The organism is Leifsonia poae, assembly GCF_020009625.1.
Lineage (GTDB): Bacteria > Actinomycetota > Actinomycetes > Actinomycetales > Microbacteriaceae > Leifsonia > Leifsonia poae_A.
In genome coordinates, this window is the sequence record NZ_JAIHLP010000002.1 from 1 (window position 1) to 115343 (window position 115343).

Annotated in this window: 108 protein-coding genes, 2 tRNA genes and 4 pseudogenes (1 of these 114 running past the window's edge); 78 read left to right on the forward strand and 36 right to left on the reverse strand. The window is 67.5% G+C overall.

Translation table 11 applies throughout. The features are described from left to right. The 15 genes and pseudogenes from K5L49_RS00645 to K5L49_RS00715 form a co-directional block, all read left to right on the forward strand. Positions 1-288 (forward strand): hypothetical protein (locus tag K5L49_RS00645; RefSeq protein ID WP_223690132.1); only part of this gene is annotated, 288 nt, incomplete at its 5' end. Between the two features lie 73 nt (positions 289-361). Further along, a pseudogene (locus K5L49_RS00650) lies at positions 362-1543 on the forward strand (phage tail tape measure protein); the annotation flags it as partial. A gap of 112 nt (positions 1544-1655) precedes the next feature. After that, positions 1656-2531, forward strand: a complete 876-nt coding sequence (locus K5L49_RS00655) for a hypothetical protein (protein WP_223690133.1) — start codon at positions 1656-1658, stop codon at positions 2529-2531. A 276-nt stretch (positions 2532-2807) separates the two neighbouring features. After that, positions 2808-3281, forward strand: a complete 474-nt coding sequence (locus tag K5L49_RS00660; RefSeq protein ID WP_223690134.1) for a hypothetical protein — start codon at positions 2808-2810, stop codon at positions 3279-3281. Beyond that, the gene (locus K5L49_RS00665; protein WP_223690135.1) at positions 3278-3640 is read left to right on the forward strand and encodes a hypothetical protein; all 363 of its coding nucleotides are present in this window, start codon (positions 3278-3280) and stop codon (positions 3638-3640) included. Before K5L49_RS00660 ends, K5L49_RS00665 begins: the two co-directional genes overlap by 4 nt. Continuing rightward, positions 3640-4053 carry a hypothetical protein gene (locus tag K5L49_RS00670; RefSeq protein WP_223690136.1) on the forward strand — a complete coding sequence of 138 codons (414 nt, stop codon included), beginning with the start codon at positions 3640-3642 and terminating at the stop codon, positions 4051-4053. The genes K5L49_RS00665 and K5L49_RS00670 overlap by 1 nt, the downstream gene beginning before the upstream one ends. Continuing rightward, positions 4037-4327 carry a hypothetical protein gene (locus tag K5L49_RS00675; protein ID WP_223690137.1) on the forward strand — a complete coding sequence of 97 codons (291 nt, stop codon included), beginning with the start codon at positions 4037-4039 and terminating at the stop codon, positions 4325-4327. Before K5L49_RS00670 ends, K5L49_RS00675 begins: the two co-directional genes overlap by 17 nt. Continuing rightward, on the forward strand, positions 4324-4752 hold the full coding sequence (locus K5L49_RS00680; RefSeq protein ID WP_223690138.1) for a hypothetical protein: 429 nt from the start codon (positions 4324-4326) through the stop codon (positions 4750-4752). The genes K5L49_RS00675 and K5L49_RS00680 overlap by 4 nt, the downstream gene beginning before the upstream one ends. After that, positions 4749-5609, forward strand: a complete 861-nt coding sequence (locus K5L49_RS00685; RefSeq protein ID WP_223690116.1) for a hypothetical protein — start codon at positions 4749-4751, stop codon at positions 5607-5609. The genes K5L49_RS00680 and K5L49_RS00685 overlap by 4 nt, the downstream gene beginning before the upstream one ends. Positions 5610-5617: 8 nt before the next feature. Further along, positions 5618-6196, forward strand: coding sequence for a hypothetical protein (locus tag K5L49_RS00690; protein WP_223690117.1), 579 nt, complete (start codon positions 5618-5620; stop codon positions 6194-6196). Positions 6197-6278: 82 nt separating this feature from the next. Continuing rightward, positions 6279-7043: a M23 family metallopeptidase gene (locus tag K5L49_RS00695; protein WP_223690118.1), complete on the forward strand. Its 765-nt coding sequence runs from the start codon at positions 6279-6281 to the stop codon at positions 7041-7043. A gap of 31 nt (positions 7044-7074) precedes the next feature. Beyond that, the gene (locus tag K5L49_RS00700) at positions 7075-7539 is read left to right on the forward strand and encodes a hypothetical protein (protein WP_223690119.1); all 465 of its coding nucleotides are present in this window, start codon (positions 7075-7077) and stop codon (positions 7537-7539) included. Continuing rightward, entirely contained in the window at positions 7536-7949 is a 414-nt protein-coding gene (locus K5L49_RS00705) for a hypothetical protein (protein WP_223690120.1), read from the forward strand. Before K5L49_RS00700 ends, K5L49_RS00705 begins: the two co-directional genes overlap by 4 nt. A 30-nt stretch (positions 7950-7979) precedes the next feature. After that, on the forward strand, positions 7980-8864 hold the full coding sequence (locus K5L49_RS00710; protein ID WP_223690121.1) for a collagen-like protein: 885 nt from the start codon (positions 7980-7982) through the stop codon (positions 8862-8864). 2 nt (positions 8865-8866) lie between these two features. After that, positions 8867-10423, forward strand: a complete 1557-nt coding sequence (locus K5L49_RS00715) for a hypothetical protein (RefSeq protein WP_223690122.1) — start codon at positions 8867-8869, stop codon at positions 10421-10423. Here K5L49_RS00715 and K5L49_RS00720 read toward each other — a convergent pair. The 4 genes from K5L49_RS00720 to K5L49_RS00735 form a co-directional block, all read right to left on the reverse strand. After that, complete coding sequence (locus tag K5L49_RS00720; RefSeq protein ID WP_223690123.1) at positions 10420-10557, reverse strand: hypothetical protein; 138 nt, start codon at positions 10555-10557, stop codon at positions 10420-10422. The genes K5L49_RS00715 and K5L49_RS00720 overlap by 4 nt on opposite strands. Before the next feature lie 130 nt (positions 10558-10687). Then, positions 10688-11185 carry a hypothetical protein gene (locus K5L49_RS00725; RefSeq protein WP_223690124.1) on the reverse strand — a complete coding sequence of 166 codons (498 nt, stop codon included), beginning with the start codon at positions 11183-11185 and terminating at the stop codon, positions 10688-10690. Between the two features lie 423 nt (positions 11186-11608). Further along, positions 11609-11953, reverse strand: a complete 345-nt coding sequence (locus K5L49_RS00730; RefSeq protein ID WP_223690125.1) for a hypothetical protein — start codon at positions 11951-11953, stop codon at positions 11609-11611. 335 nt (positions 11954-12288) lie between these two features. Then, entirely contained in the window at positions 12289-12627 is a 339-nt protein-coding gene (locus K5L49_RS00735; protein WP_223690139.1) for a metalloregulator ArsR/SmtB family transcription factor, read from the reverse strand. Positions 12628-12694: 67 nt separating this feature from the next. On the opposite strand from K5L49_RS00735, the gene K5L49_RS00740 reads away from it, so the two are divergent. The 9 genes from K5L49_RS00740 (at position 12695) to K5L49_RS00780 (ending at position 21686) form a co-directional block, all read left to right on the forward strand. Beyond that, positions 12695-13603 carry an NAD(P)H-binding protein gene (locus K5L49_RS00740; protein WP_223690140.1) on the forward strand — a complete coding sequence of 303 codons (909 nt, stop codon included), beginning with the start codon at positions 12695-12697 and terminating at the stop codon, positions 13601-13603. 140 nt (positions 13604-13743) lie between these two features. Continuing rightward, positions 13744-13929 (forward strand): hypothetical protein, encoded by a 186-nt coding sequence (locus tag K5L49_RS00745; RefSeq protein WP_223690141.1) that lies wholly within the window; start codon positions 13744-13746, stop codon positions 13927-13929. 155 nt (positions 13930-14084) lie between these two features. Further along, the gene (locus K5L49_RS00750) at positions 14085-15281 is read left to right on the forward strand and encodes an ROK family protein (protein WP_223690142.1); all 1197 of its coding nucleotides are present in this window, start codon (positions 14085-14087) and stop codon (positions 15279-15281) included. After that, the gene (locus tag K5L49_RS00755; protein WP_223690143.1) at positions 15278-16453 is read left to right on the forward strand and encodes a Gfo/Idh/MocA family protein; all 1176 of its coding nucleotides are present in this window, start codon (positions 15278-15280) and stop codon (positions 16451-16453) included. Before K5L49_RS00750 ends, K5L49_RS00755 begins: the two co-directional genes overlap by 4 nt. 78 nt (positions 16454-16531) lie before the next feature. Continuing rightward, positions 16532-17797, forward strand: coding sequence for an ABC transporter substrate-binding protein (locus K5L49_RS00760; RefSeq protein WP_223690144.1), 1266 nt, complete (start codon positions 16532-16534; stop codon positions 17795-17797). Beyond that, positions 17797-18756: a carbohydrate ABC transporter permease gene (locus K5L49_RS00765; protein ID WP_223690145.1), complete on the forward strand. Its 960-nt coding sequence runs from the start codon at positions 17797-17799 to the stop codon at positions 18754-18756. The genes K5L49_RS00760 and K5L49_RS00765 overlap by 1 nt, the downstream gene beginning before the upstream one ends. Beyond that, positions 18749-19603, forward strand: coding sequence for a carbohydrate ABC transporter permease (locus K5L49_RS00770; RefSeq protein WP_223690146.1), 855 nt, complete (start codon positions 18749-18751; stop codon positions 19601-19603). The genes K5L49_RS00765 and K5L49_RS00770 overlap by 8 nt, the downstream gene beginning before the upstream one ends. An 11-nt stretch (positions 19604-19614) precedes the next feature. Beyond that, positions 19615-20643 (forward strand): Gfo/Idh/MocA family protein, encoded by a 1029-nt coding sequence (locus K5L49_RS00775; RefSeq protein ID WP_223690147.1) that lies wholly within the window; start codon positions 19615-19617, stop codon positions 20641-20643. After that, the gene (locus K5L49_RS00780) at positions 20640-21686 is read left to right on the forward strand and encodes a Gfo/Idh/MocA family protein (protein WP_223690148.1); all 1047 of its coding nucleotides are present in this window, start codon (positions 20640-20642) and stop codon (positions 21684-21686) included. The genes K5L49_RS00775 and K5L49_RS00780 overlap by 4 nt, the downstream gene beginning before the upstream one ends. A 79-nt stretch (positions 21687-21765) precedes the next feature. On the opposite strand, the gene K5L49_RS00785 is transcribed toward K5L49_RS00780, so the two are convergent. Together K5L49_RS00785 and K5L49_RS20325 are read right to left on the reverse strand one after the other, a co-directional pair. Then, the gene (locus K5L49_RS00785) at positions 21766-22344 is read right to left on the reverse strand and encodes an NAD-binding protein (protein ID WP_308116572.1); all 579 of its coding nucleotides are present in this window, start codon (positions 22342-22344) and stop codon (positions 21766-21768) included. Positions 22345-22433: 89 nt separating this feature from the next. Continuing rightward, positions 22434-22604: pseudogene (locus K5L49_RS20325) on the reverse strand (NAD(P)-binding domain-containing protein); the annotation flags it as partial. A 144-nt stretch (positions 22605-22748) separates the two neighbouring features. Between K5L49_RS20325 and K5L49_RS00795 the strand changes: the two are divergent. Then, a complete protein-coding gene (locus tag K5L49_RS00795) occupies positions 22749-23870 on the forward strand; it encodes a baeRF8 domain-containing protein (RefSeq protein WP_223690149.1) in 1122 nt (373 codons plus the stop codon). Here the strand turns inward: K5L49_RS00795 and K5L49_RS00800 are convergent. The 3 genes from K5L49_RS00800 to K5L49_RS00810 are packed head-to-tail and all read right to left on the reverse strand — an operon-like array spanning position 23867 to position 26465. Then, positions 23867-24394, reverse strand: coding sequence for a DUF2017 family protein (locus K5L49_RS00800; protein ID WP_445158944.1), 528 nt, complete (start codon positions 24392-24394; stop codon positions 23867-23869). The genes K5L49_RS00795 and K5L49_RS00800 overlap by 4 nt on opposite strands. Beyond that, positions 24391-24681 carry an ATP-dependent Clp protease adapter ClpS gene (clpS, locus tag K5L49_RS00805; RefSeq protein WP_374107666.1) on the reverse strand — a complete coding sequence of 97 codons (291 nt, stop codon included), beginning with the start codon at positions 24679-24681 and terminating at the stop codon, positions 24391-24393. The genes K5L49_RS00800 and clpS overlap by 4 nt, the downstream gene beginning before the upstream one ends. After that, entirely contained in the window at positions 24678-26465 is a 1788-nt protein-coding gene (locus K5L49_RS00810; protein WP_223690151.1) for a glycoside hydrolase family 15 protein, read from the reverse strand. The genes clpS and K5L49_RS00810 overlap by 4 nt, the downstream gene beginning before the upstream one ends. A gap of 30 nt (positions 26466-26495) precedes the next feature. Between K5L49_RS00810 and K5L49_RS00815 the strand changes: the two genes are divergently transcribed. After that, positions 26496-27872, forward strand: coding sequence for a glucose-6-phosphate dehydrogenase (locus K5L49_RS00815; protein WP_223690152.1), 1377 nt, complete (start codon positions 26496-26498; stop codon positions 27870-27872). A 13-nt stretch (positions 27873-27885) separates the two neighbouring features. On the opposite strand, the gene K5L49_RS00820 is transcribed toward K5L49_RS00815, so the two are convergent. From K5L49_RS00820 to K5L49_RS00835, 4 genes are all read right to left on the reverse strand, one after another. Beyond that, a complete protein-coding gene (locus K5L49_RS00820; protein WP_223690153.1) occupies positions 27886-29145 on the reverse strand; it encodes an RNA polymerase sigma factor in 1260 nt (419 codons plus the stop codon). Next, positions 29142-29519 (reverse strand): YciI family protein, encoded by a 378-nt coding sequence (locus K5L49_RS00825; protein WP_223690154.1) that lies wholly within the window; start codon positions 29517-29519, stop codon positions 29142-29144. Before K5L49_RS00825 ends, K5L49_RS00820 begins: the two co-directional genes overlap by 4 nt. A 132-nt stretch (positions 29520-29651) precedes the next feature. Beyond that, positions 29652-30113, reverse strand: a complete 462-nt coding sequence (locus K5L49_RS00830; RefSeq protein WP_223690155.1) for a hypothetical protein — start codon at positions 30111-30113, stop codon at positions 29652-29654. A gap of 85 nt (positions 30114-30198) precedes the next feature. After that, positions 30199-30396 (reverse strand): hypothetical protein, encoded by a 198-nt coding sequence (locus tag K5L49_RS00835; protein ID WP_223690156.1) that lies wholly within the window; start codon positions 30394-30396, stop codon positions 30199-30201. Between the two features lie 95 nt (positions 30397-30491). Between K5L49_RS00835 and K5L49_RS00840 the strand changes: the two genes are divergently transcribed. Continuing rightward, entirely contained in the window at positions 30492-31643 is a 1152-nt protein-coding gene (locus K5L49_RS00840) for an SLC13 family permease (protein ID WP_223690157.1), read from the forward strand. Between the two features lie 16 nt (positions 31644-31659). Here the strand turns inward: K5L49_RS00840 and K5L49_RS00845 are convergent, their stop codons facing one another. Both K5L49_RS00845 and K5L49_RS00850 read right to left on the reverse strand, forming a co-directional pair. Continuing rightward, entirely contained in the window at positions 31660-33552 is a 1893-nt protein-coding gene (locus K5L49_RS00845; RefSeq protein WP_223690158.1) for a YhgE/Pip domain-containing protein, read from the reverse strand. Further along, on the reverse strand, positions 33552-36425 hold the full coding sequence (locus K5L49_RS00850) for an MMPL family transporter (protein WP_223690159.1): 2874 nt from the start codon (positions 36423-36425) through the stop codon (positions 33552-33554). The genes K5L49_RS00845 and K5L49_RS00850 overlap by 1 nt, the downstream gene beginning before the upstream one ends. A 125-nt stretch (positions 36426-36550) precedes the next feature. Here K5L49_RS00850 and K5L49_RS00855 point away from each other — a divergent pair, with 125 nt between their 5' ends. Both K5L49_RS00855 and K5L49_RS00860 read left to right on the forward strand, forming a co-directional pair. Continuing rightward, the gene (locus K5L49_RS00855) at positions 36551-37210 is read left to right on the forward strand and encodes a TetR/AcrR family transcriptional regulator (RefSeq protein WP_223690160.1); all 660 of its coding nucleotides are present in this window, start codon (positions 36551-36553) and stop codon (positions 37208-37210) included. 94 nt (positions 37211-37304) lie between these two features. Further along, entirely contained in the window at positions 37305-38189 is an 885-nt protein-coding gene (locus tag K5L49_RS00860) for an SGNH/GDSL hydrolase family protein (protein ID WP_223690161.1), read from the forward strand. 12 nt (positions 38190-38201) lie between these two features. Here K5L49_RS00860 and K5L49_RS00865 read toward each other — a convergent pair whose 3' ends face one another. Further along, positions 38202-39059, reverse strand: a complete 858-nt coding sequence (locus tag K5L49_RS00865; protein WP_223690162.1) for a sugar phosphate isomerase/epimerase family protein — start codon at positions 39057-39059, stop codon at positions 38202-38204. A 198-nt stretch (positions 39060-39257) separates the two neighbouring features. Between K5L49_RS00865 and otsA the strand changes: the two genes are divergently transcribed. The 7 genes from otsA (at position 39258) to K5L49_RS00900 (ending at position 47657) form a co-directional block, all read left to right on the forward strand. Continuing rightward, the gene (gene otsA / locus K5L49_RS00870) at positions 39258-40736 is read left to right on the forward strand and encodes an alpha,alpha-trehalose-phosphate synthase (UDP-forming) (protein WP_263298924.1); all 1479 of its coding nucleotides are present in this window, start codon (positions 39258-39260) and stop codon (positions 40734-40736) included. Positions 40737-40818: 82 nt separating this feature from the next. Beyond that, positions 40819-41628, forward strand: a complete 810-nt coding sequence (gene otsB, locus K5L49_RS00875; RefSeq protein WP_223690163.1) for a trehalose-phosphatase — start codon at positions 40819-40821, stop codon at positions 41626-41628. Between the two features lie 90 nt (positions 41629-41718). Continuing rightward, a complete protein-coding gene (gene ilvD / locus K5L49_RS00880; protein ID WP_223690164.1) occupies positions 41719-43413 on the forward strand; it encodes a dihydroxy-acid dehydratase in 1695 nt (564 codons plus the stop codon). 49 nt (positions 43414-43462) lie between these two features. Continuing rightward, complete coding sequence (locus tag K5L49_RS00885) at positions 43463-45262, forward strand: acetolactate synthase large subunit (RefSeq protein WP_223690165.1); 1800 nt, start codon at positions 43463-43465, stop codon at positions 45260-45262. A gap of 3 nt (positions 45263-45265) precedes the next feature. Beyond that, a complete protein-coding gene (gene ilvN, locus K5L49_RS00890; RefSeq protein ID WP_223690166.1) occupies positions 45266-45775 on the forward strand; it encodes an acetolactate synthase small subunit in 510 nt (169 codons plus the stop codon). A gap of 32 nt (positions 45776-45807) precedes the next feature. Beyond that, positions 45808-46836: a ketol-acid reductoisomerase gene (gene ilvC, locus K5L49_RS00895; protein ID WP_223690167.1), complete on the forward strand. Its 1029-nt coding sequence runs from the start codon at positions 45808-45810 to the stop codon at positions 46834-46836. Positions 46837-46922: 86 nt separating this feature from the next. Then, positions 46923-47657: a copper homeostasis protein CutC gene (locus K5L49_RS00900; RefSeq protein ID WP_223690168.1), complete on the forward strand. Its 735-nt coding sequence runs from the start codon at positions 46923-46925 to the stop codon at positions 47655-47657. A gap of 38 nt (positions 47658-47695) precedes the next feature. On the opposite strand, the gene K5L49_RS00905 is transcribed toward K5L49_RS00900, so the two are convergent. After that, on the reverse strand, positions 47696-48085 hold the full coding sequence (locus K5L49_RS00905) for a DoxX family protein (protein WP_223690169.1): 390 nt from the start codon (positions 48083-48085) through the stop codon (positions 47696-47698). A gap of 180 nt (positions 48086-48265) precedes the next feature. Here K5L49_RS00905 and serA point away from each other — a divergent pair, with 180 nt between their 5' ends. The 3 genes from serA (at position 48266) to K5L49_RS00920 (ending at position 51458) form a co-directional block, all read left to right on the forward strand. Then, positions 48266-49858 (forward strand): phosphoglycerate dehydrogenase, encoded by a 1593-nt coding sequence (gene serA / locus K5L49_RS00910; protein WP_223690170.1) that lies wholly within the window; start codon positions 48266-48268, stop codon positions 49856-49858. 107 nt (positions 49859-49965) lie between these two features. Then, the gene (locus K5L49_RS00915) at positions 49966-50328 is read left to right on the forward strand and encodes a YciI family protein (protein ID WP_223690171.1); all 363 of its coding nucleotides are present in this window, start codon (positions 49966-49968) and stop codon (positions 50326-50328) included. Positions 50329-50393: 65 nt separating this feature from the next. Continuing rightward, positions 50394-51458: an RNA polymerase sigma factor gene (locus tag K5L49_RS00920; protein ID WP_223690172.1), complete on the forward strand. Its 1065-nt coding sequence runs from the start codon at positions 50394-50396 to the stop codon at positions 51456-51458. Between the two features lie 249 nt (positions 51459-51707). Here the strand turns inward: K5L49_RS00920 and K5L49_RS19925 are convergent, their stop codons facing one another. Next, positions 51708-52259: a TetR/AcrR family transcriptional regulator gene (locus K5L49_RS19925; RefSeq protein ID WP_263298785.1), complete on the reverse strand. Its 552-nt coding sequence runs from the start codon at positions 52257-52259 to the stop codon at positions 51708-51710. Between the two features lie 60 nt (positions 52260-52319). On the opposite strand from K5L49_RS19925, the gene K5L49_RS00930 reads away from it, so the two are divergent. From K5L49_RS00930 to K5L49_RS00940, 3 genes are read left to right on the forward strand one after another with little or no spacing between them, the layout of a single operon-like run. Then, positions 52320-53867, forward strand: coding sequence for an MFS transporter (locus K5L49_RS00930; protein WP_223690173.1), 1548 nt, complete (start codon positions 52320-52322; stop codon positions 53865-53867). 57 nt (positions 53868-53924) lie between these two features. Then, entirely contained in the window at positions 53925-54992 is a 1068-nt protein-coding gene (locus K5L49_RS00935; protein ID WP_223690174.1) for a 3-isopropylmalate dehydrogenase, read from the forward strand. A gap of 38 nt (positions 54993-55030) precedes the next feature. Continuing rightward, complete coding sequence (locus K5L49_RS00940) at positions 55031-56164, forward strand: branched-chain amino acid aminotransferase (RefSeq protein ID WP_223690175.1); 1134 nt, start codon at positions 55031-55033, stop codon at positions 56162-56164. Here K5L49_RS00940 and K5L49_RS00945 read toward each other — a convergent pair. Then, entirely contained in the window at positions 56145-57266 is a 1122-nt protein-coding gene (locus tag K5L49_RS00945; protein WP_223690176.1) for an aminotransferase class V-fold PLP-dependent enzyme, read from the reverse strand. The genes K5L49_RS00940 and K5L49_RS00945 overlap by 20 nt on opposite strands. Before the next feature lie 86 nt (positions 57267-57352). Between K5L49_RS00945 and K5L49_RS00950 the strand changes: the two genes are divergently transcribed. The 7 genes from K5L49_RS00950 to K5L49_RS00980 all read left to right on the forward strand — a co-directional run bounded on the left by K5L49_RS00950 (position 57353) and on the right by K5L49_RS00980 (position 62316). Next, positions 57353-58312 (forward strand): LysR family transcriptional regulator, encoded by a 960-nt coding sequence (locus K5L49_RS00950; protein ID WP_374107700.1) that lies wholly within the window; start codon positions 57353-57355, stop codon positions 58310-58312. 53 nt (positions 58313-58365) lie between these two features. Then, complete coding sequence (locus tag K5L49_RS00955) at positions 58366-59133, forward strand: fumarylacetoacetate hydrolase family protein (protein WP_223690178.1); 768 nt, start codon at positions 58366-58368, stop codon at positions 59131-59133. 38 nt (positions 59134-59171) lie between these two features. Continuing rightward, a complete protein-coding gene (gene gltX / locus K5L49_RS00960) occupies positions 59172-60689 on the forward strand; it encodes a glutamate--tRNA ligase (protein WP_223690179.1) in 1518 nt (505 codons plus the stop codon). A 7-nt stretch (positions 60690-60696) separates the two neighbouring features. Further along, positions 60697-61641, forward strand: coding sequence for an NAD(P)/FAD-dependent oxidoreductase (locus K5L49_RS00965; protein WP_223690180.1), 945 nt, complete (start codon positions 60697-60699; stop codon positions 61639-61641). Positions 61642-61699: 58 nt separating this feature from the next. Beyond that, a tRNA-Gln gene (locus K5L49_RS00970) sits at positions 61700-61771 on the forward strand. Positions 61772-61958: 187 nt separating this feature from the next. Continuing rightward, entirely contained in the window at positions 61959-62150 is a 192-nt protein-coding gene (locus K5L49_RS00975) for a helix-turn-helix domain-containing protein (RefSeq protein ID WP_223690181.1), read from the forward strand. Continuing rightward, positions 62143-62316 carry a hypothetical protein gene (locus tag K5L49_RS00980; protein WP_223690182.1) on the forward strand — a complete coding sequence of 58 codons (174 nt, stop codon included), beginning with the start codon at positions 62143-62145 and terminating at the stop codon, positions 62314-62316. Before K5L49_RS00975 ends, K5L49_RS00980 begins: the two co-directional genes overlap by 8 nt. A 130-nt stretch (positions 62317-62446) precedes the next feature. On the opposite strand, the gene K5L49_RS00985 is transcribed toward K5L49_RS00980, so the two are convergent. The 5 genes from K5L49_RS00985 to K5L49_RS01005 are packed head-to-tail and all read right to left on the reverse strand — an operon-like array spanning position 62447 to position 68826. Next, positions 62447-64807: a beta-glucosidase family protein gene (locus K5L49_RS00985; protein ID WP_223690183.1), complete on the reverse strand. Its 2361-nt coding sequence runs from the start codon at positions 64805-64807 to the stop codon at positions 62447-62449. 26 nt (positions 64808-64833) lie between these two features. Further along, on the reverse strand, positions 64834-65640 hold the full coding sequence (locus K5L49_RS00990; RefSeq protein ID WP_223690184.1) for a 6-phosphogluconolactonase: 807 nt from the start codon (positions 65638-65640) through the stop codon (positions 64834-64836). A gap of 45 nt (positions 65641-65685) precedes the next feature. Continuing rightward, positions 65686-66498, reverse strand: coding sequence for a carbohydrate ABC transporter permease (locus K5L49_RS00995; RefSeq protein ID WP_223690185.1), 813 nt, complete (start codon positions 66496-66498; stop codon positions 65686-65688). Beyond that, positions 66495-67469 (reverse strand): carbohydrate ABC transporter permease, encoded by a 975-nt coding sequence (locus tag K5L49_RS01000; RefSeq protein WP_223690186.1) that lies wholly within the window; start codon positions 67467-67469, stop codon positions 66495-66497. The genes K5L49_RS00995 and K5L49_RS01000 overlap by 4 nt, the downstream gene beginning before the upstream one ends. Positions 67470-67473: 4 nt before the next feature. After that, positions 67474-68826 carry an ABC transporter substrate-binding protein gene (locus K5L49_RS01005; protein ID WP_223690187.1) on the reverse strand — a complete coding sequence of 451 codons (1353 nt, stop codon included), beginning with the start codon at positions 68824-68826 and terminating at the stop codon, positions 67474-67476. Positions 68827-69174: 348 nt separating this feature from the next. On the opposite strand from K5L49_RS01005, the gene K5L49_RS01010 reads away from it, so the two are divergent. Both K5L49_RS01010 and K5L49_RS01015 read left to right on the forward strand, forming a co-directional pair. Further along, positions 69175-70104 carry an N-acetylglucosamine kinase gene (locus tag K5L49_RS01010; protein WP_223690188.1) on the forward strand — a complete coding sequence of 310 codons (930 nt, stop codon included), beginning with the start codon at positions 69175-69177 and terminating at the stop codon, positions 70102-70104. Beyond that, positions 70101-71477 (forward strand): family 4 glycosyl hydrolase, encoded by a 1377-nt coding sequence (locus K5L49_RS01015; protein WP_223690189.1) that lies wholly within the window; start codon positions 70101-70103, stop codon positions 71475-71477. Before K5L49_RS01010 ends, K5L49_RS01015 begins: the two co-directional genes overlap by 4 nt. A 57-nt stretch (positions 71478-71534) precedes the next feature. On the opposite strand, the gene K5L49_RS01020 is transcribed toward K5L49_RS01015, so the two are convergent. After that, the gene (locus K5L49_RS01020) at positions 71535-72254 is read right to left on the reverse strand and encodes a GntR family transcriptional regulator (RefSeq protein WP_223690190.1); all 720 of its coding nucleotides are present in this window, start codon (positions 72252-72254) and stop codon (positions 71535-71537) included. 205 nt (positions 72255-72459) lie between these two features. Between K5L49_RS01020 and K5L49_RS20330 the strand changes: the two genes are divergently transcribed. Both K5L49_RS20330 and K5L49_RS01030 read left to right on the forward strand, forming a co-directional pair. Further along, the gene (locus tag K5L49_RS20330) at positions 72460-73341 is read left to right on the forward strand and encodes a DMT family transporter (protein WP_223690191.1); all 882 of its coding nucleotides are present in this window, start codon (positions 72460-72462) and stop codon (positions 73339-73341) included. Between the two features lie 143 nt (positions 73342-73484). Next, positions 73485-74786, forward strand: a complete 1302-nt coding sequence (locus tag K5L49_RS01030) for an MFS transporter (RefSeq protein ID WP_223695207.1) — start codon at positions 73485-73487, stop codon at positions 74784-74786. Here the strand turns inward: K5L49_RS01030 and K5L49_RS01035 are convergent. Beyond that, the gene (locus K5L49_RS01035) at positions 74783-76084 is read right to left on the reverse strand and encodes an MFS transporter (protein ID WP_223690192.1); all 1302 of its coding nucleotides are present in this window, start codon (positions 76082-76084) and stop codon (positions 74783-74785) included. The two genes, K5L49_RS01030 and K5L49_RS01035, sit on opposite strands and share 4 nt — an antisense overlap. A gap of 2 nt (positions 76085-76086) precedes the next feature. Then, positions 76087-76824: a cysteine hydrolase family protein gene (locus K5L49_RS01040; RefSeq protein WP_223690193.1), complete on the reverse strand. Its 738-nt coding sequence runs from the start codon at positions 76822-76824 to the stop codon at positions 76087-76089. An 85-nt stretch (positions 76825-76909) separates the two neighbouring features. Between K5L49_RS01040 and K5L49_RS01045 the strand changes: the two genes are divergently transcribed. From K5L49_RS01045 to K5L49_RS01055, 3 genes are read left to right on the forward strand one after another with little or no spacing between them, the layout of a single operon-like run. Next, positions 76910-77716 (forward strand): DUF1295 domain-containing protein, encoded by an 807-nt coding sequence (locus K5L49_RS01045; RefSeq protein WP_223690194.1) that lies wholly within the window; start codon positions 76910-76912, stop codon positions 77714-77716. A gap of 28 nt (positions 77717-77744) precedes the next feature. Beyond that, the gene (locus K5L49_RS01050) at positions 77745-78413 is read left to right on the forward strand and encodes a response regulator transcription factor (RefSeq protein ID WP_223690195.1); all 669 of its coding nucleotides are present in this window, start codon (positions 77745-77747) and stop codon (positions 78411-78413) included. Continuing rightward, positions 78410-79654 carry a sensor histidine kinase gene (locus tag K5L49_RS01055; RefSeq protein ID WP_223690196.1) on the forward strand — a complete coding sequence of 415 codons (1245 nt, stop codon included), beginning with the start codon at positions 78410-78412 and terminating at the stop codon, positions 79652-79654. Before K5L49_RS01050 ends, K5L49_RS01055 begins: the two co-directional genes overlap by 4 nt. Here the strand turns inward: K5L49_RS01055 and K5L49_RS01060 are convergent. From K5L49_RS01060 to K5L49_RS01085, 5 genes are all read right to left on the reverse strand, one after another. Continuing rightward, positions 79629-80381, reverse strand: coding sequence for a polyprenol monophosphomannose synthase (locus tag K5L49_RS01060; RefSeq protein WP_223690197.1), 753 nt, complete (start codon positions 80379-80381; stop codon positions 79629-79631). The genes K5L49_RS01055 and K5L49_RS01060 overlap by 26 nt on opposite strands. 2 nt (positions 80382-80383) lie before the next feature. Continuing rightward, on the reverse strand, positions 80384-81037 hold the full coding sequence (locus tag K5L49_RS01065) for a DedA family protein (protein ID WP_223690198.1): 654 nt from the start codon (positions 81035-81037) through the stop codon (positions 80384-80386). A gap of 15 nt (positions 81038-81052) precedes the next feature. Continuing rightward, complete coding sequence (locus K5L49_RS01070) at positions 81053-82579, reverse strand: glycosyltransferase family 39 protein (protein ID WP_223690199.1); 1527 nt, start codon at positions 82577-82579, stop codon at positions 81053-81055. A 169-nt stretch (positions 82580-82748) separates the two neighbouring features. Continuing rightward, positions 82749-83747 carry a sensor histidine kinase gene (locus tag K5L49_RS20335; protein ID WP_308116495.1) on the reverse strand — a complete coding sequence of 333 codons (999 nt, stop codon included), beginning with the start codon at positions 83745-83747 and terminating at the stop codon, positions 82749-82751. Further along, on the reverse strand, positions 83744-84409 hold the full coding sequence (locus tag K5L49_RS01085; RefSeq protein ID WP_223690200.1) for a response regulator transcription factor: 666 nt from the start codon (positions 84407-84409) through the stop codon (positions 83744-83746). Before K5L49_RS01085 ends, K5L49_RS20335 begins: the two co-directional genes overlap by 4 nt. A 161-nt stretch (positions 84410-84570) precedes the next feature. On the opposite strand from K5L49_RS01085, the gene K5L49_RS01090 reads away from it, so the two are divergent. From K5L49_RS01090 to sufU, 3 genes are all read left to right on the forward strand, one after another. After that, positions 84571-85335 carry a COG4705 family protein gene (locus K5L49_RS01090; protein WP_223690201.1) on the forward strand — a complete coding sequence of 255 codons (765 nt, stop codon included), beginning with the start codon at positions 84571-84573 and terminating at the stop codon, positions 85333-85335. A gap of 92 nt (positions 85336-85427) precedes the next feature. Then, on the forward strand, positions 85428-86705 hold the full coding sequence (locus tag K5L49_RS01095; RefSeq protein WP_223690202.1) for a SufS family cysteine desulfurase: 1278 nt from the start codon (positions 85428-85430) through the stop codon (positions 86703-86705). Beyond that, complete coding sequence (gene sufU / locus K5L49_RS01100) at positions 86702-87139, forward strand: Fe-S cluster assembly sulfur transfer protein SufU (protein WP_223690203.1); 438 nt, start codon at positions 86702-86704, stop codon at positions 87137-87139. Before K5L49_RS01095 ends, sufU begins: the two co-directional genes overlap by 4 nt. Positions 87140-87167: 28 nt before the next feature. Here sufU and K5L49_RS01105 read toward each other — a convergent pair whose 3' ends face one another. Next, on the reverse strand, positions 87168-87671 hold the full coding sequence (locus tag K5L49_RS01105) for a MarR family winged helix-turn-helix transcriptional regulator (RefSeq protein ID WP_223690204.1): 504 nt from the start codon (positions 87669-87671) through the stop codon (positions 87168-87170). Between the two features lie 39 nt (positions 87672-87710). Between K5L49_RS01105 and K5L49_RS01110 the strand changes: the two genes are divergently transcribed. Beyond that, positions 87711-88631: a DMT family transporter gene (locus K5L49_RS01110; protein WP_223690205.1), complete on the forward strand. Its 921-nt coding sequence runs from the start codon at positions 87711-87713 to the stop codon at positions 88629-88631. Here the strand turns inward: K5L49_RS01110 and K5L49_RS01115 are convergent. Beyond that, on the reverse strand, positions 88541-89506 hold the full coding sequence (locus K5L49_RS01115) for a Dyp-type peroxidase (RefSeq protein ID WP_223690206.1): 966 nt from the start codon (positions 89504-89506) through the stop codon (positions 88541-88543). The two genes, K5L49_RS01110 and K5L49_RS01115, sit on opposite strands and share 91 nt — an antisense overlap. Positions 89507-89936: 430 nt before the next feature. Between K5L49_RS01115 and K5L49_RS01120 the strand changes: the two genes are divergently transcribed. From K5L49_RS01120 to K5L49_RS01135, 4 genes and pseudogenes are all read left to right on the forward strand, one after another. Further along, positions 89937-91235, forward strand: coding sequence for a quaternary amine ABC transporter ATP-binding protein (locus tag K5L49_RS01120; RefSeq protein ID WP_223690207.1), 1299 nt, complete (start codon positions 89937-89939; stop codon positions 91233-91235). Beyond that, positions 91235-92051: pseudogene (locus K5L49_RS20615) on the forward strand (ABC transporter permease); the annotation flags it as partial. The gene K5L49_RS01120 and the pseudogene K5L49_RS20615, both read left to right, overlap by 1 nt. A 140-nt stretch (positions 92052-92191) precedes the next feature. Continuing rightward, positions 92192-92959 (forward strand): annotated as a pseudogene (locus K5L49_RS20620) (glycine betaine ABC transporter substrate-binding protein); the annotation flags it as partial. 9 nt (positions 92960-92968) lie between these two features. Then, positions 92969-93832 carry a metal-dependent hydrolase gene (locus K5L49_RS01135; RefSeq protein ID WP_223690208.1) on the forward strand — a complete coding sequence of 288 codons (864 nt, stop codon included), beginning with the start codon at positions 92969-92971 and terminating at the stop codon, positions 93830-93832. Between the two features lie 22 nt (positions 93833-93854). On the opposite strand, the gene K5L49_RS01140 is transcribed toward K5L49_RS01135, so the two are convergent. Both K5L49_RS01140 and K5L49_RS01145 read right to left on the reverse strand, forming a co-directional pair. Next, on the reverse strand, positions 93855-94493 hold the full coding sequence (locus tag K5L49_RS01140; protein ID WP_223690209.1) for an MBL fold metallo-hydrolase: 639 nt from the start codon (positions 94491-94493) through the stop codon (positions 93855-93857). Positions 94494-94588: 95 nt separating this feature from the next. Then, complete coding sequence (locus K5L49_RS01145) at positions 94589-94771, reverse strand: hypothetical protein (RefSeq protein WP_223690210.1); 183 nt, start codon at positions 94769-94771, stop codon at positions 94589-94591. Between the two features lie 71 nt (positions 94772-94842). On the opposite strand from K5L49_RS01145, the gene K5L49_RS01150 reads away from it, so the two are divergent. The 14 genes from K5L49_RS01150 to leuC form a co-directional block, all read left to right on the forward strand. Further along, positions 94843-96630 (forward strand): heavy metal translocating P-type ATPase, encoded by a 1788-nt coding sequence (locus tag K5L49_RS01150; protein WP_223690211.1) that lies wholly within the window; start codon positions 94843-94845, stop codon positions 96628-96630. A gap of 142 nt (positions 96631-96772) precedes the next feature. Continuing rightward, positions 96773-97669, forward strand: a complete 897-nt coding sequence (locus K5L49_RS01155; RefSeq protein ID WP_223690212.1) for a diacylglycerol kinase family protein — start codon at positions 96773-96775, stop codon at positions 97667-97669. Positions 97670-97744: 75 nt separating this feature from the next. Then, a tRNA-Glu gene (locus K5L49_RS01160) sits at positions 97745-97820 on the forward strand. A gap of 321 nt (positions 97821-98141) precedes the next feature. Further along, complete coding sequence (locus tag K5L49_RS01165; RefSeq protein ID WP_223690213.1) at positions 98142-99230, forward strand: TerC/Alx family metal homeostasis membrane protein; 1089 nt, start codon at positions 98142-98144, stop codon at positions 99228-99230. Continuing rightward, complete coding sequence (locus K5L49_RS01170; protein WP_223690214.1) at positions 99227-100039, forward strand: PP2C family protein-serine/threonine phosphatase; 813 nt, start codon at positions 99227-99229, stop codon at positions 100037-100039. The genes K5L49_RS01165 and K5L49_RS01170 overlap by 4 nt, the downstream gene beginning before the upstream one ends. 11 nt (positions 100040-100050) lie before the next feature. Beyond that, positions 100051-101280, forward strand: coding sequence for an FHA domain-containing protein (locus tag K5L49_RS20345; protein ID WP_223690215.1), 1230 nt, complete (start codon positions 100051-100053; stop codon positions 101278-101280). Next, positions 101277-102923, forward strand: a complete 1647-nt coding sequence (locus K5L49_RS01180; protein WP_223690216.1) for a serine/threonine-protein kinase — start codon at positions 101277-101279, stop codon at positions 102921-102923. Before K5L49_RS20345 ends, K5L49_RS01180 begins: the two co-directional genes overlap by 4 nt. Continuing rightward, entirely contained in the window at positions 102920-103639 is a 720-nt protein-coding gene (locus K5L49_RS01185; RefSeq protein ID WP_223690217.1) for a hypothetical protein, read from the forward strand. The genes K5L49_RS01180 and K5L49_RS01185 overlap by 4 nt, the downstream gene beginning before the upstream one ends. Before the next feature lie 102 nt (positions 103640-103741). After that, the gene (locus K5L49_RS01190) at positions 103742-109006 is read left to right on the forward strand and encodes an Ig-like domain-containing protein (RefSeq protein ID WP_223690218.1); all 5265 of its coding nucleotides are present in this window, start codon (positions 103742-103744) and stop codon (positions 109004-109006) included. A 13-nt stretch (positions 109007-109019) separates the two neighbouring features. Further along, positions 109020-109988, forward strand: coding sequence for an AAA family ATPase (locus K5L49_RS01195; RefSeq protein WP_223690219.1), 969 nt, complete (start codon positions 109020-109022; stop codon positions 109986-109988). Positions 109989-110001: 13 nt separating this feature from the next. After that, complete coding sequence (locus K5L49_RS01200) at positions 110002-111366, forward strand: DUF58 domain-containing protein (protein WP_223690220.1); 1365 nt, start codon at positions 110002-110004, stop codon at positions 111364-111366. Beyond that, on the forward strand, positions 111363-113717 hold the full coding sequence (locus tag K5L49_RS01205; RefSeq protein WP_223690221.1) for a transglutaminase family protein: 2355 nt from the start codon (positions 111363-111365) through the stop codon (positions 113715-113717). The genes K5L49_RS01200 and K5L49_RS01205 overlap by 4 nt, the downstream gene beginning before the upstream one ends. Before the next feature lie 7 nt (positions 113718-113724). Continuing rightward, positions 113725-114213: an FHA domain-containing protein gene (locus K5L49_RS01210; protein ID WP_223690222.1), complete on the forward strand. Its 489-nt coding sequence runs from the start codon at positions 113725-113727 to the stop codon at positions 114211-114213. 152 nt (positions 114214-114365) lie between these two features. Next, positions 114366-115343, forward strand: partial view of a 3-isopropylmalate dehydratase large subunit gene (gene leuC, locus K5L49_RS01215; RefSeq protein ID WP_223690223.1) — the 5' portion only. Its footprint extends 537 nt past the window's final position; the window shows 978 of its 1515 coding nt (coding positions 1-978); the start codon lies at positions 114366-114368; its stop codon lies off the right edge, out of view.

Below are 115343 nucleotides of genomic sequence, written 5' to 3' on the forward strand. Positions count from 1 at the left end.
GTCAAGGTCAGCCTCGTTGCTCAGGTTACCGGCTACATCCAGGGCATGGAGAAGGCCGCCAAGGCCACCCGGGAAACGGGTACTGAGGCCGAGAAGCTGGCGCAGAAGAAGGAAGAGCGCTCCAGCAGATTCGGCACCGCGCGGCATTGGCAATGGGTACCGTTGCTGCTGCTGCGTGCGCTCGCAATCAAGAAGTTCGCTGACTTCGATGCCCAGATGTCGCAGGTGCAAACCCTGTCACACACGCGCGCGCTGGCGAAATGGACCAGCTGCGCGACTCCGCATTGAACATGGGTCAGGCGATTGGGTTCTCCGCGAACCAGGTGGCTGACGCGGAGACTGAGCTTGTCAAGGCGGTGTATCAGTCAAGGACATCATCGGCGGCGGTCTCACTGGTGCCCTCACCTCGCGGCGGGCCGGTCAAATCAACGTCGCGCAGGCAACCGAGATCGCCGCAGTCGCTCTCACCCAGTTCGGCCTCAAAGGCAAGGACGTCCCTCACGTCGCCGACCTCCTCGCGGCTGGCGCCGACAAAGCACTCGGCGGCGTCGACCAGCTCGGACAGGCGCTCAACCAGGGCGGTCTAGTCGCTTCTCAGTTCGGCCTCTCGATCGACGACACCGTCGGCACCCTGTCGGCGTTCGCGAACGCTGGCCTTCTAGGTTCGGACGCGGGCACCAGCTTCAAGCAGATGCTCCTCTCGCTCGCCTCACCGTCGCAAAAAGCGGCGGAGACGATGAAGCAATACAACATCCAGGCATACGACGCACAGGCAACTTCGTCGGCATCACCCAACCTTGCCGGCCAGCTTCAGACGAATCTGAGTGGGGTCTCCCAGGCGCAGCGTGACTCGGCTCTCTCGATCATCTTCGGTTCCGACGCCATCCGCACGGCGAACGTGCTCTACAAGGAGGGCTCGAAGGGCATCCGTGGCTGGATTGACAGCGTCAACGACACTGGATTCGCCGCCGAACAGGCAAACGGCAAGATGGACAACCTCAATGGAGATCTGTCCAAGCTCGGCGCCGCATTTGACACTGCACTGATCAAAACTGGATCAGGGGCCAACGGAATCCTCCGCGACATCGTTCAGAACCTGACCTCTGCAGCCGCGGCGGTTGGCGAGCTCCCTGAGCCGGTTCTCGCGACTGGACTCGCGCTAACCGGCCTGGTCGCCGTGATCGGCCTTGTTGGCGGAGGGGCGCTGGTTGCGGTTCCAAAGATCGTGCAGTTCAAAAATGCTCTGGAGACGTTGACCGAGACTGGACCAAAGGCGGCCGCCGGCGTCTCCGCCGCAGGCTCAGCCGTTCGCGCGCTGCCATATGTGGCCGTTTTGCTGTGGCTTGCGCAGCTGTCCACTGGGTTCATTACAACCGCGCGCCAGGCACTCGGTCTTGAGCAATCGGTGAGCTCGATGACAAAGACCCTCACGGAATCGACGAAGCTCAGCAAGAAGACGATCGACCAACAGCTCAATGCAACCATCGTGGGCTTCAAGAGCGACATAAACGGCCTCTCTCAGCTCACGACAGTGGCTGGCTAGCTGGGGCGATCAAGTCGTCGGAGGATTTCATCGGGTCCCTCGAGGACTGGATGCCCGTCCTCAAAAAGCTGTCGGTGCCGGCACTGGCGATACTTCACGCAAAGTCAGCGACTTGGACAAGTCATTGGCAGCGATGGTCAAAGCCGGCAATGGCGACAAAGCCGCAGAGGCGTTCGAGTACCTCAAGACGAAAACGGACGGCTCCAAAGAGGCTCTCCGCAATCTGAAGAACCTGTTCCCGGAATATGCGGCAGCGCAGAAGACTGCCGCGAAGGCGACCGACGATAGCTCTGGGAGCACGGACGACGCGACCCAGGCGTATCTGGACGCGGCGGGCGGCGTCAGTGACCTCACGAGTCAACTCGCCGATTTGATCACTGAAATCAACAAAGCCAACGGCGTAGGACAGGACGCCGTCTCCGCGAACGCCGCCTATCAGGGTGCGGTCGCCAAGGTTGACGACACCATCAAGAAGGCGAAGAAGGGTGCCGAGGGGTACTCGCTTTCACTTGACGGCAACACGCAGGCTGGCGCCGACAACCTCGCGATGTTGTCTGATATGGCAGAAAAGTCGCAAGCGTCCGCGAAGGCGACGTTCGACGCGGACAACAACTCGCAGGCCTACGTAGCCAATCTCCAGGCCGGCCGGCAGGCGTTGATCGACCGGATCACTGACATGGGTGCAACTGCCGCGCAGGCGAGCGCCATCGCGGATCAGGTCTATAGGATCCCGACGCAGCGAGAAGTCGACATCATCGCTAAGACCGCCGAGGCAGCTGCACTAGTGCAGCACTTCAAGGACATGCTCGATACGATCCCGGGTTCCCGATGGTTTCGATTGGTGTCCAGGTGCCGGCATCGTCCAACCCGATCATCAATGCGCTCAAGGGCACGGGGAAAGCCACCGGTGGCGCAATCACCGGTCCGGGTGGGCCTCGGGATGACACGGCCGGTATCTACGCGCTGTCGAACGGTGAGCACGTCTTAACCGCATCCGACGTAGACGCGATGGGTGGTCAGCGCGGTGTGTACCAGTTCCGATCGCGCCTGCACGGCTACGCGGACGGCGGGCAGTGCCACGCACGTACGTTCCCGCATCGTCGTATGCCGGCGGTCCACGAACGTCTCGGTGTCACCACAGCTTTCGTTGCAGGGCGCTCGGATCGTTCTCGATGTCGGGGGTCAGCAGATCGAGGGTGTGATCCGCAATCAGATCGTCGCGAACGAGCAGAAGCAGGCTCGCAGAACACGGATGGGGTGACTGATGGCTTATGCGCCGACTCTGATTGTGTCGACGGATGCGGCGCCGTGTCCGCGCGCTGAGGTGTTGTTCACGTCGTTCGCGGCCGGTACCTCATCTGTGGATGTGTACCGTCTTGCTGCTGATCGTGAGTACCTTGTGCGTGGCGCGGTGAAGGCTGCTGTTGCCGGTGCGTTGTCGCGGATCGATTTCGAGATCCCGTTCGGTGTGCCGGTGCAGTACCGGGCGGAGATGTTCGACGCTGCGGGCCTGTCGCTCGGGTTCACGGACACTGCGACGGTCACGGTCGATGTGAGGGACACGTGGGTTCATAACCGCTTGACCCGCAGGGGGCGACGACGGTTGCGTTCCGCGGCAATGCGGCACGGTCGCTTGTTCGCCCGATTGAGGGTGACCGGGTGTGGCCGATTGGTCGAACTGTCGCGGTCATCGTGGCCGGGCAGCGGCGTGGAATCCAGGATGCTGTTCTCGACGTGATCGTTGACAGTGTCAACCAGGCCGACCGGTTGCAGGCAATGTTCGGCAGTTACGGCACCCGCACCACACCGGTGCTCTGTTACCGGATTGGTTCCACCGACCGGGTGCGTCTCCCTCGCCCGTTCTTTGCGGGCATTCTCAGCCTGGACGAGCAGGACCAGACGTACGTGTTGGGTGGGGAGAAGATCGCGTTCGGGATCACCGGTGACGAAGTGTCCCCGCCGACGCCGGCGCTGGTGGTGCCTCTGCTGACCCGTGCGGACCTGAATGCGGCGTTCCCGACGAGGGCGGCGTTGAATGCGTTCTTCCTGACCCGTCTCGAGGCGAACCGGGCGTACCAGTTCGCGGGGACTTCCTGATGCGGGCACATACGACGGTTCTCGACAAGGTTCTGACGGGGTCGCACAACCGGCGGTTGATCGTTGATGTGTTTCACGGGTCCGACCGGGTGATGCGTGGGCTTGAGCTGACCGAGTGGGAGCTCGAAGGCGATCTGACTCGGGATGTGAAGTTCTCCGGGTCGGCGACGATCGCGTACCAGTCGGTGTCGGGTGAGTCGTTGGTGCCGGTGGAGACCGAAGGTGTGTTGTCGCCGTTCAAGGCGCGTCTGTTGTTGACGATGGAGATCACCGCTGGCAGTTTCACTGAGCTGATCACATTGGGGTGGGCGCGGGTCATCACCGTCCAGTCTGGTGTCGACTTTGTGGCCGATACCCGGTTCGGTTCGGTTCGTTGTTGCGTCGGTGGTGCAGATCGTGTTCCTCGGTCTTGAGGAGAATGTGCGCCGGCGTGGGTTTCGTTCCCCGGAGCAGCCGCCGTCGCTGGTCTCCACGTATGCGGAGCTGCGGCGCATCACCGGGATGACGGTCGTCGCGACCGTTCCGGACAAGGCGATCCCGGCAGCGATCGTGTACGAGACGGCGCAGGGCGGCCGGCTGAACGGTGTGCAGGATCTGTGGGGGAACCTCGACTGCATCGGGGTGATCAACCAGTTCGGTGCGTGGGTGGGTGTCCCGAAAAGCCCCGGGTCTTCGTTGGTGCGTTGACGATCGGCGCGGAGGGGACCGTTGTCGATATCGGGTATGAGGTCGACACGGACACTGTCTACAACTGCGTCGTCGGCACGTTCGAGGACGCCGACCGGAACCCGATCTATTCGGTTGCGGAGGAGACGGTCGGCCCGCTTGCAACGTCTGGGTATTACGAGGAGAACACCCGCTACTACTCGTCGCCGTTGGTGACGACGCAGGCCGGCGCGGACTCTGCGGTCAGGGCGATCCTCACTCAGTCGATCGGCGGGCAAACGTACGAGGTCCCCATTTCGTGCATTGCGAACCCGGTGATCGAGTCCGGTGATGTGCTGCGTGTCCACGGGCACACGCGCCCGCTCAAGGGTCGGATGATCCGCTGGCGGATGACGCAGGCGGCGCTGATGGACGTGACCTTGGAAGTGCAGAGGAGCCTCACGTGAGAACCGCGACCGACATCCTCGCCGACCGGGTCAAAGACCTCCCCGACGTGGACAGGCGCACCGCGATCTTCGCCCGCATGGACGGCAACCTCGCCGTCGTGAACACCGGCCCCACGACGATCAGCATCCCCTGTGTCGGGTTCTACCCGCCGATCCCTGGCATGGCCGTCCAGCTGGAACGCACCGCCGGACAATGGAAAGTGACCGGCCCTGCTGTGGCGCAACCAGCTATTGGGACGATCTCCGCCACCGGCACCCCGCAGGCGACTGTCACGATCGGCGGGAAGCAGTTCCAGCTGTACTACCGGTCCGGGTACACGCCCTCGATCGGTGACCAGGTCGAGGTGAACTGGGCAACCGGTGTCATCCAGGGTAAGATCACCGGGTCGAACACCGGCACCGACCCGGGCACCAACCCCGGCGGCGGCGCAACCCCACTGCCCACGTCCCCGATCCTTGCCTCCGACTCCGGCCAGTTCCGGTCGAGGTGGCAGGGCAACGACCCGCGCGCCTCCGACAGTGTGTCAGGGGCGTGGGTCTACAACGGCCGCGTCGCCGCAGCACTCACCGGCGCCACGGTCACGAAGAGCGAAATTTACCTCCCGCTGCGCGCCCAACTCGGCGTGTGCAACATCGGCGTCCACACCTCCGCGACCCTCCCCAGCGGATGGGTCGGTATGAGTCTCTCCACCCCGCTCAACCCGCGCGGCGGGTGGGTGACCCTCCCGCTGTCGTTCGCCGCGACACTCGCTGCCGGCGGTGGGATCTCGGTTGCGTCCGGCAACGGCGACAACCAATGGGCGGGTACCCAGTCCGACCCTCTCTCTGGCGCGCTGCGCTTCCAAGGAACCCGATAGGAGCCCCGATGTCCGCAGACAGATACGGCACGAAAGGTCAACCGCAGTTCGATGCCGTTGGTGCACCAGCGATCGACGTCGACCCCTCATCTGTCGCGGACTACGCGGCGACTGTCGGGAACCACATCGTCGGAACCACCGCGCAACGCAACGCGAACGTCGTGCCCGGCCCCTCCGGGAAAGCCGTGTGGGACGGCCTATATTGGTCCGACACCACAGACGGGTGCACGTACAAGAGGATCGCTGGTGCGTGGGTGCTCCAGCTGAAGGACACCGGGTGGTTGCCGTTGACCCTCGTCTCGTCGTGGGTCGATTACGGATCGTCCGCGTACGGGCCGCCCCGATACCGGGTTATGAATGGTCAGACCCATGTGTCGATCATGATGAAGTCGGGAACGATCGCGTCGTCCACGCTCTTCACCACCCTGCCTGCCGGGCTACCGGGCACAACAGTCCTCAAGTGGGGTATTGGCTCCGGTGGTGTCCTCGTCGGCATCTCGGTCACACCTGACGGCAGGATGACCTTCGTCACCACTGCCAACGGAACGTACACAAACGTGTGCATCAGCTTCCCGGCTGATCAGTAGGCAGACGCTTAGCCTCTGCCCGTTCGAACACTCTCCGGCCCTGCAAGTGCGGGGCCTTTCGCATGTGAGGAAGCGCGAGCCGATGCCCGAGTACATTTACCCCACCTACGCGCACACTGCGTCCGATCAGGACGGCACATGGCAGGGCCACAAGGACCGCACACCGCCGAGCGTGAATCCGGGCATGGACTACGCCTGCGCGTACGGGTCGGTTGTCGTCGCCGCGAAAGCTGGGGTGATCCGCGTCGCCGATTCGACGATGGGCGGCAGCGGCGGACGGCTGGTGTACATCACCCATCCCGATGGCGACGAAACCCAGTACCTGCACCTGTCCCGGATCGACGTGACCGCAGGCCAGACGGTGACCCAGGGGCAGCAGATTGCCCTGTCGGGTGCGTCCGGGTTCGGCTCAGACCGCTATTACGGCCCGCACTGCCACGTGTCCCTGTATCTGCACGGGGTGAACGTCGATTTTCAGAAGTACGTCAACATCACCGACTCTCACGGTGGGGGCGGATCGAACAAGGAGGACGAATTGTCTGCAGCAGAAGTGGCGGAGATCAAAGCGCACGTCACCGCCGAAACCAACCGGCTTGCCGAGTATGTGCGGCGGGAGTCCCGGATGCGCCTGTACAAGAACAGCGCCACCGGCCAGTTCATGGCTGCGTCGATCCTGTCGGGCCGGTACGAGATCCTTTCCGGTCAGTCGGAGGTCGACTCGCTCGTGAAGAACGGGTATCTGGAGATCGCGAACGGTGACGCCGCGACCCCGCAGATCGTCGACGACCTGCGCTGGCGCAACATCATCGCCAAGTGCCCGGTGAACATCAAAGCCATCGCCGGCTGATCCCTCTCTCAACCCTGAGAGGGGGTCCTAGATGAATCTGCCCGGATGGTTCATCGACTGGGCGGGGGATGTCACTCTCGCTCAGGTCGTGATCTGGATTGCGATCATCGTTTTCCTGATCTGGATTCTGCGGAAGTCGTGGCCCGGTCTCCGAGCCGCGATCAAACTCACCGACATCTTGTCTGCGCTCCCGGCGTTCATGGAGCAGACGAAGAACACGCTCAGCGAGCAGGACCAGAAGATCGCCGAGATCCACCACGAGACCCACAACAACAACGGGTCGTCGATCAAGGACTCCACCGACCGTATCGAGCTCGGTGTGAGGGGACTGTTCGACCGGGTCGGGATTCTCGAGGAGACGACACGTTCCCTGATCACCAGCGACGCCGAACTGCGCAAAGACACTGCCAACCTTCGCCGTGAATTCGACGACACCCACCCGCGGTCTGCAATCGAGCACCTCCGTGACAACCCCACCCAGCAAGGAGAATCATGAGTAAACACACCGCCGTCTCCGGCGCCATCTGGTTCCCGAACCAGCGCGTCATCCGCACCGTCCTGTCCGGCATCATCGCCGCGATCCCGACTCTCGTCGTCATTGCGGGTGTCCTCGCCGACCAGTGGCCGGTGCAGTGGCTCCTCGCCACCGTCGCCGCTCTCGTCGCGATCCAGGGTGTCCTCACCCGGGTCATGGCGATCCCGGGCGTGAACGCGTGGCTGACTGGGCTCGGTGCCGGGTCCGCACCTCGCGAGGCGGCACTGAATGTTGACGGTTCGTACGTGGTCACCACTGTTCCCCAGTCGGTCACGGACGCGGTCCTCGCTGCGCATGCGGACAAGACGCCGGAGCAGAAGTCCGCGGACGAACAGTTCGCGGCTGGGCGGCTGGCTTCCGGTAACGCGTAATCCACCCAGCGACTTGAACGAGGAGGACTCATGCCCCAGGTGACCATCGGCGCCGACGATCTCGCCCAGGCCGGCCTCACCCCGGCCGAGGGTGATCGGTTCATGTTCCGGTTCGCGCAGGTCGCTGTCGGCGAGACGCGTGTGACCTCGACCGACACATGGACGGTCACCCTCGACGAGGCGGGTAACGCCAGCACGAGTGTTCCGCAGACGCCTCCCGGCAACGCGGTCGTGGTGTCGTCGTCTCTGCGCGGGTTCCGCACGACCTACGTGGCCGGGTACCCGAACACGGACACCACTCTCACCGAGCTCCTCACCGACTTCACCGTCAACCCGAGCACGCTCGCACCGACTCCGGCCACGGATGCGTGGTGGGTGGCTCTACGGACTCTGCAAGCGCAGGTCGACGCTATCGAGGGCGGCGGGCCGGGTGGGCCGGGCGATAAGGGTCCTACCGGTGACAAGGGCCCGGATGGGGACCGCGGCCCGCAAGGTTTCCCCGGGGACAAAGGTCCAGTCGGCGACCAGGGACCGATCGGAACGAAGGGTGCCACCGGCGATCTCGGTACCAAGGGTGCCACGGGCGATGCTGGCCCGGTCGGAGACAAAGGTCCGATCGGTGGTCGGGGCCCGGTTGGTGATGCCGGTACGAAGGGTGCAACGGGCGACAAGGGTCCGGCCGGGGACAAGGGGCCCACGGGTGATCAGGGGCCGACTGGCGCGGCCGGCACCATCACCGCGGCGGCGATCACCGACTCCACCGTGATCGGGCGCACGCTCATCACGGCGTCGACCGCGGCGGCCGTGAAGGCGGCGGCCGGGCTGGGGAGCGTGACCAACATCGCTGTGACTCTTCTCGGCCCGTCTGATCCGGTGCCAGGTGGTACGCCTCCGGGCCTGATCGCGCGAGGGTAGACATGAGCATCCGTCCCGCAATCGTCACCATTGGTGCGACGGCGGCAGCGACCAGCGCGAACAACATCGTGCTGGCGCGGCCCTCCGGTATCCAGGTCGGCGATCTCCTCATGGTGGAGGCGTCGAACTCGAACCAGCCGCCGTCCGACTGGACCATCCCGTCCGGGTGGACACGCGAGGGCACCCCGTTCGTGGTCAACGACGCCGACCAGCGCGGCACCGGCCTGTTCATCCTCAAGGTCGACACCGCCGGTGTGCTCGCCGCGCTGCCAGCGTCGTGGACGTTCACCTTCCCCGGAACAGCTCGCATCCTCGGCGGCATCCAGGTCGTGCGGTACGTCGACCTTGCCGCGCCCATCGGCGGGTTCCCGGCGAAGTCCACCACCTCCGGCCTGGCCCGGGTCATGCCGTCGTTCACGGTCGCCCGCAACAACTCGTTGCTGGTGCTCGCGGCAACGAATCAGGTCACCTCCCCGAACCCGGCGACGGCGACCGTCACCGACGGCACGGTCACGAGCGTTCTCGACCTTGCCACCCCGGGCGACACGACCGTTACCCGCACCGCGTTGAAGGTGTGGACGAAGCCCGTCGACGCCGGCGCATCCGGCAGCCAGACCGTCACCTGGACAGGTGCAGCCACCGGCGCCGCGGTCATGGGGTTCGCCCTCAACCCGCTGCCCGACCCCGGGTTCGCCTGGTCGATCTGGGACGGTACCACCGAACGCCCAGCGACCGTCACCATCTGGGACGGCGCGACCGAGAAGCCCGTCACCGGGGTCGGCTACGTTCCGAGAAACCAGACCGTCTCCCAAATGCTCGCAAGCTCCTCGTGGATCAGATGGGCGCACCGGTTCGGGTCCCGCAACTGGGTTGAGTTCTCCGCCCGCGCTGCCCGCGAGGCCGCCGTGTACTGGCAGGTCGACGCGCTCGAAGTGAGCGTCCACGTGTCCGCGTCACCCGACGGCGGCACCACGCCAGGCACGTTCTGGTGCTCCCACGACGCCTACCTGGACCGCATGGTCCTCGGTGTCCCGGGCGGCACCACCCTCCCAATCGTGTCCCTCACCGACACGCAGATCCGTACCTACACGCAGACCGCCGCATTCACGGATGTGCCCGGCCAACCGTCGGAGCCGTTGCTCACCCTCGACGAGGTCGACGCCCTCTACCCGGGCGTCATCCTCGTGATCGAGGACAAAACCTACGCGAATCAGGTGCGGTTGCGCGCATGGATCGACGCGCACGGTGGGGCTGCCCGCATCATCTGGAAACAGTCCGGGGCGGGCACACGCTCGCCCAGCTCAACCGGGCTCATCGCCTGGGGGTACTTCTTCGACACTGACATGGCGAGCTTCACGGCCAAGCAGGCGCAGTGGGACTACGTCGGCCTCGATTACCAGTCATCCGACGCGACAATCACGGCAGGCGTTACGGCCGCCGGCGCTTCGCGGTGCATCCACCACATCATCCCGAACACCGCCCAACGCGACAGGATGCTCGGCCTGGGCGCGCGCGGCCTCATGGTCGCGAACGTCCGGGACTGCGTCCCGCGCCCCTAGTCGACGAGGATCGCGTTGATGATGAACCCGGCAGGGATTCGTCGTCTCGCTTCGGCGATGCCCGCGACGTAGTCAGCACATTCGACCACGATCTCGTCACCGAGCTCGACCGGGTCTGAACCCTGTCTCTGCACCCGCAACCTGACCTTCACACCGCCAACGATACGGTGAGCTACCGTCATTGCCTGCCAAAGAGAAACCCCCAGGGTGGGTAAGTCCCCGGGGGTCAGTTCTCATTGCGGATGAGGTTGGGATGTTCGGTTCTTAGACGGCTGCCTTTCTCGGGCGTCCACCACTGGTGTTGCGGGTTTCAAGCCAACGCTCCACAGCATGCCGTCCCATCAACGGGCCCTGAGCGGTCTCAATGACCGGACTCGGGAATCCGTTGATGGAAGCGAACTGCCGTGCACGCTGACGAGAGACACCAGCCATATCTGCAATCTCCGCATAGCCGACAACCTCCGGAAACAGAGGCCGTTCGAGTTCTGCGTCGACTGCTGCTTCGGAAAGTACTTCCAGCCTGGTCACGTTGATCGAACCGAGTGTCGATTCGGCCGTGGTCGTGACGAGACGGGATGCTTCCGTGGCTGCGTCGAGAGGCGTCGCGGCCTCTACCGAGAGGACGACAGTTCCTCCGGTGAGGTCGTGCTCAACACTCATCGCCGCCCCGTGGTTGGTCAGCGCGTCAATGGTGTCGAAGGCCGCATCTTCCGTGAACGTAGTTGCGCTCACGAACGACACACTGGCCTGCCAACTAGTCATTGCTTTGTCCTCTCTGATGGGTGAAGTTGAGGGGTACTCCCAAAGGGATGTTGTGTTAGGTTGAGGGGAAAGCCGCCCTGTCAAGTGACTTTCCCCCCAACCTCATCCGCTTACTGGTTGTATCCGCGCTGTCTCAGCAGCGAGAGGGTATTTGCATACCATCTGTGGTCGGACGGTGTTCCATGAATCAGAACGGCCGTCAGGGTTTTGTTCGGTGGATAACACATCCATCCCTTTTTGGTGGGGACGATCCGCCAACCCTGTTCTTCCAGCGATTCGATAAGCGGTTTGATTCGCTTGTCGATCGGGGGTACCTCCTCTCTATTTAGTTGTCGATGACAATACTATCATAAAACTTGTCAATGACAAGAGCCCTGGCCTTGCCGCTCTTCGGAGTAGCAGGGCCGGGGCTTTTTCGTGGTTCTACGCCCTCTTCTGGGCCCGGTAGAAGCGCAGCAGCTCGGCTGGCGCAGGTTCCGGTGTCGTGTCCTGTCGGCCCGTGCCAGCGATATGCCGCTGCCAATCCGCGAGGGCGATACTGAAGTCACGCGCAGCGGACGCAGCATCATCGAGGGTGCGCCAATACCCGATGAGTACCCGGTCCTCGGATCGCGGCGCGGCGGTCACGACTCGGAACCATTCCTCGCGGGTCTTCCCGTCACCGACGACGAGACGGCGGATGATCGCATACGGTTGCAGACCACCGACCGCTGTCATCGCCCACTCAACCGGGGTGGCTTCGCTGGACGGTCTCCACTCTGCGGGCACGACGGATACTCCTCTCCAAGGGGTGGGGAGCAGCACCGGCCCGCTGCGGGGACGAGTCTACGACGGGACGCCGACAGCGACATGCCTGTCACCAAGCGTGGATTCATCACGATCCAGTATTTACTCGGTACTTTGGGTCACAAATCCTCACCAGTAGTCACCAATTGGGAGAGTGGTGGGGGAGTTCATCCCCGGTAATTCACTACTAGACATGAATCGATGCCACTCCGCGTTAGCGCGGCTCTGGAACAGTGGGTTCCGGGTTCAAGTCCCGGGGGTGCACCACCATCACAATCGCAGTCGTCGTACAGCCGCGTGCTCCTTGGGGCCCCTGATCACGCCTCGCCCGGACGACTGCTCGCGCGTTCGGGGCTGCGCTTCCGAACCTCGCGGAGCACGATCTGCTCAGGGCAGACTGTTGAGAGGAAATCGCCGACCGACAGTGCGAGCCGGTCGCTCACGAGCGAGTAGAGGATGCGATTGGCGTCCCGACGCTCCGAGACGAGGCCGGCCTGGCGCAGCACGCTCAGGTGGCGGGAGATGGTCGGACCGGTGGCGTTGAACCGTGCGGCGATCTCACCGGCGGCGAGTTCGCCGTCTTTGAGGTCTTGAAGGATCTGCCGCCGGGTCGGGTGAGCGAGAGCGGCAAAGATGTCGGTCGCTGAATCTGCCATGTTTGCAATATAGCACTATTGCTAAATAGAATTTAGCTCTATTGCTAATAAGCGAAGGAGCGAGACCATGCGGGTAGCCATCACCGGCGGTACCGGATTCGTCGGGCGTCATCTCGCCGAACGACTGGATCCAGCGGACACTGTGATCGTCTCCCGTCGCACCGGCGTCCGGATCGACGACGTGGACGCTCTGGCGGCGGCCTTCGCGGGCTGCGACGTCGTCGCGCACTGTGCGGGCATCAATCGCGAACTCGGCGACCAGACATTCGAACGCGTCCACGTCGAGGGCACCCGTTCCGTCGTCGAGGCCGCCCGCCGCGCAGGGGTGAAGCGGATCGTCATGGTCAGCTTCCTGCGGGCGAGACCCGATTGCGGGTCGGCCTATCACGAGACGAAGTGGGCAGCCGAAGAGCTCGTGCGCCGCTCGGGGATCGACCACACGATCCTCAAAGCGGGGATGGTCTTCGGCCCGGGCGATCACCTGGTGAACCACGTGACCCGTGCCGTGCGAACGGTCCCGCTTTTTGCGACCGTCGGCTTTCGGGAGCGAACCGTTCGGCCGATCCCCGTCGATGACGCGATCGATGTGCTGATCGCCGCGATCGAGGGTCGCATCTCCGAGCAGACGGTCGCCGTCGTGGGAGCGGAAGAGCTCACGCTCGGGGAGGCCGTGCGCCGGATTGCGCGCGTCGCCGGGCGCAGGCCCATCTACTTTCCCGCCCCTGTCTGGAGTATTCGAGCGCTGGCGCAACTGACCGAATGGACGATGGTCGTCCCGCTCGTCGCCAAGGCGCAGGCCCGCATGCTCGACGAAGGCGTCAGTGTGCCGGCGCCGTTCGCGCCCGAGCCGCCAGAGGACATCCGTCCCTCACGCCCGTTCAGCGACGAGCGGATTCGCGCCGCGCTCCCGGACGGTCGATTCGGCCTCGACGACCTGCGGATCATGAAACGGTGGTCGGGAATGCGTCGGCGTTAGGCGTCTTCGTCACCGTGCTCGCATCGCCTCTTCCGGTTCGTGCGCGACGGATCGCCGAACCGGCGTCATGATCAGCGTGCTCGCGCGTCTCTCAGTCGTTGATTTCGTCGTCGAGGGAAGAGGGCCCGATGGAGCCGTCCGTGAACATGCTGCTGGTCACAGTGGAGCATGCCGAGGTGTACCGGTCGCAGTCGGGGGAGACGATCGCAGTTCGTTGCACCTGCGGGCTCGGGCGGGATCACAGCTATGCGGAGTGGGTGGAGGCGATGGCGTTCCAGGATGTGGCGCGTGCTCGAACCGTTCTCGCCCCGCGATCACGGGGGTAGGGCGCCGCGGATCGGGAGGCTGATATACCCGAATACGCAACCCGCTTTGTTTGTATTGTCGAATCCCTTGACCCTCGCCAATGGGTCGTGGTTTACTAACCGGAACAAATTACGCAACGCGCTTTCTTTGTAAATCAGTGATGGAGCTGACCGGTATGGCACATGTCGAGCGGGCCTTGGAGCCTGAGGCTTCCCGACTACGGGCGGCGAACGCCGCGCGGTGCGCGCTCGCGCTCCGTGACGGCGGCCGGGCCACAGTGGCGCAGGTCGCGTCGCGCTCCGGCCTGTCCCGTCCGACTGTCGAATCCGCCCTCATCCAGATGGGGGAGCGCGGAATCGTCCGCGCCGTCGACGAGCACACGCTCGGCGGGCGCGGCGCCGGCCGGCCGGCCCGCATCTACGAATTCGTCGGCGACCTGGGGTATGTGGTCGGCGTCGATGTCGGCATCCACCGAATCCGGGTCGCCGTCTCCGACCTGGCCGGTGTCGTCGTCGCCTGGGCCGACGAGCCGGTCGAGACGAGCGTCGCCGGGCCGGGGCGCATGCTCGGCGTGAAAGGCGCCATCGGCCGCTGCCTCGAAGCGGGCGGGATCGATCGGGGCAGACTGGTGGCCATGGCGGTCGCCGTCTCCGGGTTGGTCGGCGAAGACGGGCGGCTCATCGTCTCGCGCAACTTCCCCGATTGGGAGGGCGTCGACATCGCCGGGCACCTCCGCGCCGAGTTCGGCTGCGAAGTCACGGTCGAGAACGACATGCGACTCGCGGCCTTGGCCGAACACCGGATGGGCGCCGCCCGGCTGATGACGGATGTCGTGTACTTCTTCGCGGGCCACCGCATCTCGATGGGGCTCATCATCGGGGGTCGCCTGCGGCGCGGGAGCCACAGCGCGGCCGGCGAGATCGGCGACATCGTCTTCTCCAAACGGGTGAACGAGCTCGGCCAGCTCACGTGGAGCACCGCAGAGACCGGCGAAGAGGTGTTCCGGCGGGCGATCGACGGCGACGCGGACTCGCAGGCCGAGATCGAACGGTTCGTGGGCGGACTCGCCACCGGCATCGCGACGGTGGCGATGGCGATCGACCCGGATGTGGTCGTCGTCGGTGGTGGACTCTCCCGAGCCGGCGAGGCCCTGCTCGCTCCGCTTCGGCGGGCCGTGCTGGCGGCCATCCCGTTGCCGATCCGCCCGTCGATCATCGCCTCAGAACTCGGAGCGGAGTCGGTGGTGCTCGGCGCCGTCGTGCTCGCGTTCGCACTCTCCTCCGAAGCGCTCTACGGCGTCGAAGAGATCCAGGAACCGCAGATCGATGTCGTGGGCGCGCGGGCGCTCGCAGAAGGGGCCGTTCGTCCATGACCAAGCAGGAGACACGTCGACCGTTGCAGCTCGCTGTGATCGGAGTGGGGGCGCGGTCGGAGATCGCGTCGCACGCCGTCGCCTCGGGCGCAGGCGAGATCGTCGCCGTGGCCGATCCGAGCACTGCCGCGCTGGAACGCGCGAAAGAGATGTTCGGCGCCGGCATCCGCACGTTCGCCGGTCATCGCGACCTCCTCGCCGGAGACGTTCCGCTCGACGCGGCCTTCGTCACCTCGCCGGATCACACGCACGCCGAGATCGCGATCGACCTGCTGCACGCGGGGATCGCGGTCTACCTGGAGAAGCCGCTCGCCATTTCGCTCGTCGATGCCGACGCCATACTGGCCGCTGCGGCCGAGAGCGGAAGCAAGCTCTACGTGGGCCACAACATGCGCCACATGGCCGTCGTGCGTCTCATGCGGGAGATCATCAAGAGAGGCGACATCGGCGAGGTGAAAGCGGTGTGGTGCCGCCACTTCGTCGGCAACGGCGGCGACTATTACTTCAAGGACTGGCACGCCGAACGCGCCAAGTCGAACGGTCTGCTGCTGCAGAAGGGCGCGCACGACATCGACATCATCCACTGGCTGGCCGGCGGGTACTCGACGCTGGTGACCGGGATGGGCGATCTGACCGTCTACGGAGACATCGACGACCGTCGGGACAACTCGGACCGCACGATGCCGGACTGGTTCTCCTTCGCGAACTGGCCGCCCCTCAGCCAGACGGAACTGAACCCGGTCATCGACGTGGAAGACCTCTCGATGGTGTCGATGCGGCTCGACAACGGTGTGCTCGCCTCGTACCAGCAGTGCCACTTCACCCCCGACTACTGGCGCAACTACACCGTCATCGGAACCGAGGGACGGCTCGAGAACTTCGGAGACACGGACGGCGGCATCGTGCGCGTCTGGAACCGCCGCACCGGCTACGACGCCGACGGGGACGTCGAGTACCGCGTGCGCGGCGACGCCGGCGGACACGGGGATGCCGATCAGCTCACGGTCGGCGAGTTCGTCGACTTCGTGCGCGACGGCGCCCACACCGAGACGTCCGCCGTGGCGGCGCGCAACGCCGTTGCCACCGCTGTCGCCGCCACCGAATCGCTGCGCGACGGTTCGAGACCGCGGCGCGTCTCCGCCGTCGACGAGCGCGTCGCGGCGCGGTTGTAACGAGAATTCCCGGGTCGGCGGCTCTAACCCGCCGACCCGGGAGGCACCAGAAAACATCCCCACATTCAAGGAGAACCAATGCGAAAAGCCATGCTGGCCGCAGGAGTCACGGTTGCTGCCGTCGCTCTGCTTGCGGGCTGCTCATCCAACACCGGTAGTGGATCCGATACCACCGCTGATCATAATCTGTCGGCATCGATCTCCTACGCGTTCTGGGACGCCAACCAGAAGCCCGCGATGGACAAGCTCATCTCGGACTTCAACAAGGAGTACCCGAAAATCACGGTGACCGAACAGGTCACGCCCTACCAGAACTACTTCACCAAACTGCAGACGCAGGGGTCATCGAAGACCCTGCCCGACGTGTTCTGGATGAACGGACCGAACTTCCAGCTCTACGCGTCGAATGGCCTGCTGGAGCCGGTGAGCTCCGCGGTGCAACCGTCCAACTATCCGGCCGCCCTCAACGAGCTCTACAGCTACGACGGTAAGCAGTACGGTGCGCCGAAGGACTTCGACACGATCGCGGTGTACTACAACAAGGCGGTCTTCGACAAGGCCGGCGTCGCCTATCCCACCGCCGATTGGACCTGGGACGAGTTCCACCAGAAGGCCAAGGCGATCTCGGACAAGCTCAAGAGCGAGGGCGTCTACGGGGTGGCGAGCGGTCTCTCCGGCGGCCAGGAGGTGTACTACAACACCATCTTCCAGGCCGGCGGTTCTGTCGTCTCCAAAGACGGGAAGAAGTCGGGATACGACTCCGCCGAGTCGATCAAGGGCCTGCAGTTCGTGCGCGACCTGATCGCCGACGGTTCGTCCCCGACGCCGTCGCAGTTGTCTGACACTCCTCAGGACCAGTGGTTCATCAACAGCAAGTCGGCGATGATCTGGTCGGGCACCTGGCTCAACTCCGAGCTGCTCAAGTCGCCGATCAAAGACACGATCGCGCTCGCCCCGCTGCCCAAGGGTGAGAAGAACGCCACGGTGATCCACGGTCTCGCGAACGTCGTGGCCAAGGATTCGAAGAACAAGGCGGCGGCGGTCGCGTTCCAGAACTACCTTGCAGGCAAGCAGGCCGCGCAGACCCAGGCGGAGATGGGCGCGGCGAACCCGGCCTTCAATGGAACGCAGGAAGCCTTCGTGAAGACGGCGCCCTGGGATCTGAACATCTTCGAGAAGGCGGCGGCCGACTACTCCTACCCGTACCCCATCTCGAAGAACACGGCGGCGTGGAACAAGCTGGAGAACGACCTGCTCCCCGACGCCTTCGATGGCAAGCGGCCGGTGGCCGAGGTGGCCAAGCAGCTCGCGACCGAGATGAACGCGGCGCTCGCCAAAGAGTGATGTCGATCCAAACCGCTAGCAAGGATGCGGGTGCCACCGAGAAGTCGGTGGCACCCGCCCCTCGGGTCGCGCGCCCGAAGTCGCGCGCCAAACGGGCTGAGATGTGGTGGGCGGCGCTGTTCGTGCTGCCCCTGCTCTTCGGGGTCGTCGTCTTCTACATCTGGCCCATCCTCCGCAACGCCTATTTCAGCTTCACCACCTGGGGCGTCTTCGGCGGTGCCACCTGGAGCGGGCTGACCAACTACGATGCGATGCTCGCCGACCCCATGTTCTGGCGGTCGATCCTGAACACCCTCATCTACGTCGGCTTCCTGCTGCTCGGGATCCCGCTCGCGGTGATCTTCGCCAGCCTCATCAACCGGCCGGGACTCCGCTTCGCCGCGCTCTACCGCACGGCGTTCTTCCTGCCATACGTCGCGATGCCCGCCGCCGTCTCGATGGTCTGGCGGATCATCTTCAACGGCGACTTCGGCATGCTGAACTACGTGCTCTCGCTCGTCGGCATCAAAGGTCCCAACTGGCTCTCGACCGAGTGGATCGCCCTCATCGCGGTCGGCGTGGTTGGCATGTGGATCTCGCTCGGCTTCAACCTGATCGTGCTCTCCGCGGGCATGAAGGGCATCCCTCCGGAGATGTACGAAGCGTCGTCACTCGACGGCGCCAGCCCGCTGCGACAGTTCTTCTCGATCACCGTGCCGCTGCTCAGCCCGTCGATCTTCTTCGTCTCGGTCATGACCGTCATCACGGGGTTCCAGCTGTTCGACCTGCTCTACGCCTTGATGGGAACGCAGAACCCTGCCATCAACAACACGCAGTCGATGGTCTACCTGTTCTTCGCGCACCAGCAGACCGGCGACAACGGCTATGCGGCCGCAGTCGGTGTGGCCATCCTCCTGCTCGTCGGCGTGTTCACCATCCTCCAGTTCCGGATGCAGAAGAAGTGGGTGACCTATGTCTAGTGCCATCGGAGTGCGATCAAAGTCGGGGAAGGCCCGCGTCGGCACCGGCGTGACGCACGTCATCCTCATCCTCGCCTCGGTGCTGATGATCTTCCCGTTCGTCTGGCAGATCCTCATGTCGTTGTCCACCAACTCGCAGGTCACCTCGGTTCCGCCGACGCTCTGGCCCGGAACGCTGCACTGGGAGAACTTCGCCCACGTGTTCGACCAGCTGCCGTTCCTGAACCAACTGTGGGTGTCCGTGGCCGTCACGCTGATCCGCACGGTTGGTCAGCTGCTGCTGTGCTCGATGGCCGGGTACGCGTTCGCGCGCATGGAGTTCCCGTTCAAGAAGACGATCTTCGGTCTGGTGCTCGCCATCCTCATGGTGCCGCCGCAGGTCTACCTGCTGCCCCAGTACCAGATCATCCAGGGGCTCGGTTGGCTGAACACCATCGCCGGCATCGCCGCCCCGGGCATCTTCAGCGCCTTCGGCACCTTCCTGATGCGTCAGTTCTTCCTCGGGCTCCCGGATGAGCTGTCAGAAGCCGCAAGGCTGGACGGCGCGAATCATTTCCAGATCTTCTGGAAGGTGATGCTGCCGCTGGCGAAGCCAGGACTCTCGGCGCTCGCGATCATCACCGTGCTCGCGTCGTGGAACGACCTGCTCTGGCCGCTCATCGTGGCAACCGACTCGACGCAGATGCCGCTCTCGGCCGGCATCGCCACCCTCACCGGTCAACGCTCCATCGCCGACTACCCCCTCTTGCTCGCGGCGAGCCTCCTCGCGATGGCTCCCGTGCTCATCCTGTTCCTGCTGATGCAGAAGCGCGTCATCGACGGCATCGCATCCTCGGGCATGAAATAGAAAGACATCACGTGAACACACTCCGAGTCGGCCTCATCGGTGCCGGCGGAATCTCCCATGTGCATGCGGCGGCCTGGCGCGAGCTGGGCGCCCGGGTCAGCGTGCACTCGCACGTCGGCGCCGAGGCGCTCGCCGAGCAGTACGGCTTCACCCTGGCACCGAGCCTCGACGAACTGCTCGCCGCCGTCGACATCGTCGACATCGTGACGCCGAGCAACACCCATCGTGATCTCGCGCTCGCGGCGATCGCGGCCGGAAAGCACGTGGTGTGCGAGAAGCCGTTGGCGACGACGGCGGAGGCCGCCCGGGAGATCGTGGCGGCCGCGCAGGCGGCGGGCGTTCAGGTGTACCCCGCGCATGTCGTGCGGTTCTTCCCCGACTACTCGAAGGTCGAAGAGCAGGTGACCGCGGGACGAATCGGCACGCCGGCCGTTCTGCGTTTTGTCCGCGGCGGGGAGGCACCGAGGTCGGGTTCGTGGTTCTTTGACGAGTCCGCCGGCGGCGGGATCGTGCTCGACCAGATGATCCACGATCTCGATCAGGCACTCTGGTTGGCCGGCCCGGTCACCGAGGTCTACGCCGTGCAGAGCCCGGCGAGTGTCAACGGTCGTGTTCCCGAGGTCGTGACGGCCCACGTCGTGCTCACGCACGCCGGTGGCGCGATCAGCCATGTCCAGGGAACCTGGGGCGCGCGTGGAACGGTCTTTCGCACGAGCGCGGACATCGCCGGCACCGCGGGCGTGCTGGCCATCGACTCCGGCATCGATACCCCGACACTGCTGGAGGTGCCCGAGAACGGCGACGCGCACGGCTACCTGCCTCCGGCAGCGCACGCCGAGAGCCCTTACACGACACAGCTCCGCGAGATCGCGGAAGCCTTCGCGGGAGGCCCGGTGCCGCGGGTGACGCCGGCCGACGGCATCCGTGCGGTCGCGCTCGCCGAGGCGGCCGCCGAGTCGCTGCGCACGGGTCGCGTGGTGGGGGTCGATCTGGCCGCTGCAGTGGCCGGGCCCGAAGTGAAGGCGAGCGTCGAAGCATGACCACGAACGGAGGATCCCTGGTGACCGAACGACCGAAAACGAAGATCGCGGTGCTCTCGTTCGCGCATCCGCACGCCATCGGATACTGCCGGTTGCTGGCCGCGCGCGACGACGTCGAGCTTCTGACCACCGACCCCGACGGTGCGACAGCCGGTGACGCAGCCCCGCGGGGCGCGGACCTGGCCGGGATGCTCGGCGTCCCCTACGCGGAGAGCTACGCCGAAGCACTGGCCTGGGCCCCGGATGCAGTGGTCGTCACCGCCGAGAACGCGCGGCATCGCGAGCTGGTGGAGCTGGCTGCCGGCGCCGGTGCGCACATCCTGTGCGAGAAGCCCCTGGCGACCACGGTGGATGACGCGAAAGCGATGGTCGCCGCCGCAGAGCTGGCCGGGGTGACCTTGATGACGGCGTATCCCGTTCGCTTCGCTGCGTCGTTCGTCGATGCCCGCGACCGTGTGCGCGCCGGTCAGCTCGGCACGATCATCGGCGTGAAGGGTACGAACAACGGCAAGATCCCGCTCGCAGATCGCTCGTGGTTCACCGATGAGACGCTCTCCGGCGGCGGGTCACTCGTCGACCACGTGGTGCACTGCGCCGACCTCCTGGACGAGCTCTTCGGTGCGCTGCCGACGTCGGTGCGGGCGGTCAGCAACCGGATGCTGCACGCCGACTCCGGCGTCACGGTGGAGACGGGTGGCATGGTGACCGCGATCTATCCGGGAGGCGTCGTCGCCACGATCGACTGCTCCTGGAGCGTGCCCGACAGCTCGCCGACCTGGGGCGGGGTCACCCTGCAGATCACCGGCACGAAGGGACGCCTGACGATCGCGCCGTTCGTGCAGCATGTGCGCGGGTACGATGCAGCGGGCGAGATCTGGGAGTCGGTCGGCGACGACCTCGACCGGGCGATGTTGGCCGAGTTCCTTGCCGCGGTGCGAGACGGGCGCACGGCCACCCCTGACGGGCGGGTCGGCGTGCGCACCCTGCAGGTGGTGGATGCGGCGCAGCGTTCGGTGCGCAGCGGCCAGCCGATCCTGCTCTAGTCGACGACGGGTCGCGACGCGCTGCTGAGGTCGGTGCTCACGCGGCGTGTCGCAACCCTCGCCGAGGGACGGGAACCGGTCACTCGCGCGCGATGACGGAGAAGTCCTGCTCGCCGTCGCCCGCTGCCGTCGCCCGGTCGAGGGCGTCGGCCACCAGAGCCACCGCCGGGAGGGGCTTCTGGCTCGTGGCCAGCATGAGTCGCGCGTCTTTCGCGAGCAGGGCGGCCGAGAACTGGGTGTCGGTGAACGTGCGGTCGATCACCGTGCCGCCCTTCAGGGCGGCGATGGGCGCGATGGTGGTGATGCCGAGAATGCTCACCACCTCCTCAGGGGTCAGTCTGCCGGCGTCGCCGAGACGCACGGACTCGACCAGCGCCTCCATTGACACGGCGAGAGCGAGGTTGGCGATGAGCTTGGCGGTGGCGGCTTTCGCAGCCGTGTCGAGCAGCCGGATCTTGTTGGGGTCCGCCCAGAGCGCCACAACGGTGCGTGCGTCGCGGGCGGCATCGTGGTCGCCGCCGATCAGCACGCCCAGGGCCGCGGCGCGCGCAGGAGCCAACGAGCCGATGACGGGAGAGTGCACGTAGCGGATGCCGGCCCCGTGAGCCCACGCGGAGAACGCCTCGGCGTCGGCCGGCGCGACAGTGGTGACGTCGATCCAGAGCGTCCCCGGGCGGAACGGGAGACCGCCCCGAGGATGACGGCGCGCACCGCATCGGGGCCGAACAGCGCTGAGATCACCGCGTCGGCCTCGGCGACGGCCGCGCCGGCCGAGCCGGCCACGCGGGCACCCCGTCGGCCGATGGCCTCGGCCGGTTCAGGGGAACGGTTCCACACGGTCACCTGGTGGCCGGCGTCGATGAGGTGGGGCACCAGTTCGCGGCCCATCCGGCCGAGCCCCAGGAATGCGATCTTCATGCGCCCACTGTGCGCCGATTGGGCGCGTGAGGGAAGGGCGTCGGGCGGTCGATCGCCGCGAGAAACGGGTCGGGTCTTGTCAACGCTGCTGGTCGCCGACCTAGACTGGCGACATCGGACATCGACGACCGAGGGAGTTGGCGCATGGAGCACAAAGACATTCCGACCAAGGCCGACATCGAGAGGATCGCGTCCTACCGAGAACCGGGGTCCGTCACGATCTATCTGCCGACCGGCACGGTGCCGGCCGAGGCCGACCGGGCGCGGATCGAGCTGAAGAACCATCTCGCCCATGCCGTGCGGCGGCTTGAGGAGGGCGGGATCTCGAAACAGCGTGTCGCTGCCATCCAACACGAAGGCGAAAGCATCCTCGAGGACCGCGAGTTCTGGCGCTTCCAATCGCGTTCGCTCGCCGTGTTCCTGAACGGGGAGGTGAGCGAGACGTTCCGGCTTCCGAGCAGATTGACCTCGTCGTGCGACGTTTCCGACCGGTTCTTCGTCAAGCCGTTGCTGCGTGCCGTGACCTTTCCGCAGACCGCGCTCATCCTTGCGCTCGCCCAGAACTCGGTGCGTCTGATCCAGGTGTCGCCCGAGGCGCCGGCGCAGTCCCTGGAGATTCCCGGCATGCCGAGCGACGTGGCTTCGGCGGTGGGAAAGACCTCCGTGAGCGGGCGCAGTGCCGAGGGGCGCATCCAAGGCTCAGAGGGGCAGAAGGTGCGGATGCTCGAGTATGTTCAGGCGATCGAGCGCGCCCTTCACCCTTTACTCGCGACCTCGACCGAACCGCTCATCCTGGCCTCCTCCGAGCCGCTCGTCGGCATCTTCCGGGGCGCCACCAGCTACCCGCATCTCGTGGACGACGTGATCGGCGGCAACCCGGAGGAGAAGACCGACGAGGAATTGGCCGCCGCCGCCCGGCTCGTCCTCGACCGGGTCTATGCCGAGAAGACTGCCCGGCTGCGCGAAGACTTCGAGGCTCGGATCGCCGGGGGAACAGCCCTGGTCGATCTGAGCGACATCGCTCGCGCCGCCACCTATGGGGCGGTCGAGACGCTGGTGGTAGACATCGAACGACGTGTGCCGGGAACACTGGACGACGAAACGGGAGCGATCACGTTCGACGACGAAGACGCGACGAGCAACTACGGAGTCGTCGACGAGATCCTCCGCCGAGCGCTCGCCTCGAAGGCGAAAGTCTACGCGTTGCGCGCGGAGGACGTTCCCGGCGGCGGGGCCGCCGCGGCCGCTGTGCGTTTTCCCGTCTAGGGGGACTCTCTGCGACTCCGGCCGGAGCGCGGGGTGAGCGCGACGACGAGGGAGTCTTGCACAAAGGCGAGCCAGTCGAATACGGCGCGGAGCAGCGCGGAACCCTCATCGTGGATGTCGCCCTCGTCGCCGTCTTGCACGATTCCGAGCCGGGCGCCGAGCACGAGGCGGATGTCGGTGATGGTGCGCAGCCACGCGGCCGAGCCGGCGTCGTCGAGGCGAACCTCCACCCTGCCTGTTCCGGCGCGCGAGAGCGACTCGATCACGATTCGGGCGTTGAGCGCCTTTCGTTCGGCGAGGCCGTCGGTGGTGTAGCGGCGGAACTCCGCCGAGGCCGCCGGGTCGTCGGGGTAGGCGTCTGGAAGCAACCGGATGAGCGCCGGGTCGATCAGCAACTGCCCGCCTGTCCGCGCAGCGTCGGCGAGCGCGGCGCTCTCGGCGGCGAACTGCACGACGATGTCGACCTCCTCGGGCTCGAACATCGCTGCGACGGTCCCGTCGCTCCGGCGGCGGAACCCTTTCACGAGTCGGCCTTCGTCAGGGTGGCCCAGAGACCGTAGTCGTGCATCGCCTCGACGTGCCGTTCCATCTCTTCGCGGGTGCCGGTGGCCACCACGGCGCGGCCTTCGGTGTGGACGAGCATCATCAGGCGTTCCGCTTCCCGTTTCGCGAACCCGAAGTAGGTCTGGAACACGTAGCTCACATACGACATGAGGTTGACCGGATCATTCCACACGATCGTCACCCACGGCACGCCGAGGCTCAGTCGCTCGCCGAGGTCGGTCTCTTCCAGGGTGCTCGTGTCGCTCACGTCGCCGGTCCGCCGACCATCTCCGCAATGGCGTCGGCCGCCCGCACCAGTGCGAGGTGGGTGAGCGCCTGCGGTGTGTTCCCGGCCTGAGAACGCCCCTCCACGTCGTATTCCTCCGAAAGCATGCCGACATCGTTGGACAGACCGACGACGCGGTCCATGAGCCGGCGTGCGTCGGCCTCGCGACCCGACCGGGCGTACTGTTCCACCAGCCAGAACGAACAGGCGAGGAAGGGATGCTCGCCCGGCGGGAGCCCGTCGACGCCCGCCTCGGTGCGGTATCGCAGCACGAGATCCTGGCGAAGCAGATCGGATTCGATCGCGCTCACGGTGCCGAGCATCCGCGGGTCGTCCCAATCGCAGTACCCCACCTGTGCGAGCTGCAGTAGGGAGGCGTCCACCTCATCGCTGCCGAAGTACTGCACGTAGCTCTGTCGCTCGGCGTCGAATCCGTTCGCCTCGACGTCGGCGCGCACTTCGTCTCGGAGCAGGCGCCACCGGTCGACGGGCCCATCCAGTCCGTGCACCTCGACGGCCTGCACCGCCCGATCGAACGCAGCCCACACCAGCACGCGGGAGTGGGTGAAGAAGCGGGGTTCGCCCCTGATCTCCCAGATGCCGTGATCCGGGTCGCGCCAGTGCGTCTCGAGGTAGCCCATCAGCGCGCGCTGCAGGGCCCAGGAGAACCGGGTCTCCTCCACCCCATTCGCCCGGCCGTGATCGAGGGCGAGCATCACCTCGCCGATCACATCTGCCTGGAACTGGGTGGAGGCGCCGTTGCCGATGCGCACCGGCGATGCGCCCTGATAGCCGGGCAGACTCGTGATGTCGCGTTCTGCGAGGTCACGCTCGCCCGACAGGCCGTACATGATCTGCACATCGGCCGGGTCGCCGGCGACCGCCCGCAGCAGCCAGTCGCGCCAGTGATCGACATAGTCGGTGTAGCCGTGGCCGATGAGCACCGAGATGGTGAGCGACGCATCCCGAAGCCAGACGTAGCGGTAGTCCCAGTTCCGTTCGCCACCGAAGGCCTCGGGGAGCGATGTGGTGGCGGCAGCGACGATGCCGCCGGTCTGCAGGTGGGTCAGCGCGCGCAGCAGGAGCAGCGAGCGGACGACTTCGTCGCGATACGGGCCCTCATGGCTGCAGCCTTCGGCCCACTCCGTCCACCACGCGCGTGTGCGTTGCAGGGCGGATTCGATGTCGAGCGGTTCGGGGGTGTCGCGGTGCGAGCGGAACCAGGTGAGGCTGAGATCGATGGTCTCGCCGGCGTCGACGGTGAACTCGCCCGTGTGACTGTGGTCGGTGGCGCGCAGGGTGGAGCCGCGCACCACGATCGCATTCGGGCCGGCGACCGCGATCAGGGCCGGCGGGTGCACGCTGGTGTCTTTGCGCACCCACGGGATGGCGCTGGCGTAGTCGAACCGAATGCGCAGATCCTGCCGCATCCGCACCGAACCGCGGACGCCCCGCACGCGCCGGATCAGATCGGCCCGGCCGTCGCCCATCGGCATCGCATCGGTGACCTCGACCTCGCCGTCGGCGGTCGTCCAGCGGGTGACGAGGATCATCGTGTCGCCCTCGTACCGCCTCGTCGTCGTCGCGGTGGGATCGGTGGGCGCCAGCAGCCAGCGACCGTGGTCTTCGGTGCCGAGCAGGGCACCGAACATCGACTGCGAGTCGTAGCGCGGAAGGCAGAGCCAGTCGACGCTTCCGTCCCGTCCGACGAGTGCTCCGGTGAAGCAGTCACTGATCAGGGCGTAATCCTCGATGGGGAGCGACATGTCCTCCAGTATGGCCGTACTGTGGGAGGCATGACGCAGTCGGTGACCACTCTCGTGATTCTCGGAGCCAGCGGAGACCTCTCGTCCAGGCTGCTTCTCCCCGCCCTCGGCCAGTTGCTGGCGAACCATCCGGAGCGTCGTCTCCAGCTGGTCGGTTCCGGCAGCGAGGAATGGTCCGATGCGCATTGGCGTTCGGTGGTGCGGGCCTCCTTCAAGACGGTGGGGGCCTCCGGACCGGCGGTCGACGCGGTGCTCACGGGCACGAAGTACCTGTCTGCCGACGTCACTCTTCCAGCCGACCTCGAGCGCCTCTTCAACGTATGCGACGGGGTTCCCGCGTTCTATTTCGCGCTTCCGCCGGCCGTCACGGCACTCGCGTGCACCGCGCTGGAGAAGGTGAAACGGCCGGAGGGGCTGGCACTGGCCCTCGAGAAGCCGTTCGGCACCGATCGCCGCAGCGCGATCGCCCTGAACAAGGTTCTCGCCAAACTCGTTCCCGAAGACCAGATCCACCGTGTGGACCACTTCCTTGGTCGATCGACGGTCTACAACCTGCTGGGCCTGCGGTTCGCGAACCGTATCTTCGAGCCGCTGTGGAATGCCGAGCACATCGAGCGCATCGACATCATCTATGACGAGACGCTCGGACTGGAAGGGCGTGCCCGCTACTACGACAAGGCGGGCGCCCTCACCGACATGATCCAGAGCCACCTGCTGCAGGTGCTCGCCGTGTTGGCGATGGAGCCGCCGTCGACGCTCGGGGCCCAGGATCTGCGGGATGCGAAGGGCGCCGTTCTTCGGGCGACGCGTCTGCGCCACGACAGTCCCGTCGAGTCGAGCCGCCGCGCGAAGTACACGGCCGGGTCGGTCGAAGGGCAGAAGGTGCCTTCCTACGACAAAGAGCCGGGCGTCGACCCGTCGCGCGACACCGAGACGCTGGCGGAAGTCACGCTCGAGGTGGAGACCTGGCGCTGGGCGGGCGTGCCGTTCACCCTTCGCTCCGGTAAGGCCCTCGGTGAGCGCCGGCGCGAGATCGTCATCACCTTCCGCGCCGCGCAGCGGATTCCGACCGGGCTGCGCGGAACGAAGGAGCCGACGAAGTTGCGCCTGCTGCTCGCCCCCGACGAGATGTCGCTGGAACTCAACATCAATGGTCCGGGTGATCCCTACAAGATCGAGCGGGCGGCGATGTCGGTCGAGTTCGGACCCGGGCAGCTCCTGGCCTACGGCGAAGTGTTGGAGGGCATCCTCGATGGCGACCCGTCGCTCTCGGTCCGCGGCGACACCGCTGTGGAATGCTGGCGGATCGTGGGGCCAGTGCTCGCCGAGTGGGCGAAGAACGAGGTCCCGTTGCAGACCTATCGGGCGGGTTCGCGCGGCCCCGCCTCCTGGGCGCCGCTCGGCTGAACCGTGCTCGACGCTAGCGCGGGAGCAGCTGGTCCCGGCGTCGGATGAGCCAGGCGCGCACCTGGGGTTGAGGCGTGAGATCGATGGCGCGCGTGTAAGCCCTGACGGCCTCCGCGGTGGCGCCCGCCTCGGCCAGGAGCGCCGCACGGGTCGCCCACGCCGGCTGGAAGCGGTCCAGGGTGGCATCTTCGATGCCGTTCAGCGACGCGAGCCCGGCCAGCGGACCGTCGCAGCGCGCGACGGCGGAGGCGAGGGCAACGCGCGCCCCCAGGGACGGTGCGACGAGCACGAGGGCCTCGGAGAGGGTGCGGACGGCCTGCCGATCGACTGTTCCCGTTCGGGCTCGGGCGTCGTGGGCCGACTGGATCGCCGCCTCCAACTCGAACCGGCCGACCGGACCGTCGGCCTTGCGTGTCCGAATCATGGATGCCCGGTGCAGGTACGTGTCGCCCTCGGCGATCAGTCTCCGATCCCAGTCGGTCGTATCCTGCTCGTCCAGCGGGATGTACTGTTCGACGGTGACTGGAGGCGTTCGCGCGAGCGACAGGGTGACGAGCGCCGCCAGCGCCCAAGCCTCCGGCTCGTCGCCCAGGAGTGCGGCGACGGTGACCGCGAGGTACTGCGCCTCGGCGGCGAGTGACATTCGGGTCTCGGAGGAACCGAGACCCCGGTCGATCGCGTAGCACCCGTAGATCGCCTCCAGCACGGCAGGGAGCCGAAGCGCGCGGTCCGCCCGACCGGGCACGGAGAACGGGATGCGCGCATCCCGGATGCGCCGCTTGGCGCGAACCAGGCGCTGCGCCATCGTCGCGGTGGGGATGGCGAAGGCGGCGCCGATCTGCGCTGCGTCGAAACCGAGAACGGCCTGCAGGAGCAGAGGTGTGCGGGCCCGGGTGTCGACGGCGGGATGAGCGCAGGCGAAGAGCAGCTCGAGTCGTTTGTCGCCGATCGCATCCGGGTCGATGCCGTCGAGCGACGGTAGGGATGCAGCGAGCTCCCGGTCGTCCTCAGGAATTGGTACCGACGTGCGATACGCGGCACTGCCGTACTCGTCACGGCGGCGATTGCGGGCCACAGTGAGCAGCCATCCTTCCGGGTTGTCGGGGATGCCGGAGACCGGCCAGGTGCGCAGGGCGCGCTCGAACGCATCGCCGAGCGCGTCTTCGGCTCCCGCGATGTCCCTGGCCGGTGCGGCGAGGAGCGCCACGAGTCGTCCGTACGAGGTCCGCGCGGCGCGCTCGGCGACCGCGCGGACCTCCCGGGGGTCGGTCACACCGAGGCGTTCCAGCGTCCGTCGGCGAAGTAGGTGGCCGACGGACGGATCTCGATGACGCCCCACTGCGCCGACGGCGCCTTCTGTGCCCAGGCGAGTGCGGCATCCAGGTCGGCCACATCGATCACGAAGGTGCCACCGAGCTGGTCCTTCGTGTCGACGAAAGGCCCGTCCTGGATGCGGAGCTCACCGCTACGGGACGAGACGGTGGTGGTGAGGCCGGAAGGCTGGAGAACCTCGGCTGAGAGCAGTGCGCCGGCGGCGTCGAGCGCCTTCGCGTAGGCGTCGAAAGCGTCCATCCCCTGCTGCAGAGCCTCAGGACCGAGGTCCTCTGGCGTGAGCTCGGGATAGTGGAGGAGGAGGGTGTATCGCATGGTCGTCGTCCTTTCCTTGTGCACGATGCTTGCACTCCGATGACGAATGAGCACACCCCGTATCGACAGCCGCGACAGAAAAGCCCCGGAAACGACGGGGGCGTCGGTCCGGGGCTGCTCGAAAAAGTGGTGTCAGGCCGCGACGCGGTGGGGGATCGTCGGGATCTCGCCGGTGACCGGCTTGCGCAGATCGGTCCAGACGGTGATCGGTGCGGGCTCCCAGCTGAAGGCGACGGGTTCCCCGTCGGCGATCGCGGTGTGGGTCGTGACGGTCTCGGCGGCGACTTCCACCGCGGGGTCGGCCACATGCTGCGCCTCGGCGCGTTCCGCCGGAGCTTCGAGGTTCTCGCCCGCCTCGAGGCGACGCTTCGCATCGACGATCGCGGCCGTGATTCCCAGGGAGACGGATTGTGCGAGCACGGAATGGAAGATCGTGTCGGAGTCGTCTTCGGAGCGGCGCGAAACAGTCCATTCGCCGCGCTCGCCGATGAGCTCGGCGACCTTCTCATGCACCAGCCCGAGGATCTGAGCCTCGCTCAACTGCGGGACCGGGGCCGCCGGTTCTGCGGCGGCGTGCCGCCTACGACCAAACATCGCGCAACCCCTTTCAGGTTGTCCTCACTGTGTGCTTCCAGTGTGGGCGATGATTGCTCGCGAGAAGGGCGGACACGCCGCGTGATCAGCGGGATTTCTCGCTGATTTCGGCCTCTTTCGACTCCTGTACGACCGTGCCGATCGCGATGGCCAACGAAATGCCCGCGCTGATCCACATCAGCACGATGCGCCAATCGCGTGCACCGCTTCGAGTCTCCCTGATGGTGGACCAGAGGCCGATGGCGGCGCTGAGCACCGCGCCGTTGAAGAGGAACTTGCGCATGCGCATCCTTTCGGTTCGAGACAACGCTACAGCTCACGCCATGCGAAGGGTACGCCGCGGGTTACAGTCGAACCAGCCACCACGGGAGGATGCGGATGCGAACAGCGCTCGTCGGCGCCGCATTGCTGCTGCTCGGCATCGTCGCCGCGCTCACCGGAATCCTCCCGGCCTCGGATGTCGCAGCGCTCTGGGACCGCGTGTGGCCGATCTTGCTGTTCGTGATCGGGGTGACCGTCGTCACGGAACTCGCCGCGGCCGCGGGCCTGTTCGCCGCCGTTGCCCAGCAGACGGCCCGCTGGGGCCGGGGCCGCGCGTGGGTGCTCTGGCTATTGGTGGTGGCGGTCGCGGTGGTCAGTACGACCTTCCTCTCGCTCGACACGACCGCCGTGCTGCTGACGCCGGTGGTCGTCGTCCTTGCGAGACACGCGGGGCTCAGCCCTCTGCCGTTCGCCCTCACGACCGTCTGGCTCGCGAACACGGCGTCGCTGCTACTCCCGGTGTCGAACCTGACGAATCTGCTGGCGCAGCACGCGATGGGGAATCCGTCGCCGATCGGGTTCGCCGCCCTCACTGTGGCTCCGGCCGCTGTGGCGATCGTCGTGCCGGTCGTCACGATCGGGGTGGTCTTCCGTCGTTCGCTGTTGGTGCGATACGTTTCGGAGGCGCGCGATTCCGTCGACGACGGTGTGCTGTTCTGGGGGAGTGCGATCGTCGTCGTGGCGCTGCTCCCGGCTCTCGTCTCCGGTGTCGCGGTGTGGATCCCGGCCACGGCCGCGGCGCTCGTGCTCTCCCTGCTGTTCGCCATCCGTCGGCGGACGGCACTGCGTGCCTCGCTGGTCCCCTGGCAGCTGATCGTGCTCGCGGCCGGGCTCTTCCTCTTCATTGATGCGCTGCACGCCGTCGGGCTGGGGGCACTCCTTGCGGCCGTGTCCGGTTCCGGCGAGTCGACGCTCGCGCTGCTCCGGCTCTCGGTCACCGGGATGCTCGGTGCCAACGCCGTCGACAACCTCCCGGCCTACCTCGCGTTGGAGCCGGTGGCCGACACACCGCGACGGCTCGTCGCCCTGCTGATCGGCGTCAACGCCGGCTCGCTGATCACCCCGTGGGCCTCGCTCGCGACGCTGCTCTGGCACCAGCGGTTGAGTTCGCTCGATGTGGGTGTCTCGTGGCGCCGCTACGTTCTGCTCGGCGTCGTCGTCGCGCCGGTCACGGTCGTGCTCGCGACGCTCGCCCTCGCGGCGACGTAGCCGGGAGCCCGCCGCCCTACTCGGCCGGGAGCAGTTGCGTCACCCGGACGACCCGTTTGCGCGCGACGGCGATCAGGGCGAGGAGGAACCCGAACGCGGCCCAGAGCAGAAGCCCGCCGAGACCGCGCCAGACCCCATCCGTCGACTCGACGACGCCCCGCAACGCGGTGATCGCGGTGGAGGTGGGCAGGAATCCCACCGCGGTGTCGAAGATGCCCGGGACGGTCGACACGATGCCCGAGGCGAGGGTGATCACCACGACCAGCATCGAGACGAACCGGCCCACCCCGGCGAACAGCGCGACGAGACCGTGGTTGACGGCGGCGAAGGCGACACCGGTGGCGGCGGAGATGGCAGCGAAGCCGAACCAGTGGCCGACGTCGAGCGACAGGGCGAACTGCATGATCCCGGCGACGAGCACACCCTGCAGGGCGCCGAGGACGGCCGCGGGGACGAACCCGTCGAGCGCGATGCGTCCGGAGGCGCGTGAGGTCAGCAGTGACCGTCGGGAGACGGCCTGCAGCACGAGGAAGGTGGCGAGCGCGCCCAACCACAGCGCGACCGAGGCGAACAGCGGGATGCTCGACTGTCCGAAGCCGGAGGAGGTGGCGGTCTTCTGCGTCACCGGCTCCGCCACGACCGAGGCGAGGTTCGTGCGCTCGCCGCTGGAGTAGTTCGGCAGGCTCGCGGCCGCCTCACCCAGTCCGGAGGCGAGCGAGGCCGCACCCGAGCTGGTCTGGTCGGCGCCGGAGGCCAGCGGTGTCAGTCCCGAGCTGAGCTGAGCGATGCCGCTGGAAAGCTGGGAGGCGCCGGAAGCGGACTGGGCGGCGCCGGAGGCGAGCTGCCCAGCGCCCGAGGCGCTCTGTGCGATGCCGTCGGTGAGGGCCGGCATCCCGGAGGCGAGCTGTGATGTGCCCTGTGCGGCGAGGCCTGAGAGGGCCACCAGGCTGGGGGATCCGTCTTTGCCGGTCGTCATCGACTGGGCGGTCGCGGCGATCTGCTTACACGTCGCATCGTTGACGCCGTGCGCGTCGGTGCAGACCTTTTCGAGGGCCGCGAGGCCGTTCGCCACCTGCCCGACCCCGCTCTGCACGCCCGCGCTCGCGGCCGACAGCTGTTGCGTCTGGGTCGGCAGGCCACTCGTCTTCTGCTGCAATTGCGAGAGGCCACTCGCGAGTCCGGAGACGCCGCCGGCGAGCTGGGAGACGCCCGACGACAGGCCGGAAGCGCCGGTCGCCAGCTGCCCGGCGGCGTCGGCCACCTGGTGCGTTCCGCTGGCGAGCTGCGAGGCTCCGCCGGCGAGCTGGGTCGCACCGTCGGCGGCCTTCGCGATCTGGTCGTGCAGGGTGTTGAACCCCACGTACACGTTCTGCAGATAGGTGGACGTCAGCTGTTTGTTGAGCACAGAGGTCGCTGTGCTGGTGACCGCCTGACTGATCGCAGGGTCCACCAACTTCGAATCAGCGCCGGTGCGCACATCGATGGTGGCCTGCTGAGCGTCGGCGGCCTTCCCGGACGGCGAGGTCGCCGCCTTCGAGAAGTCCTTCGGAATGGTGATGACCGCGGTGTAGGTGCCATCGGCGAGGCCGCTGGCCGCATCCGACTGGTCGGTGAGCACCCAGTCGAAGTTGTCGTTCTTGCGATCGAGCAGGCCGGCGGAGAGCTGACGCCCCAAGGGGACGGTCTGCTCGCCCACTTTGACCGGCTGGTCGAGGTTCACCACGGCGGCCTTGACCGAGTCCAGCCGTTCCGTGGGGTTCCACAGCGCCCAGACGAGCAGACCGCCGATCACCAGAGGGACGATCAGGATGCCCACGACGGTGAGCCAGGTGACGCGCCGTTCCGAGCGCATCCGTTCGAGGGAGAACAGCGAACGCGGACGGCGGAACGGAGAGGTGGGGGTGGTCATCAGACGGTCGCCTTTTCGGGGGAGCGGTGGGCGTGGGCAGTGGCGGAGTCCCCGACTGGGCTCAGCAGCACCGAGGTCGGTTCGATGCTGTCTGGGAGGAGATCGTCGAGGCCGCCGGGGTCGACGCAGCCGACGACGAGGGCGAACGGCCGTTCGTCGATGCGGGCGCGACTGAACGCGTCGGCGAGCTCGAACCGGATGCGGCGGCGCTCGACCGGATCGGTGAGCGCGTCGACACCGTCGAGGGCGAGCAGCTCGGGCGCGCCGCGGAGTGCACGACGCACATCGTCAACCGGTGTCTCGGTGGCGGGGAACCTCACCACCGCGGTGCGCGACCGAACGGCGCCGCCCCGGATCGGGAGCACGAACCCAGCCGTCTTGAGCGTGCCCGTCTCGGTTTTGGTGCGCCCGGTGATCGCCAGGAGCAGCGCCGAGGCGGCCGTGCCGTCCCCGCCGTGCACCACGAGCATCTCGCCGTCGCGGAGCCGGAACGTGACGTCGGCGAACAGGGGCCGCTTCTTGACGCTGAGCCCCAGCCCGTCGGCGGCGGCGATGTACCTCACGCCGGGCTCCGGCCAATCGGCCAGGTCGAGCTCCTTCTGCAGCCCGTCGCCCTCCACGTCGAAGGAAGGAAGGAGGCGGTCGAGCCAGCGCGGCATCCACCATGCCTTGTCGCCCAGCAGCTTCAGCACCGCGGGCACGAGCGTCATGCGAACGAGGAACGCATCGACGAAGACGCCGACGGCGAGCCCGAGCGCGATCGGTTTGATCGAGGTGTCGCCCTCGGGCACGAAGGCGGCGAACACCGAGATCATGATGATCGCGGCCGCGGTCACCACCTTGGCCGAGCCGACGAACCCGCTCTCCACCGCGCGCCGGGCGTTGCCGCCGTGCACGTAGTCCTCACGGATACGGCTGACGAGGAACACCTCGTAGTCCATGGCGAGGCCGAAGAGGACGCCCATCAGGATGATCGGCATGAAGCTGATCACCGGGCCTTCCTTGGCGACATTGAGGGCATCCCCGAGCCAGCCCCACTCGAAGACGACGGTGACGGCACCGAAGGCGGCTCCGACCGAGAGCAGATAGCCGAGCGCGGCCTTGATGGGCACGGCGATCGAACGGAAGACCATCGTCAGCAGCACCAGCGAGAGGCCGACCACCAGGATGCCGAACGGCAGGAGCGCTCCGCCGAGGCGGTCGGAGACATCGATCTGCACGGCGGTGGCGCCGGTGACCTTGAGGTCGACGCCGAACTCATCGAGGAAGTGCTGATGCTCCGAGCGGATCTCGGACACCAGCTGCGCTGTCTTCTCGGAGTCGGGGCCCGTGGTGGGGATCACCTGCACGATCCCCGTGTCCGCCGTCTGGTTCGGCGTTGCGAGCGGAACGGCGGCGACCCCGGGCAGCTTCGCGATCTCGGCGCCGATCCTGTCCATGAGCCCGACCGGGTCGGTGCTGGAGATGATCGAGCCGGTCACGATGAGCGGGCCGTTGTATCCGGGTCCGAAATGCTCGGAGATCAGGTCGTACGTCACTCGGGCCGGGTCGCCTTGTGCGTGCGAGCCGGCATCGGGAAGGGCGAGCCGCAGCTGTGCGGCGGGGATGGAGGCGATGCCGAGAACGGCGACGACGCCGACGATGGTGACGATCGGGAAGCGGGTGACGGCGCGCACCCAGCCGCGGAAGAAGCCGGGCGGCACATCGGCCTTCGCGGCGTGGGCGAGCGACGGGGTGGCGGTCGTGGCGGCGCCTGCAGGCACGGCCGATGTCGTCGCCGCTTTGCCGTCGACCGAACCGTCGGTGTTCAGGGCCGCAGCAGTGCGGGCGGCGCGTTTCGCGGCGCGGCGACCCGGTGCGATCCGGGCGCCGGCGAAACCGAGGAGGGCTGGTGTCAGGGTGAGGGAGATCAGCACGGCGATCGCCACGGCGGCCGACGCCGCGACGCCCATCGTGGTCAGGAACGGGATATTGGCCACCGAGAGTCCGAGTAGCGCGATGATCACGGTGATGCCCGCGAACAGCACGGCCGAACCGGCCGTGGCGACCGACCGCGCCGCTGACTCTTCGGGATCGACACCTGCCTTCAGCTGACTCTGATGCCGGGAGATGACGAACAGCGAGTAGTCGATGCCGACGGCGAGCCCGAGCATCAGCGCGAGTAGCGGGGTGGTCGATGAGATCGGACCGAACAGGGTGGCGACGTAGATCAGCGCCATCGACAGGCCGACCCCCAGCAGGGCCGTGAGCAGGGGCATCCCGGCGGCCAGGAACGAGCCGAACGTCAGGATGAGGACCACGAGCGCGATGCCGACGCCAAGGAGCTCGGTGACGCTCAGAGTCGGCAGGCTCTGGGAGAACAGGGAGCCGCCGACGGCGACCTGTGCGCCCGGGGCGAGCTGCTTCTGGAGTGCGGCGCCTTCGTCGGTGAGATCGGTCTTCGTCGACTGGGGAACCGTGGTGACCTCGCCTTTGAGCTGCACGGTGACGATCGCGGCGGAGCCGTCGTCGGAGATCGACCCCTTGACGGTGTCGTCGTATGGCGAGGTGACGCCCGAGACGCCGTCGATCTTCTTCAGACGGGCGACCGCGTCTTCAACAGGCTGTTCGACGGCGGAGGTGTGGACCGTCTCGCCTTTCGGGGCCACGATGATGATCTGCGCCGAGGTCCCGCTGACCTGCGGGAATGTGCGGCTGAGCGTGTCGAGAGCCTCTTGAGACTCCGTTCCCGGGATGCTGAACGAGTTGTCGGTGCCCTGGTTGAACAGGGCAGCACCGCCGCCGAGTGCGACGAGGAGGACGATCCACAGCGAAATCACGAGCTTGCGGGCGCGGAACGCCCAGCGGCCGATCGAATACAGAATCGAGGACACGCGTTCTCCTACGTATCGGTGACACAACAGCATCAGGGAAAGGGTTTCGATACACCGTCGTATCCGATACTCGAATGTATCGGATACACTGATGTATCTGCTCCTGGATTCAGGAAGGTTTCAGCTTGGACACGTCAGCTCTCAGAGAAGAGGCGCCGGCCGAATCGGCACGGCGCCAGAGGACCCGCACGCGGCTGCTCGATGCCGCGTTCGAGATCTTCGCCGAATACGGCGTGCACGCGGCGAGCGTCGAAATGATCACCGAGGCCGCGGGGTTCACGCGAGGAGCGTTCTACTCCAACTTCTCCACGAAGGAAGAGCTCTTCTTCGCCCTCATGGAGCGCGAGAAGACGCTACGGATCGAACAGCTGAACGCGGGCGTCGAACAATTCCTGGCACCCGTGGTCGGGGCCGGCGCCGATGTCAGCGACGACGATGTGATCGAGATCATCACACGGGTCCTCGAACTGCAATCGGACGACCGCCGGTGGTGGCTCGTCCAATCGGAGTTCCTGCTCCTCGCTATGCGCGATCCGGCCCTCGCCCGGGGATTCCTCGACTACCAGGACGGCTTCTTCAGCGACCTCACCGTGATCGTCGTCGAAGCGCTCGCCTCCGCATCCCGTCGCTTCACCATCGAGCCGGAGGAAGCCGTTCGTGTGATCGCGGAGCTGTGCGCGAACTCCGAAGCTCGGGCACTCCTGGCCGACGATGACCGCAAATTCTCCGAGCGCCTCTCGTCCAGCGTCCACACGCTCGTCCTGGCGCTGACCGAACGCATCTGACGGGTGGGGCGTCGAGCAACGCGACGCGACCCGGTGTCCCCGTTCTCGGCGGTCTCGGAGCCGACCCCACGTCGGCACCGGTAACGTGGATCGGATGCGACGCAGAACAATCGTGATCCCGATCATCGCCGTTGTCGCTGTCGGCGCGCTCGCCGGGGCCGGCGCCATCGCCTGGGCGGCGAACTCCGGCCGGCCGGCCGAGCAGCGCTCCGTCGCGACCGCCGAGGCGACCCCGACCCCCACGCCGACGCTCGATCCGTTTCCGCGCCGGCCCCTGACGTCGGAGACCCGTTACGTGGCGCTCGGCGATTCGTTCGCAGCCGGCATGGGCGGCGGAGACGAGCAGGGCAGATGCGTGATGAGCGACAACAGCTACCCGCACGAATTCGCCACGGCGGCCGGCATCGACCTCGTCGCCGACGCGGCCTGCAGCGGAGCGACGACCTCCGACCTGCTGAAGCACCAACTCTCCGCCCTCGACGATGACACCGACCTCGTCACAGTGAGCATCGGCGGGAACGACCTCGGGGTCGCCGAGATCGCCTCCGACTGCGCCGCCGGCAAATCGGTTCCCTGCCGCACCGAGCTGACCTCGGCCCTCTCGCTCCTGAACGTGCTGCCCGATCGGCTCGATCTTCTTTATGCGGCGATCGCCAAGGCTGCGCCGCACGCCCGCATCGTGGTGACCGGATACGCCACTCTGTACGAGGTCACCGATCCCGCTGCCAAAGACTTCGGGACGGCCACAGCCATCAACGTGGCGACGATCGGCCTCAACCAGGTGATCAGGCAAGCCGTCGACAAGCAACGCGCGAACGGGGTGCCGATCACCTTCGTGAATGTGGACTTCGACGGTCACGGCATCGGCAGCGCTCATCCGTGGATCAACACAAGCGGGCCGACGGCGTTCCACCCCACCGCGGCCGGCTATCGGGAGTACGCCCGCGAACTTCAGCGTCTGCTCGGCGTCGCCGGCTGAGCCGGGCCGGCCTCAGGGGCGCCGGAGCGGCCGGAGCGAGGCGAGCGCCCGGCGCGATCGGGAGAGCCGAGGATGCCGGGGGACCGCTGTGTGCTCGCGGGCGAACTCGAGAGTCTCGCGCAGCATACCGAGTCGTTCCTCGTCGGTGCGCGCCTTGCGGGTGTTGACCTCGGCCACGATGGAGCCTGACCAGCGACGGGAGCTCAGCAGGCGCAACACGTCGGCCACAGGCTGGGTGCCGCGGCCGGGGAGCAGATGCTCGTCGAAGATGCGTGCGTCGTCGGCCGTGCCGGAACCGTCGCACAGGTGCACGTGACGAAGCCGATCCCCGAGAGCGGTCGCGAGCTCGAGCGAGTCGACGCCGCTCAAGGACGCGTGGGAGAAGTCGAGGGTGGCCGCATCGCAGTCCATGCCGAGCGGATTCCAGCCGGGGGAGTATGCGGCGAGGGAGCGTCCGTGGAGCTTCCACGGGAACATGTTCTCCACTGCCACCTCGATACCGCTGTGCTGCGCGGTGGTGCGCACGATGTCGAGGAAGGTCTCCGCATAACCCGACTGCCAGCGGAACGGGGGATGCACGACGACGGTGGACGCTCCGACATCCGCCGCCAGTTCGGCGGCCCGCTCCAGCTTCACCCGCGGGTCGCGGCCCCAGACGAAATGAGTGAGGAGCAGGACCGGTGCGTGCACCGACAGGAGGGGCATCCCGTAGCGTTCCGACAGTGCGAGAAGGGCACCGGCATTCTGGGTGACCTCGTCGCGGGTGACCATCACCTCCACTCCGTCGTAGCCGGCCTCCCGGGCGAAACGGAAAGCGTGCTCCGTCGAAAGCGGATACACGCACGAGGTACTCATGCCGATGCGCATCATCGCGCTCACCATAGCCACGCGCCCTGAACGCCGGATGACCGTCGCACCAACGGCGGGCCGACGGCCGGAAACGGGACGCTGGTACCCTGGGAGGAGTGCGTGAACCGGCGACATCGACGGATAGGACCCACCATCTCAGCTCAGCTCGAACCCCGAAAGAACCCCGACGCCACCCAGACCGGCGGCGAATACGAGCTCCTGATCGTCTCGAACCGTCTACCGGTCGATCGCGTCACCGATGACGACGGCACCGCGTCGTGGCGGCCGTCTCCCGGCGGTCTCGTCGCGGCCCTCCAGCCGGTGATGCAGGCCGAGGACGGCGTGTGGATCGGCTGGGCGGGCGTCGCCGACGAGGATTTCGAGCCGTTCGAGGCCGATGGCATCAGCATCCACCCGGTGAGGCTCAGCGAGCAGGAGCTGCAGGAGTACTACGAAGGCTTCTCGAACGACACGCTCTGGCCCCTGTACCACGATGTGATCGCCCCGCCGAGCTATCACCGCGAATGGTGGGACGCCTATGTACGCGTGAACCAGCGCTTCGCGGATGCGGCCGCCGGCGAGGCCGCGAAGGGCGCGGTCGTCTGGGTGCACGACTACCAGCTCCAGCTGGTTCCCGCGATGCTGCGCGCGGCGCGGCCAGACCTCGTGATCGGCTTCTTCAACCACATCCCCTTCCCTCCCTACGGCATCTACTCCCAGTTGCCGTGGCGCCGCCAGATCATCGACGGCCTGCTCGGCGCCGACGTGATCGGCTTCCAGCGCGTCGCCGACGCCGGCAACTTCTCGCGGGCCGTGCGGCGACTGCGTGGTTTCGAGACCCGCGGCCCCATCATCGAGGTTCCGATCGACACCGACGACCCGGAGGCCGGCTCCCACCGGCACGTGACGACGAACCGTCACGGCGGGCTCGCCCGCACGGTGCTCGCCCGGCAGTTCCCGATCTCGATCGACGCCGAGCAGTACCAGTCGATGGCCCGCCGCCCGGAGATCCAGGAGCGCGCGCGGCAGATTCGCGAAGAGCTCGGCAACCCCTCCAAGATCATGCTCGGGGTCGATCGGCTCGACTACACGAAAGGCATCGGCCACCGCCTCAAAGCGTTCGGCGAGCTGCTCGCCCAGAACCGGATCTCGGTCGACGATGTCGCGCTCATCCAGGTGGCGAGCCCCAGCCGGGAACGCGTGGAGACCTACCGCCAGCTGCGCGACGAGATCGAGCTGACGGTCGGTCGAATCAACGGCGACTACGCGACGCTCGGTCATACGGCGGTCTCGTACCTGCACCACGGTTACCCCAAAGAGGAGATGGTGGCGCTCTACCTGGCTGCCGATGTGATGCTCGTCACCGCGCTCCGCGACGGGATGAACCTCGTCGCCAAAGAGTATGTGGCCACGCGCGTCGACGACGACGGCGTGCTGGTGCTCAGCGAATTCGCCGGGGCGAGCGACGAGCTGCGTCAGGCCCTCCTGATCAACCCGCACGACATCGAGGGGCTCAAAGACTCCATCATGCAGGCGATCGACATGCCCAAGCGGGAACGCACGAGGCGGATGCGTGCCCTGCGCAAGCGGGTGCTCACGAACGACGTGGCCAAATGGTCCGCGTCGTTCCTCGACGCTCTCACGCGGAGCGCCCACGGAGACCACCCGTTGCAGAATCCCCCCGTCAACCGGCGCTGATCCACCAACCAGCCGCGCACCGACCGGCCGCACATCGACCGCGGTCGACACCACCCGTCGACAAGACTTTTGTGAAAGTGACATGACCGAAACCGCTCCTCCCAGCTCCACCGAGTGCGCCATCGCGCTCGCCGACGCCGTCAAGACGCTCGCGGGCGCCGAGCGGCTCCTGATCGCCCTCGACTTCGACGGAACCCTCGCCCCGTTCGTCGACAGGCCGAAGGCGGCCCGGGCACTCCCGGAGTCGACGGCAGCGCTGACCCGACTCGAACGGATGCCGCAGACCTGGGTCGCCTTCGTCTCCGGCCGGCCGCTCTCCAGCCTGGAGATCGTCACGGAGGCCGACGAGGACGCCTTGCTGATCGGATCGCACGGTGTCGAGATCCGGTTCGGTCGCGACGGTGTCTCCCTCGACCTCAGTGCCGAGGAGAGTGCCACCCTCGCCCGCCTGGGTGAGGTGCTCGGTGCGCTCGTCGAGGCCACGCCCGGCACGCGCCTCGAGGTGAAGCCGGTCGGGTTCGGCGTGCACTACCGGCTTCTGGAGGCGGGAGCCGGTGCGGATGTGGTGGCCGCCGCATCCCGGGCCGCCGCCGGTGTCAGCGGGAGCCTCACCGTTCGCGACGGCAAGGACATCGTCGAGTTCTCTGTGCGCGGCGCCGACAAAGGTGACGGGATCGAGCGGCTGCGCGAATACACCGGCGCGACGGCCGTGCTGTTCGCGGGTGACGACGTGACCGACGAAGACGGCTTCCGAGTGCTCCGCCCGGGCGACGGCGACGTGGGTGTGAAGGTCGGCGACGGCGATTCCGCGGCGCAGTACCGTGTCACCGATGAGAAGGCGATCTCCGCCCTGCTCACCCTGCTCGCAGACGCCCGCGCCGCCCACCGCTGACGCCGGGTTCCGACCTCGGTCGCCGGGCCGGGGACGGCCGAGGGGTCGCGTATGAACACGAGGGCATCCGGCTGGTTCTAGAGTGGTTCCATGCCAGACATCGATTGGAAACCGCGATCGCGCGTTGTCACTGACGGAATCGAAGCCACCACCAGCCGCGGAATGCTCCGCGCGGTCGGGATGGGCGACGCGGACTGGGAGAAGCCGCAGATCGGCATCGCGAGTTCGTGGAACGAGATCACGCCGTGCAATCTGTCGCTCGACCGTCTGGCCCAGGGCGCCAAAGAGGGCGTGCACTCCGGCGGAGGGTACCCGCTGCAGTTCGGCACCATCTCCGTCTCCGACGGCATTTCGATGGGCCACGAGGGGATGCACTTCTCGCTGGTCTCCCGCGAAGTCATCGCCGACTCGGTCGAGACGGTGATGATGGCCGAGCGCCTCGACGGCACCGTGCTGCTCGCCGGCTGCGACAAGTCGCTCCCGGGCATGCTGATGGCTGCTGCCCGTCTCGACCTCGCCGCAGTCTTCCTCTATGCCGGATCGATCGCACCCGGTTGGGTGAAGCTGTCGGACGGCACCGAGAAAGACGTCACGATCATCGATTCCTTCGAAGCCGTCGGCGCCTGCAAGGCGGGCAAGATGAGCGAGGAAGACCTCAAGCGCATCGAATGCGCCATCGCCCCGGGCGAGGGCGCCTGCGGCGGCATGTACACCGCGAACACCATGGCCTCCGTGGCCGAAGCGCTCGGGATGAGCCTGCCGGGTTCGGCAGCGCCGCCCTCGGCCGACCGCCGTCGCGACTACTTCGCGCACCGCAGCGGCGAGGCCGTCGTCAACCTGTTGAAGCTCGGCATCACGGCCCGCGACATCCTCACGAAGAAGGCGTTCGAGAACGCGATCGCCGTCGCGATGGCGTTCGGGGGCTCGACCAATGTCGTGCTGCACCTGCTGGCGATCGCCCGTGAGGCCGAGGTCGACCTCACGATCGACGACTTCAACCGCATCGGCGACAAAGTGCCCCACATCGGCGACCTGAAGCCGTTCGGCAAGTACGTCATGAACGACGTCGACCGTCACGGCGGGGTCCCCGTCGTCATGAAGGCACTGCTGGACGCAGGGCTCCTGCACGGCGACTGCCTCACCGTCACCGGCAAGACCGTGGCGGAGAATCTGGCGGAGATCAACCCGCCCGCGCCGGACGGCGAGGTGCTGCGCACGCTCGACAACCCCATCCACGAGACCGGCGGCATCACGATCCTCAAGGGCTCCTTCGCTCCCGAAGGCGCCGTCGTGAAGACCGCTGGGTTCGACGCCGAGGTGTTCGAGGGCCCGGCACGGGTGTTCGAGCGCGAACGGGCCGCCATGGATGCGCTCACCGACGGCAAGATCGCCGCCGGCGACGTCGTGATCATCCGCTACGAAGGACCGAAGGGCGGCCCCGGAATGCGCGAGATGCTCGCCATCACCGCGGCCATCAAGGGAGCGGGCCTCGGCAAGGATGTACTACTATTGACAGACGGACGATTCTCAGGCGGCACAACCGGCCTCTGCATCGGCCACATAGCACCCGAAGCGGTGGACGCAGGTCCAATCGCCTTCGTGCGCGATGGTGATCTGATACGGGTCGATATCGCGGCTCGCTCCCTCGACCTACTTGTCGACGAGTCTGAGCTGACAGCCCGCCGTGAAGGCTGGGCGCCGCTTCCCCCGCGCTATACCCGTGGCGTTCTCGCAAAATACTCCAAGCTCGTGCACTCCGCCGCGGAGGGCGCGATCACCGGGTAGCTTGCGCTCACTGCATCATCCGTTTCGTACGTTAGGGACTCGCCCACTCATGTCCTCGGAACCAACACCCGTGTTGCCGTCCGCGACGCCTGGAAAGGCATCGCCTGAACTCCTGACGGGCTCCCAGTCCGTCGTCCGCACCCTCGAACTCCTCGGAGTGGAGAGCGTCTTCGGCCTGCCCGGCGGCGCCATCCTGCCCATCTACGACGCGATCATGGACTCCACGAAGATCCGTCACGTGCTCGTCCGCCACGAACAGGGCGCCGGCCACGCCGCCGAAGGCTTCGCGGCCTCGAGCGGCAAGGTCGGGGTGGCGATGGCCACCTCCGGTCCCGGCGCCACGAATCTCGTCACGGCGATCATGGACGCCCACATGGACTCCGTTCCGGTGGTCTTCATCACCGGACAAGTCTTCTCGACCCTGATGGGAACCGACGCCTTCCAGGAAGCCGACATCGTCGGCATCACCATGCCGATCACGAAGCACTCGTTCCTCGTGAAGGACGCCTCGGAGATCCCCTCCACGATCGCAGCGGCCTACCACATCGCCGGGACGGGTCGTCCCGGCCCGGTGCTCGTGGACATCACCAAGGACGCACAGCAGAACACCGTGCCGTTCGTCTGGCCGCCCAAGATCGATCTGCCGGGGTACCGGCCGATCACGAAGGCGCACGGCAAGCAGATCCTCGCGGCGGCCCAACTGCTCGCCGAGGCCAAGAAGCCGATCCTCTACGTCGGCGGTGGCGTCATCCGTTCCCGCGCGTCGAAGGAGCTGCTCGAGCTGGCGGAGGTGACCGGGGCGCCGATCACCACGACGCTGATGGCCCGTGGCGCGTTCCCCGACTCCCACCCGCAGCACCTCGGCATGCCCGGGATGCACGGCACCGTTCCAGCGGTGCTCGCGCTGCAGGAGTCTGACCTCATCGTCTCGCTCGGTGCGCGATTCGACGACCGGGTGACCGGCAACACTTCGTTGTTCGCACCGAATGCGAAGGTCGTGCACGTCGACATCGACCCGGCCGAGATCTCGAAGATCCGGGTCGCCGACGTTCCCATCGTCGGCGATGCCAAGGATGTCATCGTCGATCTGACCGCGGCGTTCAAGGACGCCACCCGCGAGGTCAAACCCGACACGGTCGAGTGGTGGACATATCTGAACGGGCTCCGCGAGGAGTTCCCGCTCGGCTACTCGCCGACGAGCGACGGCCTGCTCGCGCCCCAGTATGTGATCCAGCGCATCGGGGAACTCACCGGGCCGGAGGGCGTCTTCGCCGCCGGTGTCGGCCAGCACCAGATGTGGGCGGCGCAGTTCATCAAGTATGAGCGGCCCAATTCCTGGCTCAACTCCGGCGGCGCCGGCACGATGGGCTACTCCGTTCCAGCAGCGATGGGCGCCAAGGTCGCCCAGCCCGATCGAACGGTGTGGGCGATCGACGGTGACGGCTGCTTCCAGATGACCAACCAGGAGCTCGCCACCTGCCGCATCAACAACATCCCGATCAAGGTGGCGATCATCAACAACTCGTCGCTCGGCATGGTGCGGCAGTGGCAGACCCTGTTCTACGACGGCCGGTACTCCAACACCGATCTGAACACCGGTCACGACACCATCCGCGTGCCCGACTTCGTGAAGCTCGCCGAGGCGTATGACGCCCTCGGCATCCGCGTCACGAAGGAGGAGGAGGTGGATGCGGCCATCAAGCTCGCCCTCGAGACGAACGACCGCCCCGTGGTGATCGACTTCGTGGTGAGCGCGGATGCGATGGTCTGGCCGATGGTCCCCCAGGGGGTCAGCAACAGCTATGTGCAGTACGCCAAAGATCACAGTCCCGCATTCGAGGAGGAGTAACCCATGAGCACGCACGTTCTGTCCCTCCTCGTCGAGGACAAACCTGGTCTGCTGACCCGCGTCGCCGGCCTGTTCGCCCGGCGCGGCTTCAACATCGAGTCGCTCGCCGTCGGCGCCAGCGAACTCGAAGGCCTCTCCCGCATCACCGTCGTGGTCGACGTGGAGGAGCTTCCGCTCGAGCAGGTGACCAAACAGCTCAACAAACTGATCAATGTGATCAAGATCGTCGAGCTCGACCCGGCCCAGTCCGTTCAGCGCGAGCACCTGCTGATCAAGGTGCGTGTCGACAACACGACGCGCTCCCAGGTGCTCGAAGCGGTGAACCTGTTCCGCGCCCGTGTCGTCGATGTGGCGACGGATGCGTTGGTGATCGAGGTCACCGGCGACAGCGGCAAGACCCAGGCACTGCTCAAGGTGCTCGAACCCTACGGCATCAAAGAGATGGCGCAGTCCGGCCTTCTCGCGATCGGTCGCGGATCGAAATCCATCACCGAGCGCGTCTTCAAGAACTAATCACGAACCACACAAACAAGGAGAAACAACCAGTGGCTGAGATCTACTACGACAACGACGCTGATCTGTCGATCATCCAGGGCAAGAAGGTCGCCGTCATCGGCTACGGCTCGCAGGGCCACGCCCACGCGCAGAACCTGCGCGACTCGGGCGTCGAGGTCGTCATCGGTCTGAAGGCGGGCTCGAAGTCGAAGCCCAAGGCCGAAGAGGCCGGCTTCCAGGTGCTGAGCGCCGCCGAGGCCGCCGCCTGGGCCGACGTCATCGTCATCCTCGCTCCGGACCAGGTGCAGCGCCACCTGTACGCCGACGACATCCAGCCGAACCTGAGCGAGGGCAACGCGCTCGTCTTCGGCCACGGCTTCAACATCCGCTTCGGTTACATCGAGGCGCCCGAGGGCGTCGACGTGATCATGGTCGCCCCGAAGGGCCCGGGCCACACCGTTCGCCGCGAGTACGAGGCCGGCCGTGGCGTGCCCGTGATCGTCGCCGTCGAGAAGGATGCGACCGGCAACGCCTGGCCGCTCGTCCTCAGCTACGCCAAGGGCATCGGCGGGCTTCGCGCCGGCGGCATCAAGACCACCTTCACCGAAGAGACCGAGACCGACCTGTTCGGTGAGCAGGCCGTGCTCTGCGGCGGTGTCTCGCAGCTCGTCCAGTACGGTTTCGAGACCCTGACCGAGGCCGGCTACCAGCCGCAGGTCGCCTACTTCGAGGTGCTGCACGAGCTCAAGCTCATCGTGGACCTCATGTGGGAGGGTGGCATCGCCAAGCAGCGTTGGAGCGTCTCCGACACGGCCGAGTACGGCGACTACGTCTCGGGCCCGCGCGTCATCGACCCGCACGTGAAGGAGAACATGCAGGCCGTTCTCGCCGACATCCAGTCGGGTGCCTTCGCCGAGCGTTTCATCGCCGACCAGGATGCGGGCGCGCCCGAGTTCCTGGCGCTGCGTGCCAAGGGCGAGCAGCACCCGATCGAGGCCACCGGCCGCGAACTGCGCAAGCTGTTCGCCTGGAACGCGTCCAACGACGACGACTACGTGGACGGCGAGGTCGCGCGCTAACACCGTGCGACAGCTCGTGTGAGAGGCGCGGTCCGGTTTACCGGACCGCGCTTCTTTCGCGAAACGAACCCGGGAGAGGACGACACATGCAGAAAGCCGTTGCGGTGGAGATCGCCGTGCAAGATCCGGCGGGCGTGCGCATTGCGCTCGACGCCGGTGTGGACCGGGTCGAGCTCTGTTCGGCGCTCGGCATCGGCGGTCTGACGCCTTCCGCGGGCCTGCTCGCCGCGGCTGTCGCCCGGGCGCGGGCGGCCGACCGCTCGAACTTCGTGCACATGCTCGTCCGGCCCCGCGGAGGTGGTTTCGTGTATGCGTCGGACGAGGTCGACGTGATGATCGCCGACATCCGCGGCGCTCGCGCATCCGGGGCCGGGGGAGTCGTCGTCGGCGCCCTCGACCGCTCCGGTGCCATCGACGTCGACACGACCGCGCGCCTGATCGAGGCGGCCGACGGTATGGAGTTCACCTTCCACCGGGCGATGGACGCCGCGGCCGACCCGCTCGACGCGCTGGAGACGCTCATCGAACTCGGCGTGAGACGCATCCTCACCTCGGGCGGCGCAGCGCGCAGCATCGACGGCGTCGGGATGCTCACAGCCCTCGCCGCTCAGGCCGCCGGTCGCATCCAGGTGATGGCCGGAGGGGGAGTGCGCGTGCCCGATCTGCCGGCGATCGCGGCGACCGGTGTCGACGCCGTGCACCTGTCGGCGCGGGCTTCCGTCACCGGAACCGTCAGCGGACCCGGGGGAGGCGACGACTCGTACGACGTGACGTCGCCCGACGTCGTGCGCGATGCCCTGTCGGCGGTGTGCTCGGCCTGAGGGGCGGCCGGTTCGGTTCGGTTCGGTTCGGTTGGTCGTCAGAGCGCCACGACGATGCAGAGCGCAATGAGTACGAGCTGGCCGATCAGACGCGGGACGAGCGGCGTTGCGAAGCGCCCGAACGTCTCGGGGTGCCGGGCCGCATACGCATTCGCGGGGAACACCGCGACGAGGAAGACCGCGAGGGCGATGGCCGCCGCCACTCGAGTCCACGGTACGAGGAGCCCGATGCCGCCGGCGATCTCGCACACCCCGGTGACGGCGACGAGAACGGCCGGGCGCAGCGCGCCCGACCAGCGCATCCGAGGCGGGATCATCCTCGCCATGGCACGGCGCGGGCCGGGCAGGAAGTGCGAAACGCCCATGGCCACGAACACGCAGGCGAGCAGGATGCGGAGGACGAGCTGGAGAATCTCGAAGGCGGTCACACGCTCCAGTGTGCACCGTCGCTCCGTGAGCGCCGCCTGACACGACGACGGAGCGTACGCGGGCCCCGACGTAATGCGGCGAAAACGCTCCTCCGGCTGCCGGTAGAGTTGTGCTGATCGCGCCCCAATGATCGTGGCGCTCGCCTCCCAAGCCTGCTCCGATATCGAAGGAACTGCCACGTGACAAAGCCGGTCGTGCTGATCGCCGAAGAACTCTCGCCCGCCACCGTCGACGCCCTCGGGCCCGACTTCGAGATCCGTTCTGTCGACGGAACCGATCGCCCGGCGCTGCTCGCCGCGGTCGCGGACGCCGACGCGATCCTCGTGCGCTCCGCCACCAAGGTCGACGCCGAAGTGATCGCCGCCGCTCCAAAACTTCGCGTCGTCGCGCGCGCGGGCGTCGGCCTCGACAACGTCGACATCAAGTCGGCCACCACGGCCGGCGTCATGGTCGTGAACGCCCCGACCTCCAACATCATCTCGGCCGCCGAGCTCACCGTCGGCCACATCCTGAGCCTCGCCCGCCACATCCCCGCTGCGCACAACGCGCTTGCCCAGGGGCAGTGGAAGCGCTCGAAGTACACCGGCACCGAGGTGTACGAGAAGACGGTCGGCATCATCGGTCTCGGCCGCATCGGTGCCCTCATCACGGCGCGACTGCAGGCCTTCGGAACCAAGGTCATCGCCTTCGACCCGTATGTGACCTCGGCCCGCGCCCAGCAGCTGGGTGTGCAGCTGGTGACCCTCGACGAGCTCCTCGCTGAGGCCGACTTCATCACCATCCACATGCCGAAGACCGCCGAGACCACGGGCATGATCAGCGACGACCAGCTCGCGCTCATGAAGCCGACCTCATACATCGTGAATGTCGCCCGAGGTGGCCTGATCGACGAAGATGCGCTGTATCGCGCCCTCTCCACCAACTCGATCGCCGGTGCCGGCCTCGACGTGTTCGTGAGCGAGCCGCCCACTGACTCGCCCCTGCTCGCGCTGGAGAACGTCGTCGTCACGCCCCACCTCGGCGCTTCCACCGGTGAAGCCCAGGAGAAGGCGGGCGTCTCGGTGGCCAAGTCGGTGCGGCTCGCGCTGTCCGGTGAGCTCGTTCCGGACGCGGTCAACGTCGCCGGCGGCGTGATCGACCCGTATGTGCGCCCTGGAATCCCGCTCGTGGAGAAGCTCGGACAGGTGTTCTCCGGCCTCGCCCACAGCCCGCTGACCAGTGTGGACGTCGAGGTGCGCGGCGAGCTCGTCGACTACGACGTGAGCGTGCTCAAGCTGGCGGCTCTGAAGGGCATCTTCACCAACGTGGTGAGCGAGACAGTCTCCTACGTGAACGCGCCGCTGCTCGCCGAGCAGCGGGGCATCGAGGTGCGTCTGATCACCGATTCGGTGAGCGAGGAGTACCGCAACCTCATCACCCTACGCGGCGCCCTCAGCGATGGCTCGCAGGTGTCGGTGTCGGGAACGCTCACCGGCACGAAGCAGATCGAGAAGGTCGTCGAGATCAACGGTTACGACGTGGAGGTGCCGATCGCCGAGCACCTGATCGTCATGGTCTACGACGACCGCCCCGGCATCGTGGCGGTCTACGGCCACGAGTTCGGCGAGGCCGAGATCAACATCGCGGGCATGCAGATCGCCCGCACCTCGGCCGGCGGCAAGGCGCTCAGCGTGCTCACGGTGGACTCGCGCATCCCGGACGGGCTGCTGGAGAAGGTGCGGGTCGCGATCGACGCCGACCTCCTGCAGGAGATCGACATCACGGAGTCCTGACCCCGGAACAGTTTTTTTCGGTGCCGTTGTCGATTCCGGCGGGTAGCTTACGTCGTACTGGTGTTCACATCAGCCGCGCGACAGCGCGAAAACCGAAGGAGCACCCCATGTCTGACGAATACGTGGTCCTCATCCAGGAAGCCACCTGGGACCCGGCATCGATGACGCCCGAGCAGTGGGAAGCCGGCATGGCCGGCCACCGCGCGTTCCAGGACGCCGTCGAGGCGGCCGGCGAACGGGTCACCGCGAGCAACGCCCTCCAGGCGCCGTCGGCGGCGACCAAGATCACGATCAGCGACGGCAAGCCCGTCTTCACCGATGGGCCGTTCGGCGAGACGCGTGAAGTCGTGACCGGGTTCTACGGCTTCACGGCCAAGACCCCGGAGCAGGCGCGAGAGCTTGCCGCCCTCGTGCCGACGAGCGGCTGGATCGAGCTCTACCCTGTGCTCGTGCTGAGTTCTGTCAGCTGACATCCCGGACCGGTGGTCACTTCCCCCGATTGCGCACGCGCATCGTCGCGGACTTTGATGGGGTGGTGACCACCGGGATCGAGGATGCCTTCCGCGACGATGCTCCGCGCATTCTCGGGGCCGTCGCCCGGTACACCGGTGACCTCCAACTGGCCGAAGACGCCGTGCAGGAGGCTTTCACCCGTGCCATCGCCCTCGGGGCCTCCGGACGGGCGCTCGACAAACCGTCGGCGTGGATCACCACGGTGGCCCGTCGGATCGCTGTCGACACGATTCGCAAACAGCAGACCGCCGCCCGCGCCCTGCCCGGGATGGCGGCCGAACTACGCGCCAACGCGGAGCGAACCATGCCAGAACCCGGTGCCTTCGCCTTCTCGGGCGACGAGCGGCTCGAGCTGATCCTGCTGGTCTGCCATCCGGAGGTGTCGGAGGAGGCGCGCGTCGCGCTCGCCCTGCGATTCGTCTGCGGTGTCACGACGAAAGACATCGCCGCCGTGTTCCTCGTGCCTGAGCCGACGATGGCCGCCCGGCTCACCCGGGCGAAGCGGCGCATCCACGATTCGGGCATCCGTTTCGCGTTCGACGACCCGTCGGCGGTGGCGTCGCGCTTCGCGGATGCACTGACGGCCGTCTACCTGCTCTACACCGTCGGCCACGGCGCACCCGATGAACGGGTGTGCGCCGATGCGCTGGCTCTCGCGCGGGATGCGCATCGCATCCGACCCGGTGACCTCGAAGCGACCGGGCTGCTCGCGCTGCTGCTGCTCACCGAGGCCCGGCAGACGTCGCGGCTGTCGCCCTCTGGCGACTTCGTAACGCTCGCCGATGCCGATCGGAGCGGGTGGAACCGGGCCCTGATGGCCGAAGGCGAGCGGTTGGCGACGGAGGGGTTGGCCGGGGGAGGCCGCTTTGCCCTGCAAGCCGGGATCGCCGGGATGCACGCGATCGCCGATTCCTGGTCCGGCACCGATTGGCATGCGATCGGGCGACTCTACGACAGGCTGGTCGAGGTGTGGCCCTCGCCCATGGCGCGGCTCGGTCGTGTCGTCGCGCGGGGTACAGTGCGGATGTCGGCCCGCACACGGCTCTGGCGGAGCTGGACGGCATTCCCGACGCCTTCAGTGGTGTGATCGCCGCGCAGGCGTATGCGGTGCGAGGGGATCTCGCACGCCTCGCCGGAGATCGCAGCACGGCGGCCGCGGCGTATCGGGCGGCGCTGGAGCGCGAGCGCAATGAGCGAACACGGCGATTTCTGGCCGAGCGGCTCTCGGACCTCTCCTGAGTCGTGCCGGTGATCTGTCTGCCGTGACGGACCGACGGAGGAGCCGGATGCGTCGCGGGCGGGCGGCGCGCGGGCGGATGGATGGAGGCGGGCCGCGTCAGCGCTTGGTGGTGCCCGCGAGCTCGAGTACCAGGGCGACGAGCCTGTCCATGTCGGCCTCTGTCTGCACGACGGCGGTGGTCTCGGGGAGGAGGGCGGAGTTGTAGTAGATGCCGTCGCCGATGAGCATTACCGCCTTCGCAGCGATCGGGTCGCCGACCTCGGCTTCGAGCAGCGCGAGCCAGCCTGACTGCATGGCGCCCAAGGCCTTGCGGGCCTGGGTGTCGGCTCCCTGCGCCAGCCGGGCCGTGGCGATGACGGTTCGGTCGAGGGCGCTCTGCGACGACACCGAACTGCGCACGAAGTACTCGAGCGGGCCGGCCGGGGCGGTGCGCATCCGTTCGAGGTCGTCGGCGACAAGCGCTTCGAGGCGCTGCAGGACACCCGCGACCATGGCATCCTTCGACGCGAAGTGGTAGAGCAGACCGCCTTTGGAGACGCCCGCGCGCGCCGCGACTGCGTCGAGGGTCGCCGCGCGTTCACTCTGCTCGGTGAGCAACTCTTCGAAGGCATCGAGGATGCGATCCCGGGCGGATGGGGATGCGGGCATGAGCACATGCTAGCCGCTCGGGGTTGAAAACTGTACCGTCCAGCCGGTACAGTAGAGTGCATGTCCACGCTGTCCACGACCCCTACGCCGGCCGTCCCGTCTGCCCCCGAGGCATCCGCGCGCGCCGGCATTCGCGGCTGGCTGGCGCTGGTCGTGCTCATGCTGCCGGTTCTGCTCGTCTCGATCGACAACACCGTGCTGAGCTTCGCGCTGCCGGCGATCTCGAAGGCCCTCGAACCCACCGGCACCGGGATGCTCTGGATCATCGACGCCTACCCGCTCGTCCTCGCCGGCCTGCTCGTCTCGATGGGCAGCCTCGGCGACCGGGTCGGCCGCCGCAAGCTGCTGCTCGTCGGCGCGATCGGATTCGCCGCCGTGTCGGTGGCCGCGGCCTTCGCGCCCACCACCGAGTTGCTGATCGCCGCGCGGGCGAGCCTCGGGTTCTTCGGTGCGATGCTCATGCCGTCGACGTTGTCGCTGCTCAGGAGCATCTTCACCGACCGGGACCAGCGCCGCCTTGCCATCGCGATCTGGGCGTCCGGATTCGCCGCCGGCTCGGCGCTCGGCCCGCTCGTCGGCGGTATCCTCATCGAGCACTTCTGGTGGGGTTCCGTGTTCCTGCTGGCCGTTCCGGTGCTCATCCCGCTCGTCGTGCTGACCCCGCTGCTGATCCGCGAATCGCGCGACCCGAATCCGGGCCCCATCGACCCGGTGAGCATCGTGCTCTCGCTCGCGGCGATGGCGCCGGTGGTCTACGGCATCAAGTCGCTCGCGAGCGAGGGGCTCAGCGTCGTCGGGGTGCTGGCGATCCTGATCGGCGTCACCGCCGGGATCCTCTTCGTGCGGCGGCAGCTGAGCCGGCCCGTCCCGATGCTCGATATGCGGCTGTTCCGCAGAGCGTCGTTCAGCGGTGCCGTTCTGATCAATCTGCTGAGCGTCGTGTCTCTCGTCGGCTTCCTGTTCTTCGTGTCGCAGCATCTGCAATTGGTGATCGGGCTGAGCCCGATCGAATCCGGTCTGGTGCTGCTGCCGGGACTGGGCACGATGATCGTCGCCGGTCTGGTGATCGTCCCGATCGCGCGCCGGGTGCGGCCGAGCATCGTGATCCCTGTCGGTCTGCTCATCTCGGCCGCCGGATACGGGCTGGTCGCCCTGCTCGGGGCGGCGGCGCCGGCCTCCGTGCTGCTCATCGCATTCGTGCTGCTCGGTCTGGGGATCGGGGCAGCCGAGACGGTCTCGAACGAGCTCATCCTCTCGAGTGCGCCCGCCGACAAGGCCGGCGCGGCCTCGGCCGTCTCGGAGACCGCGTACGAGCTGGGTGCCGTGCTCGGCACGGCAATCCTCGGCACGATCCTTACCGCCTCCTACCGGGCGGCCGTGGTGATCCCGGAAGGAGTGACCCCGGCTCAAGCGCACGCCGCGCGCGAGACACTCGGGGGAGCGACGACCGTCGCGGAGCAGTTACCGGCCGGCATCGGTGCCCAGTTGATCGAGTCGGCGCGGCACTCGTTCGACTCGGGGGTCGTGCTCACAGCCGGCATCGGCGCTGTTCTCATGGTGGCCGCCGCCGTGCTCGCCGCGGTCTCGTTGCGCAAGGTGCGCGGCTGAGTCGTCGCGGGCGCCGGTAGGGTGGATCCCAAGACGCAACGAGAACGCAGGAGTGCCATGTCGCAGACCATCAAACTCGCCCTCATCCCGGGAGACGGTATCGGGCCGGAGGTGGTCGCCGAAGCGGTCAAGGTGCTCGACGCCGTCGTCGCGGGAAGCGGACTGATCTTCGAGAAGACCTCGTTCTCGCTCGGGGCCGACCGTTACCTGGAGACGGGCGATGTGCTGACGGATGCGGACCTCGCGTCGATTTCGGCCCACGACGCCATCCTGCTCGGAGCCGTCGGCGGGCGCCCAGGTGACCCGCGGCTGGCGGGCGCGAACATCGAGCGCGGGCTGCTGCTCAAGCTGCGATTCTCACTCGACCACTATGTGAACCTGCGACCGACGGCGCTGTTCCCCGGCATCGTCAGCCCACTCGCCAATCCGGGTGACGTCGACTTCGTCGTCGTGCGTGAAGGAACCGAGGGGCCGTACGCCGGCGTCGGCGGAACGATGCGCGGAGGCACGCCGAACGAGATCGCCACCGAGGTGTCGGTGAACACCGCATACGGGGTGGAGCGCGTCGTGCGATACGCGTTCGAGCAGGCGGAATCGCGACGCAAAACGCTGACCCTCGTGCACAAGACGAATGTGCTGACCTTCGCCGGATTGCTCTGGAAGCGCATCGTGGACGCCGTGGCGGCCGAGCATCCCGAGGTGACGGTCGACTATCTGCACGTCGACGCGGCGACGATCTTCCTCGTCACGAACCCTGCTAGATTTGATGTGATCGTCACGGACAACCTCTTCGGCGACATTCTCACCGACCTCGCGGCCGCAATCAGCGGCGGCATCGGACTGGCAGCCTCGGGCAACATCAATCCGACCGGCGACTTCCCCAGCATGTTCGAACCGGTTCACGGATCGGCCCCCGACATCGCAGGCCAGCAGAAGGCCGACCCCACTGCCGCGATCCTCTCCGTGGCACTCCTGCTCCGCCACCTCGGCCGGCCGGAGCTCGCCGAGCGGGTGGAGCGGTCTGTGACGGACGACCTGGCCGCCCGTGCCGGCCAGCCGGACAGTGCATCCCGCACCACCGCCGAAATCGGCGACGCGATCGCCGCCCGGGTGGCGCAGAATTAGTTCACCCGCTTGAAACGAGCGCAGCGCAAAGGACTCTCATGACCCCTCCGACCAGCATCAGTCTCACCGACGGACCCAGCACCGCCACCGGCCTCCAGTTCGCGGTCACGCGTAACGACGCCGCGCGGAGCGTCGAGGAGCGCGAGCAGATTCTCGCCGACCCCGGTTTCGGCAACTACTTCACCGACCACATGGTCGACATCTGCTGGTCGGCCAAGGGCGGCTGGCATCGCCCGCGCGTCTCGCCGTACGGTCCCATCCAGCTCGACCCGTCGGCCGCCGTGCTTCACTACGCGCAGGAGATCTTCGAAGGACTCAAGGCGTACCGCCACGCTGACGGCTCGGTGTGGACCTTCCGCCCGGAGGCGAATGCGGCCCGGATGCAGCGCTCGGCGCACCGGCTCGCGCTGCCCGCGCTGCCCGTCGAATACTTCCTCGATTCGCTCAAACAGCTGATCGCCGTCGACAGCGACTGGGTTCCGTCGGCACCGGAGACCAGCCTGTACCTGCGGCCGTTCATGTTCGCGAAAGAGGCGTTCCTCGGTGTGCGCGCCGCCAACAAGGTGGCCTACTACCTCATCGCGAGCCCGGCTGGAGCCTACTTCAGTGGTGGAGTCAAGCCGGTGTCCATCTGGCTCTCCGACCACTACTCGCGCGCCGGCAAAGGCGGAACCGGGGCGGCCAAGACCGGCGGCAACTACGCCTCGAGCCTGTTGCCGCAAGCGGAGGCCGCCGAGCACGGCTGTGCCCAGGTGCTGTTCCTCGACTCCTTGGAAGGCAAGTACCTCGAAGAACTCGGTGGGATGAACGTGGTGTTGGTCTACAAAGACGGCACCGTCGTGACCCCCGAGTCAGACAGCATCCTCGAAGGGATCACCCTCGAATCGGTGCTGCAGCTCGCCCGCGATCGGGGCCACAAGGTGGAGCAGCGCCGGGTGACCATCGACGAGTGGCGGGTCGGGGTGGAGTCGGGCGACATCGTCGAGGTCTTCGCCTGTGGAACCGCCGCCGTGATCACCCCGATCGGCGAGCTCAAGGCGGAGGGGTTCACCGTCGGCGACATCACGGCGCCGGCCGGTGAATTGACCATGTCGCTGCGCCAGGAGCTTACCGACATCCAGTACGGCCGCCTGCCCGACCGTCACAACTGGCTCACGCGCCTCGATTCCTGAGGGTCATCGTCGTTCCGCGCGGAATCCCGGTTTCGATCGCGGCCGTGATGGCGTCGACGTCGGATGCGGTGTTCCAGAGATGGAAGGCGACGCGGACGCGACCGGCACGGCCGGAGGCGCAAAGACCGGCGGCGGTCAGCGCGGCCAGGTCCGCGCCTGCGCGATCGGGCCAGGTGACGATCGCCTGGCCATGTGCGGGAAGCCCCAGTCGGGCGCACAGCTCGTCGCCAAGGCCGGCATCATGGTCGCGAACCGCGACCGGATCGAGCGATGCGAAGAACTCCAGCGCGGCCGCGGTGCCAGGCCAGACCGGCCACGCGGGGGAGACGTCGAACCGGCGGGCGTCGGTAGCGAGGCGGATCTCCGGCCCGTAGCACGACGCCCACGGGTCGTCGCCGGCGAACCAGCCGGCCTGCGTCGGGTTGAGGTCGCCGAGCATCCGCTGCCCGACAGTGAGGAAAGCGGAGCCGCGGGGCGCGCAGAGCCATTTGTAGGCGTGGCACACGGTTGCGTCGAATGCCGATGCCTCCACCGGGAGCCAACCGGCGGCCTGCGTGAGGTCGGCGAGAGTGCGTGCGCCATGGCGACGGGCGGTGGCGAGCACGGCCGCGGTGTTCGCCACCTCTCCGGTCGCGGACTGTACGAGGGAGAAGGCGACAAGCCAGGTGCGAGGCCCGATCGCCTCCGCCAAGTGCTCCAGCGGCGCATGCACGACCGTGATACCCCGGTGGGCCTGCGCGATGAACGGTGCGACCATCGAGCTGAAGTCGCCGTCCACGCAGACGATCTCTGCTCCGTCGGGGGCGGAGGCCGCGACGAGGCTGACCAGAACGGAGACCTGAGACCCGATGGCCACCTCGCTCGCCGTTACCTTCACGAGTCGGGCGTATGCCGAGCGGGCCCGGTCGACGGCCTCACTGTAGAGCGCCGGAGTCGTCTCGGCGCGCTCCCAGGCGTCGAGCTCTGCCCGGGACGCGGCCAGGGTCGCCCGAACCGGTAGTCCCTGTGTGCAGGCCGCGAGGTAGCCGGCCGGAGCGTGGAACTGCTCGCGTGCGGCGTCGAGGTCGGCCCCGTGACGCGGGGAGAGGATCTGGGTGGGCATGGTTCCAGCGTGTGGGATCGCAACTCATTCGACCAGCACCAGTATTGGATCGTATCCATTAGCTCACGTTATGATTGATTGTGACCATCGACACCCCGCCGGACGCTTCCCGCCTCGACCTGGACTCCCACGCCCTCCGAGTGGTGCAAGCGGTCGCCGAGCGCGGCTCGATCACACAGGCGGCACTCGCGCTCGGCTACAGCCAGCCCGCCATCAGTCAGCACCTCAAACGCCTGGAGACCCGCCTGGGGATGCCCGTGGTGACCCGAATGGGTCGCGGAGTCCGTCTCACCGAAGCCGGGCGGGTGCTCGCGCGGCATGCCGCCACCGTGACGACCGCCCTGGATGCGGCGGCCGGTGAACTCGCCGACCTGCAGGGCCTCCGATCCGGTCTCGTGCGGCTGGCCGCCTTCCCATCGGCGTCGTCGACCCTCGTGCCGCGTCTGCTCGGCCGGATGGGGGCGGAGCATCCGGGTGTCCGTGTGACATACGCGGAGGCCGAACCGCCCGAGGCGGTCGCCGCGGTGCGCGCACAGACCGCCGACCTGGCGATCACTTTCAGCTACCCGGGCGACCGTGTCGACCCGCACCGCGAGAGCGCACGCGGCCTCGCCGTCGTTCCGGTGTGGCGGGACGAGATGCTGCTCGTGCTGCCGGCCGGCCACCCCCTCGCCGTGGCGGAGACGGTCGATCTCGCCGAATTGGCGGGAGAGCCCTGGATCGGCGGCTGCCCGCGTTGCCGGGGCCACCTTCTCGAGCTCACGGATGCGCGCGGGTACCGCCCGCGCATCGCCTACGAGACCGACAACTTCGTCGCGGTGGTGAGCATGGTCGCCGAAGGCGTCGGGGTCGCCCTCGTGCCGTCGCTCGCGCTCGGCTCGGCCGGGAGGAACGAGGGCGTGGTGGTGCGTCCCACCGCGAACCACGACCACCGAACGATCAATCTGGTGGGGGCGGCCGGAGCGGACCAGGTTCCCGCGATCGCCACCACAGCCGCCGCGCTGCTCGCCCTCGACGCGTCCGAATGGTCGCTGGCGCACGTTTGACGGCACACGACGGGGCAAACGGCTTCCGTTGGAGATGACCTAGGCTCGTATTCGTGAAGATCGCACGGTTCAGCCATGACGGCAGTATTTCCTTCGGCATCGTCGACGAGGACGCCCTCGTCGTTCTGGCAGGCGACCCGATGTTCGCCGGTTTTGAGACGACGGGAGAGCGCGTGCCGCTCGGCAAGGTCGGCGCGTTGCTGGCTCCGGTGATCCCACGGTCGAAAGTCGTGGCCGTCGGCAAGAACTACCGCGATCACGCCGCCGAAATGGGCGGCGAAGCTCCGGGGGAACCGCTACTGTTCCTCAAGCCGAACACCGCGGTGATCGGTCTCGGCGACGCGATCATCCTCCCGCCCCAATCGAAACAGGTCGAGTTCGAGGGCGAACTGGCCGTGGTCATCGGCACGATCGCTAAGAACGTGGCCGCCGCCGACGCTCACGAGTACATCTTCGGGTACACCGTCGCCAATGACATCACCGCGCGCGACCTGCAGAAGAGCGACGGGCAGTGGGCCAGGGCGAAAGGCTTCGACACCTTCTGCCCGCTCGGGCCCGTGATCGAGACCGAGCTGAACCCCGATGCGGCCATCCGCACGCGGGTGAACGGCGAGCTCAAACAAGACGGCCGCATCAGCGATATGGTGCACGACGTACCGTCGATCATCGAGTACGCATCGAGCGTGTTCACGCTGCTGCCGGGTGACGTCGTCCTCACCGGAACCCCGGCCGGCGTCGGACCGATCGTCGCCGGTGACACGGTCGAGGTGGAGATCGAGGGCGTCGGCTCGCTGGTGAACCCGGTCCGCGCGGCCAAGTAGGCCGCGCCGAGCGGGCTGCGCCAAGTAGGATTGACGGGATGTCTGACACCACTCTTCACCCGTTCTCCACGGCCACCGGCGCCGACGTTCGCGTTCGGTTCTGCCCGTCACCCACCGGCACGCCGCATGTCGGTCTGATCCGCACCGCCCTCTTCAACTGGGCGTATGCGCGGCACACCGGCGGCAAGCTCATCTTCCGCATCGAAGACACGGATGCGGCCCGCGACAGCGAGGAGAGCTACGGCCAGATCGTCGACGCCCTCACTTGGCTGAACCTCGACTGGGACGAGGGCGTGAACGTGGGCGGCCCGAACGAACCGTATCGCCAGTCGCAGCGCTACGACATCTACGCCGGAATCATCGAGAAGCTGAAGGCGTCGGGTCACATCTACGAGAGCTTCGCCACCGGCGAGGAGATCGAGGCGCGCAATGTGTCGCTCGGCCGCGACCCGAAGCTCGGCTACGACAACTTCGAGCGCGAACTCACCGACGAGCAGAAAGGCGCGTTCCGCGCCGAGGGTCGTCAGCCGGCACTGCGGCTGCGCGTTCCGGACACCGACCTCAGCTTCGACGACCTCGTGCGCGGGGAGATCACGTTCCCGGCGGGCTCGTTCAGCGACTTCGTCGTGGTGCGCCCCAACGGGCATCCGCTGTACCCGTTCGTGAACCCGGTCGACGACGCGCTCATGGGTGTCACCCACGTTCTGCGCGGGGAGGATCTGTTGTCCTCCACGCCGCGGCAGATCGCGCTCTACCACGCGCTGATCGAAGCCGGGGTCACCACGTTCGTTCCCCGCTTCGGCCACCTGCCGTATGTGATGGGCGACGGGAACAAGAAGCTCTCGAAGCGCGACCCCGAGTCGAACCTGTTCCACCACCGCGACCGGGGGTTCATTCCCGAGGGTCTGGTCAACTACCTCGCGCTGCTGGGCTGGTCGCTCACACACGACCGCGATGTGTTCTCCATCGACGAGATGATCGCGGCGTTCGATGTGGTCGATGTGAACCCCAACCCGGCGCGGTTCGACCTGAAGAAGGCCGAGTCGATCAACGGCGACCACATCCGGTTGCTGCCGGTTGCGGACTTCGCCGAACGCACCGTCCCGTACCTCGTTGCGGCCGGCGTGCTCACCGAGCCTCTGGCCGACGAGCAGCGGTCGGTCCTCGCAGCCGCGGCGCCCCTGGTGCAGGAGCGCGTGCAGCTGCTCGGCGAAACGCCGGGGATGCTCGGCTTCCTGTTCACGGACGCGGCCTCGCTCCTCGTCGAAGACGATGCCCGATCCTCCCTGCCCGCCAATGCCGGCGAGGTGCTCGCGGCCTCGCTCGGTGCCCTGGAGCTGGTGCGCGAGTCCGAGTGGACCCACGACGTCATCGAGTCGGCCCTGCGCGATGCGCTGATCGAGGCGCTCGGGCTGAAACCGCGGGTCGCGTTCGGTCCGCTGCGGGTGGCCCTCTCCGGCCGCCGTGTCTCGCCTCCGCTGTTCGAGTCGATGGAGATCCTCGGCAAAGCCGAGACGATCGCTCGCCTCGACACACTCTCCGCCTCGCTCGGGTAGCCACCCCGTGACCGCCGAAACGTTCGAGGTCGTCGTCATCGGCGGCGGCCCGGCCGGGCTGTCCGCCGCGCTGAACCTGGTGCGGGCACGCCGACGTGTGCTCGTCGTCGACGCCAACCGCCCCCGCAACGCCGCGACGCTGAAGGCCCGGGGTTTCCTGACCCGAGACGGAATCTCCCCGCTGGAGCTGCGCAAGCTCGGCCGTGAGGAGGTCGAGGCGTACCCGAACGGCGAGGTGACCTTCGCGCACGCGCAGAGCGTCGTGGTGGCTCCGAACGGGTTCCGCATCCGGGCGTCGGGGGTGCGCGGCGCGGCCGACGTGGATGTGATCGCCCAGGTGGTCGTCATCGCCACCGGAGTCTCAGAGACCCTGCCGGCGGTGCCGAGCATTCGCGCCCACTACGGAACCCACCTGCACAGTTGCATCGAATGCGACGGCTACGAGAAGGCGGATACGCCGCTCGCCCTCATCGGCGAGACCAACGACCTCGCCGAGCGCGCCCTGCTCCTGACCCAGTGGACGAGCGACCTCATCGTCTTCACGAACGCCGTGGGTACGGTGACCGACGACGAGGAGCGCACCCTCGCGCGGCTCGGTGTGCGCGTCGAACGCCGCGCCATCGACGACCTGGTGGGGGAGCGGGCGACCCTCACCGGCGTCCGCCTGATCGACGGCACCGTGATCGACCGCGTCGGCGGTTTCGTGCGCCCGGAGTGGACGCCCTCGCTGGCCTTCGTCGACGGGCTCGACCTGGACCGCGACGAAGACGGTTTCCTCCTCACCGACGCGAACGGCCGTACCTCGCTGCCCGGCGTCTACGCCGCCGGGGAGTCGACGCCGCCGGGGCCGCAGCAGCTCATCGTCGCCGCCGGCTCGGGCGCTGTCGTGGCGGCGGCGGTCAACCGGGACCTGATCGGTCTGACGGTCGACCGGTCGGATCCCGTTTTGTAGTTCGGGTGCTCCGTAGGCTAAAGTTGACTCTCGGTGCCGCTCTTCGGAAAACGCACAGTGGGGTATGGTGTAATTGGCAACACGGCTGATTCTGGTTCAGTTGTTCTTGGTTCGAGTCCAGGTACCCCAGCACTGAGATCGTTGAGTTTCCGCCACTAAGTAGGCAACTCCGAACTTTCCGTCGAGCGGCCATTTCGGCCCAGGTGACCGTTTTGGTGACCAGATTGGCTCGAACCCGCTGGTTGAGCGGGCGAAGCGCGTCGAAACCACGGCCCGATGCGGACCGACACGGGGCAAGGCTGGTGCACCTGCTGGGCATGGAACCGACGCCTGCTCTCCCCGTCTTCCTCACCCAGCGCGAGGTAGCCGAGGCGCTGCGTCTGCCCGAGCGCACGCTGGAGGACTGGCGGCAGACCCGGCACGGTCCGCCCTACGTCAAGCTCGGCCACCACGTCCGCTACGAGCAGGTTGAGCTGCTCGCCCGGGTGTGGGAGCGACGACATGGCTAGGCGCCGGATCGCCGCGGGCGAGCTCGGCGATATCCAGGTCACCTTCCTGGCGAACGGCACCGGGCGTGCCCGAGTGCGCGCCCGCGACGACGCCGAAGAACTGCACCAGCAGCGCGTCGTCGCCGTGATCGCGAACAAGGTGCAGGGCGCCGGAGGTCGCTTGTGAAACTCCACGTTTGCGCGCAATTGCTGTCCGGCAGTCTTCCGAAGGTCATGCTGTGCGGTCTGGGCGAACCGAGACCGGACCCATCGATCATGATTGCACGGACCTGAAGATCTCGTACCGCGGCGATCCCTTAGCCGGCGTGCCCCTGGACGAACCGGGAGTCGGCTACGGGGGACAGCTCTGCATCGGGCACCAGCGGAGGGATGGACACGTCGTCGGGGAGTTCGATCGTCGCCGCGAGGCGGATGTCCTGCGAGGATGCGCCGATCTCGACCCGGAACTCGCCGCCCTCGCGCCGCCAGAGGCCGGTGCGTCCGTCCGGGCGCTCGGCGGCGGAGTCCCAGTATGCGAAGTCACGGTTGTCGAGTTCGAAGGTGACCCGCACCGACTCGCCCGGCACGATTCCGACTTTCTCGAATCCGCGCAGCTCGCGCATCGGCCGCGGCACTTCCGCATCCGGATCGCCCACGTAGAGCTGCACGATCTCGTGGCCGACGCGGTCGCCGACGTTGGCGACGGTGCACGATACGCGCACGCGGGCCTCCACCGCGTCGACCACTTCGACATCCAGATCGCGGTAGGCGAATGTCGTGTACGACAGGCCGTGGCCGAAGGGATACTGCACCGCGCGGTTCAGCGCGTCGTACCAGCGGTACCCGATGAACACGCCCTCCCCGTAGAGCACCGTTCCCCGTTCGCCGACCCAATTGGGGAACCCGGGTGTGTCTTCCACTGCGAACGGGAACGTCTCGGCGAGCTTGCCTGAGGGGTTGGAGCGCCCGAAAAGAATGTCGGCGACGGCATGGCCGGTGCCCTGCCCGCTGAGCCAGGCCTCGACGATGCCGTCGACGCGGTCGTGCCACGGGGTCATCGTCACCGGGGAACCGTTCGAAAGCACGACGGTCAGGGATGCGCCGGTGCGCTCCCTGAGGTCGGCCAGGCGTGCGATGAGCGCGAGCTGGTCGGCGGGGAGGTCGAGGGAGTCCCTGTCGTTCGCTTCCTGCTCGAAGGAGAGCGGCAGCCCCGCGAACACCACGATGGTCTCGGCCTGCTCCGCCACGGCGACGGCGTCGTCGATCAGGCGCTCGGCCGTCTCGGAGAGGGGCCCGCGCCCGGCATGCTGGACCGCCTCGGCGAGCTGCAGTTCCTTGGCCAGCGTCGCCGAGCGTCGGGCGACCCGGGGCTTCTCCTCGTCGTGGGTGATGCCGTGGGCGGCCAGAATGGCCCGGTTGTCGTCTTGGTAGGCGTTCTTCGTCGCGTAGACGTAACCGGGTGCGGCCACCACGCGCTCACCCGCGATCGCCCGGATGGCTTCCAGCGGAACATCCACGCGGGTGGGGTCGACACCGGAGGAGCCCCCGCCCTGAATTCGGGCGTGCTGGGCGAATGCGCCGATCACAGCGATGGTGCCACCTTTCTCCGCGAGAGGGAGCACCGGCGCGTTGGACCCGGGTGCCATCCGGTTGCGCAGCAGGGTGATGCAGGCGGCGGCGGCCTCTCGGGCCAGGGCGTGGTGCTCCTCCGCGTGCAGTGCGATCAGCTGCTGCGGTGTGAGACGTTCCCCGGCGGTGTGGCCGAGAGTCATCACCGGTCCGTCGACCTCCTCGGCACCGGGGTAGGCACGCGCGACCAGAGCCAGCACGCGACGGGCGGCGTCATCGACGGTGGATTCCTCGAGCGTGCCAGCGTTGACGGCCGCGACGATCTCCGCATCCGTTCGTCCACCGGTTCCCGGCATCTCCAGGTCGAGTCCGGCCTGCAGCGCCGCGACGCGGTTGTGGACGGCGTTCCAATCGGAGACGACGGCCCCCTCGTAGCCCCAGTCGTCGCGGAGCACCTCGGTGAGCAGCCAGCGATTCTGGGAGGCATGAACCCCGAGGAGCCGGTTGTACGAGCACATGACAGTCCATGGCTTCGCGAGGGTCACCACCCGTTCGAAAGCGGCCAGGTAGGTCTCTCTGAGCGTCCGCTCGTCGGCGACGACCGAGATCCGCGTTCGCTCGATCTCCTGATTGTTCGCCGCGAAATGCTTCAGAGAGGTGCCGACACCGGCCGATTGCACGCCCTCGACGTATGCGGCTCCGAGCTCGCCCGAGTGCAGCGGGTCTTCGGAGAAGTATTCGAAGTTCCGCCCGCACAGCGGCGAACGCTTCATGTTCACGCCGGGCCCGAGGACGACCTGGACCCCTTCGGCCCGAGCCTCCGCGCCGATCGCGGCGCCGACCCTGCGCATCAGGTTCTTGTCCCAGGATGCGCCCATCGCCGAGGCTGTCGGGAAACCCGTCGCCGGCACCCAGACCATGTCGACTCCGGTCTCCTTGCGAAGCCCGTGCGGTCCGTCCCCGACCTCGATCGCGGGGACCGCCGCTGGCAATCCCGGACGGTCGATGGTCTGCGTGAACCAGTCGTCGACGCCGGAGAGCAGTGATGCCTTCTCCTCCAGGGTCAGCGCAGCGAGGACGTCGTCGACATCGAACGGGGGCACAGGCATGGGGTTCCTTCCGGAGGTGGTGACGGTCAGAGTGTGGTCTGCAGGAGCGCGGCGGCGCTGCGGTCCACGAGAAAGCGGGGGAAACGGCACTGGGTCAGGACAGTCGCCGGCCATTCGGGCTCGTACGCGTCTGCCGCCGCAAGCCGGCGCACCGTCGGCTGTTTGTGCTCGCCGGTGACGACCATGATGACGGAACGCGAGAGCTCGCGGATCGTCGCGATCCCGACGGTGACCCCGAAGCGCGGCGCCTCCTCCAGACTCCTCAGCGTCGGGAAGGTGTCGAGGTTGTCGCGGCGGGTGTCGTCCCCGAGCGCGACGACGCGGGTGACGGTGTCGGCCGGAGCGCCGACAGGGTTGAGGGCGATGTGCCCATCGGAGGCGCCGGAGGCGAGGAGGAAGATGTCGATGCCTCCGGCCTCCTCCAGCCGCCGGTCGTACGCGCCGTCCTCGGCGAGCGGGTCCGGATACCAGAGGTTCTGTTCCGGGATGCGGTGCTCGGGCCGCGCGCCGGCATTCAGCCGCCGGAGGATGTCCCGCTCGCCGTACCCGACGCAGCTGTGCGCCAGCGAGGGGTCGACTGCCCGGTAGCCGCCGTCGATCTGCTCCACGTATTCGTCCATCAGAGCGATGACGACCCGGCTGAGGTCGAGGTCGCGCTCGGCGACGATCCGGGCGAGCTGCTCATACGTGCTGAGGGGGCTGCGGCCGGTCGGGCAGCCGAGGACGAACGTCCGGCCTGCCTCGGCGGAGGCCGCGATCGAGGTCGCGATCTGGTCGGCGGCGGCACGACCGACGTCGTCGGGACTGTCGAGGATTTCGGGCGCTATGCGCATGGAGACTCCTTGTCTAGAGGAACGGGTCGAGTGGAGCGGAACCGCTCACTCCTTGATCGCGCCGTTGAGCACGCCACTGATGAAGTGGCGCTGGAAGAACACGTAGAGGATGAGCACGGGGACGGCGACGATGAGCGAGCCGGCGGCCAGCAGGTTCACGTCGAGTGTGTTCTTCCCCTGGAAGACGCCGAGCGCGAGGGTGGCCGGCTGGATGGACGGGTCGGCGATGAAGACGAGGGAGAGGAAGAAGTCGTTCCACGTCCACATGAACGACAGCAGGGCGAGGGTCAGTACGGCGGGCCGCGAGATGGGCATCAGGATCTGCCACAGGATGCGCCACGAACGTGCGCCGTCGATCTCAGCCGCCTCGATCAGGGACGGCGGGACCGCCCGGAAGGTGGCCCGCATCCAGAACGCGCCGAACGGGACGCCCATTCCGATCTGGATGATGATGAGGCCGAGCCACGAGTTTGTGAGCCCCATGGCCTGGAAGGTGTAGTAAAGCGGGATGATGAAGACCTCGGCCGAGATCATCAGTCCGAACAGCACCAGGGGGAAGATGACTTTCTGGCCGGCGACCCCGAGCACGCCGAAGGCGAAGCCGGAGAGGATCGCGAGCACGGTCTGGCCGACGACGGCGCCGACGGTGATAACCGCGGATGCCAGCATGGCCGACCCGAATCCTCCGGCGTTCCAGGCTGTGACGAAGTTGCCGAACTGGGGATGCAGGAAATCCAGCTGCCCACTGCGATCCGGGCTGAGGGCGGTGAAGAGGAACCAGACGACGGGGAAGAGGACGAACACCGACACGGCTATGAGGACAGTGTGGTTCAGCAAGCGCTCGGAGCGGGAGATCATGCGTTCTTCTCCTCGGAGAGTCGAGTGATGACGAGGGCGACGAGGAGGCAGACGACGGCGATGATGATGCCGATCGCCGCGGCCATCCCGACATCCGGATTCAGGAAGGCCTTGCGGTAGAGCAGCAGCGCGGGGGTCGTGGTCGATGTGCCGGGCCCGCCCTGGGTGGTGACCCAGACCAGGTCGAACGCCCGCAGCGCACCGGTCACGGTGAGGGTCAGCGCGACGGCGACCTGCCCTTTCAGGCTGGGGAGGGTGATCGAGAAGAACTCTCGGATCGGACCCGCTCCGTCGATGCGGGCCTGCTCGTACAGCTCGCCGGGGATCGCGGCGACACCGGCGACGAATAGGACCATGCAGAGCCCCATCGCGGTCCATGTGCCGATCACGCCGAGTGCGGGGAGCGCCCAGGTGAAGTCGCCCAGCCAGTTCTTCGCCAGGTCGCCCAGACCGACCGCGCGCAGCGCCGAGTTGAGCGGGCCATCGGGCCCGTAGATGCGCTTCCAGATCACGGCGACGACGACGCTCGTGAGCACCTGCGGGAGGAAGAGCAGCCAACGGTACACGCCGCTGCCGGCCGTCTTGCCGCGGCCGAGGAGAGCGGCGGAGATGAGCCCGAGCGCGATCGGGATGAGGGAGAAGAACACGACGAGGACCAGCACGTGGCCGAGAGAGGCGAGCAGCTCGGGGTCAGTGAAGAACGACAGATAGTTGCTGAGTCCCACCCAGCGGGCGGCGCTGACGCCGTCCCAGCTGTAGAGCGAGTAGTTCAGGCTCTGCGCGATGGGGGCGAGCACGACGAACCCGTAGAACAGGAGCGCGGGCGCCGCGAACGCCAGTCCGAGCCAGCGGCGACGCCGCACAAGCGGAGACAGCGGGCGCTTCCTCGTGGAGGTGCTGCGCGGGGGGCGTCGCGCCGCCGGTGCAGCGGCAGGGGTCTCCTGCCGCTGTACCAGATCGGACGAGGTCATAGACTCAGCCCTTCGCTCGCTGTGCCTGGAAGGCGTCGTAGTCCTTCTGGCCGGCTTCCGCGAGCTGCTGCGGGGTTACCTGACCGGCGAGGAGTTGCTGGAGTTGGCCGCCGACCGTGTCGAGCATCGTCGGGGTCGACCAGTCGAAGTAGGGAACGTAGCCGTTGCCCTTGTCGAGCGCCTGTTGCGCCTTGATCTCGCTGGCCAGTTCAGGGTTGCCGCCCGGGATGGTCAGATCGGAGTGCAGGAGCGGAAGGAAGCCGTGGTTCACCGCTTCCTGAGCAGCCTTCTTGCTCGCCATGAAGTCCAGGAAGGCCGCGGCGGCATCCGGGTTCTTCGACTTGGACGAGATGGACAGGTTGGCGGCCGATGCTCCGGTGCCGACGACCTTGTCGCCCTTCACCTGCGGCAGCTGGACATACCCGAAGGTCTGCTTCTGCGCGTCGGAGAAGGCGAGCGATCCGGTGTACTCGAAGCGGAAGGCGGCTTTGCCCGTCAGGAAGTCGTTCTGCGCATCCGCGTATTGGATACCCGGGTAGTTCGGCGTGAACCAGCCCGCGTCGGCCCACTTCTTCACGTCGGTCGCCGCGTCGACGATCCCGGTGTCGGTGATGGGGACGTTGCCGCTCGAGTAGACGAAGTCGCCGATCTTGTCTGCCGGAGCGTACAGGTTCTGCGTGGCGAACAGGATCGAGGTCGCCGACCCCTTGTCTTGGGAGCCGAACGCGATGGGCGTCTTGCCCGCTGCCTTGATCGCCGCAGCGTCCTTCTCGAACTCGGCGAGTGTGGTCGGCACCGGAAGGCCGAGCCCGTCGAGCATTGTCTTGTTGTAGTAGAGGCCGATCAATGAGGAGCGCGCGGCCGGTGTCGCGAAGAGCGAACCGGTGCCCATCTCTTTTCCGTCCGGCGTGAACTCCAGCTGGCGCGAGATCGTGTCCGGGATCTCCTTGTCCCATCCGTAGAGCTTCGAGTAGGCGTCGAGGTTCAGGATGCGGCCGCCCTTGGCCAGCGTCCCCATCGACTGCCAGCCGTTGTTGACCAGCGCGATGTCCGGCCCATTCGGGTCGGCGAGGCGCAGGTTGAGCGTGTTCATCACCTGACCCCAGTCCTGGGTGGTGCGTTTGATGGTGATGTTCGGGTGCTGCTTCTCGAAGTCTTTGACGACGGCGTCCATCCATTTGCCTTCGTCGTTCTGCCAGAAGTCCAGGATCTTGAGCGTGACGTCCTTGCCCGAAACGTCTTTCGAGACGGGACGGGAGGAGTCCGCCGCCGTGGATCCGCCCGGTGCGCAGCCTGCCAGGCCCAAGGCCAATCCGGCAGCTACAGCGATCGCCCCAGTGAGGTGCCGCTTTTTCATGCGAGTCTCCTTTAACTCGTCGCCTATCGTTCACGCCGATATTCAGCGCGGGAGCAACGCTATTCGTAACCAGCTCAGTTAGTCCACTTGAGGACGAAATAACAACCATTCCCGCGACTGGTACGGTCTGCGTTCTCCCTTCTCTGGCGACAGCCGTGCTCTTCCGTGGGGTCGAGCTGCCATCGGGCCGGCTGAAAGCCCCCTGAACGGGCTCTGTGCAACCGGACCAGTCGACGATCTGGTTGTTAATCCGCCGCAAACTGGCATAACTGGGCTGGTAGTGGCTAGCGTTGATGCGCCGCCGATGTTGGTGGGCCGCGCGACACGACCGACTGTGAGGGAGAAATGATGAGCCACGTAGTTGGCGTCGACATCGGCGGAACGAAGACTCACCTGGTTCTCGCTCCGGTCGACCCCGTCGAGGAGTCCGTTTCTCCTCTTCGGGAAATCGTGGTTCCTTCCTCGTCCTGGCGGAACGGTCTCGGCGACGCCGAGGCCGACGCCAGCGGCCTGCGCGAGCTGGTGATCGAATACCTCGGCGCGGAGGCATTGTCCGCCCCTCTCGCGGTTGGTGCCCACGGCTGCGAGAACACGGCCCAGTGCCACGAGCTCGAGCTCGCTCTGCTGCTCCGTTTCGCCGGTCCGGTGGTCGTGATGAACGATTCGGAACTCATCCCTCCCGCGATGGGCCACGACCGGGCGATCGGTGTTGTGGTCGGCACGGGTTCCATCGCAACGGCGAGAGACGCGAACGCCGAGCTCGTCACCGCCGGCGGCTGGGGCTGGCTCCTGGGCGACGAGGGGAGTGCGGCCGGGCTCGTCCGCGAGGCCACCAGAGCCGTGCTCCGCGACCTCGATCGGGGTCGGCCGGTCGAGCAGCTCGGCCGACGGCTTTTCGCCTCGTTCTCTGCGCGCAACGGCGACGAACTCGCCCTGGCCGTCACCGAAGCGGCCTCGGCGGAGGAATGGGGCGGGCACGCCCCGGAGGTATTCTCAGCGGCCGACGAGGGCTCGGTGCTCGCCGCCGACGTCATCGCGGAGGCGGGTTCACATCTTGCGGGACTGGTCCATCGGCTGCGTGAACGAGGGATCCCCGCCGACAGCATCGTCGCCGGCGGTTCGGTCATCCAGCGTCAGCCGCGGTTGCAGGAGGCGTTCGGCGCCGCGCTCGCCGTCGACCACGCCGGCCTGCCTCTCATCATCCTCGACCGAGCGCCTGTGCTGGGAGCCGTCCAATCGGCCCGCGGACTCGCACACGGCACCACGACAACCCCATGAAGATCGGAGACAACGAGCAGATGAAAGTAACACTTATTGGCGCAGGGAGCCGGGAGTTCGCCGGCACCATCATTCGCGACCTCCTCCTGAGCGGAGCGATCGCCGAGAAGGGCCTCGACATCGTGCTGATGGACATCGCCGCGGCTCCGCTCGCGGAGATGGAGGCCTACGCCCGGCATGTGATCGGTCGGCTCGGCCATTCGGCGACCGTCCAGACGACGACCGACCTCGACGAGGCCGTAACGGGTGCGGACTTCGTCGTGACCGCGATCGAAATGAACCGCTACCACTACTGGTCGCAGGACTTCTCGGTGCCACGCAAGTACGGTTTCCGTCAGGTCTACGGCGAGAACGGCGGCCCCGGCGGTCTGTTCCACGCTCTCCGGCAGTTCGGCCCGCTGCTCGAGATCGCCCGGGCGATCGAGCGGCTCGCACCGGATGCGGTGTTCCTCAACTTCTCCAACCCCGAGCACAAGGTCTGCGAAGCGATCTCCCGCCTGACCTCGGTGAAGGTCGTCGGACTGTGCCACGGCTACTTCCAGGGCGCGCGGCAGATCTCCGCTCTGCTCGACACCCCGCTCGACCAGCTCGATCTCGCGGCGGGCGGAATCAACCACTTCACCTGGTTCCAGCGTGTCCGCGACCGTGCCACCGGCGAAGACCTCTACCCGCGCCTGCGCGAGCTGGAGCACGACGCGAACTGGGTCTCGGACTGGCACGAGGTCGGTCTCTCGCGCATCCTCTTCCGTCGTTTCGGACTGTGGCCGTCGCCGAGCGCCAACCACATCGGCGAGTACCTCTCCTGGGCGGATGATTATGTGCCTGCGCAGCTCCAGTACTTCCATGACCCGGCCGACGGCTCGCCCTGGCGGGAGGGTGCGGCGACGCCGGAATGGTTCTACGAGATCCGGTTCGCAGACACCGACCGTCCGTACCAGCCCCCGAAGCACGCGCAGAAATCGCTTGAGGCCACCCTCGAGGACCGTCCCCTGGTGTCATCGGAAGAGCTCGCGATCCCGATCATCGAGTGGGTGGCGTGCGGAGTCGAGCGCGACCTCCCCGCCGTGAATCTGCCGAACCGGGGCGCCATCCCCGGTCTGCCGGACGACATGGTCGTCGAAGTGCCGGCGAAGGTGGAGGACGGACAGCTGGTCCCCGTCGCGATGGAGGAGTTCCCGGAGGGCGTGCTGGCGATGGTGCGCCTGCAGGGCAGCATCCACAAGCTTCTCGTGGAGGCGTACGCCGAGCAGTCCAAGGCGAAGCTGCTGCAGGCGATCCTCCTGGACCCTGTCGTCGACTCGCACAACCGCGCCGTCGCAATGCTGGACGAGTTCCTGGAACTGCAGAAGGACATCCTCCCTCCGCTGGTCTGAGTCGTTCCGATGAAAGGTGCCCCCACCCGCAGCGAGTGGGGGCACCTTTCGAGGCCCCTACTCGGCGCGGTAGAGGTCGGCCTGGAAACGGTACGCGTCGCCCCGATACGTGTTCAGGCCGAGGAGGACGGGCGCGCCGCCCCTGTCGTAGGCGATCTCCCGGCCGACGAGCACCGGGCTGCCCTGAGGGATGCGCAGGAGCGTGGCCTGCTCTGCCGTCGGCGTCTCGGCCTGGACACTGTATGCGCTGCGGAAGATGGACACCGAGCAGTGCGCCTGCAGGGTCTCGTACAGGGAGGCGTCCGTCAGGTCGAGGTCGAGAAGGGCTTGAGCGAGGGCGAGGGGGAGCACATTGCGGTCGACGCAGATCGGCGTCGAGTTCATCCCGCGCAGCCGGACGAGCTCGATCACCTCGGTGCCGGGCGCGATCCCGAGCCGGTTCGCTTCGTCGAGCGTCGCGGACCTGACCGTCTTTTCCAGTACTTCGGCAGTGGGGGTGTGCCCGCGCTGCCGCGCCATCTCGGTGAAGCTCTCGAGGGTGCTCGGCGGTTCTCCGACCGTCGGGCTCGGCACGAACCACCCACGTTGCGGGGAGCGCGCGACGCGTCCCTGACGTTCCAGGTCTTCCAGTGCCATCCGGATGGTGCTGCGGCTCACATGCAGGCTTTCTGCGAGGAGGCGCTCGCCCGGCAACCGTGTTCCCGGCTGATAGATCCCGTGGTTGATGGCGACACCGAGCTCTCGGGAGACGCGGGTGGTGATCGTGGGTGTTTTCACAGCCCCACCATACCAATTGCAATGCAATCTGCATATCGGTTTGTATTTGGTATAACTGGGTCCGCGTGGTGCAAGCGCGCCCGATCTGCGAGACTTTCGCTCGGTCGAGGATTCGGGAGCGGGATGCGGCGCGGCACTGGGGTGGTCATGACGGCGGCGCTGGCCGTGTTGCTCGGACTGACGTGGATCAGTCTCAGGTCTCGCTGTGCAGCGCGAGCCGGCCGGGGTGGTGGCCGCCGGCCGTTCGCTGTTCAGCTACGCGGGCATCCTGCTGCTTGCGCTGCGCAGCCGCGGCGCGGCATGGCGCGCGCTTCTGCTCGTGCGCCGACGGCCCGGCGCGCTGCTGGTGTCGGGTCTGCTCGGCGTCGCGGTCTACGCCTTCGCCTCGCTCGAGGCGATCAGCCTGGTCGGCGTGTCGATCCCGAACCTCCTCCTCACCACGACACCGTTGCTGACCCTCGTCATCGGGGTGCTCTGGTTCGGCAAGCGGGGCAACCGCTTCGCGACGGCGGGCACGATCGTCGCGACGGTGGGGGCAGCGTTGTACGTCGCCGTCTCCTTCTCGGCGAGCGCGGATCTGCTCGGGATCCAGGGGGCAGTCGGCGTCGGTCTCGCCCTGGTGGCCGCGTTGTCCATGGCCGTCTACGGCCAGCATTACGCCCGGATCTCCCAGGGACACGATCCCACTGACCTCCTGCCCGGAATCTTCGGGTTCGGCACCGTGCTGCTGCTCATCCTGCTCGGCGCCACCGGGCAGCTCGCTGAACTCGTGCATGTGGATGCGGTCACCTGGCTGCTCTTGCTGCTCCTCGGCGTCGGGATCTACGTTCCGGTGTACGTGTTGCAGCACAAACTGATCCACGCGCGTGGGGCCGTGTACACGGCGACGGTGTCTCTGGCCGTCCCGTTCGTCGTGCGAGCGCTGGAGGTGTGCTTTCTCGGGGGCGTCTGGCCGAGCCTGCCGGAGACCGGTGCGATGATCCTCTGCATCGCGGGGGTGGCGCTCGTGCTGCGGCATCCTCTCGGCGACCGGAGGTCGGCGCTCTCGGCGACGGCGGCCGACGGTGCGCTCGGCGTCGACCGATGACGGCACGGTAGACTCGTCGTCGAGGATCGCGCACGGAATCTGGCGTGCCGCCTCTGTGCAACTACCTGCTGCCGGCCTCGCGTCGGCGAGGCAAGGCGGCACCCGACATTCTCTGCGGGGCACCGTGGGAGTTGACCGAGGCCATGACGACACCGACACCACCGAGCACCCGACTCATCCGGGAGACCGGATTCACCTACTTCCCGCTGGCGATCGTCGCCCGATTGCCGTTCGCGATGATGGTCGTCGGGGTGCTCACCCTCGTGGTTTCCGCCCGTGACTCGCTGTCGCTCGGCGGCTTCAACTCGGCGATGGTCGGGCTCGGAGCCGCCTGCTTCGGTCCGCTGCTCGGTGCGGCCGCCGACCGCTTCGGCCAGCGGCCCGTGCTGCTCATCAGCGGTGCGGCGAACAGTGCGATGCTCGTGCTCCTTGCCTGGGTGGTGTACAGCACGCTGCCGGATGCGGCGGTGTTCGCCGTCTCGTTCCTCATCGGGGCGACGGCTCCGCAGGTGTCGCCGATGTCGCGTTCGCGTTTGGTGACGATCATCGCCCATCGTCTCGCTCCGGCCCGCCGGGAGCGGGTCTTCAACTCGACGATGGCCTACGAGTCTGCGGCCGACGAAGTGGTCTTCATCTTCGGGCCGTTCCTGGTGGGGGTGCTCGCGACGACGCTGAACCCATGGGCGCCGGTGGTCGGCGGAGCGGTGCTCACGCTGTTCTTCGTCAGCGGATTCGCCCTGCACCGCACCAGCGTCCCGGCGAAGAGCGCGGCGGAGCGTGCGGCCTCCCTCGGGCCGGCGAGGGAGCTGGTGCGCCCGGCCCTCGTGGTGGTCGTGGTGGGGATCTTCGGCGTCGGTCTCTTCTTCGGTGCCATGCTCACATCGTTGACGGCATTCATGACGGTCTACGGGCATCCCGAGCAGGCGGGGCTCGTCTACGGCGTGATGGGCATCGGATCGGCGGCCTTCGCCCTCGGCGTCGCGCTCTTCCCGGAGCGGTTCACGCGGCGGGCTCGGTGGTTGGTCTTCTCGGTGATCCTGTTCGCCGGCACCCTGACCCTGCAGCTCGTCGGATCGGTGCCGGGGATGATGCTCGCGCTTCTGGCGATCGGCATCGGGATCGGGCCGACCCTCGTGACGCAGTACAGTTTCGGCGCGGAGCGCAGCCCGGTCGGCCGCTCCGCCACTGTCATGACGATCCTCGGCTCCGCGGTGATCGTCGGCCAGTCCGCCTCCTCGGCATTCACCGGCCAATTCGCTGAGGCCGACGGCGCCGCCGCCGCGCTCATCGTCCCGTCGGTCGCAGCAGGGCTCGTCGTGCTGACCGGCGTGGTGAACTGGTTCCTCAGCCGCCCGAATGGTGCGCAGGCCGCAGCAGACGAAGAGCTTCTGGAGGCCGAGCCGGCCGGATCGGAGACTCTCGCGCCCGACCAGGTACCTGGCTAGCCTTCGCTGACGTCGAGGTGGGATGCGGTGCGGAACGGGGAGAGCAGAAGCGCCACGAACACCAGGATGAAACCGCCGATCGCGATCCAGAGGGTGGGTCGTGAGCCGATCGTGTCGGCGAGCACGCCTCCCAGAGGCGCTCCGACGATGATGGCCGCCCGGTTGAACGACCGCATCGTTGTATTGGTTCGGCCCTGCAGCGCATCCGGGGTCACCGCTTGCCGGTAGCCCATCTCATTGGCGTTCGAAGCGCCGAGAGCGAGGCCGAACACCGCTTGCCCGATGATCAGGGCAGCGAGGGCGACCCAACGGCCGCGGCCGCTCGAAGCATCGGGGGACAGGGCGATCACGACCCACCCGATCGGCATTGCGGCGTAGCACACGAGAACGGCTGGTCCCGCGCCCCAGCTCAGTCCGATACGGGTGGCGAACAGGCTGCCCACGAGACCGCCGACACCCGCGGCCGACAAGGTGAGGCCGAGTTCGAACGCGCTGAAATGCTGGTCCAGGATCATGAATGGCACGAAGATGGTGCCGAGCATGCTGCTGAACAGAAACCAGACGTGGACGGCGACGGCGTACGGTCCGAGAACGCGGTGCCGGTAAACCCAGCGCAGCCCCTCGCGGATCTCGTCCCCCAGCCTCGGTGCGTTCAGAGAGTGCACCGGCGCGGGTTCGACGACGCGGATGCGCGCGATCGCGAGTGCCGAGAAGAGATAGCTGGCGGCGTCGACGAGCACGGCCAGCGGCGCACCCAACAGGGTGACGATCGCGCCGCCGATCGCCGGGCCGGAGGTCTGCGCCACGGACGAACTCTGGTCGATCCGCGCGTTCGCGGCCAGCAGCGTCGACCGGGGGACGAGACGGGGGAGGAACGACTGTGCGGCCGCGTCGCCGACGAGGGAGAGCATCCCGAACACAGCGACGAAGACCATGAGGGTTGCGACACTGAGCGCGTTCAGCAGCCATAGCAGCGGGATGAGGCCGAGCAGCACCCCGCGCACCGCATCCGCCACGATCAGCACTGGTTTGCGGCGACCTCGTTCGACGAGTGCGCCGACCACCAGCCCGAAGAGAAGGTATGGAATCCACCGTGAGGCGTTGACGAGTCCGATGTCGGCGGCCGAGCCGTGCAGCGAGGTGAGCACGAGCACCTGCAGGGCGATCGTCGTGATGTAGGTGCCGAACTCGGATACGGAGCCGGCGGCCCAGTACGACGGAAAGCCTGGGAGCCGGAAGACGTCCGGGCCCCTGCCCTGCCCGTGTGGCCTTTTCGGGACTTCTCCGGCGGGTGGCACGGTCAGAGAGCCGAGATGCCCTGCCCGACGTACAGCGTGTGGGTGAATTCGTGCGCCTCGCCGGCCGCGATCTCGCTGTCGATGTGGGCGCGCACGTCGTGCATCAGCGTGTGGAGTTCGGCGTGCTTCTCCGGGAGGCGCGCGTGCCCCGAACTGGCGAAGATATCGGAGACCGGCAGGGCTTGTCCGGTCTCGACCGCGAGCGTCCACTCGGTCGTCGTCGCGACGGCGGCGAACTCGGACTGCATGGTCACCAGGACACTCTGGTGCAGGGCCGCGGCCGAGACGGTCCCTGCCGTGTTCACGAGGTCGACGGTTCCGGTGGCGTCAGAGAGGAACTCGACGTGGAAGCCGAGCGCGTACGCATCCCGCGCGGTGCCCTCGCAGCAGTGCTGGGTCATGAACCCGCACACGGTCACGGTGTCGACCTGATTGGCGCGTAGCCACTCTTCGAGGTCGGTGCCGCGGAAAGCCGACACGTCGGACTTCTCGACCAGATGGTCGGGGGTGCGGGAGGCGACCTCCTCGTGGAGCGCCGCCCCGACGGATCCGCGAGCGAAGAGCGGGGACGACTCGTCTTCGACATGCTGCACGACGACGAGCGGGATCTTCGCGTCTTCGGCGGCGTCCATCGCGACGTCGAAATTCGGCATCGAGGTGAACAGATCGGGGAAGCAGATCTTCAGCTTTCCCGTGACGTACTCGTTCTGCACGTCGATCACGATCAGGGCTCGCTTCACCGGATGCTCCAATGCTGTCGGGGACGGGATCACTCTAGCGGCCGGGCCCGTTGCCGACCGGCATCCGCTCGGGCAGAGTGGCAGGATGTTCTTCGATCCACACGCCCGCGGTGTCTTCGCCGTTCTCCCGGCCGACGGCGGGGACACCGGGGTGTACCGCTGGTTCGTGATCCTGGAGATCGTGCTCGCCGTCGTCACCTTCGTCGCCCTGTGTTTCATCGTGGCCCCGTACGGTCGGCACGGGCGCGGCGGATGGGGGCCGACGGTCCCAGCCCGTGTCGGCTGGGTGGTGATGGAGTCCCCGGCGGTGTTGCTCTTCGCCGCCTTCTATCTGCTCGGCACCCACCGGTTCGCCGTCGTCCCGCTCGTCTTCCTCGGGCTCTGGCTGCTGCACTATGTGCAGCGTGCCTTCGTCTACCCGTTCCTGATGCGGGGCGGGGGCCGGATGCCGTCGACTGTCGTGGGGATGGCGCTGCTGTTCAACGCGCTCAACGCCTGGAACAACGCGCGTTGGATCTCCGAGTTCGGCACCTACCCGATCGAGTGGCTCACAGATCCGAGATTCCTGATCGGACTCGTGGTGTTCCTGGGCGGTTTCGTGCTGAACCTGGCGTCGGACCGCATCCTGCGCAGGCTGCGGGGTGCGGGATCGACCGGTTACCAGATTCCGCACGGCGGGGGATTCCGCTATGTCTCGAGTCCCAACTATCTGGGCGAGATCGTGGAATGGGCGGGGTGGGCGATCGCCACCTGGTCGCCGGCCGGCCTCGCGTTCGCGTTGTATACGACGGCGAACCTCGCACCGCGGGCGATGGCGAACCACCGGTGGTACCGCGAGACGTTCGACGACTATCCGGTGTCGCGCAAGGCCCTCATCCCGTTCGTCGTCTGACCGGCGCTCGCCCGCCTATACTTCCACCGTGGAAGCCGGACCGAGGGTGCTGATCGTCGAGGACGATGCGCGTCTCGCCGCTATGCTGCGTGAACTGCTCCAGTCGGAGGGCTACGAGGTCTCCCTGGCCCCTGACGGCCAGCGGGGGTTGCATCTCGGGCTGACCGAGAGCTTCGATGTCGCGGTGCTCGACCGGGGTCTCCCGGTGATCGACGGGCTCGACCTCCTCACCAAGCTGCGAGAGAGAGGGGTTCTGGTGCCTGTGCTCGTTCTCTCGGCGCTCGGCAACGCCGCAGACCGTGTGGAGGGGCTGGATCGCGGCGCCGAAGACTATTTGGCGAAACCGTTCGACATCGACGAACTGCTGGCCCGCCTGCGTGTGCTGCGGCGCCGACCGGCGTCGACGGTGCCCGTCATCCGTTTCGCCGGGGGAACGCTGGATGCGGCCAACCGCGTCGTGACCCGTGACGATGGCGGGCGTCTCGCTCTCTCCGAGCGTGAGACGGCTTTGCTCGAACGTCTGGCGCGACGCCCCAACCAGGTGTTCTCCCGCGAGGACCTGCTGGAGAACGTCTTCGCGGATGCCGACGACCCGGGGATCGTCGACACCTACGTTCACCACCTGCGCCGCAAGCTCGGCCGCGAACTCATCGAGACGGTGCGCGGCATCGGGTATCGGATGGGCGCTGCACCGTGAGCCGCGCGGGGGACAGCGAGCTGCGTTCCGCAGCGGTGCGGCTGTCGGTGCAATTCACCGCGATCATCCTCGTGCTGTTCGCGATCCTCGGGGTCGTGGTCTACACGATTGTGGCGACCAGCCAGGAGGCGGCTGCGCAACGCACCGTCGTCGACGCCTGCATGATCGATTCGCCCCGGGACGCGCCGCCCTCCGTCGTGGCGACCATCATCATGGACGGCTCGACGCAGAGCTCGCCCAATCTGCCGAAGGGGCTGCCCGACCAGGCTGCGATCGATCGCGTCACCGCCTCGGGCGGCGCCGAGCAGTCGATGCAGACGCTCGACGGTCGCAGCTATCTGGTGCGCACCGAAGCCCACGACGGCCGGGTGGTTCAAGTCGCCTACGACACCCATGAGCAACAGGAGGAGTTGCAACGGTTGATGCTTGCCCTGGTGGTCTCGGGTGTGCTGGCCGCGGCCGCCGGAGCGGCTGTCGCCGTCGTGATCGCACGCCGGGCGATGCGCCCGCTCGCCGAGGCGCTGGCACTGCAACGCCGATTCGTGGCGGATGCGAGCCACGAACTGCGCACGCCGCTCACGCTGCTCAGCACACGCGCGCAATTGGTGCGCCGCCGTCTGCGCGACGCGACGCCGGCCGAGCGTGACGATGTCGCGATCGCCGACGGCATCGATGAGATCGTCGACGATTCGCGCGCGCTGGGCGAGATCGTGGAAGATCTGCTGATCGCGGCGGATCCGCGTGAGGCCGCGGATCCGGAACCCGTCGATCTGGTCGAGGTCGCCGAGGCGGCCGTGCGCACGATTCGTCCGATGGCGACCGAGCGCGGCCTTCAGGTGAGAGTGGATGCGGGGGATCCGGTGGTCGTGGCCGGGTCGCCGGTCTCGGTCCGGCGGCTCGTTCTCGCTTTGCTCGACAACGCCGCCGACCATGCGGCGACGGCGATCGGTGTCGAGGTCGGTGGCGACGCGAAATGGGCGGTGCTACGGGTCTCCGACGATGGGCCAGGCTTTCCCGAGGGGGCGTCCGATCGGGCGTTCGAACGGTTCGCCTCGACGAGGGTCGACACCGTCGGGTCGCCGGCGTCGCGGCACTACGGTCTCGGTCTCGCCCTGGTGTCGGAGGTGGTCGCCCGGCATGGCGGCACCGTGCGCGCCGAGAACGACACCGTCGCCGGCGGCGCGTCGGTGACGGTGCGGCTGCCGAAAGACGCGCTCAGGCGGATTGGTGCTCGACCGTGAGCGGCTGTGCCGGGATGCCGCGCCAGGAGCGCATCCGCAGGGAGAGCAGCTGACCGAAGTAGGACACGCCCTGCTGGAGCGTGGCCTTCGATTCGCCCGCCAGGCGTTCGCCGAACGTGAACGGTTCCTCGGCGACGCTGAGCCGGTGGAGCGCGAGCACCTCGAGCAGGATCTTGAAACCGCGCGGATGCAGCCGGCTCGTGTCGATGGCCGAACGGCGCACGGCGAAGAAGCCCGACATGGGGTCGGAGCAGTCGGCCAGCGCCCGCGGGAACATCGTCTTGGCCGCCGACGTCGCCAGGAGCGAGGTGATCCGGCGGGTCGATCCGGCGAGACCGTCGTTGCTGCCGCCGCTGCGGTAACGCGAGGCGACGACGACATCCGCTCCGGCGCGACGGCCGGTCGCGACGAGTGCCGGGAGCAGCTCCGGCGGATGCTGGAGGTCTCCGTCCATCACCACGCACCAATCACCCGTAGCCGCCTCGAACCCTTCGAGGACCGCGCCGGAGAGGCCGCCGACGGGATCTGGACGCACCAGGAGGCGCACCGGGCAGACGAGCTCGGCGGCGGTCCTGCGCACTTCGGCGGCCGTGGAGTCGGTGGAGTCGTCGACGACGACGATCTCGGTTTCGGCAGGGTCGGTCGCCGCCGCGATCCGGTGGAGCAGTTCGTGGATGTTGGGCGCCTCGTTGAAGGTCGGGATGATCACTGTCATCGTCGGATTCATGGTCAGACCTCCTGACGCGCCCGCAGGCGCACGATCACGGCCCGCGTCACAACCGGCGCGACCGAGAGAACGACGATCGCGACGAGGATGACGTCGAGATACCGGGCGACGAAATCGGCGACGCCCGGGATGTGGCCGAGTCCGTAGCCGAGAAGGATGACGCCGGTCGCCCAGACGGCCGCTCCGACGATGTTGGCCACCGTGAACACCCGGCGGCGCATCCGTCCGACGCCGGCCGCGACCGGTGCGAAGGTGCGCACGACCGGAACGAAGCGGGCGACGACCACCGCCCCCGAGCCGAAGCGAGTGAAGAACCGTTCCGTGCGTTCGACACTGGCGCGGCTGAACAGTCCGGACTCCCGGCGCTCGAATACGGCGGGCCCGCCGCGCCGGCCGATGCTGTATGCGACCTGGTCGCCCAGGACCGCCGCCACGGTCACCGCGAGCACGATCAGCCACAGCGGTTGCGGGATATGACCGGTGAGCGTGAGAACACCGGTGAAGAAGAGCAGCGTGTCGCCGGGCAGGAAGAAGCCGATCAGCAGCCCGGTCTCAGCGAAGACGATCGCGCACACTCCGAGCAGCGCCCACGGGCCGGCCGCGTCGATCAACCCTTGCGGGTCGAGGATGCCGGTATGGAGGGAACTGGGGAACATCGCGGTCCTTGTCTGTCAGCGCTGCAATTGAAGGATCTGGGAAGAGTGGGTGCGCACGGCGGCCCCGGCCGGGCTGAACCCCAGCGCTTCCAGGCTTGCGAGACCGTACGTGTCGGGGGTGCCGCTGCTCGCATCCTCGATGAGCCAGACCCGGCTCACGCCGGTGAACCGGCCGAGCGATGCGGTCTGCGGCACGGTATAGGCGCGGTCGTACCACGTGCTGCTGCTCGTGAACGGCGTCTTGAGGGCGACGTCGTCGAGCCCGGCGAAACCGGCCGGATACGCGTGCATCGCGAGCCGGGGACGGTGGGACGGCTTGGCGGTCTCGTCGAACACGACGGCGTCGCCCGGCCGCGCCTCGGCACCGATGGTCGCGCTCACTTCGGCCCAGTCGCTGCCATTCTTCGCGTACGGCGTGCGTTGGGCGACGAACACGGGAAGGACGAGGCCGAGCAGCACGATGCCGGCGGCGATCGGCAGCCAGCGGGCCAGCCGGGCCGTGCGCTGGAGGCCGACTGCGATGAGTAGGGCGGCTGCGGGCGCGCAGAACGACACATAGCGGGCGGTGAAGTCGGGGGTCGCCGCGTGTGCGGCGATCAGGATGCCGGACGGCAGCACGAGCCAGAGGCCGGCCACGACGACGAGCGATGGTACGCGACGGTCGCCCGGTGTGACGGAACGTTTCCGCCAGCGCCACTCCGAGACGACGGCGACGGCGATCAGCGCCCAGGCGGCGATGGCGAAGGGCCACGCTCCGAACCACAGGGAACTGAACAGGGTGGTGAACGAGAGCTGGTCGGTGTTCGAGAGGTAGGAGATCTGCCCGCGCTCGAGAAAGGCGGCTATCCCGAGGGGCGCGCAGGCGACCGCGGCGAGGCCGACGGTGATCGCCCACCGCGCGAACAGCGCCCGATTCGCCCGGCTCACCAGCAGGATCACCAGGTGCACGACCACGAACAGCACGAGGTAGAGGAAGACGTAGGTGCCGACGGCAAGCAGCGCGCCATAAGCCGCCCACCAGATCCGGCGTGGACGCTCGCGGCGCAGGATCTCGATCAGCACGAGTGTGAGCCAGGCGGCGAAGGCCGCGCTGAACGCGTAGGAGCGGGCCTCCTCACCCATGTATGTCACCCGGGGGAGCATCACGCAGACCACGCCGGCGATCACGGCGAGGCGACGATCGGTCAGGCGCCAGGCGAGCGCCACTGTGGCCATCGTCGCGAGGCCGACGGCGATGGCGCTCGGGAAGCGGAGCGCGAACGGGGATATCCCGAAGAAGTGGATCCACACGTGCAGGCCGAGGTAGTACGTGCCGTGCACGGCGTCGACGTGTCCGAGCATCTGGAACAGCGAGGGTAGCGGTCGTTCGGCGGAGAGGAGACTGGCGACCTCGTCCCCCCAGAGTGACGGGATCCAGGAGCCGGCGGCCGAGATCGCTGTGGCGAGGATCCCCAGGGCGGCGGCGACCAGCCACCGCTCCGACAGCGCATCGCGGAGGGTCGGTCTGGCCTCGCTCTGAGTGCGGGCGTCGACGAGAATCATCTGGCACCCTCCTCTGCTGAACCCCCTGGTGCATTCACTAGTTCAGCCGAGCAGGTCTCAGAAACGTCCAAGAGTCATCACGATGAACATTCGATGCCTGGTGGCTGAGAGAACTCAGAGCCGCGGCGCCCGCGATCGGCCACTGGAGGCACTCGCATTCAGTGAACGTTCAGGAAAGCGACGCCTCGGGAAGCACGAGTTCGAGCACGGTTCCCCGGGGGCCGGTCTCCGCGACCGTGACGCTTCCGCCGTGCCGCACCGCGATCTCCCGCACCAGCGCCAATCCGATGCCGAAACTGAGTCGTTGTGTCGGCGAGGTGTGCTGTCGGGGAGCGCGGGCGAACCGGTCGAAGATCCGCTCAGGTTCGATGCCCTGAATGCCCGGCCCGGCATCGGCGACTCTCAGAATGACCTGCCGGTGGGCGGAGCGCACGGTCACGAGAACGGTCGACCCGTCGGGGGCGTGCGTCAGGGCATTGTCCAGCAGCGCTGTCGTGCAACGCTGGATTCCCGTGGCCGGGACCAGAGTGGAGGGGTCGCCCTCCGAATCGAGCGCGATCTCGATACTGCGCTGCCCGGCGAGCATCCGCATGGCGTTGACGGCCTTCGCCACGGGAGCGACCACTGGCGTCGCGGCGGCGGGGTCGTCTTCCCGACTGTCGTCGGCGGCCAGCAGGAGATCGTTGACCACATCGATGAGAGTGCGAGTGTCCGCGCGGAGTTCCGCCACGACGTCCGTGGACGGGTCGGCCGGTGGAAGCGAACGCTGCAGCAACTGCAACCGGGCGTCGAGCACCGCCAGCGGCGTGCGCAGCTCGTGGCTCGCATCCTGTACGAAGGTGCGCTGGATCGCCAGGGCCCGACCGAGCGGATTGACCGCGCGCCGGGTGATCACGAGGCTCAGCGTGCCCGCGACAGCGACGGCGAGCACTCCGAGCACGACGAACGCGAACAGTGCCTCGGTGCTGTCGATGTAGATCTTGTGCTCGCCTGGGCGCGGCTTCTCCTCCAACTCGGCGGGCCGCAACTGGTCGAGCACGAAGAAGAACGCGAACCCGATCGCCGCGACCACGAGTGCTCCAGACGCGATCGTGATCTGCAGGCCCACGATGCGCGACGCCCTCCGCACGGCGACCGCGTCGATGTCGCGTTTCGGTCGCCGGGTCACGGCTGGCCCAACCGGTAGCCTTCGCCGCGAACGGTGGCGATCAGGTCGCGGTCAGTCTTGCGACGCACGTAGTGCACATAGGTGTCGACCGTTCCCGGCTGCTCGTCGGCTTCGAACACCCGGGTCAGGATCTGCTGGCGGCTGAACGTGCGCAGCGGGCTCTCCGCGAGCAGCCGCAGCAGCTCGCTCTCCCGCACGGTCAACTGGATGCGCCCCTCATAGGGCGAATAGATGCACCGGCTCTCCGGGTAGAACTCCCACGAACCGACCGGGATCGCCTCGCCTTCCCCGGTGAACGTGCGGGTGAGCGCCCGCAGGCGGGCGAGCAATTCGTCGAACTCGAACGGTTTGACGAGGTAGTCATTGGCTCCGGCGTCCAAGCCGTTCACCCGATCGCCGACCGTTCCCAGCGCGGTGAGCATCAGGATCGGGGCGACGACACGGCCGGATCGCAGCCGCTCGACCACGGTGAGACCGTCCATGCCCGGAAGCCTCCGATCCACGACGAGCGCATCGAACGAGCCGTCCAGGCCGAGGCGCAAGCCCTCCTCGCCATCGACGGCGAGCACGACCGAGTACGTCTCCTCCAGCACGTGCCGGATGATCGGACCCAGCTGTGGATCGTCCTCGATCAGGAGGAGGCGTTGCCGTTCACTCTCCATAGTCTGACAACCTTACCCAGCATCCCCGCGGGCCCTCTCCGCGCTCCAGTGTCGGCGCCCGGACGCAAGAAGTCGCTAAGAATGCCAGGATCGCACGGATTCTCAGAGGAATCTTGGCCGCGCGGTGACAGGGTTCCGGGATGCGCAACAAGGTTCCTGAGGTGACCGCGGTCTTTTGGGTGGCGAAGATCCTGACCACCGGCATGGGCGAGACGACCTCCGATTTCCTGGTGCATCGGTTCGATCCGCCACTCGCGGTCGCAGCTGCCGCGGTCGTCCTCGCGGCGGCACTGGCCCTCCAGTTCACCCGCTCGCGGTACATCCCCTGGGTGTACTGGCTGACGGTGCTGCTCGTCGCCGTGTTCGGCACGATGGTGGCCGACGTCATCCACGTGCAGTTCGGGGTTCCGTACTTCGCCTCGTCGATCGGGTTCCTCGTGGTACTCGCCGCGGTCTTCGCGCTCTGGTTCGGCACGCAGCGCACGGTGTCGATCCACCGGATCGATACGCGCGCCCGTGAACTGTTCTACTGGGCGACGATCGGGGCGACGTTCGCCCTGGGCACCGCGCTCGGCGATCTGACCGCGACGACGTTCGGGCTGGGGTACTTCGTCTCGGGTGCGCTGTTCACCATCCTCTTCGTGCTGCCCGGGGTGGCCTTTCGCTGGTGGCGGTTGAACGCCACCGTGGCGTTCTGGGCGTCGTACATTTTGACCCGTCCCCTCGGCGCGTCGTTCTCCGACGGGATCGCCCTGCCGCCGGCCCGAGGCGGCCTCGGGGTCGGCGACGGCATCGTCAGCCTCGTGCTGTTCTCGGCACTCGTCGTCTGCGTGATCTGGATGACCTGGCGCGGCGCCCGGCCCGCTGAGCGCACGGCGGCGGTGCCGGAACACCTCGCATCGACCGAGCCGCGCGCCGGTCTGTAGGCGGCGCGCGCAGCGGCGGGAATGCCGCCGGGCTCCCGGCGCTTGCAGTCAGGGCAAGTAGAGTTCTTCGTAAGGAACCCCTGGTCTACAGAATGCGCACAGACACACTCGACATCGCCCGCCTCCGCGCGGACTTCCCGATCCTCGGCCGCGAGGTGAACGGGCATCCGTTCGTGTACCTCGATTCGGGCGCCACTTCCCAGAAACCGTCGGCCGTACTGGATGCGGAGCGCGCCTTCGTCGAACAGCTCACCTCGGCGGTGCACCGCGGCGCCCACACCGTCGCAGGCGAGGCGACCGAGTTGTTCGAGGAGGCAAGGGCGACGCTCGCCCGTTTCGTCGGCGTGGCCGCCGACGAGATCGTGTGGACCTCGAACGCCACCGAGGGGATCAATCTCGTGGCCTACGGCCTGTCGAACGCCTCCGTGGGGCGCGGCGGCGCGGCCGCCGCGCGGTTCCGGCTGGGGCCCGGCGACGAGATCGTGGCGACCGAGGCCGAGCATCATGCCAACCTCGTCCCCTGGCAGGAACTCGCCGCGAGGACGGGCGCGACGCTGCGGGTGATCGGGCTGAACGACGACGGGCAGCTGAGGCTCGACGAAGCGGCCGAGCTGATCGGCCCGCGCACCAAGGTGGTCGCCTTCGCGCATGTCTCGAACGTGCTCGGAGCGATCAACCCCGTCGCCGAGCTGGTGGCTCTTGCGCATGTGGTCGGCGCGCTCGTCGTGCTCGACGCCTGCCAATCCGCTCCCCACCTCCCACTCGACCTGCGCGAGCTCGACGTGGACTTCGCCGTGTTCTCGGGGCACAAGATGCTCGGACCGACGGGTGTCGGCGTGCTCTACGGTCGCAAAGAGCTGCTCGACGCGCTGCCGCCCTTCCTCACCGGCGGGTCGATGATCACCACGGTCACCCTCGACGGGGCCGACTATCTGCCTGCGCCGGCACGTTTCGAGGCCGGAACACAGCGGGTGTCGCAGGCGATCGCGTTGGCAGCGGCCGCCGACTATCTGACGAAGGCGGGCCTTCCCGCGATCGCGGCCCACGAACAGGAGCTCGGCGCCCGGATGCTCGACGGGCTCGGCGCGATTCCCGGGGTGCGCATCCTCGGGCCCGATCGTGACGTCGCCCGGGTCGGACTCGCCAGCTTCGTCGTCGACGGCATCCATTCGCACGACGTCGGTCAGTTCCTCGACGACCGCGGCATCGCCGTGCGGGTCGGCCACCACTGCGCGCAGCCGGTGCACCGACGCTTCGGCGCGACGGCGAGCACACGGATGAGCGCGTACCTCTACACGACAGCGGACGAGGTGGACGCCGCCGTTGCGGCGGTCGCCGACGCCCGCACGTTCTTCGGAGTCGATCGATGAGCTCAGCCGACCTCCAGAACCTGTACCAGCAGGTCATCCTCGACCATGCGAAGCAGAAGCACGGCTTCGGGCTGCGCGAGGGCGCCAGCGCGTCGTCGCATCAGCTCAATCCGACCTGTGGCGATGAGGTCACGCTCAATCTGCACCCTTCGGCGGACGGCGGCGTGGCCGCGATCAGCTGGGAGGGGCACGGCTGCTCCATCTCGACAGCCTCGGCGTCGTTGCTCGCGGCCGTCGTCGCCGACGACTCCCGCGAGCAGGTGACCGCCCGCATCGCCGCGTTCCGCGAGCTGATGCAGTCGAAAGGAACGATCGATGGCGATGAGGAACTGCTCGGAGATGCCGTCGCCCTCGCTGGCGTCTCGCGCTACGTGACCCGCATCAAATGCGCCATGCTGCCCTGGGTCGCCCTGGAGGACGCACTGCGCCACTGAGGTCGACGCGGCCTGGGAAGCGTGCTCCTCATTCGAAGGCAGCCAGCCAGCGGGTGAGGATTTCTTCCAGGCGACCGGCGTCGTCGGGGGAGAGCAGGTCGACGAGGCGGCGTTCGTTGGCCATGTGCCGCGCGAAGGCTTCGTCGATCGTCGCACGGCCGAGATCGGTCAGCGCGACGACGCGACTCCGCCCGTCGGTCGAGTCAGCGCGGCGGGTCACGAGGCCAGCCTTTTCGAGCCGGTCGATGCGTTTGGTCATGCCACCGGTCGTGATCATGGTGTGCCCGGCCAGTTCGCCGGGGCTCCGTTCGAAGGGCTCGCCCGCGCGCCGGAGGGCGGAGAGCACATCGAAGTCGCCTTCACTGAGACCGTATTCGGCGTAGACCGCGACAAGTTCCCGAGTGAGGTGATCGGCCACGCGGTGCAGGCGACCGATCACTCCCGGCGGGCGAACGTCGAGGTCGGGACGTTCGCGCGCCCATTCGGCCTGGATGCGGTCGATGCGGTCGGGTTCGACGGATTCTGCGGCCATACGCCCACTTTACCTTTCCGGGAAGATAAAATAACTTCCATGGAAGCTAAATGGATCTGGATGCTCGTGACCGCCATCGCACCGCTCGCCTGGGGATCCACCTACTACATCACCAACGCCGTGCTGCCGCCCGGTGAACCGCTCTGGGGGGCCGTGATCCGTGCCCTTCCGGCGGGCGTGCTGCTGTACGTGGTGCGTCGCCGCCGCCCGCGCGGGGCCTGGTGGTGGCGATCGGCAGTGCTGGGCGTGCTCAACACCGGTGGGTTCTTCGCCCTGGTCTACGCCGCCGCGCAATTGCTGCCGTCGAGTATCGCCTCGACGCTGATGGCCACCTCACCGCTGGCCATGATGGGCTTCGGCCGGCTGTTCCTCGCGGAGCGACCGCGGCTGCTCGCACTGATCGGAGCAGTCATCGGAGCCATCGGCGTGACCGTGATGCTCTGGGGTGGCGGAACGGGCGTGCATCCGCTCGGGATTCTCGCGTCGCTCGCCGCAATGCTGCTGTCGTCGATCGGGTACGTGCTCGCCACCCGCTGGAGCGACGGTGTCGACGTGTTCTCCTCGACCTCGTGGCAGTTGCTCGCCGGCGGGCTGATCGTCGTTCCGTTCGCTCTTGTCGTCGAGGGCGCGCCGCCGCACCTCGATGCGGCGGCGCTGGCCGGATTCGCCTACGTGACCGTCATCGCCACCGCCGTGGCGTTCATCGCCTGGTTCTCGGGCCTGCGGCATCTCGGCGCCGGCACGGTCGGCCTCATCGGTCTGCTCAACCCGGTGGCAGGGGTGGTGCTCGGCACAGTCGTCGCCGGCGAGACGCTCGGTCTGCGCCAAGGGGTCGGCCTGGCGATCGTGCTCGGCGGCATTCTGCTCGGTCAGTCGGCGAGGGCGTCCAGAAAGTCGCGGGTCGGAGCGAAGAACGTCGTTCCGGTCGCGGCAGTGGAGAAGTCGAGGATGCGGTCGTAGCTGCCCACCGGATCGCCCACGAACATCCGCTGCAGCATCCGCTCGATCACCCACAGCTCGCCGGAATACCCGATGAAGTAGGTCCCGAATTCGCCGTGACCGGCTCGGCCGAACGGCATGTTGTCTCGCAGGATGTCGTGCTCGACGCCATTCTCGTCGGTGATGGTCGCAAGGGTCTTGTGCGACTTCTGACCGTGATCGGCATCGTCGAGCTCGACATTGTCGAGCTTCGTGCGGCCGATCACACCCTCCTGCTGCTGGGTCGGCACCGAACCCCATTTCGCCAGGTCGTGCAGATACTTCTGCACCACCACGTAGCTTCCGCCGGCGTAGTCGGGATCCTCGGCACCGACCTGCGCGGCCCCCGCGATCTCGGTTCCCGTGGGATTCGCGGTGCCGTCCACGAAGCCGAGCAGGTCGCGCGAGTCGAAGTAGCGGAAGCCGACGACTTCATCCTCAACCTCGACCGCATCGCCCAAGGCATCGAGCAGCAGCCGCTCGAACTCGAAACAGAAGTCGCTGCGTTCAGCACGGATGTGGAACAGCAGGTCGCCAGGGGTCGCGATCGCCGCGTGGGCCGAACCGGCGATCTCGATGAAGGGATGCAGCTCGCGGGGTCTCGCTGCGCGGGTCAGAGGCGTCCAGACGTCGGCCCCGATTCCGACGTTGCACGAGAGATGTGCGTTCAGATCGCGGAAGCCGACGGTCTTCACCAGACCGGAGAGGTCCGAGAGCACGTCGCGCACCGTCGCCAGCGACTCGGCTCCCGCGGCGAGCCGCACGACGAGGAACACGGCCGAGCGAGACAGAGGCGCGTCCACGCTCTGCGCTTCGATCGGAACGCGCTGCCATCCGTGGTCGGCTGTGTCTGTCATATCGTCGAGTCTGCCCGACTCGCGCCCCGTTCGGGGGAGAAAGTTCGAAACAATCCGCGCCCCCGTGAGATCGGCACGAGGGCGGCGATCGCAGCACATGCCGATGCAGGCATACAGGCCGGGATCCCGAATCCCGATTGGCTTTGAGGTCTCACAGGTTGATACGGTCGAGGGTGTCCTGGTCTGCCGGAACGGCGGTCGCCGGGGCCGCAAACCCAGTCCGCGGGCCGGGCGCCCGGTGGTCGTGAGACCGGAATCGGTCGCGTTCGCTCCGTAAGGTCGGGCGGTGTGGGCGCACCCCGAGGTCGCGCCGGCAGCCGGTGACTCGCGAGTCGAAGAGAACTCGCTTGAGGCTCCGCCTGCTCATGCTGCAGACCCGGGCGCAACCACGGAGCACGCCGGGATCGTCCTGGCGCGCCGCGGAGAACAAGTGAGCGAGTCTGTCGCCGTCGAGGCACGGAACCTATACAAGATATTCGGACGGAAACCCGGCGACGTCGTGCGCCGATTGCAGGGCGGGGCCACCCGCGACGAAGTCGCCGGCAGCGGCACCGCTGCGGTGATCGATGCCAGTTTCACCGTGAAGGCGGGGGAGATCTTCGTGGTCATGGGGCTGTCCGGCTCCGGCAAGTCCACCCTGATCCGGCTGCTGAACGGGCTGCTGGAGCCCACGAGCGGCCAGGTCGACGTGATGGGAACGACCATCACGGGCACATCGGCGAAGCGACTACGGGAAGTGCGTCGACGGCACATCTCGATGGTCTTCCAACATTTCGCGCTGCTGCCGCACCGAACGGTGCTCGACAACCTCGCCTACGGGCTCGAGGTGCAGGGCATCCCTCCGGCCGAACGACGCGAGCGGGCTCAGAAGGTGCTCGATCTCGTCGGACTCACCGGATGGGGCGACACGCTTCCGGGCGAGCTGTCCGGGGGGATGCAACAGCGGGTCGGGTTGGGTCGCGCCCTCGCCGCCGACACCGATGTGCTGCTCATGGACGAAGCGTTCTCCGCCCTCGACCCGCTCATCCGGCGCGAGATGCAGGAACAGCTGATCGAGTTGCAGGCGCAGCTGGGCACGACGATCGTCTTCATCACGCATGATCTCAACGAAGCAATGTTCCTCGGCGACCGCATCGCCGTCATGCGCGACGGTCGCGTCGTTCAGATCGGAACGCCGGAGGAGATCCTGATGGATCCCGCGAACGACTACGTCGAGAGCTTCGTGCACGACGTCGACCGGGCGCGAGTGCTCACCGCGGCGAGCGTGATGGAGCCCGTGCGTGCGCTCGTCACCGTCGCCGCGGGCCCCCGCGCCGCTGTGCGCACCATGCGCGACCTGCAGACCTCGGCGGCTTTCGTCGTCGGGCACGGCCGTCGCCTGCTCGGCGTCGTCCGCGACCGGGACGTGATGCGCCAGGTGCGCGAAGGGCAGGGCGATCTGCAGGCGGTGATCCGGGAGGACATCGCTTCGGTGTCGCGCGATGAGGTGCTCAGCGACATCGTCGGGCTCTCGGTCGAGAGCGAACTCCCGTTGGCCGTCGTGGACGACAAGACGCGGCTGCTCGGGGTCATCCCGCGTGTGACCCTGCTGGCGGCGCTCGGCAATGTGACGAGCTCCACCACGGAGATCCCGGTCGTCGTGCAGCCGGCCACGACCATCCCGATCGATGTCATGAACCAGACCTTGCGCGACACCGCGCCGGGCGTTGCTGTCGAGGGGGTGCGCTGATGGGCATCCGTCTGCCGCTCGGCGAGTGGGCGACCAGCGTCGTCGACTTCGTCACCCAGTTCTTCAGCCCGGTGTTCGACGTCGTCCGTACGGTGTTCACCGGGCTCTACGACGGCACCGACTGGATCCTCCAGACCCCGCCGTTCTGGGGCATCATCTTGATCTTCGCCGCCCTGGGTGTCTGGCTGCGCGGGTGGGTGTTCGGCGTCGGAACGGCGGTCGGCCTGCTCCTGATCGTCGGCGTCGACCAGTGGTCGAACGCGATGGACACCCTCGCGCTCGTGCTCGTGGCGGCGGTGATCGCCATCGCGATCAGTGTTCCGCTCGGGATCCTCGCGGCCCGCGACAAGACCGCTTCGGCGATCATCCGACCGATCCTCGACTTCATGCAGACGATGCCCGCATTCGTCTACCTGATCCCCGCACTGATCCTGTTCCGGGTGGGCGTCGTCCCCGGGATCGTCGCGACGATCATCTTTGCGATGGCGCCCGGTGTGCGGCTGACCGAGCTCGGCATCCGGGGTGTCGATCGCGAGATCGTGGAAGCAGGAAAGGCCTTCGGATCGTCTCCGCGCCGCATCCTGCGCCAGATCCAGCTGCCGCTGGCCATGCCGTCCATTCTCGCGGGGGTGAACCAGGTGATCATGCTGTCGCTCTCGATGGTCGTCATCGCGGGCATGGTGGGCGCCGGTGGCCTCGGCCGAGACATCGTGCAGGCGCTCAGTCGAGTGGATGTGGGTCTCGGCTTCGAGGCCGGCCTCGCGGTCGTGATCCTCGCCATCATCCTCGACCGGCTCACAGCGGCTGCGGGCGCGGTTCGGAAACGGTCCGGCGCGAACGCCAGAGTGCCGCGCCGGATCGCCATCGCGATCGGAACGGTCGCGGTCGTCGCCATCGCCGGCAGCGGGATCGCCGCGGCGGTTCAGCACACCGGCGGCAAGGGCGAGATCACGGTCGCGGTGTTCAACGGCTGGCCCGAGGGCGAGGCTGCCTCGTACCTCTGGAAGCAGGTGCTGGAGAAAAAGGGGTACCAGGTCACTTTCGAGTATGCCGACGCCGGCCCCGCGTTCGCCGGGTTGAGTACAGGAGACTACGACGTGGCCCTCGACGGCTGGCTGCCGACGACGCACGCGGCGTATCTCGACAAGTACCGGGACTCGCTCGTGGATCTCGGCGCCTGGAACAAGGAGGCCACGCTGACGATCGCCGTCAACAAAGACGCCCCGATCGACTCGCTCGACGAGCTCGCGGCCCACTCGGCTGAATTCGGCGACCGTCTCGTCGGCATCGAACCGGGAGCGGGTCTGACCGAAGCGACACAGAACAAGGTGATCCCGGAGTACGGACTGGGCAAGCTGGACTTCGTCACCTCGTCGACGCCGGCCATGCTTGCCGAGCTGACCAGCGCGATCAAGAACAAGGAGAACATTGCCGTCACGCTGTGGCGACCGCACTGGGCGTACGACCAGTTCGACCTGAAAGACCTGAAAGACCCGAAGAACACGCTGGGAACGGCGGAGTCCATCCACTCGATCGCGAGCACGGGCTTCGAGAAACGGTTCCCGGAGGTCGCCGGCTGGATCAAGGGATTCAAGCTCGACTCCGACCGGCTCTATTCGCTCGAGAACGCGATGTTCAACGGCGCGAAGCCCGGCGACTATGACCGGATCGTCACCAGGTGGATGCAGGAGAACCAGAAGTACGTCGACTCGCTCACGTCGTAGCCTGGGGGGATGAGCCTTCCCCGCCAGGACACCTTCGTCAGCTATCCCGACGGCGCCGTCACCTCCACGGGCACGGTCGTGCATCTGGAGCTGCTGGCGGACGGCCGGGTGGTCGTCGTGCTCGACCGCACGGCGTTCCACCCGGTCGATCCGGTCTGGCCGGACCAGCCGGCAGACACGGGGACGCTCGAGATGAACGGTGTCGCGCATCCTGTGCTCGACGCGGTCGTGGGCGCCACCGACGGCAGCACCCTCTTCGTAGGTGACGCACCGGTGCGAACCGGAACGGAGGGCTGGGCCTTCGTCGTCTGCCACGTCGTGGGCGACGTCGCCGGTATCGACATCGGGGCGACGGCCACTGTGACGGTCGACGCGGATGCGCGGCACGCGCTCTCAGCCGGCCACACCGCCTGCCACCTGGCATCCCTGGCGCTGAACGAAGCCCTCGCCGGACTGTGGACGAAAGAAGTTCCGCTCGACGCGCGCGGCTTTCCGAATTTCGACCAGCTCGCGATCGTCGAGTCGCGCATTGTGGCGGGCGGCTCAGTCGACCGCTACCGCATAGGCAAGAGCCTGCGCAAGAGTGGGTTCGCCGCGGTCGAGCTCGAGCCCAGGCTGGCCGGGGTGACCGCCCGCGCCGACGAGCTGCTGGCCGGCTGGGTCGCATCCGGTGCTCCGGTGACGATCGCCCGCGCCGGCGACGGCTTGGGCGATCGTCGCACCTGGCGTTGCGAGCTTCCGGAGGGTGTCGTCGAGATCCCGTGCGGCGGTACGCACCTCGCCTCATTGGCCGAGCTCGCCTCGGTCACCGTCTCTCTCGACCTCACCACGGCCGACGGCGCTCTCGAACTGACTCTCCGCACCACGACCTGACGTCACCCGCCCGCGGCCGTGATCAGATGTCGAGCGAGTCGCCGGGCTCGAGGGCGATGAATTCACCGCCGCCCTGCTCCGTCGCCCACTTCACGCGGCCGTTCGCCATGTCTTTTCCGGCGCGGGCGAGCACCATCTCGTGGGTCGTGAAGCTGCGCTTGGGCTTGACGGCGAGCACGTAATCGATCGATTCCGCAATCTTCAGCCAGGGTGCGCCCGCCGGAACCGCGAGCAGATCGACGTCGACACCCTCGGGGATCGTGAACGAGTCGCCACCGTAGTAGAGCTCGTCGTTGATGAGGACGCCGACGTTGTCGACGATCGGGATGCTGGAGTGGATCACGGCGTGCTTCTCGCCGAAGAATCGCAGGGTGAACGGTCCGGCCTCGACGGTGTCTCCGTTCGACACGACGGTGACGTCGAAGTCACCGGCGGCCGCGGCTACCCCGGCCGGCGCGAAGATCGGGACCTCGGGGTTGAGGTCGAGGATGCGGTTCAACTGCTCCGGAGTCCAGTGGTCTGCGTGCTCGTGGGTGATCACCACAGCCGCCGTGTTGGCGGTGTCGGTGAGCGGAGAGGTGAACGAGCCGGGGTCGACGAAGAGCTTCTTTCCGGAGTCTTCGAGGAGGAGGGCGGCATGTTCGAATTTCGTCAGTCTCATGGCTCCAGGAAATACCCATTCCGTTGTCGCTGCAACTCCTGGAGGAATATACCCGGGAGGGGTATCGTTGTGTCGTGGATATGAACGAGATGACGTCATCCGAGCACACGGACCACGAGCCCCACGCCGACCACGCCGACCACGCCGACCATGCCGGCCACTCCGATCACGCCGGCCACGATCCGGTGGTCTTCCGCCGCAAGTTCTGGCTCACCCTGGTGCTCACCGTGCCCACCATGGTGTTCTCGCCCGGCCTCCAGGAGATCCTCGGCCTTCACGGCCCCCGCTTCCCGGTAGTCAATTCATCCCGGCGGTCTTCGGCATTGCGATCTTCTTCTACGGCGGCCTCGTGTTCCTCCGCGGTGCGGTCGACGAGCTCCGCTCGCGCCGCCCCGGAATGATGACCCTGATCTCGCTCGCGATCGTCGTCGCGTTCGGCTACAGCCTCGCCGTGACCTTCGGCCTGCACGGCATGGATTTCTGGTGGGAGCTGGCCACGCTCATCCTGATCATGCTGCTCGGTCACTGGATCGAGATGTCGGCAGTGATGGGCGCGCAGGATGCTCTCGGGCAGTTGGCCAAGCTGCTGCCCGACGAGGCGGAGCGGGTCATCGGGGGAGTCGACGGCGCGACCGAGACGGTGCCCGTCGGCGCACTTTCGCTCGGCGACCTGGTGCGCGTGCGGCCGGGCTCGAGCGTTCCCGTCGACGGTGAAATCGTCGACGGTCGCTCCGACCTCGACGAGTCCCTCCTCACGGGTGAGTCGAAACCTGTTTCGCGTACGGTCGGTGAACAGGTGATCGCGGGGAGCATTTCGGGAACGGGATCGCTCGTGGTGCGGGTCACCAAGCTGGGCGGCGACACTGCGCTGGCAGGGATCATGCGACTCGTCTCGGACGCCCAGGCGAGCAAGTCGGGCACTCAGGTGCTTGCCGACCGGGCGGCGGCGTGGCTGTTCTACGTGGCGCTGGCCGCCGCATCCCTCACCCTCGTCGTGTGGGCGATTCTGCGACCCGGCGACCCATCGTTCGTGCTGGAACGCGTCGTCACCGTGCTCGTCATCGCGTGCCCGCACGCGCTGGGGCTGGCCATTCCTTTGGTGGCCCAGATCTCGACGGCCATCGGGGCGAGGAACGGTCTGCTGATCCGCGATCGGCACGCGATGGAGGATGCCCGGCTGATCGACGTGGTGCTGTTCGACAAGACAGGCACGCTCACGGAGGGGCGCCAGGGTGTCGTCGCCGTCGTCACGGCGGACGGCCAGCCCGAGAATGCGGTGCTTTCGCTCGCGGCATCGGTCGAGGCCCCCGCAGAGCACCCGATCGCCCGCGCCATTGTCACCGAGGCGAAGACGCGCAGGGTGGCGCTGGTGCGCGCGGACGAATTCGAGGCGCTCGGAGGTCGCGGGGCGACCGCAGTGATCGACGACGTGTCCGTCACGGTCGGCGCACCCCGCCTGCTCGCGGAACGCGGTCTCGCTCCGTCAGATCGCCTCGCCGAGGCCGCCCGTGAAGCGGCGGGCCGGGCCCAGACGGTCGTGTACGTGATCCACGGCAGCGAGGTGATCGGATTCATCTCACTGGCCGATGTCGTGCGCGCCGAATCGGCCGAGGCCGTGCGGCTGCTCCACGATCGCGGTGTGCGGGTGGCGATGCTCACCGGTGATTCGCGCGAGGTCGGTGAAGCCGTCGCACGGCAGCTCGGCATCGATGAGGTCTTCGCGGAGGTGCTGCCCGGCGACAAGGCGGCCACCGTTGCGCAGTTGCAGAAGGACGGCTCGCGGGTGGCGATGGTGGGCGACGGCGTCAACGATGCTCCTGCCCTCGCCCAGGCGGATGTGGGGATCGCCATCGGTGCGGGAACGGATGTCGCCATTGAGTCGGCCGGGATCGTGCTCGCCTCGAGCGACCCGCGCGGTGTGGCCAAGGTGATCACGCTTTCGGCTGCGACCTATCGCAAGATGCTGCAGAACCTGGCCTGGGCCACCGGCTACAACGTGGTCGCGCTCCCATTGGCGGCCGGCGTGGCGACCGGGATCGGCATCCTGGTGTCGCCGGCGTTCGGGGCTGTGCTGATGTCGGTCTCGACGATCGTGGTCGCACTCAACGCCCAGCTGCTCCGCCGTATCCGCATCTAGCCCGCTCTGCCGGAGAGGCCTGCGACACGCCATCGGAAGATCCGCCCCGAAGGATCTTCCGATGGCGTGTCGCCGGCATTCTCCGTGGTGGCGGGAGCGCCGGGGGAGCCGAGGCCGTGCCGCTCCGCCATAATCGTGAGCTATGGTCTCCCTCACCATCGTCGTCGCCATCAACCCGATGGCGTCATTCGGTCATCGGCGCGAGGTCGGCCCCCGGGCGGTGGCGCGACTGACCGAAGCCGGTCACACGGTCGTCCAGATCGACCAGCCGAACATCGAGCTGCTCCGGCGCGAGACAGCGCGCGCGGTGGAGGCCGGTGCCGATGCGCTCGTGGTGGTCGGCGGCGACGGCATGGTCAACCTCGGTGCGAACATCGTGGCGCAAACGCCGGTGCCACTCGGGATCGTGCCGAGCGGCACCGGCAATGACGTGGCCGACGGGCTGGGGATCCCGGTGAAGGACACCGAGGCGGCGATCGATGCTCTGCTCGGTGCGCTCGGCCGCCCACCCAGAATCATCGACGCCGGCCGGATCCGGCACGGTGAACTGTCCACCTGGTTCGTGGGGGTGGTGTCGGCCGGTTTCGACGCGATCGTCAATGAGCGCGCCAATCTGATGACACGCCCGCGAGGCCGCAGCCGCTACATCGTCGCGTTGCTGCGTGAGCTGGCGACCCTGCGCCCGATCCCATACGAGATCGTCGCCGACGGTGCACCGTGGACGACAGAGGCACTGCTCATCTCGGTGGCGAACAACCGCTCGCTCGGCGGCGGGATGCGCATCGTGCCGCATGCGCTCCTCGACGACGGGATGCTCGACCTCTTCGTCGTGACGCCGATGTCGCGTTTCGCGTTCCTGCGGGTCTTCCCCAAAGTTTTCTCCGGAAGACATACGACGCTGCCGCAGGTCTCCTTCCGCACGGTTCGCACCCTCACGCTGGACGCCCCGAACGTCATCGCCTACGCCGACGGGGAGCGGATCGGGCCGTTGCCGGTGGAGATCTCCGCCGTCCCGGGCGCCCTCGGCGTGCTTGTCTGAGCCGCCACGCCCGGATGCCCGCCCCGTTTTGGAACCCGTGTCGGGAATGTGGCATACTCATTGAGTTGCAAAAACGGCCCCATCGTTTAGCGGCCTAGGACGTCGCCCTCTCACGGCGGTAACGCGGGTTCAAATCCCGCTGGGGTCACCAACAGCCCGGATACCAGTCATTCACTGGTGTCCGGGTTTTTTCGTCTGGTCGATGCCGGCCCGGTTCGCGCGGCGTGCGTGGAGTGGCCGATATTCATCCTGCAGAACGGACGCGACCACCGGGTCACAGTCCGGTGCGGGATGACGGGGAGGTTCCTGTAGAATAGGAGACGCGAAGGGGAGTATCCCGGACGGCCCAGCAGGGTCGGCGCTGTGCACGTCATCACGGATCGGTTCCGATCCCGGGCACGGCGGCACCCGATTCTTGGGTGCGGGAGAGACTTTCGGTCCGCTATTCAGCGCCCTTCGAAAGGTTTTCCCCGTGGAGCTTGCTCTTCCTGCTTGGTTCGAGATCGGGTCGTTCATCGTCCTTCTCCTGATTCTCGCGTTCGACCTGTTGATCGTGTTCAAGCGGCCGCACATCCCGAGCCCCAAGGAGTCGACACTGTGGGTGTCGTTCTATGTGGCCCTGGCGCTGGTGTTCGCCCTGCTGATGTTCCTGATCGGGGATGCGGAGCACGCCGGGCAGTTCCTTGCCGGCTGGCTCACCGAGTACAGCCTCAGCATCGACAATCTGTTCGTGTTCGTGATCATCATGAGCCGGTTCGCGGTGCCGAAGAAGTACCAGCAGGAAGTGCTGATGGTCGGCATCATCATCGCGCTGGTGCTGCGGGGCGTCTTCATCATCCTCGGAGCGCAGCTGATCGCCAGCTTCAGCTGGATCTTCTACATTTTCGGAGCGTTCCTGCTCTACACCGCGATCCATCAGGCCCTCAGCAAGCACGACGACAGCGAAGGCCAAGAAGACAGCGCCTTCATCCGTTTCCTGCGCACCCGGCTCAAGGTGTCGAACCAGTTCGAGGGGTTCAAGCTCCGGACATTGGTGGACGGCAATCGCATGTTCACCCCGCTGATCATCGTCTTTCTGGCGCTCGGCACCACCGACCTGCTCTTCGCTCTCGACTCGATTCCCGCGATCTTCGGAATCACCCAGAGCCCGTTCATCGTCTTCGCCGCGAACGTGTTCGCGTTGATGGGACTGCGGCAGCTGTACTTCCTGCTCGGCCACCTTCTCGACAAGCTCGAGTACCTCAAATACGGGATCGCGTTCATCCTCGCGTTCATCGGTGTGAAGCTCGTCTTCCACGCGATGCACGAGAACGAGCTGCCCTTCATCAACGGGGGTGAGCACATCAGCTGGGCGCCCGACATCGGCACGCTGACGTCGCTCGTGGTGATCATCGCGGCCATGGCTGTCGCTACGATTGCAAGTCTGGTGAAGTTGAAGCTCAGCGGCACCAGCGTCGCCGCGGCCATCCACGGTGACGGCCCGGACGACGCGGACGACTCGGATGAGACCGGATCGACGCCGGCTCCGGCCCGCACCACTCGGGAGGAATCCGGTCCATGACGTCAGCCGTCGACGTGAGCGTGCGCAGCGATGTCGGGGTGGTGCGCTCGGTCAACGAAGACAGCATGCTGGCCGTCGACCCGGTGTTCGTCGTGGCCGACGGGATGGGCGGTCACGCCCGCGGCGACGCCGCGAGCCAGGCGGCCGTGGCGACGCTCGCCCGAGTGCTCCCCGCGGGCGCCCGGCCGACACCGGATGAGGTGATCGCCGCGATCGACGAGGCGAACACGGCAGTGCGTGCGCTCTCGGGCGCTGAGGAGTCTGGTATCGCCGTCGCCGGCACCACGCTCACCGGGGTGGTGCGCGTGCGCGTCCCCGACAACGGTGAGCAGTGGATGGTCGTGAACGTCGGCGACTCCCGGGTCTACCGGTGGAACGGACGGGAGCTCGACCAGCTGACCGTGGACCATTCGGCCGTGCAGGAGCTGGTGGATGCTGGCTTGATCACGGTGGCTCAGGCCGCCGTGCATCCCGAGCGGAACGTGATCACTCGAGCGCTCGGGGCCGAAGACCTGGTCGACACCGATGTGCTGCTCGTGGAACCGCGTGGCCGTCAGACTTTCCTCATCTGCTCGGACGGTCTCACGAAGGAGCTCGACGACACCGAGATCGCGCGCATCCTCGCCGACACACGCGGCGCGTATGCCGCGGATGCGCTCGTCGAGGCTGCAATCGAGGCCGGCGGACGCGACAACGTGACGGTGGTCGTGGTTGAATCGGTGACCGGGGAGGCCGACTCGGCTGCCGAAGACACCCGCGACCGGGTCGAGGAGACCGGGTCGATCGAAGACACCAGACCGAGAGGGTAGGTTCGAACGCCGTGTTCGAGGTTCAGCAGGCCGCCTCTGGGGAGTGGACGGTGGTCGTGTCGGGCCGCCGCGTGCTGCTCGTCGAAGCTCCCGAACAGGTGGATCGGATCGGGTCGTACCGACGTGCCCTCGCCGACGGTTTCGCCGCCGCGCTCGAAGCGCTGGCCGTCGACGGTTTCGCTCGCACGCCGGCGTTCGCCCTGGCGGAGACGGGGGATGGGCAGGTTCTGCTCGCGGTCCGCGGTATCGTGACCGCCACCCTCACGGTCGACGGAACGGAGCGGATCGTCGACGCCGCCGGGGTGTCAACCTGGCTCGAACAGCAGGTCGCCGGTGTGAGCGCTCTGCGACTGGCGGTGCCCGGGCACGACTCGCTTCTCGCGCCGCTTCCGCTTTGCGACGGTGCGGTATGGGCCACCACCGTGGCGTGGCCGGCGGCGGCGCAGCCAGAGCGTGCGCCGCAGAACGGGGCAGCGCCGCGACGGGCGCCGATCACCGCACCGATCGTCGTCGAGGCGCAGCCGCCTGCGGAAGCGGAAGCGCCCGCAGAGGCGGAGCCGCCTGCCGTGATCCCGATCGCGCAGGCGACGATCGCCGAGGCGACGATCGCCGAGGCGACGATCGCCGCCCCGGCCGAGGCTGCCGGCTACGACCACCTTTTCGGGGCGACACTCATGCGCAGCGTGGAAGACGCGGCCGTTCGACCCGAGACGGACGACGTCGACGCGCCTGCCCGAATCGACATCCCGGGGTTCATCACCGACTCGGCTCCGCCGCCCGCGACGGAACGCGAAGGCGATCACGACGGTATGACCGTCTTCAGCGGCAGTTTCAGCGAGCGCCGCGATCGCGGGGGAGCCGACCAGCCGGCCCCGATGGTCGCACCGGTGGCTGCCGCGCCGCGCTTCTTCGTCGATCTCTTCGACGGGCGCCGCGAATATCTGGTTCCGCCGATCGTCGTCGGGCGGTCGCCGGTCGCCTCCAGCACGTCACGCGGGCCGGTTCCGCGCCCGATCACCGTCACGAGCGACGAGCAGGACATCTCCCGCAGCCACGCCACCATCGCGGTCGAGGGGGACAGCGTCGTCGTCACCGACCTGCACTCGCGCAACGGCACGGTGATCGTGTTGCCGGGGAAGTCGCCGCAGAAGCTGCGGCAGGGAGAGCCGACGACAGTGATCGCCGGAACGGTCGTCGACCTCGGCAGCGGCATCACGCTCACCGTCGGGCAGGACGCATGAGGAGACTCGCCTCGACACCGCCGGAGCTGCCGGGCCTCCGGTTCATCCGACTGCTCGGGTCGGGCGGGTTCTCCGATGTGTTCCTGTACGAGCAGCAGCTGCCGAAACGGAGCGTCGCCGTCAAGGTGCTCCTCACCGACAGTGTGGACGACGCGGCTCGGGAACATTTCGTGGCCGAGGCGAACCTGATGGCGCAGCTGTCTGCGCACCCGTACATCGTGACGATCCACCACGCCGACATCGCGGCCGACGGTCGGCCGTATCTGGTGATGGAGTACTGCTCGGGAGCCTCGCTCGGCGACCGATTCAAGCGGGAACGGTTCAGCGCCGAGGATGCACTTCGCACCGGGGTGCGGCTGTCGAGCGCGGTGGCGACGGCGCACAGCGTCGGAATCCTGCACCGCGACATCAAGCCGGCGAACGTACTGACGACCGACTTCGGCTGGCCGGCGCTCACCGATTTCGGGATCGCGTCGACGCTCGAAGAGCTTCCCGTGCACACCGCGTCACTGAGCGATCTGAGGGGCGGTGTCGTCGACACGGGCACCAGCGGGAGCCGCTCGGTCGGGCTCAGCGTTCCCTGGTCGCCTCCTGAGATGTTCGGCGACGACCCGCAGCCGGATGTGCGCAGCGATGTCTTCTCGCTTGCCGCGACCATCCACACGCTTCTCGCCGGGCGTTCGCCATTCGAAGTTCCCGGTCGCTCCAACGGCACGCTCGACCTGATCGGCCGTATCGAGCGCGGGATGATCACGCCGATCGACCGAGATGACCTGCCGCGGTCCCTCGTGTCCGCGGTGCAGAAGGGGATGGCCACCCGTCGGGAGGACCGGTTCGCGACGGCCGTCGACTTCGCGCGGGCCCTGCAGCGCGTCGAACTCGAACTCGGGTTCGCGCCGACGAGCATCGACGTGCCGAACCTGCGTGTCGTCGATGAACGTCCGGTGGCGCCGTCGGCGGACGAGACGCGGGTCCGATCGGTCGCCACGATCGATGCCCAGGGCGTCGGCAAGCCGCCTGCCGCTCGGCGGTCGGCTGCCACTCCGGCCGCCGATACGCCGGCCGTCCCGGCGGATGCTGAGCCCACCCGTATCCGGGGATCTCTTCCGTCGGTCGATCCTGATTCGACGCCGGCGGTTCCGATCGAGAGCACGATCGTCCGGCCGCGATCGTCGTCGGCGAAGGCACACCCCGACGCGCCCGGCCAGGCGCCCGCCGTCGCACCGCCCCGCCGTTCCCGCTGGCTCCTTCCCACGATCGCGGTCGCGGCGGTGCTCGTGGTGGCCGGTGGCATCCTGGCGGCTGTACTGGTGCCGAGCACAGGGCCGGCGGCGGGGCACTCGGGTCGGCCGGGGTCGGCCGGGGACGGCACCGTCGCGGTGACGGTCGTGCCCGCACCGACCCTCGTGTCGGCCACCCGCGCACCCGACGGCAGCTCCGCGACGATCGTCTGGAGGACCGAGAAGCCGGTCGAAGGCGATCAGTACCAGTGGCGGCGCGAGGGAACGACCGACGCGCCGACTGTCACGGGTGAGCCGCGGGCGCAGCTGACCGGGCTCACGGCCGGTGTCGGCGCCTGCATCGAGGTGGTCACGGTGCGCTCCGGCCGTACCTCGGCGCCATTGAAGGCGTGCTCGCCGTGAGGCCGCTGACGATCGACTATTGCGGCGAGCTCTACACCGTCACCGAACCGCAGGAGTTCGGGATCGGTCGCGAGTCGGACCTCTCGATCGACGACAACCCGTATCTCCACCGCCGGTTCCTCTCGATCTCCAGCGACTTCGGGATGTGGTGGCTGGCGAACGTCGGCACGCTCCTCACCGCGACCGTGAGCGATTCGACCGGAACGGTGCAGGCGTGGCTTGCGCCGGGGGCGAAGCTGCCGATCGTCTTCCAGACGATGCACGTGATGTTCAGCGCGGGCGCGACGACCTACGATTTCACGATCACCAGCGAGGACGACTACTTCAACACGGCGGTGACGGTGAACGACTCCGGCGGGTCGACGACCGTACTTCCGGTGACCCTCACGACGACCCAACGTCAGCTCATCGTGGCACTGGCCGAGGGAGTGCTCCTGCAATCCGTGCCGGGGAGGGGGACTATCCCCAGCTCGGCGGAGGCGGCAGCGCGGCTCGGGTGGAGCATGACGACCTTCAACCGCAAGCTCGACAATGTGTGTGACAAGCTGGACAAGCTCGGTGTAGCGGGGCTGCGAGGCGGCCGGGGCAAGCTCGCCACGAACCGGAGGGCACGTCTCGTGGAGTACGCCGTGACGACGCATCTCGTCGGACTCGACGATGTGGCCGCGCTCGACGACGTCTCGGCGCCGGGCGAAGAGGACCCGGCCGGTCCCTGACCGACGCTGCCGATGGGGAGTCATCCCCATTCCGCCCCCGTATGGGTGTCGTGTTAGCGTTGACAGGCTTTCCGACAGGGGGATATCAGAGCAGTGGGATCAGTGACGGCGTGGATACGCAAACGCAAGACGCTTGCGTCGATCACAGCCTTGGCGGTGGTGGCCGGTGTTCCCCTCACGATCGCCGTTCTGCACCGCGGATTCCCGGTGAACGCGGTGAACCTCGACACGAGGGATGTGTGGGTCACCAACGGCGAGAAGCTCCTCGGCGGCCGCCTCAACCACCAGATCAACGAGCTGGATGCAGCCGTGACCGGTGCGAGCGCCGATCTCGATGTTCTGCAGGACGGCAACGCATACTTCCTCACCGACACGGTGCACGGCACCGTTGATCGCATCGACCCGGCCTTCGTCTCTCTCGGCGGGCGCATCCAGGTGCCGGAACGTTCTGAAGTCGCCTATGGCGCCAACACCCTCTCGGTGCTCTCGCCGAGTGGCGAGCTGTGGGTGATCGACGCCTCCGGCCGGCTGGACTTCGACAAGACGAAGACCAAGCCCGTGGTGAAGGTGGGGCAGGATGCCCGCCTGGCGGTCGCCAAATCGGGCAAGACATTCGTCGTTGCACCGAAGGGCGACCGTCTTTACACGGTCGATCACCCGGGCGCTGCTCCGTCGACGGCATCCTTCCCGGTGCCCGGTCGGTTCCAGCTCACGGCGGTGGGTGACGAACCCGTCGTGTTCGACAGCCAGGGCAACCGCGTGATCACAGGCGACGGGAAGACGATCGATCTGCCGGCCACAGGTCTGCGCGTGCAACAGCCTGGGGATGCGGACGCTTCGGTTCTGGTGGCGACCGCATCGAGCCTGCTGAGTGTTCCGCTCGACGGTGGCAGGGTTGTCGCGCATCCGGCCGGCGCCACGTCGTCGGGCGGCGTGACGACGGTGTCTGCGCCCGTGCGATTGGGGTCGTGCTCGTATGGGGCCTGGGCGGGCTCGGCGCGCTACCTGTACGCCTGTGATGGCCAGAAGCCGATCGGCGTCGACATCGACCAGCCCGTTCAGGGCGACGACCTGGAGTTCCGGGTGAACCACGGCGTCATCGCGCTCAACAATCTGCGCGACGGCAATGCCTGGGTCGTTTCCTCCACGATGCGCCTCGTGCAGAACTGGGCCCAGCTGAAACCGAACGAGACGACGGTGCAGGGCGACACCGGCGAAGAGAAGCCGGTTCTGCAGTCGTTCGCCGACACGCTCGCCCAGCGTTCGAAGGTGAATCGTCCCCCGACGGCCGTGAATGACTCGTTCGGGGTGCGTCCCGGGCGCTCGACAGTGCTTCCGGTTCTCACGAACGACACCGATCCCGATGGCGATGTGCTGACGATCACCGAGACGTCGAGCATTCCCGAGAGTCAGGGAAGCCTCGCCCTCGTCGAGGGCGGTCGTGCAATCCAATTCACGCCGAACGCCGACCTGAGCGGCACCATCTCGTTCCGCTATTCGATCGACGACGGACGTGGTGGAACGTCGTCGGCGCAGGTGGACGCCACGCTGCGCCAGCCCGACCAGAACACGGACCCGGTCGCGAGCCGCACGAGTACCGCGCAGACCGAGGTGGGACAGTCGGTGTCGTACGACGTGCTGAACGACTGGAGCGACCCCGACGGCGACGACCTCTCGCTGGTGGGCGCGGCAGCAACGACGGAAGACGATGTGCAGTTCAAGCCGGACGGCGAGATCACCTTTACGAGCAAGACCGGGCAGACCGGCTCCAAAGAGGTCAACGTCACGGTCTCGGATGGGCGGAAGAGCACCACGGGCAGCCTGCTCGTCACCGTCAAAGCGGCCGGAACGCTCGACCCGGTGGCCGTGCCGGACTTCGGTGCGGGATTCACCGGCCAGCCGATCGTGGTGAACCCGCTCGGCAATGACACGTCGCCCTCGGGGGAGCCGCTCACGCTCGTGGGCGCCAGCCTCGATGGCGACGGCGCGCAGGTGACGACGGATGCGGCGCGTGGCACGGTCACTGTGCTCGGCAATGCTCCGGGCGAGTACTACGTCACCTACACGCTCGGCGCCGGTCCGAAGTCGACGACCGGTCTGATCCGCGTGAACATCGCTCCGAACGGCACGTCCGATGCGCCGCCGGTCGCGGTGACGGACACGGCCTATGTGCGTCCAGGAGAGCCGACCAGTGTGAACGTGCTCGACAACGACGAATCACCCTCCGGGCGTGTGCTCGTCGTTCGTTCGGTCACGGCGGGCGCCGGCGCCGAGGATCTGAACGTCGAGGTCTTGGACAACGCAGTGGTCAAAGTCACCGCGCCGACCGTGCTCGCCCAGCAGGTGCAGCTCGTCTACACGGTCTCCGACGGCATCCATGAGGCGAAGGCCGGGATCACGGTCGTGCCGGTCCCTCCGCTGGTGACCCATCAGCCCCCGGTCGCCGTGGAGGATGTCGTCACTGTGCGGGCCGGCGATATCGCCAGCGTGCCGGTGATGGACAACGACTCCTCGCCCGACGATGCGCCGTTCACGCTGGATCCCACCCTGCGCGATGCGAGCACGGCCGGTCCCGGATCGACGGTCTTCGTCAGCGGGAAGCTCGTGCGCTATCAGGCGCCGAAGACCGCCGGGCAGTACAGCGTGGTCTATGGCATCACCGACAAGGTCGGTCAGAAGGCCCAGGCGACCGTGACCTTCGTGGTGACGGCACCGGACAAGGGCACGAACCGTGCGCCGCAGCCGCAACCCCTGACCATCCGCGCGTTCGCCGGGTCGGCTGTTCCGGTTGATGTGCCGCTCAACGGCATCGACCCCGACGGCGACTCCGTGACGCTCGACGGTCTCGGCAGCCAGCCCACCCTCGGCCGGATCTCGGACAGCTCCAGCAGTTCGTTCACGTACGAGGCTTACCCGAACTCGGCCGGCACCGACACCTTCACGTACCGGGTGAAGGACACCTACGGCAAGACGGCGACCGGCACGGTCACCATCGGGGTCGTGCCGCGGCCGGCCGCAGTTCAGCCCCCGATCGCGTCGAACGATCCTGTGCAGGTGAAGCCCGGCCGCACGGTGTCGGTTCCGGTGCTGGACAACGATTCCGATCCGAACGGCTACACGATCGCGTTGCAGAAGAAGCTCCTGGCCGTGGATGCCGGGCTCAAGGCATCCGTTCACGGCAAGGTGGTGCTCGTCACCGCCCCGAAGACGGAGGGCGCCTACGTCGTGCGATACCAGATCGCAAACGGCCAGGGCGGGGTGGCGAGTGCATTCATCCAGGTGACGGTGACGCCCGACGCCAAGGAGCAGCATCCCACCGCGATCGACCACGTGCTCGAGCCGGATGCGGTGGCCGCGAAATCGTCTGTGACCGTGGACGCCCTGGCCGGGGCTGCCAACCCGAGCGGCCTCGTCGATGATCTGAAGCTCGCTGTGACCGGGTCGAACGCCTCCGCTGCGGAGGCCGGCACGGATGGCAGGATCACCGTGCATCCCGGCACGCAGCGCCTGGCCATCGCGTACACGGTCACCGATCCGGTGACCGGGCTGAGCGGGGATGCGTTCGTCGTCGTTCCGCCGAAGGGCGACGCCACCGCACCGCCGCGGATCAGGTCGTCGCTTCCCCAGCAGATCGTGCAGATGGGCGGCTCGAAGAGCTGGAACCTGTCTGACATCCTCGACGTTCCCTCCGGCCGTTCCACGAAGCTGACCGGTGCGTCGGGTGTGAGTGCCACGAACAGCGACGGCCGTTCGTCGTTCGGTGGCGAGCAGACATTGACGTTCACCGCGCCCAAGGACTATCGCGGGCCGGCTGCCGTCACCTTCACGGTGAACGATGGACGCGAAGCGGGGCAGTCCAAAGACCGGATCACGACGCTCGTGCTCCCGATCACGGTGGGCAATCCAGACCAATCGGATGTCGCACCCACCTTCACCGCGCCGAGCGAGAAGATCGAGCCCGGAGAGAAGCCGCTCACCGTCGATCTGCGTGCCTCGAGCTTCCACCCCAACCCTGCAATCCTCAGCAGGCTCGTCTACAGCGACCCCCGGTGGTCGACCAAGAACATCTCGGTGTCGCTGAACGGGTCGACGCTCACACTTCAGGCGCCCCTCGGAACGCAGGCGGGGGAGTCGACCGCGGTGACGGTGACGATCAGCTCGGGCACGCACAGCATCACGGGAACCGTGAACGTGCAGGTCGTGAGCTCCAACCGGCCGGTCGCCTCGCAGAAGAATCCGCCGCAGACCCAGGAGGTGAAGCGGGGGCAGACGGCGACGCTGACCGGGGCGTCCAGCGATGCAGCGTGGGTCAACCCGTTCCCCGGCCATCCCCTGACGATCACCGATGCGAAGGCGGACAGCGCCCCCGCTGGGGTCACGGTGACCTTCACCGGCTCCTCGATCTCGGTGAGTGCGGCTTCGGGGGCATCCATCGGCGCCGTGAATGTCGTCTATCACGTCGAGGATGCGACGAAAGACCCGAAACGCACGGCCGCGGCCATCGGCCAGTACCGGGTGACCGTGCACGACGTTCCGGCCAAACCGGCCGCACCGACCAATGTGAGGGCCTCGGATGCGCAGGCGACCCTGACCATCGCCGCACCGGCCGACAACGGCAAACCGATAACGAAGTACGAGATCACGGGCGGGCCGAGCACGGTGACGGCCGCCAGCGTCGGCCAGGTGACGATCGGCGGACTTCGCAACGGCACGGCGTACTCGTTCCAGGTCCGGGCGCTGAACGCGGACGGCTGGAGTGAGTTCTCGGTGGCATCGGCGGCGGTGGTGCCGTACGGCACCCCGCAGAAGGTCGGCGGACTGAACATCGACGCGGACCAGTACGCACCCGCGACGGTGACCATGCGCTGGAGCGCGCTCGCCGATCCGGCCGGAACCGGCGGTGGCTCCGTCACGTATGAGTGGAGCCTGAACAACGGCTCCTGGAACACGACGAGCGGCACCAGCGCCCAGGTCGGCAATCAGGGTGTCGGCACGTACTCGTTCAGAGTGCGGGCCAAGAACACCCACAACAACAACTACGGCGAGGTCGCCTCCTCGAACAGCGTCAGCGTCGCTAAGAAGCCCGACCCTCAACCGTCGATCGACCTCGCCAAGGGCGCGCTGGAGCCGGGCTACAACCACAGCTACACGTACGACGTCACGCTGAACCACTTCGGTGCGAACACGTCGTACGCGATCGGCTTCTACTGCGGCGGGTTGCTCCAGACGCGCTCGGTCAGCACGGACGGGAGCGGTTCGGCGCATTTCCGCGGGGCCCCCAACGGGCAGGACGCGTGGTGCGGGTTCCCCGGAGCGTACGTGACCGCCGGCGGCGTGCAGAGCAGTGTGCAGGACTGGTCCAAATAGAGATGGGAACACCGTGGCAGTAACTCAGGAACAGGCGGACTGGTTCGCCGGTGCCTTCACGCAGCTCGTCGGCAATGTCGACACGGCGATCCTCGGAAAGGAGCACAGCATCCGGCTCGTCATCACCGCCATGCTCTCGAACGGTCATGTGCTGCTCGAGGATGTGCCAGGAACGGGCAAGACCGTGCTGGCGAAGGCGCTGGCCAACACGGTGGAAGGTACGCAGTCGCGCATCCAGTTCACCCCCGATCTGCTGCCGTCCGATGTGACCGGCGTCACGATCTACGACCAGAGCAACGGTCGGTTCGAATTCCACCCCGGACCGATCTTCGCCTCGGTCGTGCTGGCCGACGAGATCAACCGTGCGAGCCCCAAGACCCAGTCGGCGCTGCTCGAGGTCATGGAAGAAGGCGTCGTGACGGTCGATGGTGTCGGCCATCCCGTCGGCGCACCGTTCATCGTGATCGCGACGCAGAACCCGGTGGAGCAGGCGGGGACGTATTCGCTGCCCGAGGCGCAGCTCGACCGCTTCCTCATCAAGACATCGCTCGGCTACCCCGACCATGCCACGACGGTCGACCTGCTGCTGGATGCCTCGAACCGTTCGCGGGCGGCATCGGTGCAGCCGATCATCGCGGCCGAATCCGTGGTGACACTGTCTCAGCTGGCGTCGGAGGTGCACACCGACGCCTCCGTGATGGGGTACCTCAGCGAGATCGTCACCGCCACACGGGACGACAAGGATTCGGCCCTCGGCGTCAGCATCCGCGGCGCACTCGCCCTGGCCCGCGCGGCGAAGACCTGGGCGATCTCGTCAGGCCGCACGTATGTGACGCCCGACGACATCCGTGAACTGGCGATTCCCGTGCTCGCCCACCGTGTCATCGTCGACCCGGAGTCCGAGTTCGCCGGGGTGACCGCGGAGCAGATCGTGGGCCGCGCCGTCGCCGAAGCGAACCCGCCGGCCTATCGGGCCGCCTGAGCGCCTTCCCGCCATGACCGCACAGACCGCCACCTCCGCTGCGCCCCCGGTTGCCGCGCCCTCAGCCGACGCGACCCCGGCATCCGGCCGTCGACGGCGTCCTCCGGCGCTCTCGCAGAGCCGTATCGCCGTCGGACAGGTGCGGGATGCTCTCTCCCGCGGTCTCGGCGCCGGGGTGAAAGCGTTCGGTCCCGCCTGGCGGGTCGTGGCGGGGCGGGTCGGACCGGTGCTGGCGGTCGTCAGCCCACTGGGCTGGATCGCGCTCTCCGGAGCCGTGGTCTCGATCGTGCTCGCGGTCGTGTTCGCCTGGGCGGAGTTCGGTTTCGTCGCCGCGACACTTCTCGCCGCCTTCCTCATCGCGCTCGCTTTCGTCTTCGGCCGCTCGACCTATGCGGTCGAGATCGAGTTGAACCCGAGGCGGGTCGTCGCGGGGGAGCGAGCGCTCGGCAGGATGGAAGTGACCAACACCGGCTCGCGTGCGGTGTTGCCGACCCGTGTCGAGCTGCCGGTCGGCGCCGGCACGGCGGAGTTCATGATCCCCCGTCTCGCCGCGGGGGCGCAGACCGAGGAGCTCTTCGCTGTTCCGACCGCCCGCCGGGCCCTCATCCTGGCCGGCCCGGCTCTCTCGGTGCGCGGCGACCAGCTGGGCCTCGTTCGCCGCACGACTGCCTGGACGGGACAGGTCGAGTTGTTCGTGCATCCGCGAACGACACGCCTCGTCGCGACCGCGCGCGGTCTGGTGCGCGACCTGGAGGGGCAGACCACCAAAGTCATCACCGACAGCGACCTCGCATTCCACGCGTTGCGCACCTATGAGCCCGGGGACGACATCCGCAACGTCCACTGGCGCACCTCGGCGCGCACCGGCCAGCTGATGGTGCGCCAATACCAGGAGACCCGGCGCTCCCAGCTGCTGCTGGTCTTCGACGCTGAGCGGGCGCATTTCGCCTCGGACGATGAGTTCGAGCTGGGCGTCTCGGTGCTGGCGTCCATCGGCTGCCAAGTGATCCGCGAAGAGACCGAGATCGACGCCGTCTGGCAGCGCAAGCCATTGCGGGTGGCGACGCCGACGGCCCTGCTCGACGACTCCTGCCGAATCCAGCCGGTCGACGGGATGCACGCGAGTCTGCGCGACTTCGTCCGCCAGAGCACGCTGCGTCTCGCCTCGCCGAGTCTCGTCGTGCTCGTCGTCGGCTCCGGACTGGGGGCGGCGGAGCTGCGTGCGGCGGTCACGCTCTTCGGGAACGACACCGAGATCGTCGCGGTGCGGGTCGATGCAGCCGGGGAGCCCAGGCTCAGCCGGCTGGGCGGCATGATGCTCGCCACCGTCTCCGAGCTGGGCGAGCTACCCGCACTCCTGAAACGGGCCGGACGGTGAGCGCGACGACGCGTCCGGTCGCCCCCGCGGGGAACGGTGCCTCCGCTGTCGACCGACTGCCGGCGACCTCGTGGCTGGATGTCGGAGTCCTTTCCGCGCTCAGCGCGCTGGCCGTGCTGGGATTCGAGCCGGCCTTCGGGCACTATTCGTTCGCCCTCGCGGCGTTCGGCGGGCTGGTCATCGGCGGCGGTGTCGCGGTGCTCGGCCGGATGCTCCGCCTCTCCGTGCCGATCACGGTCGCCCTCGCTCTCGCGGCCTACTTTCTTCTGGGTACACCGCTCGCCATGCCTGGTCAGGCCACCGTCGCTGTGCTGCCGTCGCTTGACAGCCTGTCCGGGCTGGTCCTCGGCGCGGTGTTCGGCTGGGCGGATGCGGTGACGCTGCAGGCGCCTCTGGAGGCTCCGCCGTATGTGGCCGTCGTTCCCTATTTCGCGAGCTGGCTCGTGGCGCTGGTGACGGTCTCGCTGGCCGTTCGCTGGCTGCCCGCGGCGCGAACGCGCGGAGTCGCCCGGGCTGCGGTGCTGCTGACCGGCCCCCTGCTGCTGTTCGTCGCCGGAATCCTTCTCGGCACCCGCGACCCGTACTTCGCCGGAGTGCGCGGCGTTCTCTTCGCCGCCGTCGCGCTGATCTGGCTCGGCTGGAGGCGGGGGCGCGCCGGAGCGGTGGAGGTCTCCGTCGACGCCGGGCTCCGTCGGCGACGGCTGGTGGGCACCGGTATCGTCGTGATCGGGTCCGTCGTGGCCGGGGCCTTGGCCGGGTCGGTGCTGACACCGCCGGCGGCCAGCAGATTCGTGCTCCGGCAGGAAGTCACCCCACCCTTCGATCCGCTGGACTACCCGAGTCCGCTCGCCGGTTTCCGCCACTATACGAAAGACCTCGAGAAGACGAAGCTCTTCACCGCGGATGGACTGGACTCCGGTCAGCTCGTGCGCCTGGCGACGATGGACAGCTACGACGGGGTGGTGTGGAGCGTTACGGCTCCCGATGCCGGTTCGACCGCATCCGGGACCTTCCAGCTGCTCGGCAGCACGATCCCGCGCCCGCCTCTGTTCACGGCGGGCGCGCGTTCGACGGCGAGCATCGTCATCGCCGACTATTCGGATGTCTGGCTGCCGACGATCGGCTACGTCACCGACCTCGGTTTCGACGCGTACCGTGGCGACGACCCCGCCGGAACCGTGCGCGTGAACACCGTCACCGGCACAACGGCCGTCACCAGCGGCGTCGGCGACGGACTGCGCTACACCCTCTCCGCCACCGCTCAGAAGATCCCCAACGACAAGGCGCTGGCGCGGGTGGCACCGGCCGCCATGACGCTGCCTCCGGTGACCAACATTCCTGACATCGTTTCGGCGAAGGCGGAGGAGTACGCCGGTTCGGCGACGAGCGCCATCCAGAAACTGCGGAATATCGAGCGCTCCCTCAAGACGTTCGGCTACCTCAGCCATGGGCGGGCGTCGGATCCGGTGCCGTCGCGAGCCGGGGAGGGCGCCGACCGGATGACCGATTTGTTCGCCAAGCAGCCGATGGTCGGCGATCAGGAGCAGTATGCCGGTGCGTTCGCCCTGATGGCGCGCCGCCTCGGCTATCCGACCCGCATCGTGATGGGGTTCGCCCCCAAGGTCGTGGCCGGGCAGTCGACGACGGTGACCGGGAATGACGTGACCGCGTGGGATGAAGTGGCTTTCGAGGGCGTCGGCTGGGTTCCGTTCTTCCCCACGCCCACGAAGACGGATGCCCCCAAGAATCAGACGACGAAGCCGAAGCTCGAACCGCAGCCGCAAGTTCGTCAGCCACCACCGGCCGACGCGAAACCGCAAGAGCTGCTCACTCCCGTGAAGACGAAGGACAACGAGCACAAAGATCCGAAAGCCGGCTTCGGCATCCCCGGTTGGGCCTGGGTGGTCTCCGGTGTGATCGGTATCCCGGCCCTGCTCTACTTCGTGCCGTTGCTCGTCGTGGGAGCCCTCAAACGTCGCCGGCGTCGCCTGCGGCGATCACAGGGGCCGCCCGATCGGCAGGCGGCCGGCGCCTGGGACGAGCTCACCGACGGTTACGTCGAACTGGGGCTCGCCGTTCCCCGCAACGCGACGCGGCTACAGACCGCCGCGGCCCTCGAACGGCAGACCTCCGAGCAGAACCTCCGTACGCCAGAAGACGGCCTGACCCCGCTCGCCCGGCGGGTCGACGCAGCCGTGTTCGACGGGAGCACTGTCTCGGAGGGAAGAGTTGTGGCCGCGTGGACGGGAACGGATGCCGCTTTGGCCGAGGCAACGAGTTCGGCCGGCTGGCTCCGGGCGAGGCTGGCGTCCTTCCGCTACCGGCGCCGCCGTCGCGACGTGGCCCTATAGTGGCCTGGTGGACTCGTCCGGCTTCATCGTTCCCCCGCCGAACCTGATCCCGCCGCGCGAAGACACCGGAACCGAGACCAGGCGGGCGCCTGCGCGCAGCGGCAAGCTTCCCGTCTTCCGGCCTCCGACGGCGCCGGACGTGATGGTCGGAGCCCAGAGCCGGGAACCGCGTTGGCGCCTCGTACTGCCGACTGGGCGCTTCATCCCCCTCGATGGGACGGTGCTGGTCGGGCGCAACCCGGTCGGTTTCGGCCCGTGGGGCGAAGCGGAGCTGATCACGGTGGACGACCCAGCCTCCTCAGTGTCGAAGACCCATGCGGCCTTCGAGCCGTCGTCGGGGTCGGTGCGCGTCACCGATGTGCACTCCACCAACGGGATCGTCGTCGTGGCCCCGGGTGGCGCAGAGACGGAATTGGTGCCCGGAATCCCCGCGGATGCAGCCAACGGTGCCGTGGTGCGCCTTGGTCGGCTCGTGGTGCGCGTCGAGCGCGTGTGACAGGGATGTGCCCGATTCGGGTGATAACCTGACAACGTGTTCTACGGTGTGCTCCTCCTTAGCTGCCGCGACGGGTCCTAGTCTTCAGGCCTCCCTCGTCGCGGAGTTCGTCGTTGGCTGACCACCGAAGCAAGCAAGGAGTACCGAGTCCCATGAGTTCCGATTCCGACCGTCGGCCCGAGTCCGTCGACGGACGAGCACTGACCCTGGCCGAGAAGGTCTGGCGCGACCACTTGGTGGTCAAAGGCGAGGATGGCACGCCCGACCTCATCTACATCGACCTGCACCTGGTGCACGAGGTCACCAGCCCACAGGCGTTCGACGGCCTGCGGATGGCGGGGCGCCCGGTGCGCCGGCCCGACCTCACGATCGCCACCGAAGATCACAACACCCCGACCATCGGCATCGACAAGCCGATCGCCGATCTCACCAGCCGTACCCAGATCGAGACGTTGCGCCGGAATGCCGAGGAGTTCGGCATCCGCCTGCACTCCCTCGGCGACATCGAGCAGGGCATCGTCCACGTCGTCGGTCCCCAGCTCGGCCTGACGATGCCGGGCATCACCGTCGTCTGTGGCGATTCGCACACGTCGACCCACGGCGCCTTCGGTGCGATGGCGTTCGGCATCGGCACCAGCGAGGTCGAGCATGTCATGGCCACGCAGACGCTGCCGCTCAAGGCGTTCAAGACCATGGCGATCACGGTCGAAGGAGAACTGCGCCCGGGTGTGACGGCCAAAGACATCATCCTGGCGGTCATCGCCGAGATCGGCACCGGTGGCGGGCAGGGCTACGTGCTCGAGTACCGCGGCAGCGCGATCCGCGCCCTCTCCATGGAGGGCCGCATGACGATCTGCAATATGTCGATCGAGGCCGGCGCCCGTGCCGGCATGGTGGCGCCGGACGAGACCACGTACGCCTACCTCAAGGGTCGCCCGCACGCTCCCGCCGGCCAGGACTGGGACGACGCCGTCGAATACTGGAACACGCTCGCTACCGACGATGACGCGGTGTTCGACGCCGAGGTCTTCCTCGACGCCGCCGAGATCGAACCCTTCGTCACCTGGGGCACGAACCCGGGTCAGGGCGTCTCGCTGAGCAAGGCCGTGCCGAACCCGGCCGACATCGCC

What these genes read in the sequence shown, in the direction of transcription:
- K5L49_RS00660 (WP_223690134.1), top strand. Translation starts at nt 2,808, where the DNA reads ATGGCTTATGCGCCGACTCTGATTGTGTCGACGGATGCGGCGCCGTGT.
- K5L49_RS00670 (WP_223690136.1), top strand. Translation starts at nt 3,640, where the DNA reads ATGCGGGCACATACGACGGTTCTCGACAAGGTTCTGACGGGGTCGCAC.
- K5L49_RS00690 (WP_223690117.1), top strand. Translation starts at nt 5,618, where the DNA reads ATGTCCGCAGACAGATACGGCACGAAAGGTCAACCGCAGTTCGATGCC.
- K5L49_RS00695 (WP_223690118.1), top strand. Translation starts at nt 6,279, where the DNA reads ATGCCCGAGTACATTTACCCCACCTACGCGCACACTGCGTCCGATCAG.
- K5L49_RS00700 (WP_223690119.1), top strand. Translation starts at nt 7,075, where the DNA reads ATGAATCTGCCCGGATGGTTCATCGACTGGGCGGGGGATGTCACTCTC.
- K5L49_RS00705 (WP_223690120.1), top strand. Translation starts at nt 7,536, where the DNA reads ATGAGTAAACACACCGCCGTCTCCGGCGCCATCTGGTTCCCGAACCAG.
- K5L49_RS00710 (WP_223690121.1), top strand. Translation starts at nt 7,980, where the DNA reads ATGCCCCAGGTGACCATCGGCGCCGACGATCTCGCCCAGGCCGGCCTC.
- K5L49_RS00715 (WP_223690122.1), top strand. Translation starts at nt 8,867, where the DNA reads ATGAGCATCCGTCCCGCAATCGTCACCATTGGTGCGACGGCGGCAGCG.
- K5L49_RS00725 (WP_223690124.1), bottom strand. Translation starts at nt 11,185, where the DNA reads ATGACTAGTTGGCAGGCCAGTGTGTCGTTCGTGAGCGCAACTACGTTC.
- K5L49_RS00735 (WP_223690139.1), bottom strand. Translation starts at nt 12,627, where the DNA reads ATGGCAGATTCAGCGACCGACATCTTTGCCGCTCTCGCTCACCCGACC.
- K5L49_RS00740 (WP_223690140.1), top strand. Translation starts at nt 12,695, where the DNA reads ATGCGGGTAGCCATCACCGGCGGTACCGGATTCGTCGGGCGTCATCTC.
- K5L49_RS00750 (WP_223690142.1), top strand. Translation starts at nt 14,085, where the DNA reads ATGGCACATGTCGAGCGGGCCTTGGAGCCTGAGGCTTCCCGACTACGG.
- K5L49_RS00755 (WP_223690143.1), top strand. Translation starts at nt 15,278, where the DNA reads ATGACCAAGCAGGAGACACGTCGACCGTTGCAGCTCGCTGTGATCGGA.
- K5L49_RS00760 (WP_223690144.1), top strand. Translation starts at nt 16,532, where the DNA reads ATGCGAAAAGCCATGCTGGCCGCAGGAGTCACGGTTGCTGCCGTCGCT.
- K5L49_RS00765 (WP_223690145.1), top strand. Translation starts at nt 17,797, where the DNA reads ATGTCGATCCAAACCGCTAGCAAGGATGCGGGTGCCACCGAGAAGTCG.
- K5L49_RS00770 (WP_223690146.1), top strand. Translation starts at nt 18,749, where the DNA reads ATGTCTAGTGCCATCGGAGTGCGATCAAAGTCGGGGAAGGCCCGCGTC.
- K5L49_RS00780 (WP_223690148.1), top strand. Translation starts at nt 20,640, where the DNA reads ATGACCACGAACGGAGGATCCCTGGTGACCGAACGACCGAAAACGAAG.
- K5L49_RS00795 (WP_223690149.1), top strand. Translation starts at nt 22,749, where the DNA reads ATGGAGCACAAAGACATTCCGACCAAGGCCGACATCGAGAGGATCGCG.
- K5L49_RS00810 (WP_223690151.1), bottom strand. Translation starts at nt 26,465, where the DNA reads ATGTCGCTCCCCATCGAGGATTACGCCCTGATCAGTGACTGCTTCACC.
- K5L49_RS00815 (WP_223690152.1), top strand. Translation starts at nt 26,496, where the DNA reads ATGACGCAGTCGGTGACCACTCTCGTGATTCTCGGAGCCAGCGGAGAC.
- K5L49_RS00825 (WP_223690154.1), bottom strand. Translation starts at nt 29,519, where the DNA reads ATGCGATACACCCTCCTCCTCCACTATCCCGAGCTCACGCCAGAGGAC.
- K5L49_RS00830 (WP_223690155.1), bottom strand. Translation starts at nt 30,113, where the DNA reads ATGTTTGGTCGTAGGCGGCACGCCGCCGCAGAACCGGCGGCCCCGGTC.
- K5L49_RS00835 (WP_223690156.1), bottom strand. Translation starts at nt 30,396, where the DNA reads ATGCGCAAGTTCCTCTTCAACGGCGCGGTGCTCAGCGCCGCCATCGGC.
- K5L49_RS00840 (WP_223690157.1), top strand. Translation starts at nt 30,492, where the DNA reads ATGCGAACAGCGCTCGTCGGCGCCGCATTGCTGCTGCTCGGCATCGTC.
- K5L49_RS00845 (WP_223690158.1), bottom strand. Translation starts at nt 33,552, where the DNA reads ATGACCACCCCCACCTCTCCGTTCCGCCGTCCGCGTTCGCTGTTCTCC.
- K5L49_RS00860 (WP_223690161.1), top strand. Translation starts at nt 37,305, where the DNA reads ATGCGACGCAGAACAATCGTGATCCCGATCATCGCCGTTGTCGCTGTC.
- K5L49_RS00865 (WP_223690162.1), bottom strand. Translation starts at nt 39,059, where the DNA reads ATGATGCGCATCGGCATGAGTACCTCGTGCGTGTATCCGCTTTCGACG.
- otsB (WP_223690163.1), top strand. Translation starts at nt 40,819, where the DNA reads ATGACCGAAACCGCTCCTCCCAGCTCCACCGAGTGCGCCATCGCGCTC.
- ilvD (WP_223690164.1), top strand. Translation starts at nt 41,719, where the DNA reads ATGCCAGACATCGATTGGAAACCGCGATCGCGCGTTGTCACTGACGGA.
- K5L49_RS00885 (WP_223690165.1), top strand. Translation starts at nt 43,463, where the DNA reads ATGTCCTCGGAACCAACACCCGTGTTGCCGTCCGCGACGCCTGGAAAG.
- ilvN (WP_223690166.1), top strand. Translation starts at nt 45,266, where the DNA reads ATGAGCACGCACGTTCTGTCCCTCCTCGTCGAGGACAAACCTGGTCTG.
- K5L49_RS00900 (WP_223690168.1), top strand. Translation starts at nt 46,923, where the DNA reads ATGCAGAAAGCCGTTGCGGTGGAGATCGCCGTGCAAGATCCGGCGGGC.
- K5L49_RS00915 (WP_223690171.1), top strand. Translation starts at nt 49,966, where the DNA reads ATGTCTGACGAATACGTGGTCCTCATCCAGGAAGCCACCTGGGACCCG.
- K5L49_RS19925 (WP_263298785.1), bottom strand. Translation starts at nt 52,259, where the DNA reads ATGCCCGCATCCCCATCCGCCCGGGATCGCATCCTCGATGCCTTCGAA.
- K5L49_RS00930 (WP_223690173.1), top strand. Translation starts at nt 52,320, where the DNA reads ATGTCCACGCTGTCCACGACCCCTACGCCGGCCGTCCCGTCTGCCCCC.
- K5L49_RS00935 (WP_223690174.1), top strand. Translation starts at nt 53,925, where the DNA reads ATGTCGCAGACCATCAAACTCGCCCTCATCCCGGGAGACGGTATCGGG.
- K5L49_RS00940 (WP_223690175.1), top strand. Translation starts at nt 55,031, where the DNA reads ATGACCCCTCCGACCAGCATCAGTCTCACCGACGGACCCAGCACCGCC.
- K5L49_RS00945 (WP_223690176.1), bottom strand. Translation starts at nt 57,266, where the DNA reads ATGCCCACCCAGATCCTCTCCCCGCGTCACGGGGCCGACCTCGACGCC.
- gltX (WP_223690179.1), top strand. Translation starts at nt 59,172, where the DNA reads ATGTCTGACACCACTCTTCACCCGTTCTCCACGGCCACCGGCGCCGAC.
- K5L49_RS00975 (WP_223690181.1), top strand. Translation starts at nt 61,959, where the DNA reads ATGGAACCGACGCCTGCTCTCCCCGTCTTCCTCACCCAGCGCGAGGTA.
- K5L49_RS00980 (WP_223690182.1), top strand. Translation starts at nt 62,143, where the DNA reads ATGGCTAGGCGCCGGATCGCCGCGGGCGAGCTCGGCGATATCCAGGTC.
- K5L49_RS00985 (WP_223690183.1), bottom strand. Translation starts at nt 64,807, where the DNA reads ATGCCTGTGCCCCCGTTCGATGTCGACGACGTCCTCGCTGCGCTGACC.
- K5L49_RS00990 (WP_223690184.1), bottom strand. Translation starts at nt 65,640, where the DNA reads ATGCGCATAGCGCCCGAAATCCTCGACAGTCCCGACGACGTCGGTCGT.
- K5L49_RS00995 (WP_223690185.1), bottom strand. Translation starts at nt 66,498, where the DNA reads ATGATCTCCCGCTCCGAGCGCTTGCTGAACCACACTGTCCTCATAGCC.
- K5L49_RS01000 (WP_223690186.1), bottom strand. Translation starts at nt 67,469, where the DNA reads ATGACCTCGTCCGATCTGGTACAGCGGCAGGAGACCCCTGCCGCTGCA.
- K5L49_RS01005 (WP_223690187.1), bottom strand. Translation starts at nt 68,826, where the DNA reads ATGAAAAAGCGGCACCTCACTGGGGCGATCGCTGTAGCTGCCGGATTG.
- K5L49_RS01010 (WP_223690188.1), top strand. Translation starts at nt 69,175, where the DNA reads ATGAGCCACGTAGTTGGCGTCGACATCGGCGGAACGAAGACTCACCTG.
- K5L49_RS01015 (WP_223690189.1), top strand. Translation starts at nt 70,101, where the DNA reads ATGAAGATCGGAGACAACGAGCAGATGAAAGTAACACTTATTGGCGCA.
- K5L49_RS01030 (WP_223695207.1), top strand. Translation starts at nt 73,485, where the DNA reads ATGACGACACCGACACCACCGAGCACCCGACTCATCCGGGAGACCGGA.
- K5L49_RS01045 (WP_223690194.1), top strand. Translation starts at nt 76,910, where the DNA reads ATGTTCTTCGATCCACACGCCCGCGGTGTCTTCGCCGTTCTCCCGGCC.
- K5L49_RS01060 (WP_223690197.1), bottom strand. Translation starts at nt 80,381, where the DNA reads ATGAATCCGACGATGACAGTGATCATCCCGACCTTCAACGAGGCGCCC.
- K5L49_RS01065 (WP_223690198.1), bottom strand. Translation starts at nt 81,037, where the DNA reads ATGTTCCCCAGTTCCCTCCATACCGGCATCCTCGACCCGCAAGGGTTG.
- K5L49_RS01070 (WP_223690199.1), bottom strand. Translation starts at nt 82,579, where the DNA reads ATGATTCTCGTCGACGCCCGCACTCAGAGCGAGGCCAGACCGACCCTC.
- K5L49_RS01085 (WP_223690200.1), bottom strand. Translation starts at nt 84,409, where the DNA reads ATGGAGAGTGAACGGCAACGCCTCCTCCTGATCGAGGACGATCCACAG.
- K5L49_RS01095 (WP_223690202.1), top strand. Translation starts at nt 85,428, where the DNA reads ATGCGCACAGACACACTCGACATCGCCCGCCTCCGCGCGGACTTCCCG.
- sufU (WP_223690203.1), top strand. Translation starts at nt 86,702, where the DNA reads ATGAGCTCAGCCGACCTCCAGAACCTGTACCAGCAGGTCATCCTCGAC.
- K5L49_RS01105 (WP_223690204.1), bottom strand. Translation starts at nt 87,671, where the DNA reads ATGGCCGCAGAATCCGTCGAACCCGACCGCATCGACCGCATCCAGGCC.
- K5L49_RS01110 (WP_223690205.1), top strand. Translation starts at nt 87,711, where the DNA reads ATGGAAGCTAAATGGATCTGGATGCTCGTGACCGCCATCGCACCGCTC.
- K5L49_RS01115 (WP_223690206.1), bottom strand. Translation starts at nt 89,506, where the DNA reads ATGACAGACACAGCCGACCACGGATGGCAGCGCGTTCCGATCGAAGCG.
- K5L49_RS01135 (WP_223690208.1), top strand. Translation starts at nt 92,969, where the DNA reads ATGAGCCTTCCCCGCCAGGACACCTTCGTCAGCTATCCCGACGGCGCC.
- K5L49_RS01140 (WP_223690209.1), bottom strand. Translation starts at nt 94,493, where the DNA reads ATGAGACTGACGAAATTCGAACATGCCGCCCTCCTCCTCGAAGACTCC.
- K5L49_RS01155 (WP_223690212.1), top strand. Translation starts at nt 96,773, where the DNA reads ATGGTCTCCCTCACCATCGTCGTCGCCATCAACCCGATGGCGTCATTC.
- K5L49_RS01170 (WP_223690214.1), top strand. Translation starts at nt 99,227, where the DNA reads ATGACGTCAGCCGTCGACGTGAGCGTGCGCAGCGATGTCGGGGTGGTG.
- K5L49_RS01180 (WP_223690216.1), top strand. Translation starts at nt 101,277, where the DNA reads ATGAGGAGACTCGCCTCGACACCGCCGGAGCTGCCGGGCCTCCGGTTC.
- K5L49_RS01200 (WP_223690220.1), top strand. Translation starts at nt 110,002, where the DNA reads ATGACCGCACAGACCGCCACCTCCGCTGCGCCCCCGGTTGCCGCGCCC.